Origin of the sequence: Mesorhizobium sp. GbtcB19, assembly GCF_019091085.1 — a bacterium.
Classification (GTDB): Bacteria; Pseudomonadota; Alphaproteobacteria; order Rhizobiales; family Rhizobiaceae; genus Mesorhizobium.
The window spans coordinates 206,184-316,721 of record NZ_JAGXJY010000002.1; the positions used below are offsets into that span (position 1 = coordinate 206,184).

At 63.5% G+C, this 110,538-nt stretch carries 117 protein-coding genes and 1 tRNA gene (2 of these 118 running past the window's edge); 67 read left to right on the plus strand and 51 right to left on the minus strand.

The window, feature by feature from the left end; translation table 11 throughout:
• Positions 1 to 94: the final stretch of a polyphosphate kinase 2 gene (gene ppk2, locus KVT37_RS04940; protein ID WP_217570282.1), read on the plus strand. Its footprint begins 827 nt before the window's first position; the window shows 94 of its 921 coding nt (coding positions 828-921); the start codon falls outside the window, past its left edge; it ends in the stop codon at positions 92 to 94.
• 168 nt (positions 95 to 262) lie between these two features.
• Here ppk2 and KVT37_RS04945 read toward each other — a convergent pair whose 3' ends face one another.
• The 4 genes from KVT37_RS04945 to KVT37_RS04960 form a co-directional block, all read right to left on the minus strand.
• Positions 263 to 907: a dihydrofolate reductase family protein gene (locus KVT37_RS04945; RefSeq protein WP_217570284.1), complete on the minus strand. Its 645-nt coding sequence runs from the start codon at positions 905 to 907 to the stop codon at positions 263 to 265.
• Positions 908 to 982: 75 nt separating this feature from the next.
• Positions 983 to 1,954, minus strand: a complete 972-nt coding sequence (locus KVT37_RS04950) for a cobalamin biosynthesis protein CobT (RefSeq protein WP_217570286.1) — start codon at positions 1,952 to 1,954, stop codon at positions 983 to 985.
• A 6-nt stretch (positions 1,955 to 1,960) separates the two neighbouring features.
• Positions 1,961 to 2,992, minus strand: coding sequence for a porphobilinogen synthase (gene hemB / locus KVT37_RS04955; protein ID WP_217570288.1), 1,032 nt, complete (start codon positions 2,990 to 2,992; stop codon positions 1,961 to 1,963).
• A 262-nt stretch (positions 2,993 to 3,254) separates the two neighbouring features.
• Entirely contained in the window at positions 3,255 to 4,067 is an 813-nt protein-coding gene (locus tag KVT37_RS04960; protein ID WP_217570290.1) for a DUF2066 domain-containing protein, read from the minus strand.
• Positions 4,068 to 4,233: 166 nt separating this feature from the next.
• On the opposite strand from KVT37_RS04960, the gene KVT37_RS04965 reads away from it, so the two are divergent.
• From KVT37_RS04965 to KVT37_RS05055, 19 genes are all read left to right on the plus strand, one after another.
• A complete protein-coding gene (locus tag KVT37_RS04965) occupies positions 4,234 to 5,277 on the plus strand; it encodes an enoyl-CoA hydratase/isomerase family protein (RefSeq protein WP_217570292.1) in 1,044 nt (347 codons plus the stop codon).
• A complete protein-coding gene (locus KVT37_RS04970; protein ID WP_217570294.1) occupies positions 5,274 to 5,696 on the plus strand; it encodes a DUF6163 family protein in 423 nt (140 codons plus the stop codon). Before KVT37_RS04965 ends, KVT37_RS04970 begins: the two co-directional genes overlap by 4 nt.
• 301 nt (positions 5,697 to 5,997) lie before the next feature.
• Complete coding sequence (locus KVT37_RS04975) at positions 5,998 to 6,513, plus strand: MarR family winged helix-turn-helix transcriptional regulator (protein WP_040983294.1); 516 nt, start codon at positions 5,998 to 6,000, stop codon at positions 6,511 to 6,513.
• A gap of 458 nt (positions 6,514 to 6,971) precedes the next feature.
• Positions 6,972 to 7,838, plus strand: coding sequence for a hypothetical protein (locus KVT37_RS04980; RefSeq protein ID WP_217570296.1), 867 nt, complete (start codon positions 6,972 to 6,974; stop codon positions 7,836 to 7,838).
• Between the two features lie 680 nt (positions 7,839 to 8,518).
• Complete coding sequence (locus KVT37_RS04985) at positions 8,519 to 9,772, plus strand: murein L,D-transpeptidase (protein ID WP_217570298.1); 1,254 nt, start codon at positions 8,519 to 8,521, stop codon at positions 9,770 to 9,772.
• A gap of 149 nt (positions 9,773 to 9,921) precedes the next feature.
• On the plus strand, positions 9,922 to 11,562 hold the full coding sequence (locus KVT37_RS04990) for a Na+/H+ antiporter (protein WP_217570300.1): 1,641 nt from the start codon (positions 9,922 to 9,924) through the stop codon (positions 11,560 to 11,562).
• Positions 11,563 to 11,688: 126 nt separating this feature from the next.
• Complete coding sequence (gene glyA / locus KVT37_RS04995; RefSeq protein ID WP_217570302.1) at positions 11,689 to 13,002, plus strand: serine hydroxymethyltransferase; 1,314 nt, start codon at positions 11,689 to 11,691, stop codon at positions 13,000 to 13,002.
• 106 nt (positions 13,003 to 13,108) lie between these two features.
• Positions 13,109 to 13,696, plus strand: coding sequence for a hypothetical protein (locus tag KVT37_RS05000; RefSeq protein WP_254633820.1), 588 nt, complete (start codon positions 13,109 to 13,111; stop codon positions 13,694 to 13,696).
• A 141-nt stretch (positions 13,697 to 13,837) separates the two neighbouring features.
• Positions 13,838 to 14,317, plus strand: coding sequence for a transcriptional regulator NrdR (nrdR, locus tag KVT37_RS05005; RefSeq protein ID WP_112099748.1), 480 nt, complete (start codon positions 13,838 to 13,840; stop codon positions 14,315 to 14,317).
• A 2-nt stretch (positions 14,318 to 14,319) separates the two neighbouring features.
• Positions 14,320 to 15,447: a bifunctional diaminohydroxyphosphoribosylaminopyrimidine deaminase/5-amino-6-(5-phosphoribosylamino)uracil reductase RibD gene (ribD, locus tag KVT37_RS05010; protein WP_217570304.1), complete on the plus strand. Its 1,128-nt coding sequence runs from the start codon at positions 14,320 to 14,322 to the stop codon at positions 15,445 to 15,447.
• A gap of 61 nt (positions 15,448 to 15,508) precedes the next feature.
• Positions 15,509 to 16,126, plus strand: coding sequence for a riboflavin synthase (locus tag KVT37_RS05015; protein WP_217570306.1), 618 nt, complete (start codon positions 15,509 to 15,511; stop codon positions 16,124 to 16,126).
• 46 nt (positions 16,127 to 16,172) lie between these two features.
• Positions 16,173 to 16,544 (plus strand): hypothetical protein, encoded by a 372-nt coding sequence (locus KVT37_RS05020; RefSeq protein ID WP_217570308.1) that lies wholly within the window; start codon positions 16,173 to 16,175, stop codon positions 16,542 to 16,544.
• A 297-nt stretch (positions 16,545 to 16,841) separates the two neighbouring features.
• Positions 16,842 to 17,336 (plus strand): 6,7-dimethyl-8-ribityllumazine synthase, encoded by a 495-nt coding sequence (gene ribH / locus KVT37_RS05025; RefSeq protein WP_217570310.1) that lies wholly within the window; start codon positions 16,842 to 16,844, stop codon positions 17,334 to 17,336.
• Positions 17,333 to 17,827 carry a transcription antitermination factor NusB gene (gene nusB, locus KVT37_RS05030; protein WP_217570312.1) on the plus strand — a complete coding sequence of 165 codons (495 nt, stop codon included), beginning with the start codon at positions 17,333 to 17,335 and terminating at the stop codon, positions 17,825 to 17,827. The genes ribH and nusB overlap by 4 nt, the downstream gene beginning before the upstream one ends.
• On the plus strand, positions 17,824 to 19,047 hold the full coding sequence (locus KVT37_RS05035) for an MFS transporter (protein WP_308642560.1): 1,224 nt from the start codon (positions 17,824 to 17,826) through the stop codon (positions 19,045 to 19,047). The genes nusB and KVT37_RS05035 overlap by 4 nt, the downstream gene beginning before the upstream one ends.
• A 160-nt stretch (positions 19,048 to 19,207) precedes the next feature.
• Positions 19,208 to 20,119, plus strand: coding sequence for an ABC transporter substrate-binding protein (locus KVT37_RS05040; RefSeq protein ID WP_217570314.1), 912 nt, complete (start codon positions 19,208 to 19,210; stop codon positions 20,117 to 20,119).
• Positions 20,120 to 20,375: 256 nt separating this feature from the next.
• The gene (locus KVT37_RS05045) at positions 20,376 to 21,542 is read left to right on the plus strand and encodes an ABC transporter permease (protein ID WP_217570315.1); all 1,167 of its coding nucleotides are present in this window, start codon (positions 20,376 to 20,378) and stop codon (positions 21,540 to 21,542) included.
• Complete coding sequence (locus tag KVT37_RS05050) at positions 21,539 to 22,477, plus strand: ABC transporter ATP-binding protein (protein WP_217570317.1); 939 nt, start codon at positions 21,539 to 21,541, stop codon at positions 22,475 to 22,477. Before KVT37_RS05045 ends, KVT37_RS05050 begins: the two co-directional genes overlap by 4 nt.
• Positions 22,474 to 23,223 (plus strand): ABC transporter permease, encoded by a 750-nt coding sequence (locus KVT37_RS05055; protein WP_217570319.1) that lies wholly within the window; start codon positions 22,474 to 22,476, stop codon positions 23,221 to 23,223. The genes KVT37_RS05050 and KVT37_RS05055 overlap by 4 nt, the downstream gene beginning before the upstream one ends.
• A 6-nt stretch (positions 23,224 to 23,229) precedes the next feature.
• On the opposite strand, the gene KVT37_RS33975 is transcribed toward KVT37_RS05055, so the two are convergent.
• The gene (locus KVT37_RS33975; protein WP_217570910.1) at positions 23,230 to 23,379 is read right to left on the minus strand and encodes a type II toxin-antitoxin system HicA family toxin; all 150 of its coding nucleotides are present in this window, start codon (positions 23,377 to 23,379) and stop codon (positions 23,230 to 23,232) included.
• A 46-nt stretch (positions 23,380 to 23,425) separates the two neighbouring features.
• Entirely contained in the window at positions 23,426 to 23,629 is a 204-nt protein-coding gene (locus KVT37_RS05065) for a type II toxin-antitoxin system HicB family antitoxin (protein ID WP_217570321.1), read from the minus strand.
• A gap of 333 nt (positions 23,630 to 23,962) precedes the next feature.
• On the opposite strand from KVT37_RS05065, the gene KVT37_RS05070 reads away from it, so the two are divergent.
• A complete protein-coding gene (locus KVT37_RS05070) occupies positions 23,963 to 26,104 on the plus strand; it encodes a sodium-translocating pyrophosphatase (RefSeq protein ID WP_217570323.1) in 2,142 nt (713 codons plus the stop codon).
• An 86-nt stretch (positions 26,105 to 26,190) separates the two neighbouring features.
• On the opposite strand, the gene KVT37_RS05075 is transcribed toward KVT37_RS05070, so the two are convergent.
• From KVT37_RS05075 to KVT37_RS05085, 3 genes are all read right to left on the minus strand, one after another.
• Positions 26,191 to 27,186, minus strand: a complete 996-nt coding sequence (locus tag KVT37_RS05075; protein WP_217570325.1) for a glycosyltransferase — start codon at positions 27,184 to 27,186, stop codon at positions 26,191 to 26,193.
• 2 nt (positions 27,187 to 27,188) lie between these two features.
• Complete coding sequence (locus KVT37_RS05080; protein ID WP_254633821.1) at positions 27,189 to 27,734, minus strand: dTDP-4-dehydrorhamnose 3,5-epimerase family protein; 546 nt, start codon at positions 27,732 to 27,734, stop codon at positions 27,189 to 27,191.
• Between the two features lie 143 nt (positions 27,735 to 27,877).
• Positions 27,878 to 28,393: an outer membrane protein assembly factor BamE gene (locus tag KVT37_RS05085; protein WP_217570327.1), complete on the minus strand. Its 516-nt coding sequence runs from the start codon at positions 28,391 to 28,393 to the stop codon at positions 27,878 to 27,880.
• Between the two features lie 117 nt (positions 28,394 to 28,510).
• On the opposite strand from KVT37_RS05085, the gene KVT37_RS05090 reads away from it, so the two are divergent.
• The 7 genes from KVT37_RS05090 (at position 28,511) to KVT37_RS05120 (ending at position 33,294) form a co-directional block, all read left to right on the plus strand.
• Positions 28,511 to 29,053: a ubiquinol-cytochrome C chaperone family protein gene (locus tag KVT37_RS05090; RefSeq protein WP_217570329.1), complete on the plus strand. Its 543-nt coding sequence runs from the start codon at positions 28,511 to 28,513 to the stop codon at positions 29,051 to 29,053.
• Between the two features lie 11 nt (positions 29,054 to 29,064).
• On the plus strand, positions 29,065 to 29,613 hold the full coding sequence (locus KVT37_RS05095; RefSeq protein WP_217570331.1) for a DUF177 domain-containing protein: 549 nt from the start codon (positions 29,065 to 29,067) through the stop codon (positions 29,611 to 29,613).
• Between the two features lie 130 nt (positions 29,614 to 29,743).
• On the plus strand, positions 29,744 to 30,814 hold the full coding sequence (gene plsX, locus KVT37_RS05100; RefSeq protein WP_217570333.1) for a phosphate acyltransferase PlsX: 1,071 nt from the start codon (positions 29,744 to 29,746) through the stop codon (positions 30,812 to 30,814).
• Positions 30,815 to 30,823: 9 nt separating this feature from the next.
• Positions 30,824 to 31,795 carry a beta-ketoacyl-ACP synthase III gene (locus KVT37_RS05105; RefSeq protein WP_217570335.1) on the plus strand — a complete coding sequence of 324 codons (972 nt, stop codon included), beginning with the start codon at positions 30,824 to 30,826 and terminating at the stop codon, positions 31,793 to 31,795.
• A gap of 104 nt (positions 31,796 to 31,899) precedes the next feature.
• Positions 31,900 to 32,223 (plus strand): integration host factor subunit alpha, encoded by a 324-nt coding sequence (locus KVT37_RS05110; protein WP_023815657.1) that lies wholly within the window; start codon positions 31,900 to 31,902, stop codon positions 32,221 to 32,223.
• Between the two features lie 132 nt (positions 32,224 to 32,355).
• The gene (locus KVT37_RS05115; protein ID WP_042640150.1) at positions 32,356 to 32,895 is read left to right on the plus strand and encodes a MerR family transcriptional regulator; all 540 of its coding nucleotides are present in this window, start codon (positions 32,356 to 32,358) and stop codon (positions 32,893 to 32,895) included.
• Between the two features lie 96 nt (positions 32,896 to 32,991).
• A complete protein-coding gene (locus tag KVT37_RS05120) occupies positions 32,992 to 33,294 on the plus strand; it encodes a YqjD family protein (RefSeq protein WP_217570337.1) in 303 nt (100 codons plus the stop codon).
• Positions 33,295 to 33,376: 82 nt separating this feature from the next.
• Here KVT37_RS05120 and KVT37_RS05125 read toward each other — a convergent pair whose 3' ends face one another.
• The 3 genes from KVT37_RS05125 to KVT37_RS05135 form a co-directional block, all read right to left on the minus strand.
• A complete protein-coding gene (locus KVT37_RS05125; protein WP_217570339.1) occupies positions 33,377 to 34,366 on the minus strand; it encodes an ATP-grasp fold amidoligase family protein in 990 nt (329 codons plus the stop codon).
• A 219-nt stretch (positions 34,367 to 34,585) separates the two neighbouring features.
• Entirely contained in the window at positions 34,586 to 34,777 is a 192-nt protein-coding gene (locus KVT37_RS05130; RefSeq protein ID WP_217570341.1) for a hypothetical protein, read from the minus strand.
• A 214-nt stretch (positions 34,778 to 34,991) separates the two neighbouring features.
• Positions 34,992 to 35,600 carry a hypothetical protein gene (locus tag KVT37_RS05135; protein ID WP_217570343.1) on the minus strand — a complete coding sequence of 203 codons (609 nt, stop codon included), beginning with the start codon at positions 35,598 to 35,600 and terminating at the stop codon, positions 34,992 to 34,994.
• Positions 35,601 to 35,894: 294 nt separating this feature from the next.
• Here KVT37_RS05135 and KVT37_RS05140 point away from each other — a divergent pair, with 294 nt between their 5' ends.
• From KVT37_RS05140 to KVT37_RS05170, 7 genes are all read left to right on the plus strand, one after another.
• On the plus strand, positions 35,895 to 36,161 hold the full coding sequence (locus KVT37_RS05140) for a helix-turn-helix domain-containing protein (RefSeq protein ID WP_217570345.1): 267 nt from the start codon (positions 35,895 to 35,897) through the stop codon (positions 36,159 to 36,161).
• 149 nt (positions 36,162 to 36,310) lie between these two features.
• A complete protein-coding gene (locus KVT37_RS05145) occupies positions 36,311 to 36,769 on the plus strand; it encodes a YbaK/EbsC family protein (protein WP_217570347.1) in 459 nt (152 codons plus the stop codon).
• Between the two features lie 260 nt (positions 36,770 to 37,029).
• On the plus strand, positions 37,030 to 38,358 hold the full coding sequence (locus KVT37_RS05150) for an NAD(P)H-dependent oxidoreductase (RefSeq protein WP_217570349.1): 1,329 nt from the start codon (positions 37,030 to 37,032) through the stop codon (positions 38,356 to 38,358).
• Positions 38,359 to 38,360: 2 nt separating this feature from the next.
• Positions 38,361 to 39,389, plus strand: a complete 1,029-nt coding sequence (locus KVT37_RS05155; RefSeq protein ID WP_217570351.1) for a thiamine pyrophosphate-dependent dehydrogenase E1 component subunit alpha — start codon at positions 38,361 to 38,363, stop codon at positions 39,387 to 39,389.
• Complete coding sequence (locus tag KVT37_RS05160; protein ID WP_217570353.1) at positions 39,389 to 40,387, plus strand: alpha-ketoacid dehydrogenase subunit beta; 999 nt, start codon at positions 39,389 to 39,391, stop codon at positions 40,385 to 40,387. Before KVT37_RS05155 ends, KVT37_RS05160 begins: the two co-directional genes overlap by 1 nt.
• Before the next feature lie 3 nt (positions 40,388 to 40,390).
• A complete protein-coding gene (locus tag KVT37_RS05165; protein ID WP_217570355.1) occupies positions 40,391 to 41,776 on the plus strand; it encodes a pyruvate dehydrogenase complex dihydrolipoamide acetyltransferase in 1,386 nt (461 codons plus the stop codon).
• Between the two features lie 138 nt (positions 41,777 to 41,914).
• Entirely contained in the window at positions 41,915 to 43,093 is a 1,179-nt protein-coding gene (locus KVT37_RS05170; protein ID WP_217570915.1) for a DUF930 domain-containing protein, read from the plus strand.
• On the opposite strand, the gene KVT37_RS05175 is transcribed toward KVT37_RS05170, so the two are convergent.
• Complete coding sequence (locus tag KVT37_RS05175) at positions 43,090 to 43,764, minus strand: HAD family phosphatase (protein WP_217570357.1); 675 nt, start codon at positions 43,762 to 43,764, stop codon at positions 43,090 to 43,092. The two genes, KVT37_RS05170 and KVT37_RS05175, sit on opposite strands and share 4 nt — an antisense overlap.
• A gap of 82 nt (positions 43,765 to 43,846) precedes the next feature.
• Positions 43,847 to 44,488, minus strand: coding sequence for a hypothetical protein (locus KVT37_RS05180; protein ID WP_217570359.1), 642 nt, complete (start codon positions 44,486 to 44,488; stop codon positions 43,847 to 43,849).
• A 191-nt stretch (positions 44,489 to 44,679) separates the two neighbouring features.
• Here KVT37_RS05180 and KVT37_RS05185 point away from each other — a divergent pair, with 191 nt between their 5' ends.
• Genes KVT37_RS05185 through ptsP form a run of 5 tightly spaced genes read left to right on the plus strand, consistent with a single transcriptional unit; the run spans position 44,680 to position 49,390 of the window.
• A complete protein-coding gene (locus KVT37_RS05185; RefSeq protein ID WP_217570361.1) occupies positions 44,680 to 45,117 on the plus strand; it encodes a transcriptional regulator GutM in 438 nt (145 codons plus the stop codon).
• Between the two features lie 52 nt (positions 45,118 to 45,169).
• Positions 45,170 to 45,937, plus strand: a complete 768-nt coding sequence (locus tag KVT37_RS05190) for a PTS glucitol/sorbitol transporter subunit IIC (protein WP_217570363.1) — start codon at positions 45,170 to 45,172, stop codon at positions 45,935 to 45,937.
• A gap of 15 nt (positions 45,938 to 45,952) precedes the next feature.
• Entirely contained in the window at positions 45,953 to 46,957 is a 1,005-nt protein-coding gene (locus KVT37_RS05195) for a PTS glucitol/sorbitol transporter subunit IIB (RefSeq protein ID WP_217570365.1), read from the plus strand.
• 28 nt (positions 46,958 to 46,985) lie between these two features.
• Positions 46,986 to 47,366, plus strand: coding sequence for a PTS glucitol/sorbitol transporter subunit IIA (locus KVT37_RS05200; RefSeq protein ID WP_217570367.1), 381 nt, complete (start codon positions 46,986 to 46,988; stop codon positions 47,364 to 47,366).
• 47 nt (positions 47,367 to 47,413) lie between these two features.
• A complete protein-coding gene (gene ptsP, locus KVT37_RS05205; protein ID WP_217570369.1) occupies positions 47,414 to 49,390 on the plus strand; it encodes a phosphoenolpyruvate--protein phosphotransferase in 1,977 nt (658 codons plus the stop codon).
• Positions 49,391 to 49,410: 20 nt separating this feature from the next.
• Here ptsP and KVT37_RS05210 read toward each other — a convergent pair whose 3' ends face one another.
• A complete protein-coding gene (locus KVT37_RS05210) occupies positions 49,411 to 50,181 on the minus strand; it encodes a hypothetical protein (RefSeq protein ID WP_217570371.1) in 771 nt (256 codons plus the stop codon).
• 156 nt (positions 50,182 to 50,337) lie between these two features.
• Between KVT37_RS05210 and KVT37_RS05215 the strand changes: the two genes are divergently transcribed.
• Positions 50,338 to 51,348: a sugar-binding transcriptional regulator gene (locus KVT37_RS05215; protein ID WP_254633822.1), complete on the plus strand. Its 1,011-nt coding sequence runs from the start codon at positions 50,338 to 50,340 to the stop codon at positions 51,346 to 51,348.
• A 68-nt stretch (positions 51,349 to 51,416) separates the two neighbouring features.
• Here KVT37_RS05215 and KVT37_RS05220 read toward each other — a convergent pair whose 3' ends face one another.
• The 6 genes from KVT37_RS05220 to KVT37_RS05245 form a co-directional block, all read right to left on the minus strand.
• Positions 51,417 to 52,235 carry a hypothetical protein gene (locus KVT37_RS05220; protein ID WP_217570373.1) on the minus strand — a complete coding sequence of 273 codons (819 nt, stop codon included), beginning with the start codon at positions 52,233 to 52,235 and terminating at the stop codon, positions 51,417 to 51,419.
• Between the two features lie 134 nt (positions 52,236 to 52,369).
• Positions 52,370 to 52,446 (minus strand) — tRNA-Pro (locus KVT37_RS05225).
• A 54-nt stretch (positions 52,447 to 52,500) separates the two neighbouring features.
• Positions 52,501 to 53,769 carry an O-antigen ligase gene (locus KVT37_RS05230; protein WP_217570375.1) on the minus strand — a complete coding sequence of 423 codons (1,269 nt, stop codon included), beginning with the start codon at positions 53,767 to 53,769 and terminating at the stop codon, positions 52,501 to 52,503.
• Complete coding sequence (locus KVT37_RS05235; protein ID WP_217570377.1) at positions 53,766 to 55,301, minus strand: undecaprenyl-phosphate glucose phosphotransferase; 1,536 nt, start codon at positions 55,299 to 55,301, stop codon at positions 53,766 to 53,768. The genes KVT37_RS05230 and KVT37_RS05235 overlap by 4 nt, the downstream gene beginning before the upstream one ends.
• 97 nt (positions 55,302 to 55,398) lie before the next feature.
• Positions 55,399 to 56,529 carry a glycosyltransferase family 4 protein gene (locus KVT37_RS05240; protein WP_217570379.1) on the minus strand — a complete coding sequence of 377 codons (1,131 nt, stop codon included), beginning with the start codon at positions 56,527 to 56,529 and terminating at the stop codon, positions 55,399 to 55,401.
• Positions 56,530 to 56,539: 10 nt separating this feature from the next.
• Entirely contained in the window at positions 56,540 to 57,103 is a 564-nt protein-coding gene (locus KVT37_RS05245) for a polysaccharide biosynthesis/export family protein (protein WP_217570381.1), read from the minus strand.
• A 262-nt stretch (positions 57,104 to 57,365) separates the two neighbouring features.
• Between KVT37_RS05245 and KVT37_RS05250 the strand changes: the two genes are divergently transcribed.
• A complete protein-coding gene (locus KVT37_RS05250; protein ID WP_217570383.1) occupies positions 57,366 to 59,615 on the plus strand; it encodes an exopolysaccharide transport family protein in 2,250 nt (749 codons plus the stop codon).
• A gap of 61 nt (positions 59,616 to 59,676) precedes the next feature.
• On the opposite strand, the gene KVT37_RS05255 is transcribed toward KVT37_RS05250, so the two are convergent.
• Positions 59,677 to 60,897, minus strand: a complete 1,221-nt coding sequence (locus KVT37_RS05255) for a GNAT family N-acetyltransferase (protein ID WP_217570385.1) — start codon at positions 60,895 to 60,897, stop codon at positions 59,677 to 59,679.
• A gap of 91 nt (positions 60,898 to 60,988) precedes the next feature.
• Here KVT37_RS05255 and KVT37_RS05260 point away from each other — a divergent pair, with 91 nt between their 5' ends.
• Positions 60,989 to 62,047 carry a polysaccharide deacetylase family protein gene (locus tag KVT37_RS05260; RefSeq protein WP_217570387.1) on the plus strand — a complete coding sequence of 353 codons (1,059 nt, stop codon included), beginning with the start codon at positions 60,989 to 60,991 and terminating at the stop codon, positions 62,045 to 62,047.
• Between the two features lie 122 nt (positions 62,048 to 62,169).
• Here KVT37_RS05260 and KVT37_RS05265 read toward each other — a convergent pair whose 3' ends face one another.
• Entirely contained in the window at positions 62,170 to 62,385 is a 216-nt protein-coding gene (locus KVT37_RS05265; RefSeq protein ID WP_217570389.1) for a DUF2842 domain-containing protein, read from the minus strand.
• A gap of 150 nt (positions 62,386 to 62,535) precedes the next feature.
• On the opposite strand from KVT37_RS05265, the gene KVT37_RS05270 reads away from it, so the two are divergent.
• Positions 62,536 to 63,627, plus strand: coding sequence for a COX15/CtaA family protein (locus KVT37_RS05270; RefSeq protein WP_217570391.1), 1,092 nt, complete (start codon positions 62,536 to 62,538; stop codon positions 63,625 to 63,627).
• Between the two features lie 3 nt (positions 63,628 to 63,630).
• Here KVT37_RS05270 and KVT37_RS05275 read toward each other — a convergent pair whose 3' ends face one another.
• From KVT37_RS05275 to speB, 4 genes are all read right to left on the minus strand, one after another.
• Positions 63,631 to 63,948, minus strand: coding sequence for a hypothetical protein (locus KVT37_RS05275; protein ID WP_217570393.1), 318 nt, complete (start codon positions 63,946 to 63,948; stop codon positions 63,631 to 63,633).
• A gap of 572 nt (positions 63,949 to 64,520) precedes the next feature.
• On the minus strand, positions 64,521 to 65,357 hold the full coding sequence (locus KVT37_RS05280; RefSeq protein WP_217570919.1) for an aminoglycoside phosphotransferase family protein: 837 nt from the start codon (positions 65,355 to 65,357) through the stop codon (positions 64,521 to 64,523).
• A 3-nt stretch (positions 65,358 to 65,360) separates the two neighbouring features.
• Positions 65,361 to 66,293 carry an N-acetyl-gamma-glutamyl-phosphate reductase gene (argC, locus tag KVT37_RS05285; RefSeq protein ID WP_217570395.1) on the minus strand — a complete coding sequence of 311 codons (933 nt, stop codon included), beginning with the start codon at positions 66,291 to 66,293 and terminating at the stop codon, positions 65,361 to 65,363.
• Positions 66,294 to 66,322: 29 nt separating this feature from the next.
• Entirely contained in the window at positions 66,323 to 67,324 is a 1,002-nt protein-coding gene (gene speB, locus KVT37_RS05290) for an agmatinase (protein WP_217570397.1), read from the minus strand.
• Between the two features lie 124 nt (positions 67,325 to 67,448).
• Between speB and KVT37_RS05295 the strand changes: the two genes are divergently transcribed.
• Positions 67,449 to 68,663, plus strand: a complete 1,215-nt coding sequence (locus KVT37_RS05295) for an acyltransferase (protein ID WP_217570399.1) — start codon at positions 67,449 to 67,451, stop codon at positions 68,661 to 68,663.
• 141 nt (positions 68,664 to 68,804) lie between these two features.
• Positions 68,805 to 69,863, plus strand: a complete 1,059-nt coding sequence (locus tag KVT37_RS05300) for a glycerophosphodiester phosphodiesterase family protein (protein WP_217570401.1) — start codon at positions 68,805 to 68,807, stop codon at positions 69,861 to 69,863.
• 57 nt (positions 69,864 to 69,920) lie between these two features.
• Here KVT37_RS05300 and KVT37_RS05305 read toward each other — a convergent pair whose 3' ends face one another.
• Positions 69,921 to 70,793, minus strand: a complete 873-nt coding sequence (locus KVT37_RS05305) for an aldo/keto reductase family oxidoreductase (RefSeq protein WP_217570403.1) — start codon at positions 70,791 to 70,793, stop codon at positions 69,921 to 69,923.
• Between the two features lie 95 nt (positions 70,794 to 70,888).
• Between KVT37_RS05305 and KVT37_RS05310 the strand changes: the two genes are divergently transcribed.
• The gene (locus tag KVT37_RS05310) at positions 70,889 to 71,794 is read left to right on the plus strand and encodes a LysR family transcriptional regulator (protein ID WP_217570405.1); all 906 of its coding nucleotides are present in this window, start codon (positions 70,889 to 70,891) and stop codon (positions 71,792 to 71,794) included.
• Positions 71,795 to 71,850: 56 nt separating this feature from the next.
• On the opposite strand, the gene rpsI is transcribed toward KVT37_RS05310, so the two are convergent.
• From rpsI to KVT37_RS05335, 5 genes are all read right to left on the minus strand, one after another.
• Positions 71,851 to 72,321: a 30S ribosomal protein S9 gene (gene rpsI / locus KVT37_RS05315; RefSeq protein WP_112099693.1), complete on the minus strand. Its 471-nt coding sequence runs from the start codon at positions 72,319 to 72,321 to the stop codon at positions 71,851 to 71,853.
• Positions 72,321 to 72,785 carry a 50S ribosomal protein L13 gene (gene rplM, locus KVT37_RS05320; protein WP_073989574.1) on the minus strand — a complete coding sequence of 155 codons (465 nt, stop codon included), beginning with the start codon at positions 72,783 to 72,785 and terminating at the stop codon, positions 72,321 to 72,323. Before rplM ends, rpsI begins: the two co-directional genes overlap by 1 nt.
• 267 nt (positions 72,786 to 73,052) lie before the next feature.
• A complete protein-coding gene (locus tag KVT37_RS05325) occupies positions 73,053 to 73,451 on the minus strand; it encodes a type II toxin-antitoxin system HicB family antitoxin (RefSeq protein WP_217570407.1) in 399 nt (132 codons plus the stop codon).
• A 27-nt stretch (positions 73,452 to 73,478) separates the two neighbouring features.
• Positions 73,479 to 73,670, minus strand: a complete 192-nt coding sequence (locus KVT37_RS05330; RefSeq protein WP_217570921.1) for a type II toxin-antitoxin system HicA family toxin — start codon at positions 73,668 to 73,670, stop codon at positions 73,479 to 73,481.
• Between the two features lie 50 nt (positions 73,671 to 73,720).
• The gene (locus tag KVT37_RS05335; RefSeq protein WP_217570409.1) at positions 73,721 to 74,167 is read right to left on the minus strand and encodes a PaaI family thioesterase; all 447 of its coding nucleotides are present in this window, start codon (positions 74,165 to 74,167) and stop codon (positions 73,721 to 73,723) included.
• 152 nt (positions 74,168 to 74,319) lie between these two features.
• Here KVT37_RS05335 and KVT37_RS05340 point away from each other — a divergent pair, with 152 nt between their 5' ends.
• The 6 genes from KVT37_RS05340 (at position 74,320) to KVT37_RS05365 (ending at position 79,035) form a co-directional block, all read left to right on the plus strand.
• Complete coding sequence (locus tag KVT37_RS05340) at positions 74,320 to 75,141, plus strand: enoyl-CoA hydratase (protein ID WP_217570411.1); 822 nt, start codon at positions 74,320 to 74,322, stop codon at positions 75,139 to 75,141.
• Between the two features lie 43 nt (positions 75,142 to 75,184).
• Entirely contained in the window at positions 75,185 to 75,967 is a 783-nt protein-coding gene (locus KVT37_RS05345; RefSeq protein ID WP_217570413.1) for an AAA family ATPase, read from the plus strand.
• Between the two features lie 10 nt (positions 75,968 to 75,977).
• Positions 75,978 to 76,733, plus strand: a complete 756-nt coding sequence (locus tag KVT37_RS05350; protein ID WP_217570415.1) for a GNAT family N-acetyltransferase — start codon at positions 75,978 to 75,980, stop codon at positions 76,731 to 76,733.
• Positions 76,730 to 77,251, plus strand: a complete 522-nt coding sequence (locus tag KVT37_RS05355; RefSeq protein WP_217570417.1) for a CoA-binding protein — start codon at positions 76,730 to 76,732, stop codon at positions 77,249 to 77,251. Before KVT37_RS05350 ends, KVT37_RS05355 begins: the two co-directional genes overlap by 4 nt.
• Before the next feature lie 157 nt (positions 77,252 to 77,408).
• On the plus strand, positions 77,409 to 78,689 hold the full coding sequence (locus KVT37_RS05360) for an O-acetylhomoserine aminocarboxypropyltransferase (protein WP_217570419.1): 1,281 nt from the start codon (positions 77,409 to 77,411) through the stop codon (positions 78,687 to 78,689).
• A 1-nt stretch (position 78,690) separates the two neighbouring features.
• The gene (locus KVT37_RS05365) at positions 78,691 to 79,035 is read left to right on the plus strand and encodes a cupin domain-containing protein (protein ID WP_217570420.1); all 345 of its coding nucleotides are present in this window, start codon (positions 78,691 to 78,693) and stop codon (positions 79,033 to 79,035) included.
• Between the two features lie 17 nt (positions 79,036 to 79,052).
• Here KVT37_RS05365 and KVT37_RS05370 read toward each other — a convergent pair whose 3' ends face one another.
• The 3 genes from KVT37_RS05370 to KVT37_RS05380 all read right to left on the minus strand — a co-directional run bounded on the left by KVT37_RS05370 (position 79,053) and on the right by KVT37_RS05380 (position 81,861).
• Complete coding sequence (locus tag KVT37_RS05370; RefSeq protein WP_217570421.1) at positions 79,053 to 79,760, minus strand: transporter substrate-binding domain-containing protein; 708 nt, start codon at positions 79,758 to 79,760, stop codon at positions 79,053 to 79,055.
• A 53-nt stretch (positions 79,761 to 79,813) separates the two neighbouring features.
• Positions 79,814 to 81,052: a cytochrome P450 gene (locus KVT37_RS05375; RefSeq protein WP_217570422.1), complete on the minus strand. Its 1,239-nt coding sequence runs from the start codon at positions 81,050 to 81,052 to the stop codon at positions 79,814 to 79,816.
• A gap of 80 nt (positions 81,053 to 81,132) precedes the next feature.
• Positions 81,133 to 81,861, minus strand: a complete 729-nt coding sequence (locus tag KVT37_RS05380) for a hypothetical protein (RefSeq protein ID WP_217570423.1) — start codon at positions 81,859 to 81,861, stop codon at positions 81,133 to 81,135.
• A 110-nt stretch (positions 81,862 to 81,971) separates the two neighbouring features.
• Between KVT37_RS05380 and KVT37_RS05385 the strand changes: the two genes are divergently transcribed.
• Positions 81,972 to 82,316, plus strand: a complete 345-nt coding sequence (locus KVT37_RS05385; RefSeq protein ID WP_217570424.1) for a hypothetical protein — start codon at positions 81,972 to 81,974, stop codon at positions 82,314 to 82,316.
• Between the two features lie 19 nt (positions 82,317 to 82,335).
• Entirely contained in the window at positions 82,336 to 82,863 is a 528-nt protein-coding gene (locus tag KVT37_RS05390) for a gamma carbonic anhydrase family protein (RefSeq protein WP_217570425.1), read from the plus strand.
• A gap of 25 nt (positions 82,864 to 82,888) precedes the next feature.
• Here KVT37_RS05390 and KVT37_RS05395 read toward each other — a convergent pair whose 3' ends face one another.
• From KVT37_RS05395 to KVT37_RS05415, 5 genes are all read right to left on the minus strand, one after another.
• The gene (locus KVT37_RS05395; protein ID WP_217570427.1) at positions 82,889 to 83,440 is read right to left on the minus strand and encodes an ankyrin repeat domain-containing protein; all 552 of its coding nucleotides are present in this window, start codon (positions 83,438 to 83,440) and stop codon (positions 82,889 to 82,891) included.
• Between the two features lie 69 nt (positions 83,441 to 83,509).
• Positions 83,510 to 84,268, minus strand: a complete 759-nt coding sequence (locus tag KVT37_RS05400) for an NYN domain-containing protein (protein ID WP_217570429.1) — start codon at positions 84,266 to 84,268, stop codon at positions 83,510 to 83,512.
• A 240-nt stretch (positions 84,269 to 84,508) separates the two neighbouring features.
• Positions 84,509 to 85,114: a transglutaminase-like cysteine peptidase gene (locus KVT37_RS05405; protein ID WP_217570431.1), complete on the minus strand. Its 606-nt coding sequence runs from the start codon at positions 85,112 to 85,114 to the stop codon at positions 84,509 to 84,511.
• A 257-nt stretch (positions 85,115 to 85,371) separates the two neighbouring features.
• Positions 85,372 to 85,989: a PilZ domain-containing protein gene (locus tag KVT37_RS05410; RefSeq protein ID WP_217570440.1), complete on the minus strand. Its 618-nt coding sequence runs from the start codon at positions 85,987 to 85,989 to the stop codon at positions 85,372 to 85,374.
• Between the two features lie 174 nt (positions 85,990 to 86,163).
• Complete coding sequence (locus tag KVT37_RS05415; protein ID WP_217570442.1) at positions 86,164 to 86,802, minus strand: PAS domain-containing protein; 639 nt, start codon at positions 86,800 to 86,802, stop codon at positions 86,164 to 86,166.
• 425 nt (positions 86,803 to 87,227) lie between these two features.
• Between KVT37_RS05415 and KVT37_RS05420 the strand changes: the two genes are divergently transcribed.
• Together KVT37_RS05420 and KVT37_RS05425 are read left to right on the plus strand one after the other, a co-directional pair.
• Positions 87,228 to 87,965: a rhomboid family intramembrane serine protease gene (locus KVT37_RS05420; protein ID WP_217570444.1), complete on the plus strand. Its 738-nt coding sequence runs from the start codon at positions 87,228 to 87,230 to the stop codon at positions 87,963 to 87,965.
• A gap of 217 nt (positions 87,966 to 88,182) precedes the next feature.
• A complete protein-coding gene (locus KVT37_RS05425; protein ID WP_040983461.1) occupies positions 88,183 to 88,614 on the plus strand; it encodes a CBS domain-containing protein in 432 nt (143 codons plus the stop codon).
• 48 nt (positions 88,615 to 88,662) lie between these two features.
• Here KVT37_RS05425 and KVT37_RS05430 read toward each other — a convergent pair whose 3' ends face one another.
• The gene (locus KVT37_RS05430; protein WP_127305754.1) at positions 88,663 to 88,920 is read right to left on the minus strand and encodes a YjhX family toxin; all 258 of its coding nucleotides are present in this window, start codon (positions 88,918 to 88,920) and stop codon (positions 88,663 to 88,665) included.
• A gap of 305 nt (positions 88,921 to 89,225) precedes the next feature.
• Between KVT37_RS05430 and gatB the strand changes: the two genes are divergently transcribed.
• The 3 genes from gatB to KVT37_RS05445 all read left to right on the plus strand — a co-directional run bounded on the left by gatB (position 89,226) and on the right by KVT37_RS05445 (position 92,051).
• Positions 89,226 to 90,725 (plus strand): Asp-tRNA(Asn)/Glu-tRNA(Gln) amidotransferase subunit GatB, encoded by a 1,500-nt coding sequence (gene gatB, locus KVT37_RS05435; RefSeq protein ID WP_217570446.1) that lies wholly within the window; start codon positions 89,226 to 89,228, stop codon positions 90,723 to 90,725.
• Positions 90,726 to 90,729: 4 nt separating this feature from the next.
• On the plus strand, positions 90,730 to 91,218 hold the full coding sequence (locus KVT37_RS05440) for a GNAT family N-acetyltransferase (RefSeq protein ID WP_217570448.1): 489 nt from the start codon (positions 90,730 to 90,732) through the stop codon (positions 91,216 to 91,218).
• Positions 91,219 to 91,352: 134 nt separating this feature from the next.
• Positions 91,353 to 92,051 carry an AIM24 family protein gene (locus KVT37_RS05445; protein WP_217570450.1) on the plus strand — a complete coding sequence of 233 codons (699 nt, stop codon included), beginning with the start codon at positions 91,353 to 91,355 and terminating at the stop codon, positions 92,049 to 92,051.
• Positions 92,052 to 92,062: 11 nt separating this feature from the next.
• Here KVT37_RS05445 and panC read toward each other — a convergent pair whose 3' ends face one another.
• Together panC and panB are read right to left on the minus strand one after the other, a co-directional pair.
• A complete protein-coding gene (gene panC, locus KVT37_RS05450) occupies positions 92,063 to 92,914 on the minus strand; it encodes a pantoate--beta-alanine ligase (RefSeq protein WP_217570452.1) in 852 nt (283 codons plus the stop codon).
• A complete protein-coding gene (panB, locus tag KVT37_RS05455; RefSeq protein WP_217570454.1) occupies positions 92,911 to 93,750 on the minus strand; it encodes a 3-methyl-2-oxobutanoate hydroxymethyltransferase in 840 nt (279 codons plus the stop codon). The genes panC and panB overlap by 4 nt, the downstream gene beginning before the upstream one ends.
• A 213-nt stretch (positions 93,751 to 93,963) precedes the next feature.
• Here panB and KVT37_RS05460 point away from each other — a divergent pair, with 213 nt between their 5' ends.
• From KVT37_RS05460 to KVT37_RS05470, 3 genes are all read left to right on the plus strand, one after another.
• Entirely contained in the window at positions 93,964 to 94,362 is a 399-nt protein-coding gene (locus KVT37_RS05460) for an NADH:ubiquinone oxidoreductase subunit NDUFA12 (RefSeq protein WP_217570456.1), read from the plus strand.
• A gap of 136 nt (positions 94,363 to 94,498) precedes the next feature.
• Entirely contained in the window at positions 94,499 to 95,077 is a 579-nt protein-coding gene (locus tag KVT37_RS05465; protein WP_217570458.1) for a DUF2155 domain-containing protein, read from the plus strand.
• Between the two features lie 59 nt (positions 95,078 to 95,136).
• A complete protein-coding gene (locus tag KVT37_RS05470) occupies positions 95,137 to 95,520 on the plus strand; it encodes a hypothetical protein (protein ID WP_217570460.1) in 384 nt (127 codons plus the stop codon).
• Between the two features lie 16 nt (positions 95,521 to 95,536).
• Here KVT37_RS05470 and aat read toward each other — a convergent pair whose 3' ends face one another.
• From aat to KVT37_RS05500, 6 genes are all read right to left on the minus strand, one after another.
• On the minus strand, positions 95,537 to 96,154 hold the full coding sequence (gene aat, locus KVT37_RS05475) for a leucyl/phenylalanyl-tRNA--protein transferase (RefSeq protein WP_127230149.1): 618 nt from the start codon (positions 96,152 to 96,154) through the stop codon (positions 95,537 to 95,539).
• Between the two features lie 12 nt (positions 96,155 to 96,166).
• Entirely contained in the window at positions 96,167 to 97,510 is a 1,344-nt protein-coding gene (gene accC, locus KVT37_RS05480) for an acetyl-CoA carboxylase biotin carboxylase subunit (RefSeq protein WP_217570462.1), read from the minus strand.
• Positions 97,511 to 97,520: 10 nt separating this feature from the next.
• Positions 97,521 to 97,985, minus strand: coding sequence for an acetyl-CoA carboxylase biotin carboxyl carrier protein (accB, locus tag KVT37_RS05485; protein ID WP_217570465.1), 465 nt, complete (start codon positions 97,983 to 97,985; stop codon positions 97,521 to 97,523).
• A gap of 26 nt (positions 97,986 to 98,011) precedes the next feature.
• Entirely contained in the window at positions 98,012 to 98,446 is a 435-nt protein-coding gene (aroQ, locus tag KVT37_RS05490; protein WP_217570467.1) for a type II 3-dehydroquinate dehydratase, read from the minus strand.
• A gap of 131 nt (positions 98,447 to 98,577) precedes the next feature.
• A complete protein-coding gene (locus KVT37_RS05495; protein WP_217570469.1) occupies positions 98,578 to 99,405 on the minus strand; it encodes a DsbA family protein in 828 nt (275 codons plus the stop codon).
• Positions 99,406 to 99,464: 59 nt separating this feature from the next.
• Positions 99,465 to 100,877, minus strand: a complete 1,413-nt coding sequence (locus KVT37_RS05500) for a M48 family metalloprotease (RefSeq protein WP_217570471.1) — start codon at positions 100,875 to 100,877, stop codon at positions 99,465 to 99,467.
• A 184-nt stretch (positions 100,878 to 101,061) separates the two neighbouring features.
• Here KVT37_RS05500 and KVT37_RS05505 point away from each other — a divergent pair, with 184 nt between their 5' ends.
• Complete coding sequence (locus KVT37_RS05505; protein WP_217570473.1) at positions 101,062 to 102,210, plus strand: pyridoxal phosphate-dependent aminotransferase; 1,149 nt, start codon at positions 101,062 to 101,064, stop codon at positions 102,208 to 102,210.
• 5 nt (positions 102,211 to 102,215) lie between these two features.
• Positions 102,216 to 103,145: a glutaminase gene (locus tag KVT37_RS05510; protein WP_217570475.1), complete on the plus strand. Its 930-nt coding sequence runs from the start codon at positions 102,216 to 102,218 to the stop codon at positions 103,143 to 103,145.
• Between the two features lie 131 nt (positions 103,146 to 103,276).
• Here the strand turns inward: KVT37_RS05510 and KVT37_RS05515 are convergent, their stop codons facing one another.
• Complete coding sequence (locus KVT37_RS05515) at positions 103,277 to 106,207, minus strand: ribonuclease E/G (protein ID WP_254633824.1); 2,931 nt, start codon at positions 106,205 to 106,207, stop codon at positions 103,277 to 103,279.
• Between the two features lie 674 nt (positions 106,208 to 106,881).
• Here KVT37_RS05515 and KVT37_RS05520 point away from each other — a divergent pair.
• Both KVT37_RS05520 and KVT37_RS05525 read left to right on the plus strand, forming a co-directional pair.
• On the plus strand, positions 106,882 to 108,111 hold the full coding sequence (locus KVT37_RS05520) for an N-acetylmuramoyl-L-alanine amidase (RefSeq protein ID WP_254633825.1): 1,230 nt from the start codon (positions 106,882 to 106,884) through the stop codon (positions 108,109 to 108,111).
• 229 nt (positions 108,112 to 108,340) lie between these two features.
• Positions 108,341 to 110,538: the 5' portion of a penicillin-binding protein 1A gene (locus KVT37_RS05525; protein WP_217570478.1), read on the plus strand. It continues 256 nt past the right edge of the window; only the first 2,198 of its 2,454 coding nucleotides appear in the window; it begins with the start codon at positions 108,341 to 108,343; its stop codon lies off the right edge, out of view.

Below are 110,538 nucleotides of genomic sequence, written 5' to 3' on the forward strand. Positions count from 1 at the left end.
GCACGAAGAAATCTCGCTGCCCGAGCGCGTCTTCAACCCGCAATACGAGCGCCAGGTGCTGCCGCGCGAGCTATATGTGCCGGAGAAGTATTGAGGCGGTGACTCCCCTTCTCCCCTTGTGGGAGAAGGTGGATCGGCGCTTTAGCGCCGAGACGGATGAGGGGTGCTCCAGCGGAGTGAGGCGTTGGTGTTCCCTGGAACACCCCTCATCCGTCGCCTTCGGCGACACCTTCTCCCACAGGGGGAGAAGGAGGAGCCCTGCCTACGCCCGTCCAACCATCACATGCGTGGCATCGGCCGTCGCCACCTGGCCGGTGCAGCGATAGCCCAGCTTCAGCATGTCCAGCCCCGCAAACAGATGCTCTCCTGAGCCGAGCAGAAGAGGCGAGACCGCCAGGTGCATCTCGTCGATCAGCTTCTCCTCGAGATACTGCCGCACGGTCGAGGCGCCGCCGCCGACGCGCACATCCTTGCCGCCCGCCGCCGCCTTCGCCTGTTCGAGCGCCGAATGGATGCCGTCGGTGACGAAGTAGAAGGTCGTGCCGCCTTCCATCTCGATCGGCGCGCGCTTGTGATGCGTCAAAATAAAGGTCGGCACGTGATAGGGCGGGTTGGGGCCCCACCAGCCTTTCCAGTTGTCGTCCGGCCATTCGCCGCGGCTCGGCGCGAACATGTTGCGGCCGAGGATCCAGGCGCCGACATTCTCGAAGCTGCGCACGGCAAACTCGTCATCGGTATCCGTCGTCCCGCCTTCCTTGCCGATCATCTGTTGGAACGAGCGGGTTTTGATCATCCATTTGTGCAGGTTTTCGCCGCCCACGCCGAGCGGGTTGGCGAGGCTCTGGTCGGGGCCGGCGCCGTAGCCATCGAGCGAGATCGTAAAACAATTGACACGGAGCTTGGACACGGATTTCCTCCTAACCGGTTGCAAATTGCAAGTGGTTATGGAGTAGCTAAACCGATTGCATATTGCAAACGGTATTTAACGCGCGACCGGCTTGCCGCCAAACTCAATATCGCCAGCAAGCTTGCTTCGACCCTCGACAAGCTGGCGCTGCAATGCCACCAACATGGCCTTGCCGAGCTCATCCGGCGCCTCGCAGTTCGTCGAAACGCGGTAATAGTTGTCGACCTCAAAGGCCAGACCGATCGCGAGCAACTCGACGTCGCCGGTGGCCTCCAGATGCCGAACCACTTGCAAGAGATGGTCATGGAGATAGCGCGGGCCATTGGCTTGAAGCGTTGAATCATCCACTGGCGCCCCATCAGAAATGACAAGCAGTATTTTGCGGGCTTCAGGACGTTCCCGCAGCCGCCCAGCGGCCCATTCGATAGCTTCACCGTCAATGTTTTCCTTGAGCAGATCCGGCCGCAACATCGGCTTGATAGTGTGACCGATGCTGCTCTGCCGCGTGTCGCTGGCATCGCGGTATACGATATGAAGCAGGTCGTTCAGCCTGCCTGGATTTTTAGGTCGGCCATCCGCATCCCAGGTGTGCCGCGAATTCCCACCGCGCCAAGTGCGCGTGGTGAAGCCCAGCACTTCAACCTTTGTGCAGAGCGTCCTCAGGAACTCCTGCGCGATGTCGACGGAAGCGGCTGTATACAGTATTTTTTGGCCACGCATCGATCCGGACTGATCGACGAGAATGGAAACCACGGTGTTGGCCAGGTCGGAGGGCGACAAATTGGTCCGGACTTCCGCAGCCGCGTCCGACGCCAAGATCAGGTGCTTCGTTCGCCAGCCGGCAAGGCCGCTCTCCAACTCGTCCCATGCGGCGTCAAGCGCGGCTTTGTTTTTTTCCGAGAGCGGACCGATGGCGCTGGGCAGAGTGGAACTCGGCACGATGCAGTCGTGAAGAGTGACATAGGCGTGATAGCCGATTGTCGTAGTGTCGCCACGCGGCGCGGCAACAAACAACGACCTGAAGCGCTTGCCCAGCCCCCGCAGCAATGTCGCTTACCCCCGCAGCATCTCCGCCACGGTCGGCGCGAAATAGGTCAGCACGCCATCGCAACCGGCGCGCTTCAGGGCGAGCAGCGATTCCAGCATCGCCTTTTCGCCGTCGATCCAGCCATTGGCGCTTGCTGCCTTGATCATCGAATACTCTCCCGACACCTGGTAGGCGAAGGTCGGCATCTGCAACTCGTCCTTCAGCCGGCGGATGATGTCGAGATAGGGCAGGCCTGGCTTGACCATCAGCATGTCGGCGCCTTCGGCGAGGTCCTGCTCGGCCTCGCGCATTGCCTCGTCCGAGTTGGCGTGGTCGATGTAATAGGTCTTCTTGTCGCCCTTGAGCAGGCCGGCGGTGCCGACGGCCTCGCGATAGGGGCCGTAGAAGGCCGAGGCGAACTTCGTCGCATAGGACATGATCGCCACGTCCTGGAAGCCGTTGGCGTCGAGCGCGTCGCGGATGGCGCCGATGCGGCCGTCCATCATGTCGGACGGCGCGATGATGTCGGCGCCGGCCGCGGCCTGGATGACGGCCGCGGCCGCGACCTGCTCCACTGTCTCGTCATTGACGATTATGCCGTCGCGCAAAATGCCGTCGTGGCCGTGGCTGGTGAAGGGGTCGAGTGCGGCATCGGTGATGATGCCGATCTCTGGCACCGCGTGCTTGATGGCGCGCGTGGCGCGGTTGATGATGTTGTCCGGATCGAGGATGTGCGAGCCGGTCTGGTCGCGCAGCCCAAGCTCGACATTGGGGAAGGTGGCGATCGCCGGAATGCCGAGCTTGGCCGCACGCTCCGCTTCCTTCACCGCGAGATCGATAGTCAGGCGATAGACGTCCGGCATGGCGGCGATCGGCTCGCGCCTGTTCTTGCCGTCGATGACGAAGATCGGCCAGATCAGGTCGTTCACCGAAAGCTGGTTCTCCTGCACCAGCCGGCGCGACCAGTCGGCCTTGCGCATGCGCCTCAGCCGCCGGCTGCCGGTGATCTCGTCGACGCTGCGCGCGCCGGCCGGTTTTGCGGGGGTGAATTTGTTCATCGCCTAAACTCTCTTTTTCGCCGGGCTTTTACCACGCGTCTTAGCCGCTGACCAATGCGACACGATTGTGCCAGGGCTGATCGCGGGTTCCTCGCCTCCGCCGGAGGCGGGGGAGAGGTGTCCGCGAAGCGGACGGAGAGGGGGCTTTCGTAGGGCGGAGAGTCTTCCAATACGAGGTGCTTTTGCCGACGGAACCGGCGCTCCCCCTCTCCGTCTCGGCTTCGCCGAGCCACCTCTCTCCACTTCGTGGGGCGAGGAACGCCTAAGGCTGCCCGTGCCCCGACAGGATCTGCGCCGCGCCTCTTATCGCAACCCGAAACGCTTCATCGAAGCTGACGCCGCGCACCTGCCAGCGATAGGTCTTGCCGTGATCGGCCAGCCGCCAGTCGGCGACCCAGCCGAGCTCCTTGTCGCTCCACACGATACCGCCGGCGAGCGCGCGGGCCGCGCCGGCCTTCTTCGCAAGCTGGTCTAGTTTCCCCATGTCGGCCGTAGCGAGCGCCTTCTCGTCGAGCTCGCCAAGCTGCCCGGTCTTTGGAAAGCTGACGCGCATCAGCAGAGGAGCGGCGGCGTTGGCGAAGGATTCGCGCATCGCGTTACCGCGTTCCTCGTCGGGCGTCAGCACGAAATGCCGCGAGCCCTGCTCGGCGGTCATGAAGACCTCGATCAGCGGCCGTGCACCCAGCCATGGCCGGCTGCCGAGCTGCGCCAGCAGCTTGTCTATGACTGCCGGCTTATAGAGACAGGTCAGGTCATGCGGCCGGTCATGCGTGCCTTGCTCGTCATGGATCGGGATGCCTTCGAGCCGGTCGTGGTAGCGGAAGGACTGGACGAAGTCGGCCGCCTTGTCGCGCAGCGCCAATATCTCCGGCTTCTGCGTCAGCCGCTGGTCGCCCGAGACCTTGACCAGTACTTTGTCCAGGCATTCGCGAAAGCCGATCTGCCGGTTGACCTCTCCAGTGCCGGTGACGATCGCCTGCGCCTGGTAGAGCTCAGGGATCGTCGCGGCATGCGCGGCAACTCCCGGCGCCAGGAGGCCAACCAGTCCAACCACGAAGCGAGAAATTCCAGGCATGTCGCTGCTCGAAACCAGTCGGGGCGCGGGCACGGTGCTTTGCCGGTTACCTAACATCTGGCGCGACGGCCCGCCAGCGCTGGGATCGCCACCATTGACGCCTCCCCATGCCGCCTTTAGCACTTCTCTCCCCCGGGCAGGGCGCAGAGAAGGGATTCTCCTGGTGATGGATTTTGGCGGAGGCGACGAGATCCGCTTCGAGCGACTGGGCAGAGCGGGCGTCGTCACATTGACACGGCCGAAGGCGCTCAACGCCGTCACGCATTCGATGGTCAAGGCGCTCGGCAAGGCGCTCGATGCCTGGGAAGAGGACGCCGGCGTCGGTGTCGTCGTCGTCAAGGCCGAGGGCAGGGCGTTTTCCGCCGGCGGCGATATCCTGCACATCTATGAGGCCGGCCGCGCCGGCAGGCCGCCGGTCGATTTCTTTGCCGACGAGTACCGGTTGAACGCCCGTATCGCCCGCTTCAGGAAACCCTATGTAGCGCTGATCGACGGCATCGTCATGGGCGGCGGCGTCGGTATCTCCTTCCACGGCTCGCATCGCGTGCTGACCGAGAACGCGCAGTTCGCCATGCCCGAGGTCGGCATCGGCTTCTTCCCCGATGTCGGCGGCAGCCATCTGCTGCCGGATCTCGGCGGCTCGTTCGGCATGTATCTCGGGCTGACGGGAAACCGCATCCGCTATGGCGACGCGCTGTGGTCGGGGCTCGCCACCCACACCGTCAAGGCCGCGGACCAGGCGGGCCTGCTCGACGAGCTGGCGACGAGCGGCGACGCCAATGCGGAATTGCGCGATTTCTTCGTGCCGGCCAAGCGCGAGACCGAGCGGCACGACCTGGAGGCCATCGCTCGCCACTTTTCGCAGCCGTCGCTCGCCGACGTTGTCGCCAGCCTGGAACGGGCCGGGGCAGAAGACGCTTTTGCCGCGAAGACGCTGGCGACGCTGAAAACCCGCTCGCCGACCAGCCTCAACATCGCCTGGCGCCAGATCAGCGCGGGATCGACGCTGTCGATGGACGAATGCATGAAGATGGAGTTCCGCATCCTGAACCGCATGCTTGCCGGCCATGATTTCTACGAGGGCATCCGCGCCGCCATCATCGACAAGGGCTCGACGCCCGCCTGGCGGCCGGCGAGCCTGGATGAGGTCAGCGCCGCCGACATCGACGGCTATTTCGCGTCGCTGGGCGATAAGGAACTCGTCCTGTGAACGAAGTGACCTCCAGGCGCGTGGTGCTGCAGCCCTCGACCACCGAGATCATCTTCGCCTGGTTCCAGCGCGTCATCGCCGGCTACTGCCTGCTGTTCGGCATCCTTTACTGGATCCGCCTGATCGGCATTTATCCGGGCGAGCTGTGGCGCTTCGACCTGATGCCGGTGCACTGGCAGGTGGCGGCGGCCATGCTGGCCGTCTTCTTTCCTTTCGCGGCCGCCGGCCTCTGGATGCTGGCGTCCTGGGGGCCGGTGATCTGGTTCATCTGCGCCGCGACCGAGACGGTGATGTATGCCGGCTTTCCCGATCTCTTCGGCCACCGCATCCTGATCGTCGTCTCGCATGCCTGCGTGGCCTTGCTCTACATCGTCTTTCGCGTCACCATCTGGCTGCAGAAGCGCCAGCTGCGCCAATAGAGCATGATGCCGAAAAGCGTGAAGCGGTTTTCGCACGACATCATGCTCCACTCATAAAGCCGGCCGAAGACCGGCTTCCCGGGCCGATTTCCGAGCCCGTTTACCTGCAAAATCCATTGCCTAAATCTTTAGGTTAATTGTTCTTGCTCGGGTGACCGATCGTTAAGCGTCTTCCGAAACCTCTTACCGGTAAGCTCTTGTTAGCCCTGGCGTTTAAGTCGAATTTTATGAGTATTCGATAGTGTCGCGATCAAGGTGAAAAACAAAAAATCACCAAGGCGACAAACGAGAGGCAAAGACAATGATCAATTCGCGTCCGGCGGCGAAGACCGCAAACGTATCCGACGATCGCCGCGAGGCTATCCGCTCGCTGTATATGGAATCGCTGCAGCTGGTGGAGCGCCTGCACCGCCGCCTGCTTGACGTGATCAAGGACGAGTTCGACCGCAACGGCCGTTCCGACATCAACGCCATCCAGGCGCTGCTGCTCTTCAACATCGGCAATTCGGAGCTGACCGCCGGCGAGCTGCGTTCGCGTGGCTACTATCTCGGCTCGAACGTCTCCTACAATTTGAAGAAGCTGGTCGACCTCGGCTTCATCAACCACCAGCGCTCGCGCATCGACCGCCGTTCGGTGCGCGTCTCGCTGACGCCGAAGGGCAACGAGGTGGCCGACGTGGTGGCCGGCCTCTATGAGCGCCACGTCGGCTCGATCGAAGCGGTGGGCGGCATCAACACCGACGAGTTCAAGCAGATGAACCGCGCCCTGCAGCGCCTCGACCGCTTCTGGAACGACACGATCGCGTATCGGATGTAAGCGGACACAACGTTTCGAGCCGCGCTGAAGAAGCGCGGCCCCGTGGGAAATAGTAGAGGGCCGGTTCCAAGAGGCGCCGGTCCCTGTCTTCTTGCGATCAGACTTTGGCCTAACGGCGTCACATGCCGCGCAAATCATGAGGTGCAGAAGATCCGGCACCTTCCCAAAGTCCTACGCGCGGAAAAACGCGGCGCTAGCACATGCACCCTGCAGGCGGTGGAGCCGATCCCTGCTTCAGCTCCAACAGGCTCATAGGGAAGGTCCGTTGACGGGCTTACGATTTTCCGTGCCCCTCGTAGTTCCGCAACCGGCGTGATGGGAAACGTGTGAGGGCGATGACCTCTACTACATGAGCAGTGCGTCTTAACTGGGCGCACCAAAATATTGACATTTAACAATTCCGTAGAAGCTGCTAGCGTCCTTTTGGATCGGGCTTGCCGCGCCGATGGGAGGGGTTAATGCAACATTCCGCTCGTGCGCTCCTTGTAGGGAGCCTTTTTGTACTTGGAATTTCGTCAGACGCTGCGCCGTCGCAGTCTCCACCAAACACTTTTGAGGGCGCCGAGGATATAGGAGCGTTAGATATTGCGAGAACGGTACCAGGTAATGGCTTTCCTTACCTCCCATGTTTGCACCGCGAGGCAAAGGTATTGTTCAACAGCCCGGTCTATTCGAGCGCTTTTTTTCGTTTCGGTGTGAGCGGCAATCGCGCGCATATCTATATTCACCAGAATGAAAGCCCTCCACAGACATTATGGATGGACACCTACGATGGAAATCGGCACTTTCTCAAAGAGTATAAAGGGGCTGTTGGGGACACGATTGATGAGGAGTTCACAAGGGGAACCTATTATCTTCAAATACTAACTTCGAGCGGCGTCGCTCATAATCCTGACGGGTCAAACAGCGTCGCATTGGATATTGAAGGTTACCCTCCAGAAGTTCCGACCAACAGCCGTCCTGGGACAATCCCGCTTGGCAATTTTACCGGGAATCGGAGTGTCGACGGCGCAGTTTCGATCATTCTACGGAGCCACCCGGGCACTGGGGATTGCGCGAAAGGCTACGAATACGTAGACGCTCTTCACGTTTACTCGATGAACGCACCCAAGGGGCATTACCAGTTTAGCTTGGCCTACTCGGATTCGTTCGGGTTTAATCCCGGTGAGCTATCTGTTGAAGTGCAAGGATTGTCGGATTGGATCGACGCAAAAAACGTCGATTGGAACGGTGGCCAGATGGTTTTTAGAGTCGGGTCCCATAGCCCGGTCATGATCGGCGGTGAACGCTTCGCTAAGTATCGCGTCAGTATCAACAAGCAGTAACTCGCAAGTTGCGTTGCCAGGCTCGCAGTAAAATCCGCTGTCTAAATTAGAAACGTGTTGCCGGGGCCATCCGTTTCTAATCAGTGTATCTCTAGGGGGCTCAGCCGCTGCACTATCCGGCAAATTGCCGCTTAAAGGGGAGGGCCTCACGCGCTATGTCCTGCTTGCGATCTCCGCGGTAACCCTCGCCTCCATCCGCTTCCGCCGAGGCCATCTTCCAGAGCCGAAGCCCCGAAGGAAGCCCGACCGAATACCAGATCAACGACGTCGACGGTAATGTGGTGCTCGATGCTCGGGTGCGTCCGGCTACGACTATACGATCGAGCAACTCAAAGCCCTCTGCCCGAAACGGATGAAATAAGAGCAGGTGTGAAAGGCGGCGGCGAGCGGCTGCATCCAGGCGATGCAAAAAAGCATCGCCGCCCTTTCTTTCACCTTCCCGCCGCAAGCAAATCGCGGGCCAAGGCCACGTTGCCGCCATAATCGCGGGCAATGCGAAGTGTGGGTGATGCTGCGGGCCTGTGCCCTGCGCTCCTTGGAACCTGCGTGGCGGCAGCGCGTTTCTGGCAGCCGGCGATGGAGGTCATGGTTGGCGAATTGTTAAGTTTGCCACCCCTAGAGTGCGGACAAGCCGCCCGGCAAGCGAATTGAGCGAGAGCGATTAAGCAAGAATGTCTGCCATGAGAACCAGCCGCCGTTTCTTCCTCACCGGAGCCTCCGCGCTCGCCGCTGCGATGGTCGCCGGCCATGCCAGCGCGCAGGACGTGGTCGGGGACATCCTGAAATCCTCTACGCGCGGCAATTGGGACGACCAGTTCGACGCCCGCGCCAGCGACACCAACAAGGTCGCCTCGACGCTGCCGATCTTCAGCCAGCAGACCGTCGCCTTTACCGAGCAGGCGGTCGCGCAATACCAGAACATCGTCTCGCAGGGTGGCTGGGAGCAGGTTCCCGCGACCAAGAAATTGCAGCTCGGCGTCGACGATCCGGATGTCGTTCCGCTGCGCAAGCGCCTGATGGTTTCGGGCGACCTGCCGCAGAGCGCCGGCATTTCGACGGCCTTCGATTCCTATGTCGACTCGGCGGTGAAGCGCTTCCAGCTCCGTCATGGCCTGCCGGCCGACGGCTCGATGGGCAAATACACCTATACGGCGATGAACGTCTCGGCGCAGATCCGGCTCGGCCAGTTGCAGACCAACCTGCAGCGCCTGAAGGAGAAGGCCGGCACGCTCGGCAGCCGCTATGTGCTGGTCGACATTCCCGGCGCCCAGATCGAAGCGGTCGAGAACGAGCGCGTCGTGCTGCGCCATACCGCCATCGTCGGCAAGATCGACCGCCAGACGCCGATCGTGAATTCGAAGATCAACGAGATCATCGTCAATCCGTACTGGAACGCGCCGGTCTCGATCGTGCGCAAGGACATCATTCCGCTGATGCGGAAGGACCCGAACTACCTCAAGGAAAGCCACATCCGGCTGTTCGCGCCGGACGGTAGCGAAGTCGATCCGATGAATGTCGACTGGTCGACGGACGATGCCGCGAAATATCGTTTCCGCCAGGATCCTGGCAGCAACAACGCCATGGCCTCGGTCAAGATCAACTTCCCGAGCCCGGACGGCGTCTACATGCACGACACGCCGCAGCAGAGCCTGTTCGGCAAGCTGATGCGCTTCGATTCGTCCGGCTGCGTGCGCGTCCAGAACGTGCGCGACCTCGTCACTTGGATCCTGCGCGACACGCCCGGCTGGGACCGCCAGCATTTCGAAGCGGCGATCAAGACCGGCGAGAACACGCCGATCAATGTGGTCAATCCTGTGCCGGTGCACTTCCTCTATCTGTCGGCCTGGTCGACCGGCCCGGGCGTCGTGCAGTTCCGCGACGACATTTACGGCCTCGACGGCGCCCAAGAGCTGCAGATCAGCTCCGCGCAGTAAGCGTCTGATCCTGAACCCAAAAAGGCCGCTCTCGCAGCGGCCTTTTTTGTTTAAGGCGTGTCGAGATTCAAGTCAGGCCGAGTCGGAAGGCATCGCTGGACGCGGCGCGCTCAATTGCGCATGGTCCGCCAGGGAGCCGGAATCGCGCCATGGACGTCGCCATCTTCATCCTCGTCGTGCTCGCCTTCGTGACGCTGTCAGGCGCGCTGGTGCGGCTGGTGCGCGTGCCGCTGCCGGTGTTGCAGATCGCGATCGGCGCAGCGCTTGCCTGGCCGGCGCGCGGCCTGCATGTCGAGATCGATCCGGAACTGTTCCTGCTGGTGTTCATTCCGCCGCTTCTGTTCGGCGACGCCTTTTCGGCGCCGAAGCGCGAGCTGATCGCGTTGCGCGATCCGATCCTCGACCTCGCCATCGGGCTGGTCTTCTTTACCATCGTCGGGTTCGGCTATGCTTTGCACTGGCTGGTGCCGAGCATCCCGCTGGTCGTCGCCTTCGCGCTTGCCGCCGTGCTGTCGCCGACCGATGCGGTCGCCGTATCCTCGATCGTCGACCGCAATCTCGTTCCCGCGCGACTGATGCACATATTGGAAGGCGAGTCGCTGCTGAACGACGCTTCCGGCCTGGTGATATTCCGCTTCACGGTCGCCGCGGCGCTGACCGGCAGCTTTTCGTTTGCCGCGGCATCGCTGAGCTTTCTCTTTGCGGTCGCGGTCGGCATTCTTGCCGGCGTTGCTGCGCTGTTTATCGCCGCGAAGTCGTTGCAGATCCTCGGCCGCATCACCAGCACTCCGGCCGAAGCACAGGTGCTGGTCATGGTGCTGCTGCCTTTCGTCGCCTACCTGATCGCCGAGCATTTCGGCGCTTCCGGCATTCTGGCGGCGGTCACCGCCGGCCTTCTGACCGGATACTCCGGCATCGTCCGCCACATGGCGGTTTCGGCGCGCATCCAGACGATTTCGCTCTGGTCGATGCTGATCTTCATGTTCAACGGCTCGCTCTTCATCCTGCTCGGCCTGCAACTGCCCGACATCATCCGCAAGGTGCCGCCGGAGCTGACGACCCGGCACTGGCTGTTCGAGCCGGCATTGACCGTGCTGCTGCTCACGCTTTGCCTGATCGCGCTGCGCTATGTCTGGATCTGGATCGGCGACATGGGCGCCGTGCTGGCAGCGCGGCTAGGCAAGCGCAAGGCCGAACCGTTCGGCTTTCGCGTCAGGCTTGCTGGCTCGATCGCCGGCGTGCGCGGCGCCGTCACGCTGGCCGGCATCCTGTCCCTGCCGCTCACCTTGCAGGACGGCTCGCCTTTTCCGGCGCGCGATCTCGTGATCTTCCTCGCCGCCGGCGTCATCATCTGCTCGCTGGCGATTGCCAGCCTTGCGCTGCCGACGGTCGCGCGCGGCCTCGTCGAGCCAGGCGAACATCCCGGTGCAGCCGAAGAGCGACGGGCACGGGTCAGCGCCGCCAACGCGGCCATCGCCAGGATCGAAGGCCTCGCCGGCGACAGCAACGAGGGCGAGGCGGCTGAGATGAAGCTCGCCATCGCCGAGAGCGTCGCCTCCATCTACCGGCGCCGCATCTCGCTGTCCGACGGCGCCGATGAAGCCCGCGCCGAGGCGCGCGAATCCGGCCGCATCGAGGTCGAGCTCAGGCTTGCCGGCATCGGGGCCGAGCGCGCCGAGTTGCAAGCCATGCTGCGCCGCGGTGACATCAATGACCACACCGCGCGCAAGCTGTTCACCGAGATCACCTTCACGGAAGCGATCCTCAAGGGCCGCGAACCGCGGGATTAGCAGCCTGCAGGCCCGCCTTGGCGCAAAACGGCCAGCAAATTTCGCGCCGCAAACGTGGCGGCCCGGAAACAACTGTGTTAATGCGCGGCGACCTCGCAGACCTCCGGCCCCAAGGGAAAGCAAGCCATGTCAAATGCCGCGGCATCCTCCAGCAAATTCGAATCCTTTTTCGAGACCACGCTCGCCGATGCCGATCCGGAAATCTTCGGCGCCATCCGCAACGAGCTCGGCCGCCAGCGCCATGAGATCGAGCTGATCGCATCCGAAAACATCGTGTCGCGCGCCGTGCTCGAGGCGCAAGGCTCGATCATGACCAACAAATATGCCGAGGGCTATCCCGGCAAGCGCTACTATGGCGGCTGCCAGTTCGTCGACGTGGCCGAGGAACTGGCCATCGAACGCGCCAAAAAGCTGTTCGGCTGCAACTTCGCCAACGTCCAGCCGAATTCGGGCAGCCAGATGAACCAGGCCGTGTTCCTGGCGCTGCTGCAGCCCGGCGACACTTTCATGGGCCTCGACTTGAATTCGGGCGGCCACCTTACCCATGGCTCGCCGGTCAATATGAGCGGCAAGTGGTTCAAGGTCGTCTCCTACGGCGTGCGCAAGGAAGACCACCTGCTCGACATGGACGCGATCGAGAAGACCGCGCACGAGACCAAGCCGAAGCTGATCCTGGCCGGCGGCACCGCCTATTCGCGCATCTGGGACTGGAAGCGTTTCCGCGAGATCGCCGATTCGATCGGCGCCTATCTGATGGTCGACATGGCGCATATCGCCGGCCTGGTCGCCGGCGGCGTGCATCCCTCGCCGCTGCCTTACGCCCATGTCGTGACCACGACCACGCACAAGTCGCTGCGCGGCCCGCGCGGCGGCATGATCCTGTGCAACGACGAGGACATCGCCAAGAAGATGAATTCGGCGGTGTTCCCGGGCCTGCAGGGCGGCCCGCTGATGCATGTCATCGCCGCCAAGGCGGTGGCGCTTGGCGAGGCGCTGAAGCCGAGCTTCAAGGCCTATGCCGAAAGCATCGTCGCCAATGCCAAGGCGCTGGCGTCCAGCCTGCAGGAGACCGGCCTCGACATCGTCTCGGGCGGCACCGACAACCACCTGATGCTGGTCGATCTTCGTCCGAAGAACGCCACCGGCAAGCGCGCGGAAGCCGCGCTCGGCCGCGCCAATATTACCTGCAACAAGAACGGCATCCCGTTCGACCCGGAAAAGCCCTTCGTCACGTCGGGCGTGCGCCTCGGCACGCCGGCTGGCACCACGCGCGGCTTCGGCCAGGCCGAATTCCGCGAAATCGGCAAGCTGATCGCCGAGGTGCTGGACGGGCTGAAGGTGGCGAATTCCGACGAAGGCAATGCGGCGGTCGAGGCCGCGGTGAAGGCCAAGGTCACGGCGCTGACCGATCGCTTCCCGCTCTACCCATATCTCGGTTGAGCCTGTCTGCCGGCTGCCCTTCACTCGGTTGACGGGGCGCCGCGTGTCATCTTTTATCCTTGCGCTTCGCGCCGCCCCTTGATCGGGCGGCGCGGCTGGAGACTTGATGATGCGCATTTTCCGTCCTGCCGCCCTGGCACTGTCTGGCTCGCTGGCCGCTTTCGCGCTGTCCGGCGCGGCTGCGCAGGAACAGCCCAACGCCGACATGCCGGTCACCAACACTTTCGGCAAGTGGACCACCATCATCGATACGCTCGATACCGGGCAGGATACGCACAAGACCTGCGCCGCCTCGACCGCTTTCGTCGACGGCCTCGGCAATGCGGGCTCCTTGACGATGTCGATCTCGACCGGTGACGCGCTGCCGCCGGATGCCTATCCGGCCATCATGTTCATCGTCGACAACAAGACCTTGCCGACCGGCAGCAAGATCGCCGCGACCTTCGGCGACCCTGGCGTGAAGGTTGCCGCGACCGTTAGCTCCAACCCTGCCGCCGGCGGCCGTCCCAGCTGGATGGTCGACAACCAGGCCAAGACCAGCCTTGCCTTGCTGCGCGCCATGCGCAAGGTCACCTCGCTCGATGTGGTCTTCGGCAAGCAGACGGTGGCCAGCATCCCGATGGACGGCTTCACCAAGGCGTACCGCAATCTCGGCACGTCCTGCGGTTTCCCGACCAAGGACGTGGCGCCCTGAGCCTGCTGGCCGTCGGCGGCAGGGCGCTGGCAATTGTGCTTGCGCCTCGCTATCTCTGCTACGAAGGCTCCGCGCTTTGCCATGGCGGCAAAACACACTAAGCCTTCCGCAGCCTGAGAATCGCCAAACCGAAAGCTTCCTATGCGCTGTCCCTATTGCCAGTCCGAAGATACGCAGGTGAAGGATTCGCGTCCCGCCGAGGACGGCGCCGCGATCCGCAGGCGGCGGGTGTGCCCCGATTGCGGCGGCCGTTTCACGACCTTCGAGCGCGTCCAGCTGCGCGACCTCGTCGTCGTCAAGAAGTCCGGCCGTAAGGTGCCTTTCGATCGCGACAAGCTGCTGCGCTCCGTCGAGATCGCGGTGCGCAAGCGCAATGTCGACCCCGAGCGCATCGACCGCGCCGTGACCGGCATCGTGCGCCAGCTCGAAAGCTCCGGCGAAACCGAGATTGCCTCAGGCGAGGTCGGCCGGCTGGTGATGGAGGCGCTCAAATCTCTGGATGACGTCGCCTATGTCCGCTTCGCCTCGGTCTATCGCAATTTCCGCGAAGCCAAGGATTTCCACGAACTGCTGGGCGAATTGAAGGGCGACGAGGAAAAGACCGAAGAGGACGCCGGCTGATCATGGCGCAAGCTCAGCTGAACGAGGCCGCGCAGGCGGCGCTTGATCGCCGTTTCATGGCCGCGGCCATCAGGCTGTCGCGCCGCAATGCCGGCCGCACCTCGACCAACCCCTCCGTAGGGACGATTATCGTGCGTGACGACGGCGCCGGCCCGATGATCGTCGGCACCGGCGTGACGGCCGTCGGCGGCCGGCCGCATGCCGAGACCGAGGCGCTGGCCGAGGCCGGCGAACTCGCGCGCGGTGCTACCGCTTACGTTACTCTGGAGCCTTGCGCCCACCACGGCCGCACGCCGCCCTGCGCCAACGCGCTGGTCAATGCCGGCGTGGCGCGCGTCGTAGGTGCTGCGAGCGATCCCGACCCCCGCGTGTCCGGCCAGGGCTACGCAATCCTGCGCGCCGCGGGCGTGGAGGTGGTGGAGAAGGTGCTGGCCGCCGAGGCCGCCGAGCAGATGGCAGGTTATCTGACTCGCTCTCTGAAGAAACGCCCGGAAGTAACGCTGAAGCTTGCGCTTTCGAGTGACGGCAAGATCGGCCGCAAAGGCGCAGGCCAAGTCGCGATCACCGGCGAGATCGCGCGCCGCGATGTCTATCTGATGCGCGCCGAGGCCGACGCCATCCTGGTCGGCATTGGGACCGCGCTCGAGGACGACCCGGCGCTGACCGTGCGCCTGCCGGGGCTGGAGAACCGCTCGCCGGCGCGCATCATCCTCGATCGGCAGATCAGGCTGCCGGAGACGTCCAAGCTGGTGTCCGGCGTCGACCGCGTGCCGCTCTATATCGCCTCCTGCCTCGAAGCCGATCCGCATCGGCGCGCGGCGCTCGAGCGTGCCGGCGTGCGCTTCATCGGCACCGAAACCCATGAAGGCGTCGTTGCGCTCCCGGAATTGCTCGAGGACCTTGCCGCGCTCGGCATGGCAAGTGTTCTGGTCGAAGGCGGCGCCAAGGTGGCCAAGGCTTTCCTAGAGGAAGATCTGGTCGATCGCATCGTCCTGTTCCATGGCCCGGAGGCGATCGGCGAGGATGGCATTGCATCGCCGATCGACGCCGACCATATCCCGGCAGGGTTTCGCAGACTGCGCCAGATGCGGTTTGGCGAGGACAGCTATGCCGAATGGGTGAGACCATGATCCCAAAAAGTGGAGACCGGTTTTTGGATCAGATCATGGTCAAAACGAAAGAAACTTTCTGATGTTTACTGGGATTGTCACTGACGTAGGCACTGTCGCTTCGGCAAAGCCGCTGGCCGAGGGCGTCGGCCTGCGCATCGACACTGCCTACGATCCCGAGACCATCGCCATCGGCGCCTCGATCTCTTGTGGCGGCGTCTGCCTCACCGTCACCGCGCTCCCCGAACACGGTTCGAACGCGCGCTGGTTCGAGGTCGAGGCCTGGGAGGAAGCGCTCAGGCTGACCACGGCGTCGAGCTGGAAATCCGGCACAAGGATCAATCTCGAACGGGCGCTGAAGATCGGCGACGAGCTCGGCGGCCACATCGTCTCCGGCCATGTCGACGGCACCGCCGAGATCGTCGAGCGCAAGGAGGAGGGCGATGCCGTGCGCTTCACGCTGGAAGCTCCGCGCCATCTGGCAAAATTCATCGCGCCTAAGGGTTCGGTCGCGCTCGACGGCACCTCGCTCACCGTCAACAAGGTGGAAGGCACCCGCTTCGATGTGCTGCTCATCCATCACTCGCTGACCGTCACCACCTGGGGCGAGCGCCAGGCCGGCGACCGGGTGAACATCGAGATCGACACCATGGCCCGCTACGCCGCGCGCCTGGCGGAGGCAGCGAAAGAGGGGCTATAACCCGCAATCCATTGACCGACATGGCGGCCATCCCGAGACACGGCATTTGATCAGCGATACTGAAAATCTAGTCTATGAGGCGGTCCGGGACCTCGACAGCTCACAAACCTATAAAGATCTGCTGTCCGATGACGTAGGGGAGCAGATCAGGGCGATTCTCAGCATATCGTGGCACGATGACTGGCGTTTTGCGCAGGATGTCTGCTTCAAGTATGCGCGTCACGGCAATCCAGATGTGCGAAACATCTCGATTGCTGGGCTGGGTCATATCGCACGCATTCACGGCGCCATCGAGGTGTGTTCAGTTCTGGAACTTGTCGGCGAACTTCGCCGGGCCGGCTTGGGCAGCGGTCGCATCGAAGACATGTTTGATGATATCATGGTCTTTGTTGCTCGACAGGGAAGGCGAGAGGTTTAGTCGTGGCCAATGCATAACGGCAACGTCGCCGAGCCGTTTGAATGGAGAGTGGCTGGCATGGAAAACAGGGACTCTAGAGACCAAGAGCGACTTACTCTCGAAGCGTTGGCCGATGTCGATGCCGGTCGTGTTGTGGATCACAAAGCCGTTCTCGCTTGGGCCGAAAGCCTCAGTTCAGTCTATCCGCTCCCAGCACCTTGGCCACAGACACGATAGCCCTCACACCCCTCCGCCAATCTTCCGCTTGCGATCAATCCGGCTTCGGCCTAAGTCACCGGCAACCCCCCGGAGATTTTTATGGCTGGCACATCCCAACACGGCAAAGCGTTCATTCGCCCGAAGGCGAAGGCGCATCTGCTCATTGTCGAAGCGCGTTTTCACGACGATCTCGCCGACGCTCTGCTCGAAGGCGCGACCGGCGCGCTCGACGAAGCCGGCGCCACCTATGATGTCGTGACGGTTCCCGGTTCGCTGGAAATCCCGGCCGTGATATGCTTCGCGCTCGACGGCGCCGCCGAAGGCGGAACGCATTATGACGGCTTCGTCGCGCTCGGCACCGTCATTCGCGGCGACACCTATCATTTCGACATCGTCGCCAATGAATCGAGCCGTGCACTGATGGACCTTTCGGTGCAGGAGGCGGTCGCGATCGGCAATGGCATTCTGACCACCGAGAACGACGCGCAGGCCTGGGCGCGTGCGAAAAAGACGGAAGGCGACAAGGGCGGCTTCGCCGCGCGCGCGGCGCTGACCATGATCGCACTCAAAGAGAAACTCGGAGCCCAATCGTGAGCGATCCCGCCTCGACCGGTGCGGTGCGCCACGCCAACAAGCGCGGTGCCGCCCGTCTTGCCGCCGTCCAGGCGCTCTACCAGATGGATGTGTCCGGCAGCGGCGTCTTCGAGATCACGGCCGAATACGAGGCCTTCCGCCTCGGCAAGGAAGTCGACGGCGCGCTCTACCGCGAGGCCGACGCGCAGTGGTTCCGCGCCATCCTGACCGGCGTGGTCGAAAACCAGAAGACCATCGATCCCGTCATCCGCCAGGCGTTGACCGAGGACTGGCCGCTGTCGCGGCTGGATTCGACGCTGCGCGCCATCCTGCGCGCCGGCGTCTATGAATTGATGAAGCGCGAGGACGTGCCGGTGGCCGTGATCGTCTCCGAATATGTCGACATCGCCAAGGCCTTTTACGAGGAAGACGAGCCGAAGCTGGTGAACGCCGTTCTCGATCGTGTCTCGCGCCGGGTTCGCGGCGAAGGACGTGGCAAGGACGCTTCGTGACCATCGCAGAGGCCGTGGTCGCCGAGACCGGCAGGGAAGGGCGCCGCACCGCGGTGCTGCTTGCCGCCGCGCAGGCAATCGTCGGCTCCGCCGCTCCGATCGCCATTTCGCTGGGCGCGCTCGCCGGCCAATACCTGCTCGGTCCCGACAAGTCGCTGGCGACGGCGCCGGTCACCGGCTTCAACATCGGCGTGGCGCTCGGCGCCTTGCCGGCCGCCGCCATCATCCGCAACCTCGGCCATCGCGGCGGCTTCATGACTGGCACGACCGTCACGGCGCTCGGCGGTCTGGTCGCGACGCTCGCGCTCTATCAGGCGAGCTTTTGGCTGTTCGCCTTCGGCCTTTGCGTCATCGGCGTCGGCGGCGCCTTCGTCCAGCAGTTCCGCTTCGCCGCCGCCGACAACGCGCCGCCCGAATTCAAGGCCCGCGCCATTTCCTTCGTGCTGGCGGGCGGCATCATCACCGCCATCCTCGGGCCACAGATCGTCATCTACACGCGCGAATTGCTGGCTCCGGTGATGTTTGCCGGGTCCTTCGCCTCGATCCTGCCGCTCGCGGCAGCCGGCGCGCTCATTCTGTCGTTCCTGCGTGTCTCCTCGCGGACCAACGCCGTCACGCAGACCGCCGCAAGTGATGCCCGGCCGCTGGCCGAAATCGTCACCCAGCCGCGTTTCGTCGCGGCGCTCTTCTGCACCGTCGGCAGCTACGCGCTGATGAGCTTCGTCATGACCGGCGCGCCGCTCGCCATGGTCGGCTGCGGCCTGTCGGAGGACAATGCGACGCTCGGCATTTCCTGGCACGTCATGGCCATGTTCGGGCCGAGCTTCTTCACCGGCTCGCTGATCCATCGCTTCGGCGCTGAACGCATCGTTGCCACCGGCCTCGTCCTGCTGATCGGCTGCGCCACGGTGGCGCTTTCCGGGCTGCATCTGTGGCAGTTTTGGACGGCGCTGATCCTGCTCGGCCTCGGCTGGAACTTCGGCTTCATCGGCGCCACCGCCATGGTCGCGGCCAGCTACCGGCCCTCCGAGAAGAGCAAGGTCCAGGGCTTTCACGACTTCGTCCTGTTCGGCTCCGTCGCCTTCGCTTCGTTGATGTCGGGCGCCATCTACAATGCCTGGGGCTGGACCATGTTGAACTGGATCGTCTTCCCGGTCGTCGCTCTCTGCTTCCTGGCGCTGGTTACCCTGAAGTTGGCGGGCTTGCGCGCCGCTAGCTGACATTACGCTGTCGGGACCGGGCTCGGCATCCGCCTCGCGCGCGGAACAAAAATATTGCGCTGATCCTATCAGTTATGAAACCGTGTACCCCGACTGGTTGTTATAGCCATGCTCATATGCGCCCCACCGGATTCTCGGTTCATAGCAAGGGATTTTCACAATGTTTTCAATCGGAAAGCTCGCCGTAGCGGCCGTCGCGCTCGGTCTCACCGCCGCCTCGGCCAGCGCCCAGGTCGTCGTCTCCTCCAAGATCGACACCGAGGGCGGGGTGCTGGGCAACATCATCCAGCTCGTGCTCAACGCCAACAACATCAAGACCACGGACCGCATCCAGCTCGGCGCGACGCCGGTGGTGCGCAAGGCGATCACCGCTGGTGAGATCGACATCTATCCCGAATACACCGGCAATGCCGCGTTCTTCTTCCAGAAGGCCGACGATCCGGTCTGGAAAGACGCAGCCAAGGCCTACGAGACCGCCAAGAAGCTCGACTATGACGCCAACAAGATCGTCTGGCTGTCGCCGTCGCCGGCCAACAACACCTGGGCGATCGCGCTGCGCAAGGAAGTGACCGACGAGAACAAGCTGGTCACGCTTTCGGACTTCGGCAAATACGTCGCCGGCGGCGGCAAGGTGGTGCTCGCGGCTTCCGCCGAGTTCGTCAATTCGGCGGCGGCGCTTCCGGCCTTCCAGACGACCTATGGCTTCACGCTGAAGCCTGACCAGCTGATCACGCTCTCCGGCGGCGATACCGCCGCGACCATCGCCGCGGCCGCCAACCAGACCAACGGCGCCAACGCCGCCATGGTCTACGGCACCGATGGCGGCATCCAGCCCTCCGGCCTCGTCGTGCTCGAGGACGACAAGGGCGTGCAGCCCGTCTACCAGCCGGCGCCGATCATCCGCGAAGAAGTCCTGAAGCAGCATCCCGAAATCGAGGCGCTGCTGAAGCCGGTCTTCGCCAAGCTCGATCTTGTCACGCTGCAGGAGTTGAACGGCCGGGTCCAGCTGGGCGGCGAGCCTGCCAAGGGGGTGGCGGAGGACTTTTTGAAGAAGAACGGGTTCTTGAAGTAACAAGCTCCGCCCGAAAAAGCGCGACGCTGGTGCGAGGCCCCCCTCTCTGTCCTGCCGGACATCTCCCCCTCAAGGGGGGAGATTGGCAGCTCCCGTGCCTCGCTTCTTTTTTCAGCTTTGGAGATTGGCGAAAGCGCTTACGACATCTGATCTCCCCCCTTGAGGGGGAGATGGCCGGCAGGCCAGAGAGGGGGGCTTCGAGCAAGCCTCGCAATCCTTATTGCTCAACGCCCGCCACGCAGCACAGGCGAGCATCATGACCATCCGCTTCGACAAGCTGGGGGTGGTCATCGCGGTGATCGTGGCCTATGCGGCGCTCCTCGCCCCCTTCGCCACGTTCCGCGCCAACCGCATCGTGCCGGGACAGGCACGTTCGATAATCGATGCGCTGCCGCCGACGCTTGGCCCGCTGCTGTTGGCGATTGTGATCGTGGGCGGCATCGTCGCGCTGCTCAGGACGCAGCTCATGCTCAGGCTCGCCGCCAGCATCGTCGCGCTGGTCGCCCTTGCGATCCTGATCGGCGTCGCCGGCGGTTTCCTGACTCCGGCCGGCAACACCTTCGCCCGCGTCGCTCCGGCCTCCGGTTTCTGGCTGCTGATCTTTGCCTTCACGCTGCTCCTGGCCGACGTGCTGACGCGGCTGAACCTGTCGCCCTGGTCACGCGTCGGCGTGCTGGTGCTCGCCGCGCTCGCCATTGCCGCCCTGCTCGTGTCGGGAAGCTGGGACAGTCTCTCCATCCTCAAGGAATATGCCACCCGCGCCGACAGTTTCTGGGCCGAAGCTTCCAAGCACGTCACGCTGGCGCTGGGTTCGCTGGCCGGCGCGGTGATTGTCGGCATACCGCTCGGCATCCTTTGCCACCGCGTCGAGAAACTGCGGGCCGGCGTGCTCAACGTGCTCAACATCATCCAGACCATTCCGTCGATCGCGCTGTTCGGCCTGCTGATCGCGCCGCTCGGCTGGGTCGCCGTTCATGTGCCGGGCGCGGCCGCGATCGGCATCAGGGGCATCGGCACCGCGCCGGCCTTTGTCGCGCTCTTCCTCTATTCGCTGCTGCCGGTGGTGGCCAACACCGTGGTCGGGCTGGCTGGTGTACCCCGCGCTGCCAACGATGCCGCGCGCGGCATGGGCATGACCGACCGCCAGCGCCTGTTCGATGTCGAGTTCCCGCTTGCCTTTCCGGTGATCCTGACCGGCATTCGCATCGTGCTGGTGCAGAATATCGGCCTTGCCACCATTGCCGCGCTGATCGGCGGCGGTGGCTTCGGCGTGTTTGTTTTCCAGGGTGTCGGTCAGACGGCGATGGATCTCGTGCTGCTCGGCGCGCTGCCCACCGTGGCGCTGGCCTTTGCGGCGGCCATCATCCTCGACGCGGTCATCGAAATGACCGCCACCAGGCGCAGGGTAGTTGAAACGGCATGATCGAGATCGAAGGCATCACCAAGCGCTATGACGAGACGACCGTGGTCGACAATGTTTCGATGGTCATCGAGCCGCGCACCATCGCCACCATTGTCGGCACGTCGGGATCCGGCAAGACGACGCTGCTCAGGATGATCAACCGGCTGGTCGAGCCGACCTCGGGCGTCATCAAGCTCGACGGCGCCGACAACCGCTCCGTGCCGGATTATCAGCTGCGCCGCAGCATCGGCTACGCCATCCAGGGCCATGGCCTGTTTCCGCACCGTACGGTGGCGCAGAACATCGCCACCGTGCCGCTGTTGCTCGGCTGGGACAGGGATCGCATCAAGGCGCGCGTCGACGAGTTGATGACGCTCTACCAGCTCGACCCGCAAGCTTATGGCCCGCGCTACCCGCATGAGCTTTCCGGCGGCCAGCAGCAGCGCGTCGGCGTTGCCCGCGCTTTGGCCGCCGAGCCCAACGTGCTCTTGATGGACGAGCCCTTCGGCGCGCTCGACCCGATCATCCGCACCAAGGCGCAGGAGGATCTGCTGGCGATCCAGAAGCGTTTTGGCACCACCATCATCCTGGTCACCCACGACATGGAGGAAGCGGTGCATCTTGGCGATAAGATCGCCGTCATGGATGCGGGCAAGCTGGTGCAATACGCCAAGCCGGCCGAGATTCTCGCGAGACCCGCGAGCGATTTCGTCGAGACACTGGTCGGCGCCAGCGAAAGGCCGTTCCGGCTGCTGTCGCTTGGCCACGTGCGCGACGCCGTGGAGCCGGGCGGTGCCGAAGGCGAAGCGATCCCGGGCGACGCCACGCAGCGCGACGCGCTGGCCGAGCTCCTGTGGTCGGGGCGCCCCGCGCTGCCGGTGAAAGACACCGACGGCAAGCTGCTCGGCCGTATTACCGTCGAGGGATTGGTGAAACGCGCGGCGAGGCCGCAATGAAAGCCTGGCTGCCCGCGCTGCTGAGGCTGGCCGTTCTGGTGCTGCTGGTGGTTTTCATCACCAATCCAAGTTGGTTCGAGCCGCTGCTGAAACCACTGACCGAGAACGGCGCGCCGGCGATCTACAATCAGGGCAGCCTGCTGACGCTGACCTTGCAGCATCTGTGGACCGTGCTGATCGCGACGGTTGCGGCGACGATCGTCGCCGTGGCGCTCGCCATCCTGGTTACCAGGCCGGCGGGCGCCGAGTTCCTGCCCTTGTCGCGCAGCCTGGTCAATATCGGCCAGACCTTTCCGCCGGTCGCGGTGCTGGCGCTTGCGGTGCCGGCTGTCGGTTTCGGCGAAAAGCCGACGCTGATAGCGCTTTTCCTCTATGGGTTGCTGCCGATCTTCGAGAATGCGCTGACGGCGCTCACAACGCTGCCCGGCAACGTCATGGAAGCGGCGCGCGGCGCCGGCATGACCGGCTGGCAGAGGCTGTTGAAGGTCGAGTTGCCGCTCAGCGCCCCGGTAATCCTCGGCGGCATCCGGCTCTCGGTGGTCATCGGCCTCGCCACCGCGACAATCGGATCCACGGTCGCTGCCAAGACGCTGGGCGAGGTCATCATCGCCGGCCTGATCTCGAACAATCTTGCCTTCGTGCTGCAGGGCGGCCTGATCGTCGCCGCGCTGGCGGTGCTGATCTATGACGGCCTGTCGGCCATCGAGCGCTACGCCGCGCGCCGCATGGGGCAGGGGGCGGAATAGCGAGGTTCAGACGTCATTTTCGTTGATTTCCGCCATCTTCAGGAGATGACGAACGAGTCCTGTTTTGAGCGGCTTTTTGCCGTGTATTGGGATAGAGAGGCGGACAATGCTTCCCTCTTTTCCATAAATGTGGTGGCTATTCGCAGAAGTTGCCAGCCTCGCCGCTCAACAGCCTTGGCCAGATCCTTGCCTGAAATGGATTTCAAACTGCGATTTCCACCACCCTGCCGGGAACCGAAGTGGCCGAAGACGGCAGATCCACCGAAAGGCAGCCTTCAATTGCTTCACGCAGATTTGCAAGGAGTTCGTCCAAGGTTTCTCCTTCGGTCGCGCATCCCGGAATGGCGGGGACCTCGGCCCAGAACCCACCTTCTTCTGCCTCATGAACGATAGCTTTGAACTTCATTGATCGACTCCTGTCCGCTCTGGAAGATATGCTTGGCATTGAGCATTTGCAAAGCGCCGACCAGTCAATTGCTGACGTTGCCGGGACTCGATCCTGAACAACCGGACGCAACGTCATTTCAATCGATCTAATTCCAAGCCCGCGCTGGCCCAACAATTCCTGCCTTCTTCTTTTGGGCGAAAGCCGGGCAAAAACCGAACAATATCTTGACGTTCCAAGCCCTGTTTCGCATACACCCCAGCCAAGGGGTGGATTCCGTGCTTCGGCATCCGTCCCCGTTCCAACGGCCCAGGGAGGGGTTCTTTTGGGCCAACAATCGAGGAAAATCCGGCAATGACCATCATTACCGCCGTCATCGCCTGCGGCTTGCTGTCAGTTCTGTACGCCATCTGGGCGACACGTTCGGTCCTTGCGTCCGATCAGGGCAATCAGCGCATGCAGGAAATCTCCGCGGCCATCCGCGAAGGTGCCCAGGCCTATCTGGCGCGCCAGTACACCACTATCGCCGTCGTCGGCGTCGTCGTGCTCCTGCTCGCCTGGTGGCTGCTCTCCATCACCTCGGCGATCGGCTTCCTGATCGGCGCCGTGCTTTCGGGCGCCGCCGGCTTCATCGGCATGCATGTCTCGGTGCGCGCCAACGTCCGCACCGCGCAGGCCGCGTCGAACAGCCTCGCCGCCGGCCTCGATATCGCCTTCAAGTCCGGCGCTATCACCGGCCTGCTGGTCGCGGGCCTGGCACTGCTCGGCGTCTCGATCTACTACGCTATCCTGACCGGCCCGATGGGCCTGCAGCCGAATGACCGCATCGTCATCGACTCGCTGGTCTCGCTCGGCTTCGGCGCTTCGCTGATCTCGATCTTCGCCCGTCTCGGCGGCGGCATCTTCACCAAGGGCGCGGATGTCGGCGGCGACCTCGTCGGCAAGGTCGAGGCCGGCATTCCGGAAGATGATCCGCGCAACCCGGCCACCATCGCCGACAATGTCGGCGACAATGTCGGCGACTGCGCCGGCATGGCCGCCGACCTGTTCGAGACCTATGCGGTGACCGTCGTTGCCACCATGGTTCTGGCCTCCATTTTCTTCGGTGGCTCGGCCGCTCTGGGTGCGTCGATGCTCTATCCGCTCGCCATTTGCGGCGCCTGCATCCTGACCTCGATCGTCGGCACCTTCTTCGTCAAGCTGGGTTCCAACGGCTCGATCATGGGCGCCCTCTACAAGGGCCTGATCGTCACCGGTCTGCTGTCGATCGTCGGTCTTGCCGCCGCCACCTCCGCCACGGTCGGCTGGGGCGAGGTCGGCACCGTCGCCGGCATCGCCATCACCGGCAAGAACCTGTTCATCTGCGGCCTGATCGGCCTGCTGGTGACCGGCCTCATCGTGGTGATCACCGAATACTACACCGGCACCAACAAGCGCCCCGTGAATTCGATCGCCCAGGCGTCGGTGACCGGCCACGGCACCAACGTCATCCAGGGCCTCGCGGTCTCGCTGGAATCGACCGCGCTCCCCGCGATCGTCATCGTCGGGGGCATCATCGCCACCTACCAGCTCGGCGGCCTCTTCGGCACCGCCATCGCGGTCACCACCATGCTCGGCCTTGCCGGCATGATCGTGGCGCTCGACGCCTTCGGCCCGGTTACCGACAATGCCGGCGGCATCGCCGAAATGGCCGGTCTGCCCAAGGAAGTGCGTCACTCCACCGACGCGCTCGACGCGGTCGGCAACACCACCAAGGCGGTGACCAAGGGCTATGCCATCGGCTCCGCCGGCCTCGGCGCGCTGGTGCTGTTCGCGGCCTATTCGAACGACCTGAAATTCTTTGCCGCCAACGGCGACAAATACCCCTACTTCCAGGGCATGGGTGACGTCTCCTTCGACCTCTCCAATCCGTATGTCGTCGCAGGTCTGATCTTCGGCGGCCTGATCCCCTATCTGTTCGGCGGTATCGCGATGACCGCCGTCGGTCGTGCCGCCGGCTCGATCGTCGAGGAAGTGCGCAAGCAGTTCCGCGAGGATAAGGGCATCATGGCCGGCACCTCCAAGCCGAACTACGCGCGCGCGGTCGACATCCTGACCAGGGCGGCGATCCGGGAAATGATCATCCCGTCGCTGCTGCCGGTGCTGGCGCCGCTCGTCGTCTATTTCGGCGTGCTGCTGATCTCGGGCTCCAAGGCTTCGGCCTTCGCGGCGCTCGGCGCCTCGCTGCTCGGCGTCATCGTCAACGGCCTCTTCGTCGCCATCTCGATGACCTCCGGCGGCGGCGCCTGGGACAACGCCAAGAAGTCGTTTGAGGACGGTTTTACCGACAAGGACGGCGTCAAGCATCTGAAGGGCTCCGAGGCGCACAAGGCCTCGGTGACGGGCGATACCGTCGGCGATCCCTACAAGGATACCGCCGGTCCGGCCGTCAACCCGGCGATCAAGATCACCAACATCGTCGCGCTTCTGCTGCTCGCCGTGCTCGCGCACGGCTGAGCCTACAACGCGCAAAAACGAAAACCGCGGGGAGAGATTCCCGCGGTTTTTATTTGAGCGGTTGTCAGTGCGCCGGCGGCGTCGCGTCAGCCGGATTTCCGATCGTCGCCCGACGCCCGGTAACGCGCCAGCAACTGGTTCAAATCCGGTTCGCCCTCCGGCATCGGCGACAGCCCTCGAACCTTGCGCAACGTCTCGACGAACCCGCCGCGCGCATGTTTGCGGCGGAACGATCGCGCTCGAGGATGAATGCCGAGCGCGGCCATCAGCCGGCGCTTGAGATAGCTGAACGGGCCGGGTTGCCGCGGCTCGGTGGCGCTCGCCAGTATCGTGGCGCGCAGCGCATCGGGTGCGCTCATCGCATCGACGAGTTCCTCCAGTTCCCGCGCATCGTCATGCGCATAGCTGCCCTTGCGCATCCCCGAATGCAGTTTGAGCACGGTGAGATGCGGCAGCGTCGCGATCTTCGCCCCCTTGCGCCAGGCGCGGAACAGCCAGTCCTGCGAGGTTTCGCAATAGCATTGGCTGGCCGGCCGCCAGCCTCCCAGCCTCTCCAGCGCCGCGCGCCGAACAACTTGCGCGGAGCCGAAGCCGAGCGTGATGACAGGGTCGTAGAAGCCGTCCCTGCCGTTGCCGAAAATGGCGTTCCTGGCTTCGCCGCCGGCCTTGTAGTCCGGATGGATGGCCGCCCCGCGGGCGATCACGGCATCGGCTCCAGTCGCGTCGGTCCACCCCGTTGTTGCCGCCAGGTGGTCGGGAAACCACAGGTCGTCATGGTTCAGGATGGCGACGAACCGGCCTCGCGCCCGGGCAAAGCCGATATTGTTGGGACCGGACTGCTCGCCGAAATTCACCGGCAGATCGATGTAGGAGATCCGGCTATCAGCAAACGCCGCGACCGTCGCGGCAGTGTCCGCGCGGCAGGCGTCGCCGACGACGATCGCTTCCCAGTCCTGCAATGTCTGGCCGATGACGCTCTTCAACGCTTGCCGCAAGGCTGCCGGACGGTTGTGCGTGGCGATGACGACCGACACCAGCGGCTCGATCCGCGCAGCTTGATAGGGCTGGCCGGGCAGCGTCATGCCTAGACCAGCTTGTAGGGAATGTGCTCGGTATCGGGCGGCAGGCGCCAGTGGTCGGGGCTCTCGAAGGAATAGGCCTTGTCGACCATGTTGAGCACCAAAGCCGTTTCCGGTCCGAGCGAGGCGACGCCATGCCAGACGCCGGGCGGAATGACGACGAGCGCCGGCCTGACCGCGCCGACGATCTTGTGCCAGACCGCGCCGAAAGTAGGCGAGGCCTTGCGTCCGTCGAACAAGGAAATGCGCACGCTGCCGGTCGAGCAGAACAGCCGGTCCAGCGTCACCGCATGGGCATGCCAGCCGGTGACACCTCCTGGATACATGGTGCGTTGAAAAACCTGCCCTACCGGCAGGCCATCCAACCCCCACTCCGCGCGATACACCTCGGTCAGGTAGCCGGTCGCCGTGGCGACAGGTCTGATTTCCTTGAAGGTCACGCCGTCGATCGTCGGAGGATCGATGACAAGCCAATCAGACGTCACGGTCTGGCCGTCGGGCGTGCCCGTGGCCATCCAGCCTTGCGGTACGGTGCGCTCGTTGTTGCCCATATCCCAGCCCCCTGGAACTTGCCGCGAAGTCATACGTGGCTATACGGGCATAAGCAAGCGCAGCCGGCTTGCCGCCCGCTGGAAACAAAAAGACCCGCCAATCGGCGGGTCCTGGCTTGTCGGGCTTTGCCGGATGGATAAACTCAAGGCGTACTGCCGCCTGGGATGCCAGGGGCGATCTTCGACGCGCCCTTGATGACCTGGCTGAGGAAGTTCTGGTCCTTGCCACCGGTCGGCGTGGTCCTCGAGATGAAGTCGAAGATCTTGCCGTCCTTGAGACCGTAATTGGCGATCTGGGTGACGCGGCTGTCGGCGCCGAAATAGACCGCCAGCACATGCTGGTCGATGATGTGCGGATTGTCGAAGGCGACGTAGCGCTTGCGCGTCTGCGAGATGTAGTAGAAGGCCTCGTTGTCGAAGGTGGCCGTCGTCGACGGCGTGCCCAGCGCCAGAAGCACCTGTTCGCGGCTCGACCCGACCGGGACCGAATCGATCGCCTGCTGGTCGATGACATAACCTTTCGTCAGCGTCTCGGTTGGATGGAGATCGCCGAACATCTTGGACGAATTGCAGGCGGAAAGCGCCGATACCACCACCAGCAGCGACGCCACGCCCACCGGGGCGGGCGCAAAGAACGACTTGAATTTCAGCGCACCCAACAACAATTCTCCATCACATCCCCGCAACTTGCGCTGGGCCGCAAAACCGGTAAACCAGCTTGCATGCCGATGCAACAAGGCCAAATCAAACAACAGGTCCCCGGGAGACCGCCCTCAATGTTCCAGCGCCTTTTTGGCCGCGAACGCAATGCCAACCGCGCTATCACCGACGCGCTGTACGCACAAATCGTGGCGGCGGCGCGGCAAACATTGTTTTATTCCGACTGGAATGTGCCGGATACGCCGCTCGGCCGCTTCGAGATGCTGTCGCTGCACATGTATCTCGTCCAGCGCCGGCTGCGCGGCGAGCAAGGCGTGGCGGCCGAGGTCGCGCAGGTGCTGATCGACGAGTTCTTCCTCGACGTCGAGCATTCGCTGCGCGAGCTCGGCATCAGCGATGTCGGCGTGCCCAAACGCATGAAGAAGCTCGCGAAGATGTTTTACGGCCGCACGGCCGCTTATGACGACGCCCTCAAGCAGGACGACCGGGTGGCGCTTGCGGCGGCGCTCGCCCGCAATGTCAGGCCGGACGCCGGCGCCTGGCCGCAGGCACCGCTGCTGGCGGACTATGTTGGCGATGCCTCGCAAAAGCTTGCCGCGCAGCCTACCGAATCGATTGCCGCCGGCACGGTCGCGTTCCCGGCCGCCGGGGCGGCGTGAAGGAGGCCAGCATGAAGGACCCTGAACCGCGCAGCCCGGTATCCTTTGTCGCCAATGTCGCGCGGCTGCCGCAAAAAGGCCTGCCGGTCGTCGTCGAGGCCGATGAGCGGCAGCGCGCCGCGCTTGCCGCCGAATATGATCTGCTTTCGGTCGAGCGTTACCGCGCCGAACTGCTTGTGGCTTCCTGGAAGCGCAACGGTGTCAAGGTCACCGGCCGCGTCGAGGCCGACATCACCCAGGCATGCATCGTCACCCTGGAGCCCGTGACCGCGCATATCGACGAGCCGGTCGAAGCGCTGTTTTTGCCCGAGCAGTCCAAGCTTGGGCGCGAGGGGTTCGAAGGCGGCGGCGAGATCATCCTCGACGCCGACGGACCGGACAGCCCGGAGACGTTTTCCGGCGACAGTATCGACGTCGGCGCGCTGGCCGAACAGTTTTTCGGCCTGGCGATAGACCCCTATCCGCGCAAGCAGGGAGCCTCGCTCGACGTCGCCGGCGACGAACAGCCCGAGGAAAGCGAATTCCAGAAAAAGCTGCGTTCGCTGCTTGGAAAATCCTGAGAGTGGTCCGGATTTTGGAAAAGTTGGTTGTGCGCAGGCGCAAAACCGCTATTTTCGCCGAACCTTCGCGAGCCCCCTTACCTCGGCAGGCGTCCGCCGCAAGCCAGGCAAACCGTGAGAAAAGCACTACGTGATCAGAATTTCCATCGATGCCATGGGCGGCGATCACGGACCGAGCGTGGTCATCCCGGCGCTGATGACGGTCGCCATCCGCCGCCCCGACATCCGCTTCGTCATCTATGGCCGCGAGGATGTAGTGCGCCCCGAACTGGCCAAGTTCCCGAAACTCGCCGAAGTGAGCGAATTCGTTCATTGCGAGATCGCCGTGCGCATGGACGACAAGCCGAGCCAGGCGCTGCGTCAGGGCCGCTGGAAGTCGTCGATGTGGAAGGCCGTCGAGGCGGTAAAGAGCGGTAGCGCGCAGGCCTGCATCTCGGCCGGCAATACCGGCGCGCTGATGGCGATGTCGAAATTCTGCCTGCGCACCATGGCCACCATCGATCGTCCGGCGATCGCAGCTCTTTGGCCGACGACGCGCGGCGAAAGCGTGGTGCTCGATGTCGGCGCCACCATTGGCGCGGATGCGCATCAGCTCATCGACTTCGCCATTCTGGGCACTGGCATGGCGCGCTCGGTGTTCGGCATCGAGCGGCCGAGCGTCGGCCTGCTCAATGTCGGCGTCGAGGAGATCAAGGGCCAGGAAGAGGTCAAGGAGGCCGGCCGCATGCTGCGCGAGGCCAATATGGCTTCGATGAATTATCGCGGCTTCGTCGAAGGCGACGATATCGGCAAGGGCACGGTCGACGTGGTGGTCACCGAGGGCTTTGCCGGCAACATCGCGCTCAAGACCGCCGAAGGCACGGCGAGGCAGATCGCCGGCTATCTGCGCGCCGCGATGAGCCGCACGCTGATGGCCAAGATCGGTTATGTCTTCGCCAAGGGTGCGTTCGACAGGCTGCGTGAGAAGATGGATGTCGGTCGCTCCAATGGCGGCGTCTTCCTGGGATTGAACGGCATCGTGGTGAAAAGCCATGGCGGCGCCGATTCGGATGGCTTTGCGGCGGCCATCGAGCTCGGCTACGACATGGTGCGCAACAATTTGCTTGACCGGATCGAGGCCGACCTCGATCTGTTCCATGCGCGCAACCCGACTGCCCAGGCAAACAGGAAATCCGGCGTCTCCGCCGACGCCGAGGAATAGGAAAGAGCTTTGATCAGATCAGTCGTGCGCGGCAACGGTGCCGCGCTGCCCCGCCGCATCATGAAGAATGCCGATTTCGAAGGCATGGTCGAGACCTCCGATGAGTGGATCGTCCAGCGCACCGGCATTCGCCAGCGCCACGTCGCGGCCGATGACGAGACGACGGCCTCGCTGGGCGAGGCGGCGGCGCGCGCCGCGCTGAGCAGCGCCGGCATGACGCCCGCCGATATCGACCTCATCATCCTGGCGACGTCGACGCCCAACAACACCTTCCCGGCGACCGCAGTCGAGATCCAGAACCGGCTCGGCATGCATCACGGCTTTGCCTTCGACATGCAGGCCGTGTGCTCCGGCTTCGTCTATGCCGTCGCCACCGCCGATCTTTATATTCGTGGCGGCCTGGCCAAACGTGTCCTGGTGATCGGCTCGGAAACCTTCTCGCGCATCCTTGACTGGAACGATCGCTCGACCTGCGTGCTGTTCGGCGACGGCGCCGGCGCGCTGGTTCTCGAAGCGGAAGAAGGCGTCGGCGCGATCACCGATCGCGGCGTGCTGGCGGCGAGCCTGCGCTCCGACGGTGTGCACAAGGACAAGCTTTTCGTCGACGGCGGCCCATCGACCACGGGAACCGTCGGCCATCTCAGGATGGAAGGCCGTGAGGTGTTCAAGCATGCCGTCGGCATGATCACCGACGTCATCGAGGCGACCTTCGGCGATGCGGGCATAACGGCTGAGGACCTCGACTGGTTCGTGCCGCATCAGGCCAATAAACGGATTATTGACGCTTCCGCCAAGAAGCTCGGGATTGCCGAGCAGAAAGTGGTGGTCACCGTCGATTTACACGGTAACACCTCGGCTGCCTCGGTGCCTCTGGCGCTCTCGGTGGCCGTCGCCGACGGCCGCATCAAGAAGGGTGACCTGGTGCTTCTCGAGGCGATGGGTGGGGGTTTCACCTGGGGCGCGGTGTTGCTCCGCTGGTAAGTGCCGAACGCGCCGGTTCGGTTCTTGACCTTGACGGATCAATTACTTAGGCTCTGCCTTTACCTGTATCGATTTACGTTTTTGCGAGCAGATGGGACGGTCGCATGGGGGGAAAGACACTTACGCGTGCCGACCTTGCTGAAGCCGTTTACCGGAAGGTTGGTTTGTCGCGAACGGAATCGGCGGAGCTCGTCGAGGCTGTGCTGGACGAAATCTGCGAAGCCATCGTTCGTGGCGAGACGGTAAAGCTGTCGTCCTTCGCCACCTTCCATGTCCGTTCGAAGAACGAGCGCATCGGCCGCAATCCAAAGACCGGTGAGGAAGTGCCGATCCTGCCGCGCCGGGTGATGACGTTCAAATCGTCGAATGTGCTCAAGAGCCGGATCCTGCGGTCGCACCAGAACAGCAAGGGCAAGGGCGGCAAGTAGTTTGCTGGCGAATGCGGTTGAAAACCGCCGGTCGTTTTGACGCTGGGCTTGAATATCGTTTCATAAATCGCTGAAATAAGGGCCGATTCGGCATCATGCGCCGGATCGTGGTCCAGTGTGGAGGATTGGCCCATGGACAAGAGTCCCGACGCTTTCCGCACCATCAGCGAAGTCGCGGAAGATCTCGATCTGCCGCAGCACGTGCTGCGTTTCTGGGAGACGCGGTTCACCCAGATCAAGCCGATGAAGCGCGGCGGCGGCCGCCGCTACTACCGGCCGCAGGACGTCGAACTGATCAAGGGCATCAGGCATATGCTCTACGATCAGGGCTATACGATCAAAGGCGTGCAGAAGCTGCTGCGCGAGAACGGCAACCATTTTCTGGTCGCCATCGGCAATGGCGACATGGCCGCCGTGGAGGCGATCGCCCAGCGCCGCCAGGCCGAACAGGTGCCGCTGACGGCGGCCGCGCAACCGCGCGGCGACGAGGATGCGTTGGTCGGCCAGCCGAAGGTGAAGCCCAGCCGCCGTTTCTTCGGCCTCGGCAAGAGCGACGACGAAGGCCCGGTTCAACCTGACGCTTCGAAATTGTCGCGCGACAACCGCGCCTTGCTGCAGGAGGCGCTGTTCGACCTCCTGGAATGCAAACGCCTACTCGACCAGGTTCGCTGACCGGCCGTCATTTAACTTGCCTCCGCTGCGCCTCAACGTGCCGGAACTGGCGCTTCGCCCATGCGTTAGCCTTGTCCAAGAGAAGGACAATGCAGCATGGCATCGTTTTCGACCCTTTCCGATCTTGATCTCGACAGGCAAGTCGCAAAGCTCTCGCGGCAACTGAACGATCTCAAGAAAGTCCTGGCTAGGCGCGGCGACGCTTATTACGAGGACGGTCGCGAGGCGGCATCCGACTATTATTCGGAGCTCGCCGATCGCCTGCATGAGACGCTGCCTGCGATCAGGCGCAAAGGCAGGGCGCTCGAACGGACGGCGCGCGACCACCCGGCAACGGCCGCTGCTGTCGGCCTGGTCGTGGTCGGGCTGCTTGCTGGGCTGCTCATCAGCAGGCGCTGATCGTTTCGACGAGCTATGAAACAGAAATGGCGGCCGTCCCTGACGGTCGCCATTTCCGTCTCATTCGGCTGCGCGCGGTTTGTCAGGCGCGCATTTGTTTTCGTGTTGCGCGCGCCGCGCATCTGGCCAGCAACGCCTCGGCGTAGAGGCCGCTCACGCCGCGGTGCCGACGCCTGAGATAGTCAGAGTCTTCCAGCCGCCAAAGCCGTTCGAGCCGCTCTGCGATTAAGGGGTTGGTCCATGTACCGTAGCCGGCAGCGGAATAGATGCATATCTCGCCGGCATGGAGGCCTTTGTCCGTTACCAGGAAATCGATCCTGGCATGATCGAGCTCGCCGGCGATGCGTGGCGCCAGCGCTATAGCCTGTCGGACGAAGTCGAGCAGGGCAGGGCTGAGCGGCAAAGATTGATCCTCGCGCGGATAGTCGGGATCGCGTCCGGGTAACGGTTGGCCGTCGCCGTCGAACAGATGCGAGCGCTTGGCGATCTTGTCCTCCGCCCAGACATGGCTGATGTCGCCGCTGCAGACATGAACCTTGATGTCGGTGGCGATCGTTCCGCCGCAGAGTTTCAGCTGCTCCTCGATGAGGACGACGGGGGCGATTGGCCAATAGGCCCATTCGCCGTGGCGTCGCCCGAAGCGTCTCTTGAGCCACCGCTTTGTCTTGCGCACGATTTCCGCCCGTCCGGGCCGGCCGCCGGAAACGAAGATGTTCATCTCGCAGCCATGATTGGTTTTGACGACGACCTGGCCGGCAAGCAGTTCCGGCGGCACGTCTTCCGGATTGCGGCCGGACCACAGCGTTTCGGGGACCGGCAACTCAGGACAGGCGGCGCGGATATAGGCCTTTGCCGTCAGCTTGTCGGTCAGCGTCACGAACAGCGGATTGTGGTCGATGATCTTCCGCCAGAGCATCAGCTCGTTATAGCGCGTCGGGACGGCAGGGTTCGGCAGATAGCCCAACCTGCTGGCGAAGCGGGCAATGAGCAAGGGATGGCGAAGGGTGAGGAGGATTCGGGCGGCCATCAGCACCAGGCGGTGTCTGGCCGGCAGGTCGGCGTTGATCCCCATCAGGCGCATTCCGGAGGGCGGTTCGGCATCGCCGGATGCTTAGAGCAATTCCAGGAAAAGTGTGAGCGGTTTTCCGTCCGGAATTGCGTAAAAACAAAGGGATAGGGCGGTTCGCCGTTTCCGTGAAACAGTGAAACGCTCTAGGTGGAAAACTCCGATGGGAAGGTCGGGGTCGCTCAACAAGCGAAGGCTCGCCTTCCCATCGGCAAGCGGGAAGGATCACATGTGGTGGTTGTGATGATGGTGGTGGCGACGGTAGTGATGGTGATGATGGTGCCGGCGATGATGCCTGTGATGATGACGATGATGCTTCTTCATCGGAGCCGCATCAGCGCTGGTGGCGCCCAGGATCGGCATGGTGAACGCCAGGGCCAGAGCCAGCCCGAGCGCTGAGAGAAGGGACTTCTTCATGACTCGTTTCCTTGTTAAGCGGGCGTTCCGGGATTCACCGGATCAAGTCCGAGACCCAAGCCTCGCAACAAGGACTATCCGCCTGGTTTTTTTCGACAATTTTTCCCAAATGTAGATTTTTGTTTCTGGATTGTTTCTGGGAAGTCCGGTTGCCTCGCCTGCCCGCCTGCCAGGCGAAGATCGCGGTAAATCTGGGATGCGGCTGCCTGGCCTCTCACATGGGCGGCGCGACGCCGTGATTCCCGACTACGACCCGGTTCGCGACGAGCTTGCCGTCGCTGCCGCGCTCGGCGTTGACGAACACCGCGACGCCCGGCGCGAGATCCGCCGGCGTGGCGGCGGCGAATGTCACGACCGGCGTCGTCTGCGGGATCGCGATCTGCTTTTTCTGGCCGTTGTCATAGGTAAGCGTGACCGTGCGGCCCTGGATTTCGGTGACGTCGGCCACAGTGCCGTTGGTCATGCGGCTGTTGGGCTGCAGATCCCAGTCGCGGTCGCCTTCTCCGGTGCCCTTCAGCGCCGCCGGGAAGATTACGACCTCCAGCGCGCCGCTGCCGCCATCGGCCTTGGAAATCGAGGCTATGCCGAGAAAATCGCCCTGCTTGATGTCGCCCGTCGACGCCTTGGCGACACCCGAGATCTTCCAGCCGTCGGCAAGCGTGATCGCATCGGTCTTGCCGTCGCGGTCCTTCACCGTGAGCGTCGATCCGGCTACGCCGACGACAGTGCCTCGAACACGTGCGTCATCCGCCGCCCACGCTCCCGTCGCGCAGATGACGCTCGAGACAGTGCCGAGCACAATTGCGAATGATTTCAAATTCATGGCATTCGGTCCTTCCGTGAAATGCCCGGCGCGCGGGTTTTGGCTGCCGGTGACGGCTAGCTAACGAATCGACGCGCCGAAAATGTCGGCGAAACCGGTCGTGGGGCTTCAAAAGAACTTGATTGGGCGCCACGCGATCTTACATGTACGAGGCCTGCGAAACCGGCCGGAATGCCGCTTCACGATGGCGTGACGGCCTAAGCTCTTGGCAAATCATTTGTTAACGAGCATTCTCCCGCCCGTCTCAGGCAACGCCACATTTCATCAGACCCTGTTTCATCCAAAGGAGTTGCCATGCCCAACACCGCACGGAACGCCGTTTCCAACGACATCATTGCCGCGTCCGGCCTCAATCCGTTCAAGGCCGCGCGCGAAACGAGGGGATATACGATCGAGGAACTCTCTTTGACCTGCGGCCTCGCCGTGGGCGAGATCGTCGACATCGAGGACGGCAAGGACGCCGATCCCGCCAAGCTCCGGCGCATAGCCTCGGCATTGCAGATGCCGGAAGAGGAATTGATCAGAGTGCCGGCCGCCGAGAATCGGCCCACGCAGCAATAGCGGCACGAAAAGCGTCCATTCAAGAGCCCGCCGCGGTTTGCCCGGCGGGCTTTTTAGTGCATGCGAAGCCCTGGCGCTGGCTCTTGCCAATAGCGGTTGGGTCATGCAATTCGCCGGATCGCCGCTGTTCGACAGACGAGGGGATCACCATGAGCTTGGAATCGGTTCGCGCCTTCTTTGCCGAGCATGCGCCCGACATCGAAGTCATTGTCACCGAAGCAAGCTCGGCAACGGTGGCGCTGGCGGCCGAAGCCCATGGCGTGACGCCGGCACAGATCGCCAAGACGATCTGCCTGCGTGTCGGCGACGAGGCCATGCTGGTCGTGACCAGCGGCACCGCCAGACTCGACAACCGAAAGTTCAAGGACAGGATGGGCGGCAAGCCGCGCATGCTGACCGGCGACGAGGTGCTGGCCGCCACCAGCCATCCACCCGGCGGCGTCTGTCCGTTCGGCCTGCCGGCGCGGTTGCCCATCTATTGCGATCTGTCGCTCCAGCCTTTCGGGGAGGTCGTTCCCGCCGCCGGCGCCACCAATGCCGCCGTGCGCATCGCCCCGCAGCGCATGGCCGCTCTGGTCGGCGCCGAATGGGTCGACGTTTGCCAGTAACAATTCCCGCCTAGATATATTCGCAACGCAAGCCAACGCGCTAACCGGCGGTTCTGATCGGCTTTCGACCACGAGCCGGGCAATCGCCGCCCGAATTGGCGTGCGCGCCTTGATGCTTGCGCCTTTTCGCCGTTGCGGTTGGACCAATTCGAAAAGCAGCGGCTAATGCCCAAATTCTGGACATTAGTCTTGACAGAAATACATATGTTCAATACCGGTCAAGCAACCGAACAGCATGCGACATGGGAGGAATACACGGTATGGCATCCAACATTTCGTTGACGGGCCTTGCCCGCGATCTCGAGGAACGCGCCAAGACCGGCAAGCCCATCCGCATCGGCCTGATCGGCTCCGGCGAAATGGGAACCGACATCGTCACTCGCGTCGCCCATATGTCCGGCATCGAGATCGGCGCCATTTCCGAACTGAACCTGCCAGCGGCCAGCAAGGCAGTGGACATCGCTTTCCAGGAAGCCGGACACGCGCGGGAAGTGTCGAACGCGTCGGCCATGACCGCTGCCATGGAGGCTGGCAAGATCGCCGTCACCAACGATTCAAGCCTGATCATCGGCAACGACCTGATCGACGTCGTCATTGATGCCACCGGCGTTCCAGCCGTCGGCGCCGAGATCGGCTTGCGCGCCATGGAGCACGGCAAGCATCTGGTGATGATGAATGTCGAGGCCGACGTCACCATCGGCGCCTATCTTAAGAGCGAGGCCGACCGTCTCGGCGTTACTTATTCGCTCGGCGCCGGCGACGAGCCGTCTTCCTGCATGGAGCTGATCGAGTTCGTCTCCGCCATGGGCCACCCGATCGTTGCCGCCGGCAAGGGCAAGAACAACCCGCTCAACATCGACGCCACGCCGCCCGACTATGAGGAGGAGGCGAAGCGCCGGCATATGAATGTGCGCATGCTGGTCGAATTCGTCGACGGCTCGAAGACCATGGTCGAGATGGCGGCAATCGCCAACGCCACCGGACTGGTTCCCGACAAGCCGGGCATGCATGGGCCTGCCGCGACGCTCGGCGAATTGTCGAAGGTGCTGGTGCCCGAGAAGGACGGCGGCGTGCTGTCGAAGGTTGGCGTCGTCGACTATTCGATCGGCAAGGGCGTGGCGCCCGGCGTCTTCGTCGTAGCCGACATGTCGCATCCGCGCATTTCGGAACGCATGGAAGATTTGAAGATGGGCAAGGGCCCTTACTTCACCTTCCATCGCCCGTATCACCTGACCTCGCTCGAAGTGCCGCTGACCTGCGCCCGCGTCGTGCTCTACGGCAAGGCCGACATGGTGCCGCTGGCCAAGCCCGTAGCCGAGGTCTGCGCCGTCGCCAAGAAGGATATGAAACCCGGCGACAGGCTCGATGCCATCGGCGAGTATTGCTACCGCGCCTGGATCATGACCGCGCCAGAGGCTCATGCCGCGCGGGCCATTCCCTGCGGTCTGCTGCAGGGCGGTTCGGTCACCCAGCCGGTCAAGAAGGGCGAGCTGATCACCTATGCCAATGCGGCGCCCGCGCCGGGCTCGAAGATCGCCGAGCTGCGCGCCCGCCAGGACAAGCTCGTCTACGGCACCGTGGAGGCGTGATCATGGCCGGAGCCAGCAAAGCCGTCGTCGATAGCCGCGCCAACCTGCCATTCGTCTACCGCCAGTACAGCCCGGAGCAGCTCAGGCAAGTGCTGCACAAGATGTATCTCATCCGCCGCTTCGAAGAAGGCGCGGAAGAGTGCTACATGCGCGGCCTCATCCACGGCACCATGCATCTGTCGATCGGCCAGGAAGCGAGCGCCATGGGCATCTGCATGCCGCTCGCCGAGGATGACCAGATCACCTCGACGCATCGCGGCCACGGCCATTGCATCGCCAAGGGCGCCGAGGTCAGCCGCATGTTCGCCGAGTTCTTCGGCAAGACCACCGGCTACTGCAAGGGCCGCGGCGGCTCGATGCACATCGCCGATGTCGCCAAGGGCAATCTCGGCGCCAACGGCATCGTCGCCGGCGGTATTCCGATCGCCGTGGGTGCCGCGCTCTCCTCCAAGATGATGAAGACCGGTAAGGTCGTGGTCTCCTTCTTCGGCGACGGCGCCAACAATGAAGGCGCCTTCCACGAGGCGCTCAACATGGCGGCGATCTGGAAGCTGCCGGTGATCTTCGTGTGCGAGAACAACGGCTACGGCATGTCGACCTCGACGGCGCGTTCGACGGCCGTGAAGAACATCGCCGAGCGCGCGGCCGCCTATTCGATGCCGGGCGTCATCGTCAACGGCAACATTTTTTCCGAGGTCGCCGAAGCGTCTTTCAAGGCTGTCGAGCGGGCACGCGCGGGCGAGGGGCCGACGCTGATCGAATCCAAGACCTACCGCCATCGCGGCCATTCCAAGAGCGACCGCAACCGCTACCGCACCAAGGAGGAGATCGAGGACTGGATGGCGAACCGCGATCCGATCACGCTCTTCGAGAACGAGCTTCGCGACTTCGGCTTCATCGACGAACAGGGCATCGAGGCGATCCGCGACGCGGTCGCCAAGGAGATCGCCGACGGCATCGAGTTCGCCAAGGCGAGCCCGGCGCCCGAGATCGCCACCCTTGAGAACTATGTCTACACGGAGCATGCGTGATGGACGCCGCGGTGCGTGAACTGAGCTACGCGCAGGCGATCCAGGAAGCCATGGCGATCGCCATGGACATGGACGAGCGCGTCTTCCTGATGGGCGAGGATATCGGCGTTTATGGCGGCGCCTTCCAGGTGACCGGCGATCTCGTCGAGCGCTACGGCACCGACCGGGTGATCGACACGCCGATCTCGGAACTGGGTGGCGCGGGCGTCGCGGTGGGCGCGGCCGTCACCGGCATGCGGCCGATCTTCGAGTTCCAGTTTTCGGATTTCGCCACGCTCGGCATGGAGCAGATCGTCAACCAGGCGGCAAAAATGCGCTTCATGCTCGGCGGCGAGGTTTCGGTGCCGCTGGTGATGCGTTTCCCCGCCGGTTCTGGCACCGGTGCTGCCGCGCAGCACAGCCAGAGCCTGGAGGCCTGGCTCGGCCATGTGCCTGGCCTAAAGGTCATCCAGCCGGCGACGCCGCATGATGCAAAAGGCATGCTGCTTGCCGCCGTCGCCGATCCCGACCCGGTCATGATCTTCGAGCACAAGCTGCTTTACAAGATGAAGGGCCATGTACCGGAAGGCCACTACACCGTGCCGATCGGCAAGGCCGAGATCCGCCGCCAGGGGCGAGACCTCACCATCGTCGCCACCTCGATCATGGTTCAGAAGGCGCTCGATGCCGCGGCAACGCTGGAAGGCGAGGGCATCGACATCGAAGTGGTCGACTTGCGCACGATCCGGCCGATCGACCGGCAGACCGTCATCGACAGCGTGAAGAAAACCTCGCGCCTGCTCTGCGTTTACGAGGCGGTGAAGACGCTTGGCATCGGCGCCGAAGTGAGCGCGCTCGTTGCCGAAAGCGAGGCCTTCGACTATCTCGACGCGCCGATCGTGCGCCTCGGCGGCGCCGAGACGCCGATCCCCTACAATCCGGACCTGGAAAAGGCGACGGTGCCGCAGGTTCCCGACATCATCGCCGCCGCCCGCGACCTCGTGAAAGGGGTCCGCTGAGCGATGCCGACCGAAGTCATTCTACCCAAGGTCGACATGGACATGGCGACCGGCCAGATCTCGCGCTGGTTCGCCGAGGAGGGCGCCACGGTCAAGAAGGGTGACGTGCTCTTCGAGATCGAGACCGACAAGGCCGCCATGGAGATCGACGCGCCGGCCAGCGGCACGCTGCGCAACGTCACCGGCAAGGAGCGTGTCGACATTCCCGTCGGTGAGCCGGTGGCGTGGATCTATGCCGATGACGAGATCTATTCGGCTGAGACGGCGCAGAACAACGCGCCAATCTCCCCCCAAATGGGGGAGATGTCGGCGAAGCCGACAGAGGGGGGCGCCGTCCCTCCGACGTCTCGTTCCTTCGCGCCCCCCTCTGCCCTGCCGGGCATCTCCCCCACAAGGGGGGAGATTGGCCAATCGCAGGGCGAGCGCGCAACGCCGCTGGCGCGCCGCTTGGCTCGTGAAGCCGGTCTTAAGATAGCTGAAATCCAAGGCAGCGGTCCGCGCGGTCGCGTTCTGCGCGCCGACGTCGAGGCCGCGGTCGCTGCGAAAGGCGCGGCCGTCCCTGCGCAGCCGACCGCCGAGATCGTGTCGCCAAGCCCGGCCGATATCCCGTCATCCGCCCCGGCCCCTGCGCCGAAGCCGATGTCGGACGACCAGGTGCTGAAGCTGTTCGCCGAAGGCTCCTACGAGCTCGTGCCGCACGACAACATGCGCAAGACCATCGCGCGCCGTCTGGTCCAGGCGAAGTCCACCATCCCGCACTTCTATTTGACGCTGGACTGCGAGCTCGACGCGCTGCTCGCACTGCGCACGCAGTTGAATGCCGCTGCGCCGACGAAGAAGACGGAAAAAGGCGAGGCCCCGGCCTACAAGCTCTCGGTCAACGACATGGTGATCAAGGCGATGGCCATGGCGCTGATGGCGGTGCCGGATGCGAACGCGTCGTGGACCGACAGCGCCATGGTCAAACACAAGCACGCCGATGTCGGCGTCGCCGTCTCGATCCCCGGCGGCCTGATCACGCCGATCATCCGCCACGCCGATGAAAAGACGCTGTCGGTCATCTCCAACGAGATGAAGGACCTCGCCAGCCGCGCCCGCAGCCGCAAGCTGAAGCCGGAAGAATACCAGGGTGGCACGACGGCGGTGTCCAATCTCGGCATGTTCGGCATCAAGGATTTTGCCGCCGTCATCAACCCGCCGCATGCGACGATCCTTGCGGTCGGCGCGGGCGAGCAGCGGGCGGTGGTGAAGAACGGTGAGATCAAGATCGCCAACGTGATGTCGGTGACGCTGTCGACCGATCACCGCGCCGTCGACGGCGCGCTCGGCGCCGAACTCCTCGGCGCCTTCAAGCGCATGATCGAAAACCCGATGGGCATGCTGGTCTAGGCCGTCTCTGGCCGGCCCTGAACCTGCCTAAAACGTACAGGCGCCGGCTTCCAGATCACCGACTTGTCAAGCGGATAGCCAGCAGCGTTTCGCTTCCCACGCTTGAAGCCGCCGCTGTTTCGTTCCACATCGGGCGGCATGAACGGCAAGTTGCAGGAATGGTTCCGCAATTGGCGATCGGCCCTGGCCGCATCGCTGTTCCTGCATGTGCTGATCGCAGCCTTTCTATTCTATGGCCTGCCGAGGCCCGAGCTACAGCCTGATCAGCAGGAACAGCCGGTCAATGTCGCTATCGTGCCGCCGCCCGAGCAGCCGAAGCCAAAACCCGTCCCAAAGCCACCGGCGCCGAAACCTGAACAGAAGGTCGAAAAGCCACCTGAACAAAAACCGCCTCCGGAACCACCGAAGCCGAAGCTGCCGGACGAGCAGGTTCTGAAGCGCGTCTTCGAGTATGGCAAAAAGGATACCGGGCCGGAAAAATCCCTCGACGGAGAAAGTGCCAAGCCCAACACGCCGCAGCCGGCCAAGGACGAGCCGGCGAAGCCGCCTGTTGCGCCGACACCCGCGCCGCCCCAGTCCTCCCCCCAACCCGCTAGTCCCGAGCAGCAGGCGCAGCCCAGCAAGCCGGAGGAGAAGCCTGGCGCCGTCCCGCCGGAGGCCAAACCCGCGCAAAGCGAGGAGAAGCAGGCGACGGAAGACAACGACAAGCAGCAGCCACAGAAACAGGACGAGCAACCGCAAACCGCTGATCGGCAAGCAGCGGAAACACCAAAGCCATTGACGTCTGAGACCGGCAGCGAGCCGGCACCTCCAGCCTCGGCCGCCAAGGCAAAGCCCAAACCGGTCAAGACAATGACGTTCAAACCCGCAAGGGCTTTCAGGGCGCCAATTGGGAAGGCAGGAAAGTCAAATCCGACGAACAACGACGCTGCGGGATCGCCGATCTATGCCGGCCTTCCCGGAGTTCGAAAGCTCTATTCGCAGGGCGCGACCGGAGATCCGTTTGCCACAAGCGCCATGGACAACGTGCCGCGTGGTGAGCGCGTGGCTACTCTTTGCGGCAACGTTCTGAGCCGGGAATTGCAAAGTGCAGACTATCCGGTCAAGTGGGTGCCAACCATTAAGCTGGACAAAGGCGATGTTCTCAACCCTCCGCTGGCCGCCTTCAGCACCAGAAAAGCCTGGTATAATCTAAACTTTCGGTGTGAGGTCGACGCCGATGCGACGAGGGTCCTGTCCTTCAACTTCCGCGTGGGCTCATTAGTCCCGCCTGGCGAATGGGCAGCACGTGGATTTGCCAAATATCCGCTAGATTAGGCGGGCACACCAAGCCCCGCCAATTGTCGGCCGACTTCGTGCCAGTCGGCGCAGATGAAATCGGCGCCGGCAGCCTTCAACCGCGCGCTGTGTTCAGGATAAGTGTGGCCGCCGCCGGTATAGCCGATCGGGATCATGCCTGCCGCGACCGCGCCTTGAATGCCGAAGGGCGAATCCTCGATGACGATGCAGTCGGCGGGCTTCGCGCCCATCTTTTCGGCCGCGTAGAGGAAGATGTCGGGCGCCGGCTTGCCGTTCTTGACCATCGAGGAGGAGAAGATCGCCTCGCCGAAGAAGCGCGAGAGGCCAGTCACCGAAAGGCTGTGATTGATGCGTTCGACCGAGGACGACGAGGCGACGCAGCGGTCGCCGGCAAGCGCGTCGAGGAACGGCACGATCCCCGGCGTGGATTTAAGCTCCTCCGAGAATAGAAGCTTGGTCTCGGCCCAAATGTCGCCTTCTGCGGCGGGCGGGAACTGATGGCCGGTCAGTGTCTTGATCTTGGCGATGATATCCGACTGCTTCATGCCGATGCACTGCGCGATGATGCCGCCGTGGACGCCGGGCATGCCGTGCTTGTCATAGACGCGCTCATAGGCCTTGGCGGCCAGTGGCTCGCTGTCGACGAGAACGCCGTCGCAGTCGAAGATCATCAGTCTGGATCGCGCCACGCGCCTCTCCCGGCTTCGATATCAATGTTGCACATCGCTATCGATAAAAAGTCAGATGTTCAATAGTGAGGCGGCCAACGCATCAAAGCTGGCGCAGCGCCTCGCTGACCGGCGAGGATCCCAGCGCGCGCTGCATCGCCTGGCGCGACTGGGCGCGGTCCGGCGTGATCCAGTTGGGCTCGGCGCCAAGGAAGCGGTCCAGGAAGGCCACGGCATAGGCCGGCATTTCCGTCGCGTTCTCGCGATAGGACCACCAGGTGCGCAAATCGTCGGCGCATTTGTCGATGCTGGGCGCGGTGCCGAACTCCTGCTCGTGCACGGCCAGGATCGCCGACACGCAATAGTTGGTATAGAGAAAACCTTCCGGCCAGAAGCGCACGATCTCCGCCGTGCCGGCATTGGCCTGCGTCTCGATCATTTCGGTGAGCCCCGAAATCTCGCGCGCCGGCGCTTGGCGGATCAGCTCGCGCAACACCAGCCCGGCGGCGAAGACGATGAAGTCCGCGCGGTCTACGTCCGCGAATCGCTTCTGCGCCTCCATCACTTCGATCCAGTCGAGAAAGGCGCGCGTCAGCTTGGCCTCGTCGATCTCGAAGCGCACGCCGAAGGTTTCCGACACCACCTTGGCGCTGCTGCGGAACGTGGCGCGGAACCAACGCAACTGCCGCAGCCGGTGGCGAAGGTCCGGCATAAGCGCCAGTTCGTGCCTGAAGGGCAGATCCATGTCTCATATCCCGTTTGAAGAGAGAGGCTAGCACAGGCGCCGCCGATGCCGAAATCGGCTAGCCGCCTGTGGAGCGTTATGACGGCTAATATAATACATGTTGACATTCTAGGAAACAAATGTTCTCACTTTCGGGTCATCTCGCCTCCGTCCAATATGCGCCGGAGAAAGAGACTCGGGAGGAAACCGAAATGGCGATCTGGCAGTGGGCGCTGCTTCTGCTTTTTGTTGTCTGGGCGCTGCAATCGCTGGGCGTCTGGCTGCAGATGCGGCACTATTCGGACGTCTTCAAAGGCGTCACCGCTGAGTACAAGGACGGCTTCGTCGGCGCCGGCAATTTTCGCGGCCGGCTGGCCAAGGGCACCATCGCGCTCATCGTCGTGACGCCGGATCTCATCGTGCGCCGCTTGATGGTCATGAGCGGCCGCTCGGTGCTGACCAAATTCAAGCGACATGAAGAATTCGAGGGCATTCCCCTCGATCGACTCCGGTCCAACCCTGCGATCATGGGGGAGGGGGAACCCGGTGTGGCCGAGGCCGTGAAAAGGGCGATCGAGCAGATCGACCGCGCGCGGTCGGAGCCGGGGAAGAAGCCGGGCCTGTCCGGCTTGAACGTAGCAAGGGCTTAAACGACGCCGGCAGCCGGCTGGGAATGACCGGCAGGGGTCATAAGGAGGAGAAATGTCTGTAATTTCGTTATTGGCGCAGCATGCCGACCTGGCGGTGCATAACCTGCATGTCGCGGGCACCATGGTCTCGGATGCTGCCTGGCATGGCAAGCTCGGCGTCGAGCATGCCACCGATCATCTCGTGGTTCTGGCGCAGGCGACGACCGACAACGCGCCGGTCACCGCCGATCAGCTGAAGGAACAGCTGAAGAACGTGCAGCAGGAAGAGCAACTCGGCTGGCTCACCGCCATCGGCAAGTACTTCATCGGCATCTTCCAGAAGGGCGGCGAAGTCTTCGCCGGCTTTGTCACCGGCATCATCCCGACGCTGGTCGTGCTGATGACCGCCTTCTACGCCGTCACCGAACTGGTCGGCGAGGAGCGCGTCCACGGTCTGGCGCGTGGCGCCGGCCGCATCGCGCTGACCCGTTATACGGTGCTGCCGGTCCTGTCGGTGTTCTTCCTCACCAATCCGATGGCCTACACCTTCGGCTCGTTCCTGGAAGAAAAGCACAAGCCCGCCTTCTACGACGCGGCCGTGTCTTACGTGCATCCGCCGCTCGGCCTCTTCCCGCACATCAACCCCGGTGAATATTTCGTCTGGGGCGGCATGCTGGTGGCGCTGCTCGACCTCGAGAAGCGCGGCGTCATCGCGGGCGGTTATCACGTCAAGGTGGCCATCTGGTACGCCATCGTCGGCCTCGTCGTCATCCTGCTCAAGGGCATCCTGACCGAGCGTATCACCGCCATCATGGCGCGCCGCCAGGGCGTCGAGCTCTAAGGGCGGGAGGACACCATGGCCAACACATACAAAGCCGTAAAGATCTCCCGGGGCAACACAGGCTGGGGCGGTCCGCTCGTCATCGAGCCGACCTCGCAGCGCGACAAGGTCGTCTCCGTCACCGGTGGCGGCATCCATCCGGTCGCCCAGCTCATCGCCGACATGACCGGCGCCACGGCCGTCGACGGTTTCAAGGCGCCGCCGATCGAAAGCGAGATGGCTGTCGTCGTCGTCGATTGCGGCGGCACCGCGCGCTGCGGCGTCTACCCGCGCAAGCGCATCCCGACCGTCAATCTGACGCCGGTCGGTCAGGCGGGTCCGCTCGCCCAGTTCATCACCGAGGATATCTACGTTTCGGGCGTGAAGCCGGCCAATGTCGCAATGGCGGACGGATCCGAAGCGGTCACCACTGCAGGGGGAGCAGCATCGATGAGTTCAAGCAACAGCAACGCAACCAGAGCGGCCGAGCCGCTGCCGAGCGAAGGCGGGCTTATCGGCCTGATCAGCTCGATCGGCCGCGTCATGGGCCGTGTGGTCGGCATCTTCTTCAATTCCGGCCGCCGCACCATCGATCAGGTCGTCCGCAACGTGCTGCCCTTCATGGCCTTCGTGACCATGCTGATCGGCCTCATCCTCTACACCGGCATCGGCGACGTGCTGGCGCAGCCGATGGGTCCGCTGGCCAACAACATCGTCGGCCTGCTGGTCATCTCGGCCATCTGCGGCCTGCCGTTCCTGTCGCCCATCCTGGGACCGGGCGCGGTCATTGCGCAGGTCATCGGCGTCGCCATCATCGGCCCGCAGATCGCCAACGGCACCATCTCGCCCGCGATGGCGCTGCCGGCGCTGTTTGCCTACAACACCCAGGTGGGCTGCGACTTCGTTCCCGTCGGTCTGGCGCTCGGTGAGGCCAAGCCGAAGACGATCGAAATCGGCGTGCCGGCGGTGCTCATCAGCCGCCAGATCATGGGCCCGGTCTCCGTGCTGATCGCATGGGTCGTGTCCCTGATCGTGTTCTAAACCACCAGTAAAAAACGAGGTTCGCCATATGTCGGTTCTTCTCAAGACACGGGTCACGGCAATCGGGCCCGAAGTGGCGGACCTCGCCGAGGGCGGCGTGGTCATCCTGTTCGCGGATGGCTCGCCTCCCGAACTGGCCGAAGTCTCCGTGTTGCACCTGGCGGAGCAGGGGCCTAGTGACGACGCGCCGCAAAAGGGCGCTTCGATCACGCTTGGACCGGTTTCGGCGACGATTACGGCAGTAGGCGACACCGCATGGAGCAAGGTCCGCGAAATGGGCCATGTCGTGATCTCCTTCAACGGAGCGTCCGAAGCCGAACGGCCCGGCGAAGTCTGCGCCTCCGAGGTCGATACCGGAGCGCTCGTGGCGGCGCTTACGCCGGGCGCTGTCATCACCATCGCCGCCTGATACGATCTTCGCCGTCCAGGGACGGCAACATAAGCTAGAGTATTGCCATGGAACGCTCGACCATCGTCAGAGTGCATGAAGGTTTGCACGCCCGTCCCGCCACGCGGTTCGTGAAACTCGCCAAGGGTTTCGAATCCGACGTCGAGCTGGTCAAGGACGGCAAGGCGGTCAGCGCCAAGAGCTCGGTCAAGCTGATGCTCTTGGCAGTGAAGGAAAACCAGGAAGTCACCGTGCGAGCCAACGGCGCCGACGCCATCGAGGCGGTCGAAGCGCTGATCGGCTATCTCGAGAACCCGCGTGCCGGTCTCGACGACGAGAGCGAGGCCGGCGAGGGTGGCTCGGAAGCAGCCGCGCCCGCTCGGGAGGCCGCGTCGCCGGCTTCGCAGGCGGGTGGAACTCCGACGCTCCAGGGCGTCGCCGCCAGCGAGGGCGTGGCCATCGGGCCGGCTTTTGCACACTTCCCCGCCGAGATCGAAGGGCCGGGGCGGCGCCTGCAGGCCGATGAGATCGACGGCGAGGTCGAACGCTTCCGCGCCGCTGTGGCGACGGTCCAGGCGCGCATGGATCGAACCCTTGCCGAGGATAATCTCTCGGCCGGCGACCGCGGTATCGTCGCGGCCCTGCGCGACATCGCCGCCGATGACAGCCTGACCGGCGAGGTCGAAAAGCTCATCAGCGAGGGCGACGACGCGGTGTCGGCGGTCATCGCCGCCGCGGCCACCATCGCGGCCGATTTCAGCGCTGTCGACGACCATTATCTCAACGCCCGCGCCGACGACGTCCATGCCGTCGGTCGGCAGGTCTGCCTGGTGCTGCTCGGCCAGGACGAGGTCAGCCTGGAGACCATTCCGCAGGGCGCGATCCTGATTGCCGACGACATCGGCGCCTGGGATCTGGCGCGCGCGCCGCTGAAGCGCATCGGCGGTGTGGTCTGCGGCCATGGCGGCGCTACCTCGCACATCGCCATCATCGCCCGCTCTCACGGCATCCCAGCGGTGCTGGGGCTCGGGGAGAAGGTCAATGCGCTGCGCGCCGCCAAAGAGGTAGCTATCGACGGCAATGCCGGGCATGTCATCGTCGATCCGGACGAGGCCGCGCGCGCTGATTTCACCCGGCGCGTCGAGGCCGCTGCGCAGGAACGCGCCGGGCTCACGGTGTTCAAAAGCGTGACTCCGACCCGCGCCGACGGCACGGTGATCGAGGTCGCGGCCAATATCGGCTCGCTCGAGGAGATCGAGGCGGCGCAGGAAGCCGGCGCCATGGGTGTCGGGCTGTTCCGTACCGAACTGCTCTTCATGCGCCACATGCACCTGCCGTCGGAAGACATGCAGGCCGAAACTTATAGCGCCCTGGCCAAGGCGTTTGCGCCGCATTCGGTCATCGTGCGCACGCTCGATATCGGCGGCGACAAGCCGATCGCCGGCATCGAGTTCCCGGACGAGGAAAACCCCTTCCTCGGCTGGCGCGGCATCCGCATGTGCCTCGATCGCCCCGACATTTTCAAAAAGCAGCTGCGGGCGCTGCTCAGGGCCGCCGTGCACGGCAACATCAAGGTGATGCTGCCGATGGTTTCGGAGATCGCCGAGGTCACCCGCACCCGCGCGCTGGTCGCGGAATGCGCGGCTGAACTGAAGGCCGAAGGCGTGCCGCACGCGGCCTTCGATCTCGGCGTGATGATCGAGACGCCGGCCGCCGTGCTGATCGCGCCGGCGCTGGCAAAGGAAGTGGCGTTCTTCTCCATCGGCACCAATGACCTCACCCAGTACATCATGGCCGCCGACCGCCTCAACCCGACGGTCGCCAAGCTCAACGACGTCACCAATCCGGCGGTGATGTCGGCGATCGAGCTGACGGCCAAGGCGGGTGTCGCCGCCGGCATCATGGTCGGCATGTGCGGCGAGGCCGCCGGCCGTCCGGATCTGATCCCGGCCTTCATCAAAATGGGGCTGACTGAGCTCAGCATGAGCCCGGCCTCTATCCAGCGCGCCAAGAAGACCATCGCGGCCATGGCTGCCGGACGATAGCGGAGCTCTGGCGGCGGCGGTTACGTCAGATGCGCAAGCAGGGTGGCGAGAACCGGCGTCAGTTCCTGCACCGCATTCGCCTGGGCAACGGCCTGCCGGATGCGATCTTCCCGCACCTCGGTCGCCAGCAAGGCGATCTCGAGGATGTCCGGCTCAGGCGTCTCGCCCTTGGTGGCGAGACCGCAGGCAAGCACGACCGGCGCAAGGCAATCGATGTCGAAGGACCTGTCGCCGGAGATCGAGCCGGTCTCGCCAAGCTGGACGGGGCGGTGGTTCAGGCATTCGACGAGCAGTGCCGAGCAGGCCGACGCGATCTGATCCGTGGAGGCCGCAGGTCCCGTCGCGGCAGCCAGAAGGTCCGCATGGCGCTTGCGCATCGCGGCATGAACGGCCGAGAAGCTCGCCTCATGGACCCTTGGGTTTTCTATGCCGAGCCCGGCGAGGACCGCCCGGGTCAGATAATACATGTCACGCCGAAACTGACGCTCGCCGCTCATCTGCCGGTCTTCATCGCCTTGCGGGAAATAAGTCCGCAGGCTTTTGACGGTCGTGCCGTCGACCTTGAGCGGCCGGGAATGCGGAACGAACGATTCGGCGATCGTCAGCGCCTCGTCGACTGCGCTCGCCGCATGGCCGAGCAGGCTGCGGCCCGGAAAGGGAGGCAGATTGTCGATGATATCGCGCGAGGTTTCGCCGGCTCTGTCGTGGCGACTCTGGCGGATGGCGTCGCGCAATTCCCGAAGCCGATCCTTCAGGTTGACGCGGACGTCTTCGGAGATTTGTCGCAGCATCGCCAATCGCCTCGAAATGCTGAAGCCGGTCACGGCTTTAGGGCACCAGTCGCCCTCTCTAGATTGTTCGTGTCGATTGGTAGATCAATAGACGATATTTAACCAGCACGCAGAATCGGCTGACGGCAAGCGTCATCGCCGGGTTGGGAGGGGAAGTTGGGCAGGCGACGGCAGGGCGAACCCGAAAGCGGCAAGGCGACGGAGGTTTCCGAGCCGGTCGTCAATGAAAGCCGGACCGACCGCCTCAGGATCCGCGCCGCCTGGATGTATTTCGTCGAGCAGATGACGCAGAACGAGATCGCCGATGTGCTCGGTGTCGGCCGCGTCACCATCGTGCGCATGCTGGCGGAGGCGAGGGCGCGCAACGAGGTGAAGATCACCATCGAGAGCGAGCTCTCCGAGATCGTGCGGCTTGAGCGGGCGCTGGAAAGGACGTTCGAGCTGCAGCAGGCGCTGGTCGCGCCGCTCACCGACCCCAATGCCGATCCGATCCCGGCAATCGCCGCCAAGACCGGCATGTTCCTGTCCGATGCCATGAAATCGGACACGCGGGTCGGCGTCGGCTGGGGCAGGACCTTGTTCAGCACCTTGCCGTTCATCAGCGCCAAGTCGCTGAGTGACTTCAGGGTCATCTCGCTGCTCGGCGGTGTCGGTGTCGTGCGCCGCTACAACCCAGCCGAATTCGCTTGGCGTTTCGCCCAGATTTTTCAGGGCGACGGCTACCTGATCCCGACGCCGGCCGTCGTCGACAGCGTCGAGACCAAGATCGCGCTGGTCGAGCGCTGCGGCCTGCAGGAGGTGTTCGAGATGGCCGATTCGCTCGATGCCGTGCTGCTGAGCGTCGGCGGCATCGCCTCGGCCACCACCTTCTCGCGCGGCGGCTTCTTAAGGGAAGCGGATCGGGAGGCGCTGCTCGCGCGTGGCGCCGTCGGCGACCTTCTGTTTCATTTCTACGACCGCAACGGCGCTCTGGTCGACCATCCCGTCAACAGCCATGTGATGTCGGTGGATGTCGACCGGCTGCGCAAGGCGCCGATCCGCATCCTCACCTCCGGCGGTGCCGAAAAGACCGAGGCGCTGCTCGGCGCCATGCACCTGATCGCGCCGACCATCCTGATCACCGACGAGGAAAGCGCGCGCCGTATGCTCGCGGCACACTCATCCTAAACAGCGAAGATGAGAGCTGAAGGTTGCAGGCGGCCGGTTCGGTCAGCGGCGAGACGCAGCGTTCCAATCTATTCCCACTGGCGGGCCCATGACGACAGGGCGCTTCTGGCTTTCTGCGGCCATTTCCCCACGGGTGGACGGACGACGATCTTCTGATTTTCGAGCTTCCAGGCCAGATAAATCTTGCGCTCACGCAAGTCTGCCACTGTGATCTGTGCGATGGCATCGCACATATGCGGCAGGCACGATGTCGCGACGATATAGTCGCCGTCATATTCGACCGATCCGACGCCCTGCATGATCGGCAGAATCTCGGCTCGGTCCTGTCCGAGCAATGCGTTGATTTGATCGCCGACCTCACCATAGTTGAAAAGGTCGGCCGGATGACCGACCTTTCGCGCGCGAAGGTCGTCCCATCCCTTCGTCCGGTCCGGCGAGAAAACCGTAGGCGGGCCATCGGCAAAGCCGTTCGCGGTCCAGATCCAGCTCTGGCCTTTATCGGCCGCCGTTGCGGCGGATGAGAAGACGATGCGATCGCTCTCGACTTTGCTCGTTATGGTCGCGCAGCTATCCAGCGGACCGTCGAGCCGAGGCGCTTTTCCCGGCGGAAAGGACAGCACGAACGGGCTGGCGTCACATGCATTTCCACCAGGGCTCGATTCGCCGATGACGGCAGGCGTGCCATCGACGATGGCGACTTCGTCGAAGCTGATATATTCGTCCGCGTGGATGACTTTGCCGTCGACGGACAGCTGGTCCTGTGTCTGGTCTTTGTTTTTCAGGATCGAGACGTCATGTCCGAACATGCGCAGTTCTTCGGCCAATGCCAGTTCCGGACCGAAGCACCAGAGGCAGATGCAAACCACGACCGCGCGATGGATCGGCATTTCGGACCCCCAAGCTTCCGCCGATAGTCGCAGGAACTTCTCCAAAATCAACGAGAAGCTATTCTTGTGACCAAACGGTTGCGTGAAGGGGCTTGGAGCTCAACCGAAGAACTTGGGGGAAGTCCTTCATCAAATGGTCGGAGTGGCCGGATTCGAACCGACGACCCCTTGACCCCCAGTCAAGTGCGCTACCGGGCTGCGCTACACTCCGGACCGGGTGGCGATGTATCGTGATAACCCGGTGCCGGTCAACCGAATTCGGTGCCTATCGCGCAGGTGAAATCGACAGGAGCGTTGCTGGCGCTGCCAGCCGCAATTCCCGCTGATGCCGATATTCCAGCGCGATGGCGCCCCAGACCAGTCCGAGCAGCAGATAGAGATGGCGCCAGTGGTCGATGTCGATGAAGGTGCCAAGCCCGATATTGCCGAGATAGGCGACATAGGCGCAAAGCAGATAGGGCTGCCACGGTCGGTCGCGCAAAAGGATGCGGAAACCGGCGCCGATCGTCCATAGCGTCAGCGTCAGGAACGACACGAAGCCCAGCCAGCCATAATCCATCAGCGCCTTCAGCCAGATGTCGTGCGTGTCCTCGCCATAGATCGTGCCGAACACCAGCGGACCGATGCCGAACGGGTGCTCCGTCGCCAACTGAAAACCGATCGCGTAGCGAGCGAAGCGGCCGAGCCGCGCCGAATCGTAGCTCTGCTCGAGCTGCGCGCGCTGGGTGAACATGTCCGACACGCCGGGCAGTTGCAGGATGACGATGAAGGCGATGACCAGCAGCGCCACGGCCGCGATCGTCATCACCACCACCCGCAGCCGGAACTTGCCGCTGGCGCTCTGCAGGAAGAGGCATGCGGTCAGCAGCACCGCCGACACCGCGAACATGCCCCAGGCGCCGCGCGAGAAGGAGAAGAAGATGCCGGCGGTGATGATGAGCAGCGGCGCAGCCAGAAGCGGCATGCGCGATACGGGGCGGGTCAAGAGCAGATAGAGCAGATAGGTTCCTGGCAGCACCAGGAACGGCCCGAACACGTTCGGATCCTGGAAGGCGCCGGCGGCGCGGTCGTATTTGGTGAACATTTCCGCGCCCGGAAAGGCGTGGAAATAACCGGCGATGCCGAGCAGCGACGTCGCCACCGCAGACACGGCGTAAGCGATGAAGATCAGCCGGTAGAGGCTCGGCTGGACAGACGTCACCGAAGCGAAGAACACCGCGCTGAAGGCCAGGAACAGCGAGACGGCGAGATAGAGCGGCGTGTTGGCGAGATCCGCCATCTGCGTCATGGCGATCATGCCGCCGATGTTCATCGCCACCAGGAGCACCAGCAACGGCACGATGGCGCGCGAGATCCTGAGGCCGAACAATGCCCAGATCGCGATCAGTCCGGCCATATAGATTTCGTAAGGCGCGGGTTCGCTGATGACGAAGCCGGAGAGCAGGATGCCGACCCCGATCGCTGCCGCCGCGATCAGCGAAATCAGCTTGGCGTTGACCGCTCGGTGCGGCAGCTCATGGGCGATGGCGCTCAATAGGCGTTTTCCGTGTTGAGCAGGCGGACCGGCGTCAGGAACAGGATGCGCAGGTCGAACAGCATCGACCAGTTCTCGATGTAATAGAGGTCGTATTCGGTACGCATGCGGATCTTTTCATTGGTGTCCATCTCGCCGCGCCAGCCATTGATCTGCGCCCAGCCGGTGACGCCGGGCTTCACCTTGTGGCGGGCGAAATAGCCGTCGACCACCTCGTTGTAGAGCAGATTGTGCGACTGCGCGGCGATCGCATGCGGGCGCGGCCCGACCAGCGACAGCGTGCCGAAGAGCGAGTTGAAGAACTGCGGCAGCTCGTCGATCGAGGTCTTGCGGATGAAGCGGCCGACGCGGGTGACGCGCGGATCGTTCTTGGTCACCGTCTGCTTGGCGGTGGGGTCGGACCGGTCGGTGAACATCGATCGGAACTTGTAGACCTCGATGATCTCGTTGTTGAAGCCATGCCGCTTCTGCTTGAACAGCACCGGGCCCTTGCTGTCGAGCTTGATGGCGATCGCGGTGGCGAGCATCACCGGCGAGAAGACGATGATGCCGATCAGCGAAAAGACGATGTCGAAGGCGCGCTTGGCGACCGAATCCCAGTCGTTGATCGGCTTGTCGAAGATGTCGAGCATCGGCACCGAGCCGATATAGGAATAGGCGCGCGGTCGGAATTGCAGCGCGTTCGAATGCGCCGAGAGCCGGATGTCGACCGGCAGGACCCAGAGTTTCTTCAGAAGCTGCAGCACGCGCGATTCGGCGGTCAGGGGCAGCGAGACGATCAGCATGTCGATGCGCGCGATGCGGGCAAATTCGATGAGCTCGGAAATGGTGCCGAGCTTCGGATAGCCGGCGACGATCGGCGGCGAGCGCTTGTCGTTGCGGTCGTCGAAGATGCCGCAGATGCGGATGTCGTTATATGGCTGCTTCTCGACCGAGCGGATCAGCTGTTCGGCCGCCTTGCCGCCGCCGACGATGAGGGCGCGGCGCTCCATGCGGCCGTCGCGCGCCCAGCGCCGGATGAGGTTGGACATCACCAGCCTCAGGCCGAAGATGAGCACGAAGCCGACCACGAACCAGGTGCCGAACAGCAGGCGCGAATAGTCTTCCGACGCCTTGATGGCAAAGGCGGTGAGCGCCATCAGCGCGAAGCTGCCGGCCCAGACGAGCAGCACGCGGCCGAAATTGGCGAGAGGGCGCATCAGCGCCGCGATCTGATAGCAGTCGGTGACGTCGAGCAGCACCACGGTCAGGAACGACGTCGCCGCGATCGCCAGCGGATACTGCCAGGCCAGATAGGTGAAGAAGCCTACATAGTAGAAATAGACGCACAGCCCCGACAGGAAAAGTATCGCGAACTCGACCATGCGCAGCACGCCGCTGACCATGATCGGCGACATGGTATCGCGTCGGTACTGCGAGGCGACCTGGCGCGCCACATCGTTGATGCCGCCAGGCTTTTCGCCATCGGCAGGAGCATCGTAGTTGCGCACCGCATCCATGGAAAAGCGGTGCGCGGGGTCGATCTCATTCATGGGAACCGTCCGCGCGCTTCGCGCAACTGCATAGCAAAAGAGAGCTAAGAAAGCCTTGAAACAACCAGTGGTTTTGAACCTGTCGGCTGGTGGCAAGCTACTTTTGGAGCGCCGCGAAATAGGCCTTCTCGATCTCGGCCGCCATCACGTCGGCGCCGAATCGGGCCTTTAGCTCGTGCGTTTGCGGCATCAGCTTCCGGTAGCCGTCAAAGTCGTCGAGCGCCGCCCCCATTCTGGCCGCCAGCTGTGTCGCGTCGGGCCGGATCAGGGCAGGGGAGTCTTCGCCGAAAATTTCCGGAATGCCGCCGACCGCTGTCGCGATCATCGGCATGCCGGCGGCCAAAGCCTCGAGCACGATGTAGGGCATCGCTTCGGCGCGGGACGGCACGACGATCAGATCCGCCAGGGCGAAAGCCTGTCGGGCCGGCATCGGCGGCAGGAAACGGACGTGGCTCTTGAGCCCGAGCCGTTCAACCTGCGCGTGGTAGCGCGGCAGGTCGTCGCCATCGCCGACCATCACGGCGCTCAACGGGCGCCCGAGATCATTGCCGGCCAGCGCCAGCGCGTCGATGAAGATGTCCGGGCCTTTCAGGTCGCGCATCATACCGATGTAGAGGAGATCGGCGGCATCCGCCGCCCTCGCCACCGGTTCGAACTCGGCGCCGCGCAAGCCGTTATAGACCAGCGTGTTGGGTATGGGCGGTTCGCCAACCTTGCGGCGATAGGTTTTGCGCTCGTAATCGGAAACGAACAGCAGACAGTCGGTGAAGCGCGCCATGGAGCGCTCCAGCCCGAAGAACAACTTTCCCGTCGCAGTCGTTTCGTCATAGTGGAGCGAGCCGCCATGCGGCGAATAAAGGCGGGCAACGCGAAACCTTGATACCCGCAACAATGAGCCGAACAGACGGGCATAGGCGCCACCCTTGGCGCCGTGCCCGTGCAGCACGTCCGGCCGCAATTCCTGGATGATTCGGTAGGTGCGCCAGGCCGAGGCGAGGTCGCCCGGCCCGACATGGCGCTGCATCGGCGTGCGATGGATGCCGAGCGCCAGATTGTCCTTCATCGCTTCGAACAGGCGCTCTTCATAGTCGCCGCCGGTGGTCGAGTCGCAGACGATGCCGACCGAATGGCCGGCGGCGACCTGCGCCTCGGTCAGGTCGCGCACATGCCGGAAGATTCCTCCGACAGGTGAGCGAAAGCAGTGGACGATCCTCAGGGACGCCGCCACGACGGTTTTTTCAGAACAGCCGTTCGCGGACGTAGACGGTGTCGCCGGGCAGCAGCGGGTCGGATGTCAGCACCCGGCCGGTCATCACCTTGCCGTTGATGTCGCGGGTGATGTCGACGCTTCCCTGATTGGCCCGCGGTGTGAAGCCGCCGGCGATGGCGACCGCCTTTTGCACTGTCAGGCCCGGCACGTAGGAATACTGGCCGGCGGCGCCCACTTCGCCCATGACGAAGATCGGCCGGTAGCGATCGATCTCGACCGAAACGTCGGGATCGCGCAGATAGCCCTGGCGTAACTTGTCGGCGATCTCCTTTTCCAGCTGCTGCGCGGTGTGGCCGCGCGCCGGCACGGCGCCGACCAGCGGGAAGGAGAGATAGCCGGACTGGTCGACGCTGTAGGTGTTGGTCAGGCCGTCCTGCTCGAACACCGTGACGCGGACACGGTCGCCGGCGCCGAGTCGGTAAGGCTGATCGAGCACTTCATGGAAGGCAGCCGGCGTCGGGCGGTAACTCGAGCAGCCCGTGAGCAGCGACAGGGCAAGCAAAGCGCGAAAGAGGGAAGCAGTGCTCTTCATGGCCGGTCAGGAACCTTCATCGCTCTTGCCGCAACCGCTGCGGTCAACCCCAGGACGTATGGTCGTTATCATCCTGTTAGGGTTAATGGGCGGTAAAGGAAGGCGCCCTCAGTGAGCGGCGATCCGCAAAAAGCAGAGTCTTTATATGGCTTTCGCTAGTGTTCTTGGATTCCGCGCCAGTAGCGGTTCGTTTTGATCTTAACGGGTGAGTTACCATAGTTGTTTACGGTCCGTCCTCGACTCAAAGTTCGGAGCAGGATGCATGTCCGTTCAGTCCTCGGCCGCAGACGTCGATGTCGATCTGAGACAGCTTTTCGCCAGTCTGGGGCGGAACTGGCTGCGTATTGTTGTTGTGACGCTTCTGGTCACCGGATTGGCCTTTGCTTTGGCCTGGCTGGCAACGCCTTATTATAAAGCGACGGCCAAGCTGGAAATCGGCTCGCGCGAATCGGAATACACCCGGCCGCCGGGCACCAATGACGACGACAAGCCGATTCTCGATGAACAGGGCGTGGCCACCCAGGTTCAGATCATTTCTTCTCCCGACATCCTCAAGCAGGTGGCGACCAAGCTCAACCTGGACAAGCTGCCTGAGTTCGACGAGACGCTGAAGATGTCCGCGCTTGGGCGCGTGCTGGTCCTTGTCGGCCTGAAAAGTGACCCATTCGACATTCCGCCGGAAGAGCGCGTGCTGAACGCCATGCACGACAAGCTCAATGTCTATGCCGTTGAAAAGACGCGCGCCATCGCCATCGAATTCGCCTCGAAGGATGCCAAGCTTGCCGCGGCGGTCGCGAACGGCATTGCCGATGCCTATATCGCCTCGAAGGGGGACGCCAAGCTCGAATCGAACGCCGCCGCCACCGACTTCCTCGCGCCTGAAATCGCCGACCTGCAGAATCGCGTGAAGGATGCTGAGGCCAAGGTCGCGGCGTTCCGCGCTCAGTCGGACCTTTTGATGGGCGGCAACAATGCGGTGCTGCCCACTCAGCAGCTTGCCGAACTGTCGAGCGAACTGTCGCGTGTGCGCGCCAGCCGCGCGGCCGCCGAGGCGAGCGCCGAAAGCGTGCGCCGGGCGCTGCAGAATGGCGGTTCGCTGGACAGCGTGCCGGAAGTCCTGTCTTCCGAGCTGATCCAGCGTCTGCGCGAGCGCCAGGTGGAGCTCAGAGCCAACATTGCCGATCTTTCGACGACCTTGCTCGACAACCATCCGCGCATCCGGGCGCTGAAATCGCAGCTTGCCGACCTCGACGGCCAGATTCGCAATGAGGCTCAAAAGATCATTCGAGGGTTGTCGGCCCAGGCTCAGACGGCCAGGGCCCGAGAGGACCAGCTGGTTGCGGACGTCAACACCCTGAAGGCAGCCTCAGCGAAGGCCGGCGAGCAGCAGGTGCAGCTGGATGCCTTGCAGCGCGACGCGAACGTTCAGCGCCAACAGCTTGAATCCTATATGACAAGTTACAACGCGGTGGCCTCGCGCAAGGATCGCAGATATTCGCCCGTCGCGGCGAGCCTGATCGCGCAAGCGCAGGTGCCGTCGCAGCCTTATTTCCCGAAGATCGGGCCGATCACCGGGGCTGCCGCGGCCGCTTCGCTGCTCTTGATGGCGATCGGCACGCTGCTAGGCGAGCTGTTCTCGGGCCGCGCCATGCGTCCGGCCGCCGGCGCCCGCTTCGCCAATATCGAGCAGGTGTCGATGCCCGTGGCGCGCACCGAGCCGGTGGCGGCCGAAGCCGAGGAGGATGACGGGCCTTTCGCCGCCTATGAGGCAGTCATGCGCCGCGGGCGATTGCCGGAAGAGCCCCGTATGGTGGCGACCCGCGCAATGGAGGCGACTCGCGCAATGGAGGTGGAACCCGTCGAGCCGACCCAGCCATTGCCCGAGCCGAAACCCGAACCGCTTCCGTCCAGGTTAGGTGAGATCGATGTCGACAAGGCGGCGGAGAAGCTGATCGCTTCCGGCGCGTCCCGCGCGATCTTCGTGTCGCCGGAAGGCGACGAGGCGGCCGCGTCCGCCGTGCTGGTGGCGCGCGAAGTGTCGGACGCCGGCCTGCGAGTGCTGCTGCTCGATCTCACCGCATCGGGCGCGGCGTCGCGGCCGATGCTGGACTCGAGCCTCTTCCCCGGCATCACCAATCTGCTGGCGTCCGAGGCGCAATTCAGCGACGTCATCCATCCGGATCTTTATTCGGATGCGCATGTCGTTCCTGTCGGCACTTCCGATCCGGTCCGCGCCATGCGCGCCGCCGACCGGCTGCCGATCATCATGCAGTCGCTGACCACCGCCTATGACCTCGTGGTGGTCGAATGCGGTCCGGCCGACGCGCAAGGCATCGGCCGCCTTGTCGGCGACGGCACCGAGGTGTTCCTGTCGATGCTGGAGGCCGACGACCAGGTGACGCAGGCCGCGGTCAAGCTGATCGAGAACGGCTATCCGAATCTGACGCTGGTGACACCGGTCGGCCACGAACCGCCGGGAACGCCCGTGCCGGGCCGCCGCTCGGCAGCCTGAGCACAGCGCAAGGCTCGGACGGCGCTGAAACAGCGGTGCCGTCCGTTTTAAAGATCGATGATCAGTTATCGTCCTCGGCAGAAGCCGGCGCCGTCTGACCCACCGCCTTGCGGCGCAGCATCTTGGTCAGCTTCCAGACCCTCGGGTTGTTCTTGATGAAGGCCTTGGCGCGCGCGCCTTGCCGCATCGCCGTCGCCAGCGCGCGGCCTTTCAGCGTCAGCGGCGCCAGCACTTCGAAATGCTGGGTCTCGATATCGCACCAGAGCCGTTTGTAAGGCTCGTCTCCGACCGAGAAATCATAGACGTCGAAACCGAGCTCGCAGGCTTCCTGGATGTTGTCGAAGAACAGGAAGTCGCCCGGGCTGGTGAAGGCGAGATCGTCCTCGGCGATGGCGCCGAATTCGCAGATCAGCCGCTTGCCCGAACGGCTGGAGCCGGTCACCGCGCGCAGCTTTCCCGCCACGTCCAGGCCGTGCAACAGGAAGGACGGCTTTTCCTCGGTCAGCGCATCGGTAAACAGCGCCCGGAAGAAGGCGCGCACCCCCGCATCGCCGAAGACATTGGCGATGCCCATCTTGGCAAAGCGCACTTGCTTCATCTCGAGGAAGGCATCAAGCAGCCTGTCGACCTCTTCGGGGGTTCGGGCCTCGATACGGCGGAAGGTGCCGACCGCCTCGAACTTGCGCGTCTGCGAGCGATGCTTCTTGCGCTTGCGTTTGCCGCTAGCGCGCCCCAGCAGCGCATCGAACCCACCGTCGAGATCGACCGCGAGCGCGAGATTCGGACTTGGGAAGCTGGGCAGCGCGGCCAGCGGGTTGGCGGCACCGTCGAGGTCGGGCAGCAGCCGCTCCAGCGAGATCAGGTCAATGTCCGGCCGCGCTTTTGCGATTGCCTTGAATATCGACCGGATTGCCGCGCCGTCGATGGCAGGCAGGGAACGCGAGTCAGCCGCGGCGAAATTGCCGTTGGCGTGGCGTCCGCCGGTGAAACGCGCGACCTTGAACGGGCCGCGACGTGCGACTTCCAATGCCAGCGAAAGTGCCGGGCGCCCGTCGCAGCCCAGCGTCGCCACAATGATGTCGGCTCCGGTCGCGTCCGCCCAATTGCGGACCCAGGATGCGCTTTGCGCCGGCGCGTGCAGCGCCGAGGCGCAAAATTGCGCGTAGTCGGCAAGGCCGGCCTTGTCGCTGGTGGTTGCAGCCCACCGGCCCCGATCGGCGCGCACGGAAAGCTCATTGGCCGCGACCCTGTTGCCGTCAAATGACGCGGCGGCGTCAACCATACCTCAATCCTTAAGACGTATTGGTTCCGACTTGGGGGTTCGCATAGGCGCAATTCGTGCTTGGATGAGCCTAGGCGCAAAAGGTGAAGGAATGATCGACGGGGGCGAGGCAATCCGGAAGCTGGCGTTGAACCTTGCCCGCTACACCGGCTTGGCGCCTCTGGCGCGGCCGTTTGTCGGCGGCATCGGCGCTATCCTGATGCTGCATCGTGTGACTGCGACGCCGGAGAAGCCGAACAGCGTCAACCGCCATCTGAACATCGCGCCCGCCTTCCTCGACAGGCTGATCGCGGACATGAAGGCAAGGGGCTATGCCTTTGTGTCCCTTGATGAAGCGCTCGAACGCATCAAGGTTGGCGGCAAGGGCAGCCAGTTCGCCACGATCACCGCCGACGACGCCTATCGCGACAACATGACGGAGGCGCTGCCGGTGTTGGAAAAGCACGGCGCGCCGATCACCATTTACGTTGCCCCCGGCTTGATCGACGGCGCCGCCGACCTCTGGTGGGATGTGGTCGAGGATATCGTCGACACCAGCTCGCGCCTGACGCTGAAGACTGCGGGCGGATCGGCAATCATCGATTGCTCGACGCCCGGCCGCAAGATCCAGGCCGTGGCCCGGCTGAACGCCTGGCTGACCGAGGAGGTCGCCGAGCAAGAGCAGGGCGCTGCGCTACGCGAACTGGCGCGTTCGAATGGCTACGAATTCGGTTCGGGTCGCCCGTGCACCTTGATGAACTGGGATGAGCTCCGCGCCATGGCCGCGCACAAGCTGGTGACCATCGGCGCGCATACCGTCAATCACCGCAATCTGAAGCGGCTGTCCGAAGCCGATGCGCGCCATGAGATCGGCGACGTCCGCCGCATCCTCGCGCAAAAGCTCGGCGAGCAGCCGCGCCATCTGGCTTACCCGTATGGCTATGCCAGCGCCGTCGGCTGTCGCGAGGTGGGTTTCGCCCGCGACGCCGGCTATGCCTCGGCGGTGACCACCAGGCATGGTGTGCTGCGCGCCGAGCATGCCGGCTTCCTGCATGCGCTGCCGCGCATCTCCGTCAATGGCCGCTACCAGAGCGTCGCCCATATCCGCACCATGCTGTCCGGCATCACGACGCCGCTCGCCAATGCGGGCAAGATGGTGGTGACGATCTAACCCGCGCTTCGATCAGCATTCGTGGAAATAGCGGTATGTGTCCGGCGCGCTCATCCGTTTGAGCCGGATCTCGAGCCCACCACGCGTCCTTAATCACATTCGCGTTTGGGCGCCTGTGAGGTTCAGCCCTTCGGGCGCGGCTCCAGGATCAGCCATTTGATGATGCCCATGGCCGGCAATACCCACAGCAGGCCGCTGAACAGGAAGAACAGGAGATGCACCACCGGGCCGTATTCGACCAGCTTGGTGACCGCGACGGCCGAGGCGATCAGCGCGTAGATGACGACCAGCGCCACCAGCAGGATGGTTCCGATCAGCTTTTTCAGGCGAATGGGCATGTCGCGGTTCCGTTGACCGGTCTCGCTTAGGCCTAACGGAAGGCGCGCGCAACCGCAGCGCGGCGCGACGGCGTGCCGCGCTGTCCGGCCTTGCCATGCCGCGAGCCTTGGTCCACCAATCCCGCGATTTTGAACTGCCGAGAAATGACCATGGCTGCCATCACCACCGCGGCCCCCCATGCCGCCCGGGACCGTTACCTGCAGAACCGCGCTTGGGTGCGGGGCTGGCTGTACCTCGTCCTGCTCGTGCTGTTCGCGCTGGTGCTGGTCGGCGGTTCCACTCGTCTCACCGGCTCGGGCCTGTCGATCACTGAGTGGCAGCCGATTCACGGCGTCATCCCGCCGCTCAACGACGCTGAATGGCAGGAAGAGTTCCAGCGCTACCAGCAGATCCCGCAATACACCGAGATCAACAAGGGCATGAGCGTCGAGGCCTTCAAGTCGCTGTTCTGGTGGGAATGGGTGCACCGCATCCTGGCGCGCAGCGTCGGCGTGGTCTTTGCCTTGCCGCTGCTGTTCTTCTGGGCGACGCGGCGCATCGAGCGCGGCCTGGGGCTGAAGCTCGTCGGCATCCTGGCGCTCGGCGGACTGCAAGGCGCCATCGGCTGGTGGATGGTGGCTTCAGGCCTGGTCGACCGCGTTTCGGTCAGCCAGTACCGGCTGGCGACGCATCTGACGCTTGCCGCGCTGATCTTCACCGCCACCATGGTGGTGGCGCGAGGTCTCGCGCCGCACTCCGAGCCGGCTGCCGATCGTTCGACGCAGCGGCTTGCCGGCTTCATTGTGCTGCTGGCGCTGATCCAGATCTATCTCGGCGGACTGGTCGCTGGCCTTCATGCGGGTCTCAGCTACAACACGTGGCCGCTGATGGACGGCAAGGTAGTTCCGTCCGATCTGCTTTTGCTCGAACCCGCCTGGCGCAATTTCTTCGAGAACCCGAAAACGGCACAGTTCGTCCACCGGGTCGGCGCCTATACGATCTTCGTCGTGGCGCTCTGGCATATGCTCGCGACGTGGCGGCGCCAGCGCGGCACCACCCATGCCCGCCGGGCCACGCTTCTGTTCGCGCTGGTGGTCGTCCAGGCCTCGATCGGCATCGGTACGCTGCTGATGCAGGTGCCGCTGCACATGGCGTTGACGCATCAGGCGATCGCGCTTGTGTTGCTCGGCTTCGCCGCCGCGCACTGGCGTGGCACCAAGGGGGCCTACCCGCTGCCGACCGAGATAAACGTCAGAAGCTGACGCTCACATAGAGAACAAATGCGACTGGGTCGTCGGTTCATTGTCGAATTCCGCCTGTCGCGCGGACGCGTCCGGCGTTGTCGACTGATTCTGCTCGACCTGCTTTGCGTTGTCGGCGGCCTTGAGCGCGTCGAGCTTGGCTTGGAGCGCTGCGGCCTGCTGCTGCAGCCTGGCGGCGTCGGCCTCGTCCTGAGCCGCCTTTGCCTGATCTTCGAGGGCCTGGATCTGCTTTTCGAGCGCCGCTTCCTGCGCCGCGTCGTCTGACGATGTTGACGAGGAATATTGCACCGACTGGACGGAGCTCGAAATCGCGCTGACCATGGAAAATCCTTGTGGGAAGCAGGCCCCATCAGTAGCCGATCATGGTGAATCGCTGGTTACCGATGCGGAATGGCCACATGGGCTGGAAGGCAGACGATGAGGTTGCTATTGTCTGAACATGAAGCATGAACGCCTTTGCGCGATCGCCCACAACTTTGCCGACTCAATGGCAAGTGGGTTGGGCTTTGTTGTTGGCTACTGCCCGACCGAAGTGTTTGAAGAGGCTGTGGCCAGTCCAGGTGGAGTAATAGAGGTCGACTTCCTGAATGGGACTGTCGTCAGAGGCCGCCCTTCGCTACAATTGGAAAGCGCTTTGGACATATTCGGGCGGGCGTTCCCTGATTTTTGCAAGAAGAATGGCGCAGAGGTGGCGGACTTTCAAAGCTTCCTGGCTGCGTTTGATGCCAGTCGAGGCAGGCGCCGTGCACTGCTGACCGTTGTAGACCGAAACGGGCGCCGTTCTCTTACGGAGTATGACGGCGTCCCGTTGACGCGGTTGAGAGTCCTGGACAGTTTGGGCCGCATACGCCGAAAAACAAGGCAGATCGAAAAAGCGGGCCAATAGGCAAGCGTCAGAATTGAGCCCGCACCATCCGGACCGCCTCGGCGACGGCCAGTTCACGGTTCTCGTCGACCGCGTTCTTGTCCTCGCGATGCCACGCGGCCGACAGGCAGCCATAGGCGATCGCATGATCGAGGATGGCGCGCGGCGATTGTCCGAGCGTTTTGCCGAACACCTCCGCCATATGCGCGATCCGGCGCGGATCGAGGCAGAGATCGTCACGGTCGAGCGGATTGTAGAACAGGTTTGCCGCGTCGAATCCGGGATCGCCGAGCACGCCCTTCGGATCGATCGCCAGCCAGCCGCGCGGCCCGAACAGGATGTTGTCGTGATGCAGATCGCCATGCAGGGGGCGCATTGCATGCGGCTCGGCAAGCAACCGCTCGGCGATCGCCGCTGCTTCGACATAGAGCGTGTCGCGGCCGGCATCGTTGTCCGCTCTGGCCGCGCGAAAAAGGCTGACAAATCGCTCCCTTAGCGGCTGCAGGTCGCCCGGAGGCATATGCTCCGACGCCGAGAACAGTTTTGCCATCACCTCGGCAGCGATCTCGGTCGCCGCATCGTCGCCGTGCTCGGCGAGATGCTGCGAGAGCAGCCTGTCGCCGGCATATTCGAGCAGCATGCGATTGCCGTCACGGCCGAGCAGCCGCACCGCGCCTTCGCCGCGCCGCCAGGCGAGGTAATGCTCGCCGCGCAGCTCGTCCGCGACGTCGTCGAAGGGCTTCAGATCCTTGACGATGGCAACTGAGCCGTCGTCCCGCGCGACCTTCCAGATCCGGCTGGAAAACGTCTCGGCAATGAGTTCGGGAGCGCTGAGCTTCCAGCGCTCGGGAAACGCTTGCACGATCGTTCAGTGCTTGATGCCGAGCATCAGGTCGAGGTTCTGCACTGCGGCCCCCGACGCGCCCTTGCCGAGATTGTCGTAGACGGCCATCAGCAGCGCCTGCGCCCTCTCGTCATTGGCAAAGACATAGACCTTCATCCGGTTGGTGCCGTTATAGACCTCCGGATCGATCTCGGGGATGCGCTCCATATGGGTGTAGGGCGCGACCTCGACCACGCCGCCATCTATCGACGCATAATGGTCGGAAATCGCCGCGTGGAGTTCGGCGCCGGTCGGCACGCGGTCGAGACCGCCAAGCTGCAGCGGCACCACGGTGATCATGCCTTGCGCGAAATTGCCGACCGCCGGCTGCATGATCGGGTCGTGCGACAGCTTCGCATAGGCGCGAAGCTCCGGCACATGCTTGTGCTGCAGCGTCAGCCCGTAGGGCAGGAACTCGGGCGCGTCCTCGCCCTTGCCGACATAGTCTTCGATCATCGGCCGGCCGCCGCCGGAATAACCGGAAATGCCGTTGACGGTAATCGGGAAGTCAGGGGGCAGCAGACCGGCCGTGACCAGCGGCCGCAGCGTCGCGATCGGACCTTGCGGCCAGCAGCCGGGATTGGCGACGCGCTTCGCGCCGGCAATCTTCTTCGCCTGGTCCTTGTCCATCTCGGCAAAGCCATATTCCCAACCCTGGGCGACGCGAAACGCCGTCGAGGCGTCGATCACCTTGGTTGTGTCGTTCGTAATCAGCGACACGCTTTCCTTAGCCGCCGCATCCGGCAGGCAGAGGATTGCGACATCGGCCGCGTTGAGGAACTCGGCGCGTGCGGCGGCTTCCTTGCGGCGCTCCGTCGGGATGGAGATGATCTCCAGGTCGCCGCGGTCGGCAAGCAGCGCCCTGATCTGCAGTCCAGTCGTGCCGTGTTCGCCGTCAATGAAGATCTTCGGTTTCATCTCTTGCCAAATTCCCTGCGATTCCAAGCCTATATGCCGTGCGCGTGATTTGCCGCCGCATGATTGCCGTTGTTCAACTCTTCCGCCCGTGCCTTTCGCTCCGCCAACAGGCCGAGATAGTGCATGGCGATGATCGATCCGGCGATCGCCGTTATATCGGCATGATCATAGGCCGGCGCAACCTCGACGATGTCGGCGCCGACGACGTCGATCTGGCCGAGCTGGCGCAGCGTCGACAGCATCTTCGCCGAGGACGGACCGCCGGCCACCGGCGTGCCGGTGCCGGGCGCGAAGGCCGGATCGAGGCAGTCGATGTCGAAGGTGAGATAGGTCTTCTTGCCGCCGGTGCGCTCGACGATCGCATAGGCGATGTCGGACGCGCGCATTTCCTCGACTTCGTGGCCGTAGAGAATCTTGATGCCGAACGTATCCGGCGCATGCGTGCGAATGCCGATCTGGATCGACCGGTCCGGATCGATGACGCCTTCATTCACCGCACGAGCGACGAAGGAGCCGTGGTCGATGCGCTTGCCGTCGTCCGGCCAGGTGTCCTGATGCGCGTCGAACTGCACCAGCGCCAGCGGCCCGTGGATCGCGGCATGCGCCTTGAGCAGCGGCCAGGTGACGAAATGGTCGCCGCCGAGCGTCAGCAGGAACGCGCCTGACTTCAGGATCTTGGCCGCCTCGCGTTCGATCGTGCCGGGCGTCTTCTGGTGGTTGCCGCTGTCGAGCAGGCAATCGCCATAGTCGACCACCGAAAGATGCTCGAACAGGTCGCGCGAGAACGGGTATTGCGGGTCGTTGTCGAGGATCGCCGAAGCGCGGCGGATCGCCTGCGGCCCGAAGCGGGCGCCCGGCCGGTTGGTCACCGCGGCGTCGAACGGAATGCCCCACACGACGGCGTCCGCACCCTTCACGTCCTTCGTGTATTTGCGCCGCATGAACGACAGCGCGCCGGCATAGGTCGGCTCGAACGACGCGCCCGTCTTGGAGCGGGCGGTGAAGGCGTGGTCGATCTCTTGGTTCGCCATTACGGATCCTCGGTTTTCATCGGGCAGCCACCACTACAGAACCGGCACGCAACATGCCAGTCACAGCTTGCGGAAACGAGGCGCCGCTTGGTGAGTGCCACGGCAACACAGGATCTGTATCATTATGGCTGAGACGGCTCTGCTCAACTTTGCGCCGGCACCCGTGGCGACCCGTGCCGGGACGGCGGCCGGCGAGCGCTTCCTGGTGCTCGATTCCTGGCGCGGCATCTGCGCGCTGCTGGTGGCGCTGTTCCACTTTCCGACCACGTCGATGATTTCGCAGAGCGCCTTCGTCGGCGGCTCCTACCTGTTCGTCGATTTCTTCTTCGTGCTCTCCGGTTTCGTCATCGCCAGCGCCTATGGCGGCCGGCTGAACGAGCAGGATGACTTGGCCCGCTTCGCGATGGTGCGCTTCGGCCGCATCTATCCGCTGCATGTCCTGATGCTCGCCGCTTTCGCCGGCTTCGAAGCGCTGCGGCTTGTCCTGCCGGCCCTGCACGGAACCGGTCCCGCGCCCTTCACCGCCGGTTTCGAGCTGAAGAGCCTCGTCGCCAACCTCTTCCTTCTGCAGGGCATGGGCGTCGAGGATCATCTGAGCTGGAATGCGCCGAGCTGGAGCATTTCGGCCGAGTTCTTCACCTATCTGCTGTTTGCCGCCGTCGTCTTCGCCGCCGGCCAGCGCGCCTGGATATGGTTCGTCGGCGCCGCGGTGACGGCGCCCTTTTTCCTGCTCGCGGTCTCGACCCGTCATATGGACGTGTCCTTCGATTTCGGCTTCATCCGTTGCCTTTACGGCTTCTCGCTCGGCGCGTTGCTCGCCTGGTTTCAGCACGATTCCATTGCAGAGGCGCGACAGGCGCTGAGCGGCGGGGCAGGGCGCCTCGCCTGGACGCTGGCCGAACTTGCGATGATCGTGGGGATCGCACTGTTCGTCTCCTTTGCCGGCACGAGCGACATCGGCATTGCGGCGCCGGTCGTCTTCGCGCTGGCGCTTTATCTTTTCGCCCATGAGGGCGGCTGGGTCAGCGCCCTGCTGCGCAGCCGGCCGATGCTGCTGCTCGGCTCGCTCTCCTATTCGATCTACATGGTCCACATCTTCGTCCAGGCCCGCATGATCAATGTCGGCGGCCTGATCGAACGCAAGCTCGGTCTCGGCATCGTCGGCGACCTGATGCTGCGCGGCGACCATGCGACCGGCTTCGGCGCCGGCTCGCCCTGGATCGGCTTCGCGGGTCTGATAGCGATGCTGATCGCCGTTGTCGTCGCGTCCTGGTTCACCTGGCGCTTCGTCGAAATGCCGGCGCTCGCCTGGTTCCGGCGCCTCGCCAAGCGGATTTGACCCGAGCAATTCCAGGAAAAGTGTGAAGCGGTTTTCCGTCCGGAATTGCGCCAAACAAGGAAACAGATAGCCGGCTTTGTTCACCGCCCTGTCATGGGCATCGCCTAACCGGGTCCCGACCCGGAACGGAGCGATTCCCCGATGCGAACACTCTGGCTGAGCCTTCTTCTGTCCGCCATGCTTGCCGCAATCTCCGGCCAAAGCTTAGCCGGCGAGACACGCGCCGCCCAGATCCTCGACCGTTTCGAACATGCCAATCAGTGGCGCGATCATGTGATGATCGCCGCGCACCGCGCCGGCAGCATGCAGGCCCGCAAGACGCTTTACGCCGAGAATTCGCTGGCCGCTGTCGAAGGCTCGATCGCGATCGGCGCCGAGATCGTCGAGGTCGACATCCGGCGCACGAAGGATGGCGAGTTCGTCGTCATGCATGACAGCTGGCTCGACCGCACCACGACCTGCAAGGGCGAAGTGGTGAAGTATACGCTGGCCGAATTGAAGACGTGCCGGCTGGTCATCGAAGGCACCGGCGCCGTCACCAACGAGGCGGTATCGACATTGCGCGAGATGCTGCTGGCGACCAGGGACAGGATCCTGATCAACCTCGACAACAAGCTGGAGGTGACCGACCTGCCGGGCATGATCGCGGTGGCGCGCGATCTCGGCATGGCCGATCAGGTGATCGTCAAGGAGAACGTCTGGAACAGCCAGCGCATCGATGCCGCCAGGGCCGCCCTTGCTCAGGCCGGCGGCGGCTTCCAGTTCATGCCGATCCTCGCCGACGACGCCGTGCATGATGCCGCTTTCGCCGGTGAGGTCGACAAGGCCTTTGCGCCACGCGCCATCGAACTGATCAACTGGCGCAACGGCGCCGATACGCTGACGGCGACCGGCGGCCCGCTGTTCGGTAACCACATGCGGGCGGAAGCCGCCCGCGGCGACTGGCACCTCTGGGCCGACACCTACGCCATCGTCAACAAGCCTGGTGGCTTCCTCGCCGGCGGCCGTGGCGACGAGCTCGCCGTCGCCGCCAGCCTGCCGCGCGAAGCCTGGGGCTTCTGGGTCGACCGCGGCGCGACGATCATCCAGACCGACGAGCCGAAGGCGGCGATCGACTGGCTGGCGGCCAACGGTTATCGCGTGCCTTATACGACGGGCATCAAACAGGCTGAACCGGCGCATACGGCGAGTATTAATTAGGCGAGGCGCGAAAGCCGCCAATCTCCCCCCTTGTGGGGGAGATTAGCCAATCGCCAATCACGCGGCCTTCGCCACCCCATCCAGCTCGCGCAGCACATCCGCCGACAGCTCCAACTCTGCTGCCGCGAGATTCTCCCGCAAATGCCCGACCGACGACGTGCCAGGGATCAGCAGGATGTTGGGGGAGCGCTGCAACAGCCACGCCAGTGCCACCTGCATCGGTGTTGCGCCAAGCCGAGCCGCAACGCCCGACAAGGTCGAGGATTGCAGCGGGTTGAAGCCACCGAGCGGGAAGAACGGCACATAGGCGATGCCGTCGCGCGCCAGTACGTCGATCAGCGCGTCATCGTCCCGGTGCGCGAGATTGTATTGGTTCTGCACACAGACGATCTCACAGATCTTTCGGCCTTCCGCGATTTGGGCGCGGGTGACGTTGCTCAGGCCGATATGGCGCACGAGACCTTTGCGTTGCAACTCGGCAAGCTTGGTGACCTGCGCCTCGATGGAGCCTTCCGCCGGACCATGCACCCCGAACATGATGCGCAGATTGACGACGTCCATCGCCTCGAGGCCGAGATTGCGAAGATTGTCGTGCACGGCCTGCTCGAGCTCGTCGGCTGTGAAGGCCGGCAGCCAGGAGCCGTCTTCGCCGCGACGGGCGCCGATCTTGGTGACGATGGTGAGGTCGTCGGGGTAGGGCGCCAGCGCCTCGCGGATCAGCTTGTTGGTGACGTACGGACCGTAATAGTCGCTGGTGTCGATATGGTTCACGCCTCGCGCCACCGCTTCGCGCAGCACGGCAACTGCTGCGTCATGGTCTTTCGGCGGACCGAACACGCCTTTGCCCGCAAGCTGCATCGCGCCGTAGCCGAGACGGCGGGCCGAGCGGTCGCCAAGTTTGTAAGTGCCGGATTTGTCTACGCTGGACATCGTGGTTCTCCTTCGCTGTCGACGGCGGAGATAGGGCATCGCCGCTGTCCCGATAACCGGGTATAATCGAAACAACTTGTACGGACTTCAGAACAATGGCTGACCTCAACGATCTCCAGGCGTTTATGGCGGTGGCGCGCTCCCGCGGTTTTCGCGAAGGCGCCCGCGCGACGGCGGGCAGCGCCTCCGCGCTCAGCGAAGCCATCCGCCGTCTGGAAACCCAGCTCGGCGTCAGGCTCTTCAACCGCACGACGCGCAGCGTTGCTTTGACCGAGGCTGGCGCCAGCCTGCTGGCGCGGCTCGGCCCCGCGTTGGGAGAGGTCGAGGCGGCGCTCGATGTGGTGAACGGCTTTCGCGACCGGCCCGCCGGAACCTTGCGGCTCAACGTGCCGATAAGCGCCTCGCGGCTGGTGCTGCCCAAAATCGTTCCGGGATTTCTCGCGGCCTATCCCGCCATTCGCCTGGAGGTGATCGCCGAGGAGAACTTCATCGATCTGCTGGTGGCCGGCTGCGACGCCGGCATCCGCTATGACGAGCGGCTGGAGCAGGACATGATCGCGGTGCCGATCGGGCCACGTTCGCAGCGCTTCACCACCTCCGCCGCGCCGTCCTACCTTGACCGGCACGGTCGGCCGCAGCATCCGCGCGACCTGCTTGGCCATGCCTGCGTGCGCGGCCGCTTCCCGAGCGGGGTCATGACGCCCTGGGAGTTCGAGCGCGACGGCGAGGTGGTACGTGTCGATACCACCGGGCCCTTGCTCGTCAGCATCGGTGGGGGCGTCGATCTCGCCATCGATGCGGCGATCGCCGGCGTCGGCATTCTGTGGCTCTTCGAGGACTGGGTACGCCCGCATTTCGAGAGCGGCGCGCTGGAGCCTGTGCTGGAGCCATGGTGGCAAAGCTTCTCAGGGCCGTTTCTCTACTATCCCGGCCGTCGTCTGGTGCCTGCGCCGCTGCGCGCTTTCATCGACTACATCAAAACGCCGGCCGGGCACTGGTAATGGAAACAAAAAGGCCGCCCGAAGGCGGCCTCTCGAAAGCTCGGAACCCCGTAAGCTTAGCGCTTCGAGAACTGGAAGCTGCGGCGGGCCTTCGCCTTGCCGTACTTCTTGCGCTCGACCACGCGGCTGTCGCGGGTCAGGAAGCCGCCCTTCTTGAGCACTGAGCGCAGGCCCGGCTCGTAGTAGGTCAGCGCCTTGGAGATGCCGTGACGCACGGCACCGGCCTGGCCGGAGAGGCCGCCGCCGATGACGGTGGCGACGATGTCGTACTGGCCGGCGCGGTTCGCCGCGACGATCGGCTGGTTGAGGATCATCTGCAACACCGGACGCGCGAAATAGGCCGCGAATTCCTTGTCGTTGACGGTGATCTTGCCGGAGCCCGGCTTCACCCAGACGCGCGCGATGGCGTTCTTGCGCTTGCCGGTGGCATAGGCGCGGCCCGACTTGTCGAGCTTCTGGACATGCACGGGCGCGGCCGGCTGCGCGGCGACGGTGCCGAGTTCTGCGAGCGAGGAAAGCTCAGCCATTACGAGGCCCTCTTGTTCTTGGAGTTCAGCTTGGCCACGTCGAGCGCGACGGGCTGCTGGGCGGTGTGCGGATGCTCGGCGCCTGCATAGACGCGGAGATTCTTCATCTGGCGGCGGCCAAGCGGGCCGCGCGGGATCATGCGCTCGACGGCCTTCTCGACGACGCGCTCGGGGAAACGGCCCTCGAGCAGCTGGCGTGCGGTGCGCTCCTTGATGCCGCCGGGATGGCCGGTGTGCCAGTAATAGACCTTGTCGGTGTACTTCTTGCCGGTGAACACCACCTTGTCGGCGTTGATGACGATGACATTGTCGCCATCATCGACATGCGGGGTGAAGGTGGGCTTGTGCTTGCCGCGCAGATGGTTGGCGATGACGGTGGCCAGACGACCGACGACGAGACCTTCGGCGTCGATCAGCACCCACTTCTTCACCACATCCGCAGGCTTCTGCGAAAAGGTAGCCATGGTTTTGCTCTCACGTTGACCTTCCCTGCCAGGGGCAGGAAAAGGCGTTTCTTGTTGCTTGGATTGGCTTAAGCAGCCGGAGCCACCCGCCAATAACAAAACGGCGGCCGTTGCGGGCCGCTGCTTCGGGAGGGCTTATAGGCGAGGGCGCCTGACGCGTCAAGGCAATTGAAAACGAGTTTTGGTGAATAAATTCAGTAAAAACAATAGCTTGGCTTAGTGGTATTATTTTACCGCAGGTTTGGTCGGCGCTAATCCGCTTCGGGGCTAGTGCTTGGCTTCGATTTCCTTACGGGCCGCGCTCGAGAGAAAGGCCGATCTGGTAATGCCGCGCTCGCGCGCGGCGGCATCGATTGCGCGCAAGACACCGCGTTCGAATGTCACGTTCGCCCTGACCACAGCGCTGTCATTATCGATCAGCGGCACAGACACCAGATACGCTCCTTCGGACAGCGCGGTACGAATTTCGGGAAGCGATACGATCGCCTCATGGCTGGAAGGTTCAGGGACGAGCATATCCTCGGCCCAAAGCTGTAGAGCCTCGACCGCATTCGGCATGATATCCTCCGGTGCGTCCGCAGCCGAAAAACAGCCTGGAATGTCGGGGAAGCGAACACCAAACGCGCTGTCGGCATCCTTCTCAACCAGCGCGAAATAGTTCTTCATTTGCAGTCTCCTGATTGCACGCACGATCTAAGTCGTTCGCATCCAGCCTGCCTGCTTGGCGATTGCGCGAGCGGTGCCGACTGGCAGATCTTTTTCCGGGTGCGGAACGACAAGCACGATGGCGCCTTTTCGGAATTTGTGATGCGAGCCCCGAACTGAGACCAATTCGAAGCCGTCGTCTCTTAGCCGTTTTATGATGCGGCGACTGTCGCGCTCGATCAATTGGCACCTATGCGCATATATATACACATCTTACTGTGGTATCAAGTTTAAGAGGGCTTACGCGGGATCGAATAAGTGCCCGTAGCATGCGCTACCGTTTGACCATTAGGCCCCACGATGTCGATGTCGAACACCATCAGGCTCTTGCCGAGCTTCAGGATCCGGCAATGGCCGTCGATCGGGCCGGCCTCGGCCTTGCGCATGAAGTTGATGTCGAGGTTGACCGTCACCGAAAGCGCGTCCGGTCCGGCATGGCTGAGCACGCAGACATAACCGCCGATGTCGGCCAGCGTGAACAGCGACGGCCCAGATACCGTTCCGCCGGGGCGCAGATGCCGCTCATCGGCATTGAGCCGCACCGTGCAGCCGCCCGGAAACACGTCGATCGCCTCATAGGAAGTGACATTGTCGTTGAGCTGCGGATAGACGCTCGCCATCAGCGCGTTGACCTCAGCCGCGTTGAGCATTGGCTTCAGATTGCTTTGGGCAGGCATGGGCGGCGTCCTATATGAAATGGCAAGCTCCGGGCGATGTGCCTGGACCAAACGGTGCGACGGAGAAAACACGCCTCGCGGCTGTTCTTCAACCGGCAGCGTGCTAGTTCTGTTGCTCCATGCGCCGCGAGCGCCGACCCGAGAGATTGAAAATGGCTGAAGTCGTTGCGATCAAGCCCGCCGTGGCCGACGGCCCCGTTCTTGTCAGCCAGGACAAGGGCGTTCTGCGCCTCACGCTCGCCAGTCCGCCAGCGAATGCGTTGTCACTGGCGACAATGGCGGCGCTTCAGGCCGAGTTCGATCGCGTGAGAGAAGACAAATCCGTGCGCGTCATCATCCTGGCGGCCTCCGGCAAGGTGTTCTGCGCCGGTCACGATCTCAAGGAAATGACGGCGCACCGGGCCGAGCCGGACCGTGGCAAGGCCTTCTTCGAAAAGACCTTCGCCGCCTGCGCGAGCCTGATGCAGACCATCGTGCGCCATCCGAAGCCGGTGATCGCCGAGGTCGACGGCCTTGCCACCGCAGCCGGCTTGCAACTGGTCGCGAGCTGCGACCTTGCCATCGCTTCACACGAGGCGAGTTTCTGCACGCCTGGTGTCAACATTGGCCTGTTCTGCTCGACGCCGATGGTGGCGCTGTCGCGCAACGTCTCGCGCAAGCAGGCGATGGAAATGCTGCTCACCGGCGAAACGATCGATGCCGCGACCGCCAAGGAGTTCGGCCTGATCAATCGCATCGTGCCGCGCGAATATCTGAATCAGGTTGTCAATAAATACGCGCAAACCATTGCTTCCAAATCCTCTTTGGTCGTCAGGACCGGCAAGGAAGCCTTTTATGCCCAGGCCGAAATGGGGCTGGCCGACGCTTATGCCTATACCGGCCGCGTGATGGTTGAAAACATGCTGGCGCGCGACGCCGAGGAAGGCATCGGCGCCTTCATCGGCAAGCGCAAGCCGGAATGGACGGACGAGTAAGCGCCTGAATGAAGCCGCGCCATCTCATCGCCGAAGGTTCGACGTGGCTGCCCGCAAGCAACTGACGCGGCTGAAAGCGCCCTATCTCAAGCGCATCTTGCTCGAGCCGTCGCGCGTCGCGGATTGGGAGCAATATCCCTGGAACCTGCCGCTCTTTCGGGAGCGCGCATTCGAGTTCGAATTCGCTTCGGCCATCACCATCATCGTCGGTGAGAACGGCACCGGCAAATCGACGCTGCTCGAAGCCATCGGTGCGCTGGCCGGCTATGACGAGGCTGGCGGCGGCAAGGGCTACATGCCGGTCGACCATTCCATAGCTATTGACAAGAGCGGCGCATCGCTCGCCGGCACGTTGCGCGGCCATTGGCTGCCAAAGGTCACTGCCGGCTGGTTCTTCCGCGCAGAATCCTTTTATTCGGTCGCCCGCTATCTCGATAAGGCCGCGCTCGAAGATCCGTTCAAGCCACCACCGCCCGATTTCCTGTCCTGGTCGCATGGCGAAGGCTTCATCCGCTTCTTCGAGGAACGCTGCCGCCGCCAAGGCATCTACATCCTCGACGAGCCCGAAAGCGCGCTGTCGCCGACACGCCAGATCGAACTGCTCAAGCTTTTGCAACGTATGGAGCAATCCGGCACCGCGCAGGTGATCATGGCCACACACTCGCCGCTGCTGATGGCCTGTCCGAATGCGCGGCTCTTCCGCATCAGCCGCTTCGGCCTCGACCTGGTCGATTTTCAGGACACCGATCATTTTCGCATGATGCGCGACTTCTGCAGCGATCCTCAGATGTTTATGGAAGAGGCGCTGCGGGATGACGACGGGTGACAGAGCGGACATGCGCGACGACGATCTCAACTGGAAGATGGAAGAGGTATGTCTTCAGGCCTGGCCGGCAGCCGCCGAGACAATGGCCGACGGTTGGCTTTTGCGGCGCTCGGGCGGCCGCATCCGGCGCGCCAACTCCGCCAATCCCTTGCGCGGCCGGCGCGGCACGCCCGAAGCCGTCATCGATGCCGCCGAGGCGTTTTATGCCGGGCATGGCCAGGCGCCGCTTTTTCGTATTCCCGACATCGCCCCCGAATTGGAGAGCGAACTCGATCGGCGCGGCTATGATCGGGAAGGCGGGACGATTCACCTCCATGCGGATATCGATCGACTGTCAGGAACCGCCGATCACGGCGTGCGGGTTTCGTCGACGCCCGATGAAGGTTGGTTCGAGGCGCGATTTCGCGGCGGCGGCTACGATGAGGCGGAACGCCGGATTTTTCGCGGTATGACGGGTTCGATCCAAGGTGAGAAGGCATTTGTATCGGCCGAACGCGAGGGCATTGTCGCATCGATCGCCTATGGCGTCATCCGCGACGGATTGCTTGTCGTGGAGTCGGTTGAAACCGATGCAAGATTCAGGCAGCAGGGGCTTGGTCGCAAAACGGTCGGCGGCTTGATCGGATGGGCAAGAGAGGCTGGCGCCAAGGCTGGCTGCCTGCAGGTGGTCGTCGACAACGCGCCTGCACGCGCGCTCTACGCTTCGCTCGGCTTTAGCCGGGAGCTCTATCGCTATCATTACCGCAGGAAGACCATCGCAGCATGAATCACGATACCTACGACAATGCCTACATCGCCGGCATTCTGAATTCGGTGAAGACCATCGCCATGGTCGGCGCTTCGCCCAACGACGTGCGGCCAAGCTACTTCGTGCTGAAATACCTTTTGGCCAAGGGCTTTTCGGTGTTTCCGATCAATCCCGGCCACGCCGGCAAGGAGATCCTTGGCCGCACCGTCTATGCCAGCCTGGCCGACCTGCCGCAGCCGGTCGACATGGTCGACATCTTTCGCGGCTCGGCGGCGGTGCCAGGCATTATCGACCAGGTGCTGAAGCTCGATCCGTTGCCCAAGGTCGTCTGGATGCAGCTTAGCGTGCGCCATGACGAGGCCGCTGCCCGTGCCGAGGCGGCCGGCATCAAGGTGGTGATGAATCGCTGCCCGAAGATCGAATATGGCAAGCTGTCGGGCGAGATCGGCTGGACCGGCGTCAATTCCGGCGTGCTGTCGTCGAAGAAGCCGATAATGCGACAGGGTTTTCAGAGCTTCGGCGTGCGGCAGAAATAGACAAGCGCGGCTCGCGCAAAATTATTCCGGGAAGAAATGGATTTTCTCGGGCGTTCGCCCAAGGTCTCACCCCGAAAGGTATTTTCTTCTTTGCATTCCCGGCCGTGCTTCGCCAAGAATGCCCGGCGATTTTCGAACGGTCAGGAGAGGGATTTCGATGACCCGCACGCCCGGTTTCAACACGCTCGCCGTTCATGCCGGCGCCAAGCCCGATCCGGCCACCGGCGCCCGCGCCACGCCGATCTACCAGACGACCTCCTTTGTCTTCGACGATGCCGACCATGCCGCCTCGCTGTTCGGGCTGAAGGCCTTCGGCAACATCTACACCCGCATCATGAACCCGACGCAGGCCGTGCTCGAGGAGCGCGTCGCCGCGCTCGAAGGCGGCACGGCGGCGCTTGCCGTCGCCTCGGGCCATGCCGCGCAGGTCATCGTCTTCCACAATCTGATGCGGCCCGGCGATAATTTCATCGCCGCCAACAAGCTCTACGGTGGATCGATCAACCAGTTCGGCCACGCCTTCAAGAATTATGGCTGGGAGGTGCGCTGGGCCGACGTCAACGACCTCTCGACCTTCGAGAACCAGATCGACGACAAGACCAAGGCGATCTTCATCGAAAGCCTTGCAAATCCCGGCGGCGTCTTCGTCGACATCGAGAAGATCGGCGACATCGCCCGCAGGCATGGCCTGCCGTTGATCGTCGACAACACGCTGGCCTCGCCCTATCTGGTGCGACCGATCGAGCACGGCGCCGACATCGTCGTCCATTCGCTGACCAAGTTCATCGGCGGCCACGGCAATTCGATCGGCGGCGTCATCGTCGACGGCGGCACGTTCGACTGGTCGAAGTCGGGCAAATATCCGATGCTGTCCGAGCCGCGGCCCGAATATGGCGGCCTCGTGCTGCACGAAACCTTCGGCAATTTCGCTTTCGCCATCGCCGCGCGCGTGCTCGGCCTGCGCGACCTCGGCCCGGCGATCTCGCCGTTCAACGCCTTCCTGATCCTGATCGGCCTGGAAACGCTGCCGCTGCGCATGCAGCGCCATTGCGACAACGCCGCGAGCGTCGCCGGCTGGCTCTCCAACCACCCGAAGGTTGCCTGGGTGAATTATCCCGGTCTTCCAAGCGACAGGAACAACGCGCTGCAGAAGAAATATTCGCCGCAGGGCGCCGGCGCGGTCTTCACCTTCGGCCTCAAGGGCGGCTACGAGGCCGGCATCAAATTCGTCGAGGCGCTGGAGCTGTTCTCGCATCTCGCCAATGTCGGCGACACCAAGTCGCTGGTCATCCATCCGGCCTCGACCACGCACCGCCAGCTGTCCGACGAGCAGAAGGTCAAGGCCGGCGCCGGGCCGGATACGGTGCGGCTGTCGATCGGCATCGAGGACGTCAACGACATCGTCGCCGATCTCGAACAGGCGCTTGGCAAGGTCTGATATGTCGGCCTTTCTTGCGGTCAATATCGACAGCGTCGAACCGGAGGCCGGCGCGCCGGCCCCGGACCGGGTGGTCTCGGGCGATCCGAAATTCCGCACCTGGAATGTAGAGGAGCGTGACGGCGGCCTCTATGCCGGCATCTGGGAAGCGACGCCGGGCAAGTGGCGCATCTCTTACGACGAATGGGAGTTCTGCCACATCCTTTCCGGCGTCTCGGTGATCGCCGAGGACGGCGGCGAGGCGCGCACGGTCAGGACGGGCGATAGCTTCGTGCTGCGGCCAGGGTTCAAGGGCACCTGGGAAGTGCTCGAGACGACGCGCAAGGAATATGTAATCAAGCTCTGAGCGCTTCGCAGCCGTAATCAGAGCAGCCGGTCGACATCGCTGTTGGAAAAGCCATGTTGGCTCATCAAATCCCGGTGCCAGACGCTTCCGAGCAGGTCACCGAGGCATTGATCGACGCGTCGGCGCAGCGCGTCGTTGCTCTTGGCGAGAGCGAAGGCGCCCGCGGCGGGCTGCCGTTCGGAGGCAGGCACATCGATCACATCGAGCAGCGCGCCCGGCCGGCCGTTGACATAGCCGCGATGCGCCATGGCGACGCTGGCATAGGCGTCGGCCTGGCCTGCCGCGACGGCTTCGGCGGCTTCGGCCTGCGTGGCGAATATCCTGATCCGTTGCGGCGGCACGCCGTTCCGCAGCGCGGTCTGGTGTTGGATCTGGCCCGATATCACTGCGAGCACGGCGGCAGGGTGCCGAGCGATGGACCCGTAGCCAGTCAAGTCCAGCGGGTTGGCCTTGGCGACCATCAGCCCGTCCGGCAGTGACCAGATCGGCCGCGTGAAGTCCACGAGCTTGCTTCGTTCCTCGGAGATGAACAGACCCGTCGTCATCTCCCACCGGCCCTCAACCAGTCCGGGGAGCAGTTCGACGAACTCCGTCTCGATCGATGAAAAGGGCTCCAGCTCGAGCATCTGGCAAATCTTGTCGGCGAGCACCGCATCGCAGCCGCCAAGCTTGCCGGCGGCATCGGTGAAGCAAAAGGGCGGCTCCTGCAGGTAGGCGAATTTCATTGTCTAGGTTCCGAACGACGATTTCAGCTGCTCGAGGCGGATCGGTTCGGCGGTCAAAAGGCCACGGCAACCCGCTCCAACCCGTGGAAATGATAAGTGTCACGGAAGCGCGGCGTCTCCGCCAGGCGTAAATCTGGCAGCCGGTCGAACAGCGTCTTCAACGATACCTGCAGTTCGAGCCTGGCCAGCGGCGCGCCGATGCAGAAATGGATACCGGCGCCGAAGGAGACGTTCTTCTGGTCGGTGCGGATCGGATTGAAAGTGTCTGATCCCACGAAGGCCAGCGGATCATGATTCGCCATGCCGAGCAGCAGCGCGATTTTGTCGCCGGGCTTGAGCAGAATACCCGGCGCCACTTCCATCTCTTCATAGGCATAGCGCAGGAACATGTGCAGTGGCGCATCGAAGCGCAGGCACTCCTCGACCGTGGCGGCGTTCGCTTCCGGCGTCGCGAAGAAGCGGCGTGGATCACCGCCCTGCGTGAGGATCGATCTCACGGCATTGCCCGTCTGGTGCACGGTCGCCTCGTGCCCTGCATTGAGCAGAAGGATAGCTGACGAAACCAGCTCGTCCTCCGAGAGCTTCTGGCCGTTGTCCCGGGCCTCGATCAGCAGCGAAAGCAGGTCGTCGCCAGGCTTCTTGCGCCGCTCGGCGACGTAGCCGCGCAGGAAGTCCGCGAAATCGCGCGCGGCGCGGTTGGCGGTGTCCTCGGTCTCCCGCGTCCGGCCATGCGTGTACATGGCGACCATGCGATGCGACCAGTCGAGCAGTTGTGGCCCCATCTCGATCGGAACGCCGAGCATTTCGGCGATGATGGTGATCGGCAGAGGCGAGGCGTAAGCGGGCAGCAGGTCGACGCCGCCCGGTTCGAAGCGGTCGATCAGTTCGTTGGCCAAAGCCTCGATACGTGATCTCAGCCGTTCGACCTGGCGCGAGACGAACGCACGGTTGACCAGCGTGCGAAGCCTGGTGTGCACCGGCGGCTCCAACTCCAGCATCGAATTGGCCTCGATCGCGTCAAAGGCCGCAAGATGCGAGCGGTCGTCGCCCACACCGCGGCTGTCGGGGATGCCGGCCGGATTCTGTCGGCCGAAGCGGCGGTCGCGCAAAAGGCGACTGACGTCGTCGAACCCACCGAAACACCAGAAGCCGTAGTCCTCCCAGAAGAAGGCGTTGGCGGCGCCGTGCAGGAAGGCGTAGGCCTCATAAGGGTTTTGCACGAAGGCCGGCTCGTGCGGGTCGAGCCGCAGACTGCGGCTGGTCGGATCGAAGGTGAGATAGGCGGGCGTCATGCTCGATCTTTAGCGCGCCTTGTCAGCGCGATGCCAGACCATGTCTTGGCGCCCGAGACGGACAAGCGTTGAGCCAGCCGCTAATGCCCTGTCTTCAGGATGCCTGCCACCTTCGCCGCAATCGCCGCGTCAAGCGCCGGCCAATTCGCGAGCAGCTCGCGGGGGAAACGGTAGGTGAGGCTGAGATCGTCGCCGACCTGGATGTCGCGTTCGCAAGGCGCCAGCGATTCCTCGGCGCTCGGACCGCTCAGGCAGCGGGCGACGAACGGGTCCTTGCCGGGACGCTCGGCGATGGCCAGCACCTCGTTCAGATAGCCTGATTTTTCGCTGAAGGCGTAAACCGTCGTGCCGCCCGGACCGGGCGTGCCCGGCTTTTCGATCAGGGCGCTGTAGATCGGCGCGAAGCGGCCGCTCATGTCACGCGACATCATGCGCGGCTCGAAGGACAGGAAAACGATCTTCCGGGTCGTCGCGTGGTTGAAGTCGTCGCGCGCGGCCGTGCTGTACCCGTCCATTTCGGGATAGCGCAGATAAAGATCGAGCCGCGAGGCGATGCCGTCGCGCCGGGCCTGGTCGAAGCGGATGAAGTTCGCCGGCACGCTGATCAGATTGTTGCCCATGACGATCTGGCGCACCGTCGTGTCGTCCGAATAGCCGGCCATGGCGATCGACCGACCAAGCCATTTGCCGCCGACGCTGATCGCCACCGAAAGCAGCGCCAGCGCCGCGAAGATATAGAAGACCCGCTTCATCAAGGTCGAATCGACGACCTCGAAGTCCGGGCTCTCGGCGACGCTTGCCTGTCTCATTCGCTCTTTCCCGATCCGCCCACCTGTCCTTCGGCGGCACAGCCTTTGCGGCATGGCTCTTGCAGCGCGTTGGCACGACTGTGCGTTTTCATGGTAAACGGTTGGTAAACATGGGTCCCGTTGTGCTTGTTCTTTACGCCTTTGCGGTCGGTCTCACGACCTGCGGACTGGCCGGATCGGCCATGGAACTGCTGTCCGGCCGGCGCCTGGCCTTCGCCGAACCTTATGTCTCGCCGGTCCATATCCTGCGCTCGCTGGCGGCGACGGCTTGCGCCGGCCCGTTCATGCTCACGAATGAAGCCTTGGCCGCCCGGCGCGAGGGGCGCATCGGCACGATGGCGCTGTTGTCCTGCGGCTGCACCGCCGTCGCCTGGGCGCTGGCGCTCGGCGTCGTGCTCATCGCCATTGCATCCTGGGCGACCGCCAACCTAGGGTCTTTCGAATTCGCTGGTTGAGACGATTCGGAGACGAAAAATGCCGGTCTATGCGATCGACGGGAAAGCACCTGAGTTCGAGGATGCTGAAACCAACTGGATAGCACCCGACGCCACGCTGATCGGCAATATCAGGATCGGCCGCAATGTCGGATTCTGGTTCGGTGTCGCCATCCGCGGCGACGGTGAGCCGATCATCATCGGCGCCGACACCAACGTGCAGGAACATACGATCATGCACACAGATCCGGGCTTTCCGCTGACCATCGGCCAAGGCTGCACGATCGGCCACAGGGCGCTGCTGCATGGCTGCACGATCGGCGACAACAGCCTGATCGGCATGGGCGCCATCGTGCTGAACGGCGCCAGGATCGGCAACAACTCGCTGGTCGGCGCCGGCGCGCTGGTGACGGAAAACAAGGTTTTTCCGGACAATTCGCTGATCGTCGGCTCGCCCGCCAAGGTGATAAGGACGCTGGACGAAGCGGCGGTCGAGCGGCTGCGCGTCTCGGCGGCCCACTATGTCGCCAACGCCAAACGCTTCAAAGCCAAACTGACGACAGTGTGACGGCGGCGGACTGCCTAGCGCGTCATCATACGCGGCGGCTGTGCATGGCCTCACGCAGCAGGAAAGCACCGGCCTCGAAGCCCGCCTCTTCCGCGCCTTCCAGCGCCGTTTCATAGTCGTCGATGCGGGTCCGCAGCGACGGATCCGCGCCTGAGAGCAGCAGCAGGTGGATCGCGTCAGTGTCACGCCGCGACACCGCATAGTGCAGGGCTGTCCAGTCGTTGACGCCGCGCATATCCGGGTCGGCGCCATGTTCGAGCAGGATACGCACGATCTCCAGCCTGTCCGGCCGTTCCGTCGACAACGCCGCAATGATCGAGGGAAACCCGGCAGGATCCTCATAATTCGGATTCGAGCCGGCATCGAGCAAGGCGCTGATGAACGCGGTCGGGCTCCAATAGGTGGCATACTCTAGTGGATGCCCGAGGCCGAGCTCGAACGGCATCCTCTCGTCGAACCAGCGCGTTGAACCGCCCAGGGCAACACCCAGGGCCGCGAAATCGCCCGCCTTGAAGGCGTCGTCAATGGCCTTGAAAAGCCGGTGGCGCTCGCAGCGATCGTCGGGGACTTCCAGCATTGCTCGTGGCCCGGAAAGCTCGATAGTGCATCCGTCAACCGGCGTTGGGAAGGTGTGAACACAATGGGTTCAGGGCTTATGCGGCTTTGTTCCTGAGCCTTTCGCGGGTTTGGGCTTCAGCCGTATTCGCATCGCGCCACCGTTCGATGTGTCGATTTCGAATTCCGCTGTCTTCCTCACGAGATCACTGAGTTTGCCAAAGCCATAGGTGCGTGGGTCAAAATCGGAGAACAGATTTGAGAGCTGCTTGCCAAACGTCCCGAGGAGGACCCATCCATCCTCGCTGTCCATTTGACCTATGACTTTCTTGAGCATCGGCGTAGCCGCACTTGGCGCATGCAGCGGCTTTGGAGTTGCAACTGTGTCTTCAGGACTCGCCGCGCCGGGAAGAAGATTTTCGGTGTAGACGAAGCGGCGGCACGCTTGCCGAAAGCTCTCAGGTGTTTTCTGCTCTCCGAACCCGAAAACATCGACGCCCTGTTCGCGGATGCGGGCTGCAAGCCTCGTAAAATCGCTATCCGACGAAACCAGGCAGAACCCGTCAAAGCGGCCGCTGTGCAATAGGTCCATGGCATCGATCACCAGAGTGATATCGGACGCGTTCTCCCCGGTGGTGTAGGCGAATTGCTGTTGGGGGATGATGGCATATTTCGAAAGAATGTCTGCCCAACCCTTGGATCTTGCGTTTGAGAAGTCTCCGTAGATACGGCGGACGCTGGCTTCGCCTATTTTTGCGATCTCTTCAAACAAGCCGTCGGAAATTTTCGCCGAGGCGTTATCGGCATCGATGAGAACGGCGAGGCGTCGGGATTTAGACTCGTTTGCCATGCAGTGCTTTCGGTCGCTTCTACCTTTGTTCCTGGGGGCTGACGCGTCCGCGCAGCAGCCAGAAAGTAGCAACCAGTAGGCACGTCGTCGAATCCCCAAGCCGGAAATAGCGGAGCCGGCCCCGGGGACAGGGGCCGGCTCCTAAAACCCGGTCGTTGGGGACGGGGAGGGTGGGGACTCGACCGGGCTTTTCCTATGCACGTCGCGCGGGCACGACGTAGCTAATCGCTTTTGGCGTCCTTAGCGGACGCTGGCGACGGCTGCGTCGCGGCCGTCGTTGATGGTGACCCAAACGCCGGAATTCTCGGTCGATTGACGCTTGAGGTAGGTATAGACCGTGTCGTTCCAGGCGAGCACTTTCGGCTCGAGATTGTCGAGGATGAACTCGCCGAGGCTGGTGCGCACCGTCAGCACCGCGTGGCCGTCGCCGTTCGGCTGACGCACCACCGTCATCAGCAGGTCGCCGGCGGGGACACCAACGGCCATCAGCTGGCGGCGCTTCTCCAGTCCATAATCCTCGCAGTCGCCATAACCGTTGTCGGGATAGGCCCAGTATTCCTCGACGCCGTAGTTCTCCATGTCGGTGCGCGGCTTGACGCGGGTGTTGACCGAATTGTTGACGTTGACGATGGTCGCCCACAGCTTGCGTGTCAGCTCGACCGGCGGCTCCTTCGGCGTCCGCTGGTTGCATTCGACAGGAATGCGCTGGCAGAAATCATAGTGACCGACCGGCTGGGTGGTGCGGCCACCCGTATGCATGTAAGCCGGTCCCGCGCTTGCCGTTCCCCACGCGGACAGCTGCATCGCCATTGCCAAGAGCAACAGCTTGCCCCTCGTCATTTTCATTGTGGTAGTCTCCCCGTTTGAGAAGACTGTGCCACGTTGGGATTTATTTGACGCAAAAACCCGAAGTAGACATTGAGTAAAACGCCGGTCGAATAAACATAAAATTTGAACTATCGCGATCCTGGATTATTCAGATTTGCCGGGCTCGCCTCAGGTTCTGGTGGCCTGGGGCGATCTGCATCCAACCTGTCAAAACCGGGCAACAAAAAACCGGCCGCTGAGGGCCGGTTCGCTTCGTGCCTGTTGTTCGGCCCGCGTCAGGACCGCGGCGCGTTGAATTCCTGGTCCAGGGTTTCCGGCCGCTGGATGACGGCGAACTCGATGGCGACGCCGTCTTCGAAATGGCGCACCACTTGGCCGCGCATGGTTCCGAGCATGACCTGGACGCCGATCGCCGGCTTGACGTCGATCTCGACCGCCGCGCCCGACAGTGACAGGTCGATGATGCGGCACTGATACTGGCGCCCATCGGTAAGCTGCAGAACGCTCATCGGATTGCGCGGCGCCACGCGCTCGTGGCGACGGTCCTCGGGCAGGTCGAGCTCGTGCTTGTTGGCAAGCCAGGTGAGTTGCGCGGCAAGCTTGTCCTTCTTGCGATCCGAGGCGATGACGGTCATGGCGAAACCGTCCTGCGAGGTGCGCGTCACGACGCCTTCGACGCGGCCGATATGATCGATATAGGCGATGACCTTTTCGCCCGGCATGCCGATGCGCTCCGTGCGCAGCGCAACATTGCCGGGTGACATGTCGATCACCTGGCATGGATGCTCGGTGCGGTCTTCCAGCATGAAGCGCCCGTAGATCTTGACGCGGACACGCTGAAAGTTGCGCCGTTCAGCTCGTGACGGTGCATAATCTACCGCCGCTGACCTCATGACTGCCTACACCCCTTTGGCATTCCGCGCGACGATGCGAGGAATTTCGCCCAAAAAACTACAGCAAAGCAGGTTAACAAACGGGAAAAATCGGCCGCGAATGCCAACGCCAGGAGGTCGATTCCAGGCGGAAAAATTAACCGCGCGCGGGGCAAAAAACACGCGCGGTCGGGCTCATTCGTGACGACCGCCGTCGAGAACGACGAGATGGCGGATGCGGCGCACGCGGCCGAGTGCTGAAATCGTTTCCGGAGGGTCGAATTCGGCCGGGACGAGCGAGGGAACGTCGATCGCCGGCCGGTTCTTCAGGAACATCGGCTCCTTCTCGGGATCGATCACCCGGATCGTATCGATCAGCGCGTCGGCGAGCGGATCGGCGCCCAGCCAGAACGGCTTGTCGGCGGTGCTGATGATGCCGAGGCAGCGCTGGTTCTCGGCGCCGCCGTCCAGCGGCAGGGCCAGGAGCTCGAACTTGTTGGAACGGCCGTTGCGGCTGAACCCCTCGAAGGTCATGAGCAGGACCGATTTCTGCTCGAAAACGCCCTGCATGAGGCGCGACACCAGCCGCTGGTCCTTCTCCCGCCAGAGCGAGGGAAAGGAGAAACCCTTGAGCTCGCGGCCGTAATAGGCGCAAAGCCTTGTGCCGGCCAACCGGAACACCGCTTCGCCGCGCGTGTCGCGCTCGAGGATGAAGGTGTCCGCCAAAAGCGACTTGATGTCGGCCGGCTCCACTTCCGATCGCTTCGGGGCCAGGCGACCATCACGCAACTGGTTCCAATATTGGAACAGCGCGATCGATCCTTTTTCCTTCATTTCCATTCCGCTCCGCACAATCTGTCTTTTGATGTCCCATCGGCGAACAGACAGGGCGCCCTCCGATGACCTTCATGCGGTGCGGAGCAGGATGCGTGCCAGTATCGTTAACGTTTGTTCACGCTTCGGGGTCGTTAAGGTTAACAAGTGGTTTACATTGCGCGCCGCCGAGGCCTGTGGCACACCAAAACCACTCCAAAAACGGTCGTTTCAGCAGCGATCGGCAGCACTTCAGTCAGAGTTTATGGGGAGCAGGGGACTCGACCGGCCGTTCAGGGGGACACCTGGACGGCCTTCTTTTTGATTCGCCCTCGTTCCGATTCGCGCTTCTTCCGGTCGTGACTGTGGCGATTCGCTGTTTGTGATTCGAAAGGGCGTGATCTACATGCTCGCCCGAAACGCGAGTCCAGGACCCCAAAAGGCGCATGAGCGAACCGGTAAGCCCTAATGAAACCGAACCGCTGCCGGACGAAGAGCCTGAGCCGCGGGGCCGCGAACCCGTGTTCAACCTGCCGCCGGCGGTGCTGGCGGTGATCGGCATTTGCGTGGCGGTCCATCTGGTGCGCGCCTATCTGCTTACCGATGACCAGGATTTTGCCCTGCTCATTCGGGCAGCCTTCGTTCCCATTCGCTATTCCGGTCGATACGATCTTGATTTCTATGCCTTTTCCAGCCCCTTCACCTACGCGTTCCTGCATGGCGGCGTGGCTCATCTGTTGATCAATATGGTCTGGCTCGCGGCCTTCGGTTCGCCTTTGGCCAATCGATTTGGCATGCTGCGCTTCGCGTTGTTCTTCGCGGTAACGAGCCTCGCTTCGGTCGTGCTCTTCTGGGCGCTCCATCCGCTCGGCGAGGTGCCGCTGGTCGGCGCGTCCGGCGCCATCTCCGGCATGATGGGGGCGGCGGCGCGCTACGGGTTCCGTGTCGACCGTTCGTCCGGCAGGGCGGCCTTCGCAGGCGAACCTCTGCCGATCGCGACCGTGATGCGCTCGCGCGGCGTCATGACATTTCTGGGTGTGTGGATGGTCATAAATCTCGCCACCGGTTTGCTCGGATTCGCGCCGGGTGTCGAAGGTCAGATCGCCTGGGAGGCCCATATCGGCGGCTTCGTCGCCGGCTTTTTCGGACTGCGTTTCTTCGACCGCCCGCGGGCTGCCGCCTAGTCCTTAGGCGCACTTGAAATGCAACCAATCACGGCGCACGATGTTGCCATGCATGTCGCCCAAAAGCGCGTAGCGGTTTTGCGACAACGACATGCATCAAAACAAGATCTTAAAGCGCGCCACGGCGCGCTTTGAGCCACCCAGCGTCTTCGTAGGGCGCCGGGGCTCAAAAGCCGGTCGGGGCGGGGAGCCGGCGTCAAAGGCAGTGGAGGACGCCATGACGGTTAAGGCAATTCTTGAAAGCAAGGGCCATGACGTATTCACGCTCGGGCCCAATGAAAAACTGAGCGAGGCCATTCGCATGCTGGCCGAGCACAGGATCGGCGCGCTCGTCATCACCAATGGCGATCGCAAGATCGTCGGCATTCTCTCGGAGCGCGACATCGTGCGGGTGGTGGCCAAAGAAGGCGCCGCCGCGCTCGACATCGCCGTGCGCTCGGCGATGACGCCGAAGGTGAAGATCTGCAACGAAAACCACACCGTCAACGAGGTCATGGAGATCATGACGCGCGGCCGCTTCCGCCATCTGCCGGTGGAGAAAAACGGGCTGCTCGACGGCATCGTCTCCATCGGTGACGTGGTCAAGCGCCGCATCGAGGATGTCGAGCGCGAAGCCGAGGAGATCAGGGCTTACATCGCCACCGCGTGAGGCGGCGATAGCCGCCGGCTGTTGCCAGCCGGCGGTGTGCAGTGGAGTCTATCGGTTGTCGAGTTCGGCGCGGACGAGTTGGAGCCCGCGTCGGGTGATGCGGTACGGACCGCCATCCGTCGAGGAAACCGCTTTCTTCCGCCTCAGTTTTCGAAACAGCTCCAGGTCGAAGCCCGGATAGCGCCAGCCGTCGCGGGTCAGGCACTGGACCGAGGCGATCTTCCTGCTCTCGTTCTTTTCGATTTCGATACGCCCGCCTTGCGCGAGCAAGTGCAGGATGCGCTGTTCGTTGCGCGAAATGTCCATTGGAGAAATTCCCGGGAAAAACAACAAAAGCCGCCGCCGCGAGACATCGCGGCACGGGGTTTCAGGTTTTTCTGCCCTGCCTCGGCTTCGAGGTCAGGGCTTCACCGGGACTGAGCGTAAGTGGACATCCACTCTCCATTGGGATGGGCGTCCTATAGGCGAAAGCCGCCGAAAAGGCCAGCGCGCGGCTTTGCACTTGTCTCACAAGGCTTGTCTCGCAGGGCGGTTTGGACTAGCGAGTGTTGCGATTTTCGCATCACGATATGCAAATCGTACCGTCCCACGCATGCTATCCGCAGGCCCCCATGACCATCATCGACACCCGCACCCCCGACGCAAAACGCCTGATCCCCGGCGCCACCGGCGATTGGGAAATCATCATCGGGCTCGAAGTGCATGCGCAAGTGATCTCTGAGGCCAAGTTGTTCTCCGGCGCCTCGACGTCGTTCGGCGCGGCGCCCAACGCCAATGTCAGCCTGGTCGACGCGGCGATGCCGGGCATGCTGCCGGTCATCAACGAGGAATGCGTCAAGCAGGCGATCCGCACCGGGTTGGGCTTGAAGGCCGCGATCAACCACAAGTCGGTCTTCGACCGGAAGAACTATTTCTATCCGGACCTGCCGCAGGGCTACCAGATCTCGCAGTTCAAGCAGCCGATCGTCGGCGAGGGCAAGGTGATCGTTTCGGTTGGCCCCGACCGCCAGGGCGAGTTCGAGGACATCGAGGTCGGCATCGAGCGCCTGCATTTGGAGCAGGACGCCGGCAAGTCGATGCACGACCAGCACCCGACCATGTCCTATGTCGATCTCAACCGCTCCGGCGTGGCGCTGATGGAGATCGTCTCCAAGCCCGACATCCGCTCGGCCGACGAAGCCAAGGCCTACGTCACCAAGCTGCGCTCGATCATGCGCTATCTCGGCACTTGCGACGGCAACATGGACGAAGGCTCGCTGCGCGCCGACGTCAACGTCTCGGTGCGCCGTCCGGGCGGCGAATTCGGCACGCGCTGCGAGATCAAGAACATGAACTCGATCCGCTTCATCGGCCAGGCCATCGAATACGAGGCGCGTCGGCAGATCGCCATCCTGGAGGATGGCGGCAAGATCGATCAGGAGACACGCCTATTCGACCCGAACAAGGGCGAGACGCGTTCGATGCGCTCGAAGGAAGAAGCGCACGACTATCGCTATTTCCCGGATCCCGACCTTTTGCCGCTGGAATTCGACCAGGCCTATGTCGACGCGCTCGCCAAGGAACTGCCCGAACTGCCCGACGACAAGAAGGCGCGCCTGGTCGATGTGCTCGGTCTGTCGGCCTACGACGCTTCCGTCCTGGTGTCGGAGAAGCCGATTGCCGACTATTTCGAGAAAGTGGCCTCCGGTCGCGACGGCAAGCTCGCCGCCAACTGGGTCATCAACGATCTGCTGGGACAGCTGAACAAGGCCGGCAAAGATATTGAAAATGCTCCGGTTTCTCCGGAGCAGCTGGGCTCCGTTCTCGACCTGATCAAGGAAGGCACCATCTCCGGCAAGATCGCCAAGGACCTGTTCGAGATCGTCTGGAACGAGGGCGGCGATCCGCGTGAGCTCGTCGAAAGCCGCGGCATGAAACAGGTCACCGACACCGGCGCCATCGAGAAGGCGGTCGACGAGGTCATCGCCGCCAACCCGGACAAGGCCGAGCAGGCGCGCGCCAAGCCGAGCATGGCCGGCTGGTTCGTCGGTCAGGTGATGAAGGCGACGGGCGGCAAGGCCAACCCGCAGGCGGTCAACGACCTGGTCAAGGCCAAGCTCGGCATCGAGTAGGGCGATGTTCGTCCGCACCGCCAGCGAACGCGATCTGGTTGCGGTCCGTGCGCTGCTGGTCGAGACATGGCATGCGACCTACGACGCCATCTACGGCGCCGAAAAGGTCACCGAGATCACCGACGACCGGCATTCGATCGCCTCGCTCAAGGCGCGGCTGACGCGGCCGAATTCCGAATTCCTGGTCGCCGACGACGGCAAGCGGCTCGGCGGCATGGCATTCGCCGCCGCCACCAGCGACCCGAAGATCGTCCTTCTGAACCAGCTCTACGTGCATCCGGCCTGGCAGCGGCAAGGGATCGGCCAGTCGCTGCTCGACGAGGTCGAGGCCAGCTTTCCGGAGATGCATACGCTGCGTCTCGAGGTCGAGGAAGCCAATGCCGTGGCGATCGCTTTCTACGAGGCCAATGGGTTCCGGCCGGCAGGCAGGACAGCCGATTGCGGCGGCAATTCAGGATTGCCCGCGCTCATTCTGGAGAAGCGGCTCGGCTAGATCGTCGGCGCGCGTCCTCCTGCATCATCGCGCGGTTTTGATTTGATTGCGTCATCCGCCTCATCAAACCTGTTCTCTGCAGCGTCCGCACCCGCCACGAGGCAAGGAGCGCCGCTCCGCTCAGGGGGAGAACCATGCCGAGCTTGCCGGAATTGATGCCGACCGAAGTGTCGGACGAGACTTTTGGCGGTGTGACCTATCACGTCGCCGGCGAACTGGTGCCGGTGCTGTCGGTCGATGTGACCAACATGCCGGTCTATTTCGAACACCACATCCTGCTCTGGAAGAATACCTCGATCACCATCGGCCTGAAGTCGCTGAAGGGCGCGCTGAAGCGCATGATCGCCGGCATGCAGATATTCGTCACCGAGGCCTCCGGGCCTGGCATCATCGCCTTCAGCCGCGACGGTCCGGGCCATATCGTGCCGATCCATCTCAGACGCGGCGAGGAGATCCAGGTGCGCGAGCATCAGTTTCTCGCCGCCACCGCCAGCGTCGACTACACCTTCGAGCGCGTGCGCGGCCTTGGGACAATGCTGTTCGGCCAGAGCGGCTTCTTCATCGACCGTTTCCGTGGCGAGACAGGCGACGGCATCGTCTGGCTGCACGGTTACGGCAACGTCTTCGAGAAGGTTCTGGCCCCCGGCGAGACCATCGACATCGAGCCGGGCGGCTGGCTGTTCAAGGACGCTTCGGTGAGGATGGATACCAGGATCGACAAGCTTTCCAGCGGCTTCTTCGGCGCCGCCATGAACTTCGTCGTCAACCGCTTCACCGGCCCTGGTCGCGTCGGCATCCAGTCGATGTATCTGCATATGCCGTCGGAAGAGTAGGCGCTACGCGGTCAGACGGAGGGGATTTCCACATTGTCGATCAGCCGCGTCGCGCCGAGCCAGGCTGCCGCGAGCAGGCGGCCGTCGCGGTCGCGCCGCCAGGGGGCGAGTGTCACGGCCTCTCGTGCGGCGACATAGTCGACCTTCTGAAAGCCCGCCTGCACGAGTGCTTCCGTGGCAATGTTCGTGGCGCGGGTCTCGTTCGCGCCGGACGCGAGTTCGGCCGCCGTGCGGCGCAGGATCACGTTGAGCTGGCGCGCGATATCGAGCTCGGCCTCGCCGAGATAGGCATTGCGCGACGACATGGCGAGGCCGTGCGCATCGCGCACCGTCGGCGCGCCGACGATCTCGACGGGCAGGTCGATATCGCGACAGAGCTGCCTGACGACGCAAAGCTGCTGGTAGTCCTTTTCGCCGAACACCGCGCAATCGGGCGTCGCCTGCAGGAAGAGCTTTGCCACCACGGTCGCGACGCCGTCGAAGAAATTCGGCCTGAAGTCCGTTTCGAGGCCGGAGGAGGGGCCGCCCACCGAGATTTTGGTGGCGAAGCCGGCCGGGTACATTTCCGCCACGCCGGGCGTGAAGGCGAGATGTGCGCCCGCGTCCTGCAACCCGTCGAGATCGCGCGCCAGCTGACGTGGGTATTTGTCGAGGTCTTCCGTCGGCGCGAACTGGGTCGGATTGACGAAGATCGAGACGACGCAGCGCTCGGCCCGCTCGAGCGCGATCCTGACCAGGGAGATATGGCCGTCATGCAGCGCGCCCATGGTCGGCACCATGGCGACCTTGAGGCCGGTCCGCCGCCAGTCCCGGACCTGCGCGCGAAGGGCGGCGACGCTGTCGACGACGATGGGAGCGGTCATGTCTCGTCCTTGCCGGATGCGGTCGTGAAGACGTGGTCGGAGCCGGGGAAGGCGCGGCTGCGCACCTCGGCGGCGTAGCGCTCGGCGGCACTCGCTACCACACTGCGCAAGTCGGCGTATTCCTTGACGAATTTCGGCACGCGGTCGACGGTCAGGCCGACCATGTCGTCGATCACCAGGATCTGACCGTCGCAGTCGGCGCTGGCGCCGATACCGATCGTCGGTATGGAAATATGACGGGTCAGCTTCGCGGCCACGGCCTCCATCGTGCCCTCGATGACGACGGAGAAGGCACCGGCCTTTTCCACCGCCTCGGCATCGCGGAAAAGCGCTGCGATGTTCTCCTCCGTGCGGCCCTTGATCCTGTAGCCGCCGTCCTTCTCCACCGACTGCGGCTGCAGGCCGATATGACCCATGACCGGTATTCCCGCCGCGATGATCGCCGCAATCTGCGCTGCCATGTCGACGCCGCCTTCGAGCTTCACGGCCTGGCAGCCTGTTTCCTCGGCGATGCGCTTTGCCGCCGCCGCGGCCTGTGCCGGCGAGGCCTCATAGCTGCCGGCCGGCATGTCGACCACGACGCAGGCTCTGGCCGAGCCGCGCATCACGGCCTGGCCGTGGGCGATCATCATGTCCAGCGAGGCGCCGAGGGTCGTGGCGTGACCATGCAAGACCATGGCGACGCTGTCGCCGACCAGGAGCAGGTCGACGTGCGGATCGAGCAGGCGGGCGACAGGGTAGGTGTAGGCGGTGAGGCAGACGATCGGCACGCCGCCCTTGCGGCGGCGAATGGCTTCGGCGTTGATCCGGCTGTCGGCGGACGGATCACGTGTCAATCGTCACCTCCCTCAAGACGCGCCCGGAACGGACCGGCCGAGCTTTAGAAAGACAGGCCGCGCTTGGCAAGCGGCGCTGTCGCAGGCGCCAGCGGTGCATCGATTTAGCGCACGAAGCATTTACGTTCAGGACATGGCAAAACCCTTGCCTTCGCGTTTGCGTGACGCCATAAGCAGGAAACGGGCGCAGCCGCTGCCGCCGCGAGGATCTGGATGAAAACTTTCCTGCTGCAGTTTTTCACCTGGTGGAACAGCCAGACGCTCGGCACGCGCTTGCACACCTGGCGCTTCGGCAAGAAGGTCGGCGAGGACGAAGCTGGCAACGTCTATTACGAGGGCGGCGTCGATTCGGAAGGCCGCACCCGCCGCTGGGTCATCTACCGCGACTATTCGGAAGCCTCGAAGATCCCGCCTGGCTGGCATGGCTGGATCCATCACCGTGTCGACACGCCTCCCCCGAGCGAGAGCTACAAGCCGCGCGAATGGCAGAAGCCGCATCGGGCGAACCTCACGGGAACGCCCGGCGCCTATCGCCCGCAAGGTTCGATCCTGACCAATCAGCATCGCCCGCAGGTGACGGGCGACTACGACGCCTGGACACCCGGATCGTAATCCTCCGGATCGTCATCTAAGGCGCCGCTTCGGTCCTTTATCGCCACAATTGGCATTTAGCTGCTTGCTGACTGCGCAGCCATGACTAGCCTTGGGCATTGAAGAATCACCCGGGCACAACCACCGGTATTTTTGCATGAGCTCTTTCGGCCATACCTCAAAGGCGCTGATCGTGGCGACGTCCCTGTTCGCCTCGATGGCAGCTTTCGCTGCCGCGCAGGCTCCGGCTCCGGCGCCCTCGGCTTCCGATCGCGTCACCAATCCGGTGGCCGAGTTCGCCGGGATCGACAAGATCACCGGCCGCATCATCACCTTCGACGTCTATGTCGACGAGACCGTCCAATTCGGCGCTTTGCAGGTGACGCCCCGCGTCTGCTATTCGCGGCCGGATACGGAGCAGCCCAAGACCGATTCCTTCGTCGAGGTCGACGAGATCACGCTCGACCGCAAGATCCGCCGCATCTTCACCGGCTGGATGTTTGCCGAAAGCCCCGGCCTCAACGCCGTCGAGCACGCCGTCTATGACGTGTGGCTGAAAGGCTGCAAGCAGAAGTCCGACGTGCCGCCGCCGACCGCGGCCAAGGCCGACACGGCCAAGCCGAAGTCCGGGGCCGCCAAGCCCAAGGCAACCGCCACTCAGCCCGCCGACTCCGCTCCGGAGCCAGCTGACGCGACACCGGACGCCACGGACGACGATCCTTCCACCACCAACTGATCCCGGAACCTGCTGGCCCTTGAGCCGTTCCAACTCGGCAAGGCGAGGAGGATTCCGCGATGATCACCACGAAGCCGATCATGGCCAACAAGCAGGAGCTTCTCGACATCGAGAAGGGCTTCTGGACCGGCGATTCCGCCTATTATGAAGCCAATGCCGATACGGGATGCCTGGTTGCGTTCCCGCAAATGGCCAAGGCGATGACCAATGCCGAACTGGCAGCGACAGCCAGCAAGCCCAACCGATGGCGCGACCTCGACATCAAGCTCAAGGGCATGGTCGAGCCCGGCAGCGACATCATCATGCTGACTTACGAGGCACGCGCGACGCGAGAGAACGGCGAATCCTATGCCGCGCTGGTCAGCACCGGCTATGTCCATCGCGCCGACGGCTGGAAGATGATGTTCCATGCGCAGACGCCGTTGGATATCGCGCAGGACTGATCCTCAACAAGACTGATCAAGGGTAGAAGACGGCCTCACCCTTCAACGCCTCGGCGAGCAGTTTCTCGTACTGGCCGCGCGGCACGTCGACGGCGCCGAAGCGCTTGAGGTGCTCGGTGGTGAACTGCGTGTCGAGCAGCGCGAAGCCGCGCGCCTTCAGCCGTTCGACGAGATAGTGGAGACAGGTCTTCGAGGCATCCGTCTCCCTGGCGAACATGCTTTCGCCGAAGAACACGCGCCCAAGCGAGACGCCATAGAGCCCGCCGACCAGCCGGTCTTCGCGCCACGCTTCGACCGAATGGCAGTGCCCAAGTCGATAGAGCTCGACATAGGCTTCGCGGATCGGCGCGTTGATCCAGGTCGAGCGGCGCTCCTCGCGCTTTTCGGCGCAACCGTCGATCGTCGCCTCGAAATCGAAGTCGTAGCGGATGTCGAACGGATGTCGGCGGATCGTCTTCTTGAGGCTGCGCGGCGTGTGGAAACCGTCCAGCGGAATGATGCCGCGTGTTTCCGGCCGCACCCAGAACACTTCCGGGTCATTGGCGCTCTCCGCCATCGGAAAGACGCCAGAGGCATAGGCCCTCAACAAAAGGTCGGTCGGGATGCGATAGCCTGGCGCGTAGGGACGGGTCATCGCATCCCCGTGCTATTCACCCTTGGCCAGATATTTTTCCAGCCAGTGGATGTCATAGTCGCCATTGGCGATGTCGGGATTGCCGACAAGGTCGCGAAACAGCGGCAGCGTCGTCTTGATGCCGTCGACGACGAATTCGTCGAGCGCGCGGCGCAGCCGCATCATGCATTCGACGCGGTTGCGGCCATGCACGATCAGCTTGCCGATCAGGCTGTCGTAATAGGGCGGGATCTTGTAGCCGGAGTAGACACCTGAATCCACGCGGATGCCAAGCCCGCCGGGCGTGTGGAAATGCGTGATCGTGCCGGGCGACGGCGTGAAGGTGCGCGGGTCCTCGGCGTTGATGCGGCACTCGATGGCATGGCCGTTGAACTTGATGTCTTCCTGCCGGACCGACAGCCCGCCGCCGGAAGCGACGCGGATCTGCTCATGCACCAGATCGATGCCGGTGATCGCTTCGGTCACCGGATGCTCGACCTGCAGGCGCGTGTTCATCTCGATGAAATAGAACTCGCCATTCTCGTAGAGGAACTCGATCGTGCCGGCGCCGGAATAGCCGAGATCGGCGATCGCCTTGGCGCAGATGCCGCCGATACGCGAACGCTCCTCGGCATTGAGCGCCGGCGAATTGGCCTCTTCCCAGACCTTCTGGTGGCGGCGCTGCAGCGAGCAGTCGCGCTCGCCGAAATGCACGCCGCGGCCGGCGCCGTCGCCGAACACCTGCACTTCGATATGGCGCGGCTTCTCCAGATACTTCTCGATATAGACGGCGTCGTCGCCGAAGGCGGCGCCCGCTTCCGATTTCGCCGTCGCCAGCGCGACTTCGAGATCCGCCTCGGTGTGCGCCACCTTCATGCCGCGGCCACCGCCGCCGGCCGAGGCCTTGATGATCACCGGATAGCCGATTTCGGCGGCGACGCGCTTGGCTTCCTTGTCGTCGCTGATCGCGCCGTCGGAACCGGGCACGACCGGAATGCCGAGGCGCTTTGCCGTGCGTTTGGCCTCGATCTTGTCGCCCATGATGCGGATATGGTCGCCCGACGGGCCGATGAAGGTGATGTTGTGGGCGGCGAGGATATCGGCAAACTTGGCGTTTTCCGACAGGAAGCCATAGCCCGGATGCACGGCATCCGCCCCGGTGATCTCGCAGGCGGCGACGATCTGGTGGATGTTGAGATAGCTTTCGCGTGACGGCGGCGGGCCGATGCAGACGCTCTCGTCGGCAAGCCGCACATGCATGGCGTCGGAATCGGCGGTCGAATGGACCACAACTGTCTGGATGCCAAGCTCCTTGCAGGCGCGCAGCACCCTCAGGGCGATTTCGCCGCGATTGGCGATGAGGATCTTTTGAAACATCCTGCCCGCTCTACTCGATGACCACGAGCGGCATGCCGTACTCAACCGGCTGTGCATCCTCGATGAGGATCGCCGTCACCGTGCCGGCGCGCGGCGAAGGGATCTGGTTCATTGTCTTCATCGCCTCGATGATGAGCAGCGTCTGGCCTTCCTTCACCTTCTGGCCGATCTCGATGAATGCTTTCGCGTCGGGCGAGGGCGCCAGATAGGCCGTGCCGACCATCGGCGAGGGCACGGCGTTCTTGGCCGGATCGGCGGGCGCCGCGGCGGCCACAGCAGCTGCCTGCGCGGCTGCCGGAACTGCGGCGATCGCGGGTAGCGGCGCAGCCACGGCATGGACGGCCTGCGACTGGCGCGACACGCGCACCTTGAGGTCGCCGAGCTCGACCTCGATCTCGGTCAGGTTGGTGTCGTTCAGAATGCCCGCCAGGTCGCGGATCAGCTGCTGGTCAACACCGGTCTTTTTTATCGACATTTTCGAGCCTTCTGTTTGGGGGCCGGTCACAGGCGTGCCGCCAATGCCTGCAGCGCGAGCGTGTAGCCGAGCGGCCCGAATCCGCAGATCATGCCGACAGCGACCGGCGCGACCATGGAGACGTGGCGGAAGGACTCCCGCGCGTGGATGTTGGAAAGATGGACTTCAGCGACGGGCAGGGGTGCCGCGGCGCGAATTGCGTCATGGATGGCGATCGAGGTGTGGCTGTAGGCGCCGGGGTTGATGACGATGCCTGCCGCCTTCTCGCTGGCTTCCTGGATCCAGTCGACCAGGTCGCCCTCATGGTTGGATTGGCGAAAGTCGATCTCTAGCCCGAGCGCGGCGCCCGCCGCCTTACAGTCCTCGGCGATGGCCGCAAGCGTCTTGCCGCCATAAATCCCCGGCTCGCGCTTGCCGAGCGCATTGAGATTGGGACCGTTGAGGACGAAAATCGTTTTCAATATGCCGACCTTGTTCTGCGCCGACCCCAAGCCGGCGCACTGGGCCTCTATAATGGGCATAGCCGCCCGCGAAAAGAGCGCAAGTGCGTTCTTTCGCTGTCCACAGTGGGCGGCTTTGCACCCGCCGGCACTTAGAGCGCGCTCTTTGCCTCTTCGATCTTTTCCGCCAGGACCTGCTGGCCGAGCGCTCCGAAGATCACCTCGTTGCCGACCACATAGGACGGGGTGCCGGTGATCGATAGTTTCGTCGCGAGGTCATAGGTGCGCGAAAGCGTTTCGGCGATGCTGGGGTCCTTCATCTTCTCGCGCAGGGTCGCTTCGTCGGCGCCGAGCGAAAGCGCCACCTTGATCGCGGTCGCTTCGGTGGCGCGGCCCTGGCCGCCGAGCAGCGCGGTATGGAATTCGCCGTATTTCTCCGGGTGCATCAGGTGGAACGCCATGGAGACGACGCTGGCCTTCTGCGAATCCGGGCTGAGGATCGGGAACTCCTTGAGCACGAAGCGCAGGTCCGGGTCAGACTTGGTCAATGCCTTCATGTCCTCGATGGCGCGTTTGCAGAACCCGCAATTGTAGTCGTAGAACTCGACGATCGTGACCTTGCCCTTCGGGTTGCCGACGACGCCGTCGAAGGTGGAGTTGAAGATCTCATCCTTGGAGTTCTTGATCACGCCGAGCGCGGCGAGCCGCTGCTCTTCTTTCTGCTTGGCCTCCAGCGCGTCCTGCACCTCGAGCAGCACTTCCGGATTCTTCAACAGATAGTCGCGGATGATGCCCTCGACCTCCTTGCGATCGATCTTGGTGTCGACGGAGGCCTTGGTGTCGGCGGAGGACGCGACCTGAACCACTTGCGCGCCGTCCGCCCTCGCAACCTGCGGGTTTCCCGCCACGAAGCCGAAGGCCAGCATGCCGAGCGCCACCGCCAGACCGCCGGCACTGCCAAGCAGGATTGCCTTGTTCATGATCGTCGTTCCTTTTGCCTGTTCCGGTCCGCCTTGGTCGTCGCCAACGTTCGGGAGGTTCATTTGGGTTTATTGGATGGCGTGTAGTTTATAATATCCTGGGCGCGCACCCAGCGGGGTTCGCCGCGCTTCAATTTCTGTTGAGCGCGCATGGCGAAGATCTTCGCATTTTTATAGTCGCCCGCATAATAATGGCCTTCGGCGGTGGCGAGATCTGCGGCCGGAATGTCGCCCTGCTCGCCATAGGCCTGCGCCAGAAAGCGATAGGCATCGGAATTTTCCTTGTCCCGCCCGACGCCGTTGTTGAGCTGGACCACGGCCTTCTTCAGCGAATCGGGCGTGCCCACTGCCATCAGCGCCTGGCCGAGAGAGACAAGCAGCAAGCCCGACCGCGCGGGGTCGAGGCTGGCGGCCTTGGCATAGGCGTCCGCCGCGTCCTGCGGCTTATTGATCTTCATCAGGATATCGCCGCGCAACTCCTGGAAATAGGGGTTCTTCGGCTGCTCCTTGATCAGCGCCGCCGTCTTGGTCAGGGCGGCACCCGGATTGCCGTAGAGATAGGTCTGCTGGGCATCGCCATAGCGCGAGGCGAGGCTGGTCGGGTTCTTGCGCATCAGCCGCGCAACGGCGGCCTGGCCCTGCATATAGGCGGCGATCTTGATGCGCATCATATCGTGCCGCTGCTGCAGCGCCGGCGGATCGATAGTGTTGACGAAGGGGCTTTGCTTGACGAGCACTTCGAGGTTGGCGATGCGCTCCTGCGGCATCGGATGGCTGATCCGGTAGGGATCGACCTGGGTGCCGGAGAGCGACAGCGCGCTCTGGAAACGGGCGAAGGTCTTCAGCATGCCCATGCCGGACTGGCCGGTGGCGTTCAGATAGGTGATCGCCGAGCGGTCGGCGGTGATCTCTTCGGTACGCTGATAGGCGAGGATCGAGCGCTGCGCCATCTCGCCGCCGCCGGCGGCAACACCCATGCCGGCGCCCGCCAGGCCCTTGCTGTTGGTGGTGGCGCCGGCAACCATGGCGCCAGCGCCGAGCAGCGTGGCGATGATGGCCATGGTCTTGGCGCGGTCGAGCTGGTCGCGCAATTTCTGCTGGTGCCCGCCGGCAATGTGGCCGGCCTCGTGCGCGATGACGCCGATGATCTCGTTCGGCGTTTCGGCCGTCACCAGCGCGCCGGTGTTGATGAACAGGCGCCGTCCGGTGACGAAGGCGTTGAAACTCTGGTCGTTGACCAGAACGATGTCGATGCCATCATTGGCAAGGCCTGCCGCCTTGAAGATCGGCCGCGCATAGTCGCGCACCAGCGCTTCGATCTCGGCATCGCGCACCACCGGCACGCTCTGCGCAAAGGCGCTGATCGAGCCCGAAACGGCGACCGCAGCGGCAAGCAAAAGTGTTGCGAAGCCGCGCGCGGTCCGGCCGAGAGAGGTCGATTCGCCAAATATTGATCGGGGTCGGCTCAACATAAGGTCCACTGGTAGACGAGCGGGCGAAAGATGAAAAGTCGGCGCCGGTAACTTCCTGCGCGCTTGTGGTCGCCACATCAATCGGGCATTTGTGCGGCGCTGTCCTTTAACCGGGCGGTTCAAGGGCGGTTCTGCAGTGCTTTCCGCCCGGAATTTCGCCGAACAAGCAGTTGGAAGAGGTCAAATGGTCGTTTCGCTTTCGCGCCGGGGGGAAGTCGAGCCGTTCCATGCCATGGATATCCTGGCCGAAGCCAACCGGCTGAAGGCCACCGGCGTTCCCGTGGTGTCGATGGCCGTCGGCCAGCCGTCGGATCCGGCGCCGGTCGGCGTCCGCGAGGCGGCGGCCGCGGCTCTCAGGCACGGCCGCATCGGCTATACCGATGCCTTGGGCCTGGCCGAATTGCGCAAGGCGATCGCGGCACACTATGGCGAGCATTACGGGATCGATGTCGCGCCGTCGCGTATTGCCGTCACGACCGGCTCTTCGGCCGCCTTCAACCTCGCTTTCCTGGCCATGTTCGATCCGGGCGACCGCGTCGCCATCGCCGCGCCCGGCTATCCGGCCTACCGCAACATCATGGCCGCGCTCGGCATCGAGATCGTCGAGATCGAGCTCGGCTCGGATGCGTATCTGCACGCCGAACATCTGAAGGCCGCGCATCGCGAGAAGCCGCTGAAGGGTGTGCTGTTCGCCAGCCCTGCCAATCCGACCGGCGCGGTCATTCCGGCCGATGAACTTGCGGCGCTGGTGAGGACGGCCGAGGAACTCGGCATCGCCGTGATCTCGGACGAGATCTACCACCGGCTGGCCTACGCGGCGCCCGATGTGACCGCGCTGGCGCACGGCGCTGGCGTCACCGCGATCAACTCCTTCTCGAAATACTACTGCATGACCGGCTGGCGCATCGGCTGGATGGTGCTGCCGGAAGAGCTGGTGCGCCCGGTCGAGCGTGTCGCGCAGAGCCTCTACATCTCGCCGCCGGAATTGTCGCAGATCGCGGCGATCGAGGCCTTCAAGGCGACCGAAGAGCTGGAAAAGGTGAAGGCGCGCTATGCCTGGAACCGCGACCTTCTGATGAAGCGCCTGCCGGAACTTGGCTTCGCGCTCGCCGCACCCATGGATGGCGCCTTCTATGCTTTCTGCGATGTCGCCCGCCACACCAATGACAGCATGGCCTTCGCCCGCAAGATGCTGGCCGAGGCGCATGTCGCGGCAACGCCCGGCCGCGATTTCGACCCGCTGCAGGGCCACAGGACTATGCGCTTTTCCTATGCCGGCAGCCATGACGATATGGTCGAGGCGCTGGCCCGCATCGAACGCTGGCTGAAATAGAAGCCATGCCGGAACTCGAGCAAGCACTGGCCGAAGTGGCCGCCGAGATGGCCGCGCGCACCGATCGCGGCGAGGTAGCGACCTACATCCCGCAGCTCGGCAAGGTCGATCCGAAGAAATTCGGCATCGCCGCCGTGACCAATGACGGCCGCGTCATCCTTGCCGGCGATGCCGACCAGCCCTTTTCGATTCAGAGCGTCTCGAAAGTCTTCACGCTCACGCTGGCGCTGGGCAAGATCGGCGATGCCCTTTGGCAGCGGGTCGGCCGCGAGCCCTCCGGCAATCCGTTCAACTCGATCGTCCAGCTCGAGCATGAGAACGGCATTCCGCGCAATCCGTTCATCAATGCCGGCGCCATCGTCGTCTCCGACGTCCTGCTGGCCGGTCATCAGCCGCGCGAGGCGATCGGCGAAATCCTGCGCTTCATCCAATTCCTCGCCGATGACGAGACGATCATCATCGACCGCGACGTGGCGGCGTCCGAGCGGGCCACCGGTTACCGCAACTTCGCTCTGGCCAACTACATGAAATCCTTCGGCAATCTCCATCACGCGCCGGAGCTGGCGCTCGGCGTCTACTTCCACCATTGCGCGATCGCCATGAGTTGCCGCCAGCTTGCCATGGCCGGCCGCTTCCTCGCCAATGGCGGTAAGAATCCGGCGACCGGATATTCGGTGGTTTCGCCCGAACGTGCCCGCCGCATCGGCGCCTTGATGCTGACCTGCGGCCACTATGACGGCTCCGGCGATTTCGCTTTCCGCGTCGGCATCCCAGGCAAGAGCGGCGTCGGCGGCGGTATTTTGGGCATCGTTCCCGGGGTGGCTTCGCTGGCCGTCTGGTCGCCCGGCCTCAACGAGAACGGCAACTCCAAGCTCGGCTCGATCGCCCTGGAGAAGCTCGCAAGGATGATGAACTGGTCGATCTTCGCGCCTTAGGCAGGTCGATATTCAGGTGAGGCCGGCCTGACTTGAATCTCGATTTGCCTTGCGCTGCGGCAAACAAAAAAAATCCCGCGCCGGGCGGCGCGGGATTTTTGCAAAGAAATCAGTCCAACAATTTGAAAAGCTTAGAAGAAACCTTTGCGCTGCCACCAGCCGGCACGCTTCGGCTTTTCTTCGGTCTTGGCCTCTTCGGACACGTTCGAGGACACGACGGGAACAACCGGCGCGTCGATCGACTGCGGTTTGCGGCGCGTCGGATGAGCGTTGGCGGCGGGTTCGGCCTCGGGCGCCGGAGCGGCAGCCACCGGCTCGACCGCCGCGGGCGCAACCTGGGCTTCCGCCACAGGCTCGGACACCGTTTCCGCCACCGTTTCCTCGGTGGCCTTCTTTGCTCTCGAACGGCGGGGCTTCTTCGGCTTCTCGGCAACCTCGGCGTCGTCGTTGGCGGCCGCGGAAGCGGCAGGCGGCTCGGGCGTGGCTGCCACCGCCGGCTCGCCGGCGGCGTCCTCGCCTTCAGCGGCCTCGTGCACGACGTCGCCGATAGCTTCCTCCGAAGCCTCGTCGTCACGGCGGTTGCGCTTGCCGCCGCGCTTGCCGCGCCGGCGCTTCTTGCCGGCGCCATCCTCCGTTGCGGCCGCCTCGGCTTCGCCGCCGGCGGTCACTTCCTCGGTTGCCTCTTCCGTTGCATCATCGTCGGCCTCGGCAGCCTCGGTCGGCGCCGTCGCGGCATCGCCATTGTGCTCGCGGTCGCGATCCCTGCCGCCGCGCCGACGCCGGCGCTTGCGGCGCTTGCGATCACGGCCTTCGCCGTCCTCGGAACGCTGCTGGTGCTGGCCCTGCTGCTGCGGGTGGCGTGGCTGCTCAGCCTGCACCGCAACCTCGTCCTCTTCCTCGATGACGATCTCGTCCTCGGGCTCTTCCGGCTCGACATAGGCCGGCAGGCTGCGCACCTCGACAAAGCCTTCCGGCTTCTCGGCGATGGCGCCGCGGAAGATCGCGTAGTGCTGGGTGCCCAGCGTTTCATCGGCCTCGATGGTGATCGTCAGGCCGAAGCGAGCCTCGAGCTCGACCAGATTGGCGCGCTTGTGGTTGAGCACGTAAAGCGCGGTCGCGGCCGGCGTGCGCACGATGATGTGGCTGCGCGAATCCTTGAGCAGGAATTCCTCGATCGCCCGCACCACCATCAGCGCCACGGAGGAATCGGAACGCACATGGCCGGTGCCGCCGCAATGCGGGCAGGGCTTCATGGTCGATTCCAGCACGCTGGCGCGGATGCGCTGGCGCGACATTTCCATCAGGCCGAAATGCGAGATACGGCCGACCTGGATACGGGCGCGGTCGTTCTTGAGGTGATCCTTCAGCCGCTTCTCGACGGAGCGGTTGTTGCGGTTCTCCTCCATGTCGATGAAGTCGATGACGATGAGGCCGGCAAGGTCGCGCAGCCGGAGCTGCCGCGCCACTTCCTCGGCCGCTTCCAGATTGGTGTGGAGCGCGGTCTCCTCGATCGAGTGCTCCTTGGTCGAGCGGCCGGAATTGACGTCGATCGAAACCAGCGCCTCGGTCTGGTTGATGATGATGTAGCCGCCGCTCTTCAGCGTCACCTGCGGCTGCAGCATGCGGTCGAGCTGCGCCTCGATGCCGTTGCGCACGAAGATCGGCGTCGTGTCGCGGAACGGCTGAACCACCTTGGCGTGGCTCGGCATCAGCATGCGCATGAAGTCCTTGGCCTCGCGGTAGCCGTCTTCGCCGGAGACCAGGATTTCGTCGATATCCTTGTTGTAGAGGTCGCGCACCGAGCGCTTGATCAGGCTGCCTTCCTCATAGACCAGGGCAGGGGCCGACGATTGCAGCGTCAGGTTGCGGACGTTTTCCCAAAGCCGCATCAGATATTCGTAATCGCGCTTGATCTCGGCCTTGGTGCGGCTTTCGCCGGCGGTGCGCAGGATGACGCCCATGCCCTGCGGCACTTCGAGGTCGGCCACGACCTCCTTCAGGCGCTTGCGGTCCTGCGCGTTGGTGATCTTGCGCGAGATGCCGCCGCCGCGCGCGGTGTTCGGCATCAGCACCGAATAGCGGCCGGCAAGCGAAAGGTAGGTGGTGAGCGCCGCGCCCTTGTTGCCGCGCTCTTCCTTGACCACCTGCACCAAGAGGATCTGGCGGCGCTTGATGACTTCCTGGATCTTGTACTGGCGACGTACCGGCTTGCGGCGGTTGCGGATCTCTTCGAGCGCATCCTCGGCGCCGACCGATTCCACCTCATGCTCGTCCGAATGCGCGGACGAGACTTCCTCCAGCATGCCGCGATCATTGTCGCTGCCGGCGGCTTCGCCAATCTGCTCGGGGCCGGTCTGCTCCGGTTGATCCGCCTGCGGGACCGCCTCGGAAATCACGTCGGCCTCGACACTCGCGGCAATCGAGGTCGGGCCACCTTCGGAGGGCTTGCCATCCTCGTCGTCCGTGGCGTCGTCGGCCTCGGCGTCGGGTTGCTCAGCCGTTTCCGACACCGCTGCGACTTCGACGGCCTCAGCGGAGTTTTCGGGAGTCTCGGCGGAAGCCTCGGCGGCATCGTCGTCGGCGTCGGCAATCTCGCCGGCGGTTTCGCGGGCGGCTACGGCCTCAGTCTGACCCTCCTCGTTTTCCGGGGCGGCGTGCTTGTGCTCCCCACGGTCGCGGTTCTTGCCGCCGCGCCGCCGGTTGCGCCGGCCGCCACGATCGCGCGCCTGCTGCTCCTCGCCGTTCTCGGCCTCCTCGTCGTCTTCGTCCTCGGCTTCCTGCGCTTCGGCGCGCAGCAGAGCCTGACGGTCGGCGACCGGGATCTGGTAGTAGTCGGGGTGAATTTCACTGAAGGCGAGAAAACCGTGACGGTTGCCGCCATATTCGACAAAGGCTGCCTGGAGGGAAGGTTCGACGCGGGTTACGCGGGCGAGGTAGATGTTTCCTTTGAGCTGCTTCTTGTCCTGGGATTCAAAGTCGAATTCTTCGATGCGGTTACCGCGAACGACAACAACGCGTGTTTCCTCCGGGTGGGAGGCGTCTATCAGCATCTTGTTGGGCATTATTTTGTTTCCTGCCGGCAGCCGACAGCCGCGGCTGGCGTGGCAGAGCCCGCCGCTGTGCGCCTGTATGTGTGTGCATGCCGGATAATTGAATGTCCGCCGGCCGCCGCTTGAGCGCAATGGCGGTGCCGCCCGCAGCCATTATGGCGCGGTTTGATGCGGACCTTTCCATGATTGCGCTTGAAGCCATCGGCACCCAGCAGAACCTTTTGAACCAAAGCCCGGGCAGAGCCGGACCAGCTTGTTTGCTCGTAAAGAGCCGGCGCGGGGCACACCCGGCCGTTTTCCTCACGCAAGCGATTCCCCCGCCACGAGGGCACGCCTGCGAAAATCGTCGCGACCACCTGAGCCTGGAAGGGTAAAGGAGCCGCCTTTGCATCCGACCTTTGGCAGGAAACTGCTGAGGCGAGCGGTTCCAGGATTGCAGTGATCCAACGTCGCTTTTATGATTTGGCGGGATGGAAGGCAACCCCGATTTCGGATGCCGGCAAAAAGCGCTTCCGCAAGGGAAGGTGTCCTTCATCTTACTCCATTAAAGGCTTGGTTAACCTTCTCTGAATACCAATCGTTAATCGAGTTGGCGGGCTGACGGGCACTCTGCGAGAAGACCGGGCGCGATGCGCCAAACCGGGAGCGACGGAAAACAGATGGGACTGGCGGGGACCGCAAACAAGATGGGTGGGGCCGCGGCGCATTTCCCGCGCATGGCCTGGGCCGCCTTGCTGCTGACGATCCTGTGCTGTTTCACCGCCGCCGCGCGCGCCGACACCCTGCTTGGCGCGACCGGCTACAAGATGGCCGGCGACGCCACCAAGATGCGCATCGTGGTGAATTTTGACCGCGAGCCGGACGTTAAATGGTTCCTGCTGCGCGGCCCCAATCGCCTGGTTGTCGATCTGCCGCGGACGCGATTCGCGCTTGAGGCCAAGGATGTGAAGCCGCGCGGCCTCGTGCGGGCTGTTCGCTACGGCGATCAGGGACATGGTTCGCGTCTGATCCTTACCGGCAAGGGACCCTTTGCCGTCGACAAGCTCGACGTACTCAAGAATGACGATGGCAGCGGCTACCGTATCGCCATCGATATGTCGGCCGCCTCCGAGCGGGAGTTTGACGCGGCTCTGGCCAACCAATCGCTGACGACCGGTTCGACGGTTTCCACCCAAAAAGGCGAGCGGGTCGGCACTGGGCCGATCTCGGCGCCCGGCCATCGCTTCACGGTGGTTATCGATCCGGGCCACGGCGGCGTCGATGGCGGCGCCGAAAGCTCCGCCGGCACGGTCGAGAAGGACGTCACGCTCGCTTTTGCCGAGGAACTGCGCGAAAAGCTGGCCGCGGTCGGCAAATACGATATCTACATGACTCGCGACAGCGACGTGTACCTGCAACTCGACGAGCGCGTGCGCATCGCCCGTCAGCACGAGGCCGACCTGCTGATCTCGATCCACGCCGATACGATCGCGGTCAAGGGCCTTCGCGGCGCCACCGTCTACACGCTCTCGGACAAGGCCTCCGATCCGGAGGCCCAGGCGCTTGCCGATCGCGAAAACCTGTCCGACCAGTTCGCCGGAATGAAGATCGAGGACGACAACAAGGAAGTCACCGACATCCTGATCGACCTGATCCGCCGTGAAACCCACGGTTTCTCGATGAGCTTCGCCCATACGCTGGTCGGCCAACTGTCAACCAGCGTCGGCCTCATCAACAATCCGCAGCGTTCGGCCGGCTTCAGGGTGCTCAAGGCTCCAGACGTGCCGTCCGTTCTGGTCGAGCTCGGCTACCTCTCCAATGCCAAGGACGAGGCGCAACTGCTCAATGCCGACTGGCGCGGCAAGGCGGCGCAAAGCATCACCAACGCGGTTGCGCTGTTCGCCGCGGCCAAAACCGGAACCGCGACGGGCGGCTGAGTGGCCGCACCCGCTCACAACCGGCGGACGGCTACAACCACAAGCAGCGTTGCATGACGACAACACCCGGCGTTATTATCGGGCAACCGAGTCCTGAAATTTCGCGCTGCCGTATTTTGTCCACATGGTGGCGACATGGGTCTTTGATTGCGGATTGGGACCGCCCCTGGAAGCTTGCGCGACTGTCGGCTTCGTTTAGGAAATTCCCGAACCTCGGACTGGAGCGGGCATGATTCGTCTCATCGGCTATTTCTTTGGCATCGGCACCACGCTGGCGCTGCTGGTGGCTGCCGGTGTCGCCATCTATATCAGCCATGTTGCGAAGGACCTGCCCGACTATGAGGTGCTGGCCAAATACGAACCGCCGGTAACCACGCGCATTCACGCCTCGGACGGCTCGCTGATGGCCGAATATGCGCGCGAGCGGCGTCTCTACCTGCCGATCCAGGCGATCCCGGACCGCGTCAAGGCCGCCTTCATGTCGGCCGAGGACAAGAATTTCTACAACCACCCGGGCATCGACATCACCGGCCTCGGCCGCGCCATCATCGTCAACTTCCAGAACCTTGGCTCCGGACGGCGCCAGGTCGGCGCCTCGACGATCACGCAGCAGGTGGCGAAAAACTTCCTGCTCACCTCCGATCAGACCTATGAGCGCAAGATCAAGGAGATGATCCTGGCCTTCCGCATCGAGCAGGCCTATTCCAAGGACCGCATTCTCGAGCTCTATCTCAACGAAATCTTTTTCGGCTTCGGCGCTTATGGCGTGGCGGGCGCCGCGCTCACCTACTTCGACAAGTCGGTCAACGAGCTGACGGTCGCGGAAGCCGCCTATCTCGCTTCGCTGCCGAAGGGCCCGAACAATTACCATCCCTTCAAGCATGCCGACCGCGCGATCGAGCGCCGCAACTGGGTCATCGACCAGATGGTCGAGAACGGCTACGTCACCCGCGAGGAGGGCAACAAGGCCAAGGCCGAGCCGCTCGGCGTGTCGCCGCGCCGCAACGGCTCCTATTTGTTTGCCGGCGAGTACTTCACCGAGGAAGTCCGCCGTCAGATCATCGCCCGCTACGGCGAGAATGCGCTTTACGAGGGCGGCCTGTCGGTGCGCACCACGCTCGATCCGAACATCCAGCTCATCGCGCGCAAGTCGCTGCAGAACGGTCTGCTCAAATATGACATGCTGCGCGGCTATCGCGGTCCGGTGACGCATATCGACGTTTCCGGCGACTGGGGCGTGCCGCTCGGCAATGTGAAGGGCCTCGAGGACGTGCCGGAATGGACGCTTGCCGTCGTGCTCGACAGTTCGGCGACCGGCCTGACCATCGGCATCCAGCCGACGCGGCAGATTTCGGGCGATCTCGTCAAGGACCGCGTCCAGGGCACCGTCAGCAAGGACGACATGGGCTTCGCCATGCGCCACTTCGTCAACGGCAAGTCCGTCAGGGCGAAGTCTCCGGCCGAGGTGCTGGAGCCCGGCGACGTCGTCTTCGTGCAGAAGAACGAAGGCTCGGACAACACCTACATGCTGCGCCAGGTGCCGGAGGTCGAGGGCGGTCTCGTCGCCATGGATCCGCATACCGGCCGCGTGCTGGCCATGGTCGGCGGCTTCTCCTACGCGCAGTCCGAGTTCAACCGCGCGACCCAGGCGATGCGCCAGCCCGGTTCCTCGTTCAAGCCGATCGTCTATTCGGCGGCGCTCGACAATGGCTATACGCCGGCCTCGGTGATCATGGATGGTCCGATCACTATCCAGAGCGGCAACACCACCTGGACGCCGAAGAACTATGACGGCACGGTCGCCGGCCCGGCCACCTTGCGTTCCGGCATCGAGAAGTCGCGCAACCTTATGACGGTGCGGCTCGCCAACGACATGGGCATGAAGCTGGTCGTGGAATATGCCGAGCGCTTCGGCGTCTACGATCATCTGGCGCCCTATCTGCCGATGGCCCTGGGCTCGGGCGAAACAACCGTCATGCGCATGGTGTCGGCCTATTCGATCATGGCCAATGGCGGCAAATCGATCAAACCCTCGCTGATCGACCGCATCCAGGACCGCTACGGCAAGACGGTGTTCAAGCAGGACGAGCGCGGCTGCGAAGGCTGCAACGCCACCGAATGGAAGAACCAGCCCGAGCCGGAACTGGTCGACAACTCCGAGCAGGTGCTCGACCCGATGACGGCCTACCAGATCACCTCGATGATGGAGGGCGTCGTCCAGCGCGGCACCGGCGCCACCATCGGCGAGCTCGGCCGCCACATCGCCGGCAAGACCGGCACGACCAATGACGAGAAGGACGCCTGGTTCATCGGCTTCACCCCGAACCTCGTCGTCGGCCTCTATATGGGCTTCGACACGCCGAAAGGCCTCGGCAAGGGCGCGACCGGTGGCGGCCTGGCGGCCCCGATCTTCAAGGATTTCATGCG

What these genes read in the sequence shown, in the direction of transcription:
- hemB (WP_217570288.1), bottom strand. Translation starts at nt 2,992, where the DNA reads ATGAACAAATTCACCCCCGCAAAACCGGCCGGCGCGCGCAGCGTCGAC.
- KVT37_RS04960 (WP_217570290.1), bottom strand. Translation starts at nt 4,067, where the DNA reads ATGCCTGGAATTTCTCGCTTCGTGGTTGGACTGGTTGGCCTCCTGGCG.
- KVT37_RS04965 (WP_217570292.1), top strand. Translation starts at nt 4,234, where the DNA reads ATGGATTTTGGCGGAGGCGACGAGATCCGCTTCGAGCGACTGGGCAGA.
- KVT37_RS04975 (WP_040983294.1), top strand. Translation starts at nt 5,998, where the DNA reads ATGATCAATTCGCGTCCGGCGGCGAAGACCGCAAACGTATCCGACGAT.
- KVT37_RS04980 (WP_217570296.1), top strand. Translation starts at nt 6,972, where the DNA reads ATGCAACATTCCGCTCGTGCGCTCCTTGTAGGGAGCCTTTTTGTACTT.
- KVT37_RS04985 (WP_217570298.1), top strand. Translation starts at nt 8,519, where the DNA reads ATGAGAACCAGCCGCCGTTTCTTCCTCACCGGAGCCTCCGCGCTCGCC.
- KVT37_RS04990 (WP_217570300.1), top strand. Translation starts at nt 9,922, where the DNA reads ATGGACGTCGCCATCTTCATCCTCGTCGTGCTCGCCTTCGTGACGCTG.
- glyA (WP_217570302.1), top strand. Translation starts at nt 11,689, where the DNA reads ATGTCAAATGCCGCGGCATCCTCCAGCAAATTCGAATCCTTTTTCGAG.
- KVT37_RS05000 (WP_254633820.1), top strand. Translation starts at nt 13,109, where the DNA reads ATGATGCGCATTTTCCGTCCTGCCGCCCTGGCACTGTCTGGCTCGCTG.
- nrdR (WP_112099748.1), top strand. Translation starts at nt 13,838, where the DNA reads ATGCGCTGTCCCTATTGCCAGTCCGAAGATACGCAGGTGAAGGATTCG.
- ribD (WP_217570304.1), top strand. Translation starts at nt 14,320, where the DNA reads ATGGCGCAAGCTCAGCTGAACGAGGCCGCGCAGGCGGCGCTTGATCGC.
- KVT37_RS05015 (WP_217570306.1), top strand. Translation starts at nt 15,509, where the DNA reads ATGTTTACTGGGATTGTCACTGACGTAGGCACTGTCGCTTCGGCAAAG.
- ribH (WP_217570310.1), top strand. Translation starts at nt 16,842, where the DNA reads ATGGCTGGCACATCCCAACACGGCAAAGCGTTCATTCGCCCGAAGGCG.
- KVT37_RS05040 (WP_217570314.1), top strand. Translation starts at nt 19,208, where the DNA reads ATGTTTTCAATCGGAAAGCTCGCCGTAGCGGCCGTCGCGCTCGGTCTC.
- KVT37_RS05045 (WP_217570315.1), top strand. Translation starts at nt 20,376, where the DNA reads ATGACCATCCGCTTCGACAAGCTGGGGGTGGTCATCGCGGTGATCGTG.
- KVT37_RS05050 (WP_217570317.1), top strand. Translation starts at nt 21,539, where the DNA reads ATGATCGAGATCGAAGGCATCACCAAGCGCTATGACGAGACGACCGTG.
- KVT37_RS05055 (WP_217570319.1), top strand. Translation starts at nt 22,474, where the DNA reads ATGAAAGCCTGGCTGCCCGCGCTGCTGAGGCTGGCCGTTCTGGTGCTG.
- KVT37_RS05065 (WP_217570321.1), bottom strand. Translation starts at nt 23,629, where the DNA reads ATGAAGTTCAAAGCTATCGTTCATGAGGCAGAAGAAGGTGGGTTCTGG.
- KVT37_RS05070 (WP_217570323.1), top strand. Translation starts at nt 23,963, where the DNA reads ATGACCATCATTACCGCCGTCATCGCCTGCGGCTTGCTGTCAGTTCTG.
- KVT37_RS05075 (WP_217570325.1), bottom strand. Translation starts at nt 27,186, where the DNA reads ATGACGCTGCCCGGCCAGCCCTATCAAGCTGCGCGGATCGAGCCGCTG.
- KVT37_RS05080 (WP_254633821.1), bottom strand. Translation starts at nt 27,734, where the DNA reads ATGGGCAACAACGAGCGCACCGTACCGCAAGGCTGGATGGCCACGGGC.
- KVT37_RS05090 (WP_217570329.1), top strand. Translation starts at nt 28,511, where the DNA reads ATGTTCCAGCGCCTTTTTGGCCGCGAACGCAATGCCAACCGCGCTATC.
- KVT37_RS05095 (WP_217570331.1), top strand. Translation starts at nt 29,065, where the DNA reads ATGAAGGACCCTGAACCGCGCAGCCCGGTATCCTTTGTCGCCAATGTC.
- KVT37_RS05110 (WP_023815657.1), top strand. Translation starts at nt 31,900, where the DNA reads ATGGGGGGAAAGACACTTACGCGTGCCGACCTTGCTGAAGCCGTTTAC.
- KVT37_RS05115 (WP_042640150.1), top strand. Translation starts at nt 32,356, where the DNA reads ATGGACAAGAGTCCCGACGCTTTCCGCACCATCAGCGAAGTCGCGGAA.
- KVT37_RS05120 (WP_217570337.1), top strand. Translation starts at nt 32,992, where the DNA reads ATGGCATCGTTTTCGACCCTTTCCGATCTTGATCTCGACAGGCAAGTC.
- KVT37_RS05125 (WP_217570339.1), bottom strand. Translation starts at nt 34,366, where the DNA reads ATGGGGATCAACGCCGACCTGCCGGCCAGACACCGCCTGGTGCTGATG.
- KVT37_RS05130 (WP_217570341.1), bottom strand. Translation starts at nt 34,777, where the DNA reads ATGAAGAAGTCCCTTCTCTCAGCGCTCGGGCTGGCTCTGGCCCTGGCG.
- KVT37_RS05135 (WP_217570343.1), bottom strand. Translation starts at nt 35,600, where the DNA reads ATGAATTTGAAATCATTCGCAATTGTGCTCGGCACTGTCTCGAGCGTC.
- KVT37_RS05140 (WP_217570345.1), top strand. Translation starts at nt 35,895, where the DNA reads ATGCCCAACACCGCACGGAACGCCGTTTCCAACGACATCATTGCCGCG.
- KVT37_RS05145 (WP_217570347.1), top strand. Translation starts at nt 36,311, where the DNA reads ATGAGCTTGGAATCGGTTCGCGCCTTCTTTGCCGAGCATGCGCCCGAC.
- KVT37_RS05150 (WP_217570349.1), top strand. Translation starts at nt 37,030, where the DNA reads ATGGCATCCAACATTTCGTTGACGGGCCTTGCCCGCGATCTCGAGGAA.
- KVT37_RS05155 (WP_217570351.1), top strand. Translation starts at nt 38,361, where the DNA reads ATGGCCGGAGCCAGCAAAGCCGTCGTCGATAGCCGCGCCAACCTGCCA.
- KVT37_RS05160 (WP_217570353.1), top strand. Translation starts at nt 39,389, where the DNA reads ATGGACGCCGCGGTGCGTGAACTGAGCTACGCGCAGGCGATCCAGGAA.
- KVT37_RS05165 (WP_217570355.1), top strand. Translation starts at nt 40,391, where the DNA reads ATGCCGACCGAAGTCATTCTACCCAAGGTCGACATGGACATGGCGACC.
- KVT37_RS05170 (WP_217570915.1), top strand. Translation starts at nt 41,915, where the DNA reads ATGAACGGCAAGTTGCAGGAATGGTTCCGCAATTGGCGATCGGCCCTG.
- KVT37_RS05180 (WP_217570359.1), bottom strand. Translation starts at nt 44,488, where the DNA reads ATGGATCTGCCCTTCAGGCACGAACTGGCGCTTATGCCGGACCTTCGC.
- KVT37_RS05185 (WP_217570361.1), top strand. Translation starts at nt 44,680, where the DNA reads ATGGCGATCTGGCAGTGGGCGCTGCTTCTGCTTTTTGTTGTCTGGGCG.
- KVT37_RS05190 (WP_217570363.1), top strand. Translation starts at nt 45,170, where the DNA reads ATGTCTGTAATTTCGTTATTGGCGCAGCATGCCGACCTGGCGGTGCAT.
- KVT37_RS05195 (WP_217570365.1), top strand. Translation starts at nt 45,953, where the DNA reads ATGGCCAACACATACAAAGCCGTAAAGATCTCCCGGGGCAACACAGGC.
- KVT37_RS05200 (WP_217570367.1), top strand. Translation starts at nt 46,986, where the DNA reads ATGTCGGTTCTTCTCAAGACACGGGTCACGGCAATCGGGCCCGAAGTG.
- ptsP (WP_217570369.1), top strand. Translation starts at nt 47,414, where the DNA reads ATGGAACGCTCGACCATCGTCAGAGTGCATGAAGGTTTGCACGCCCGT.
- KVT37_RS05210 (WP_217570371.1), bottom strand. Translation starts at nt 50,181, where the DNA reads ATGCTGCGACAAATCTCCGAAGACGTCCGCGTCAACCTGAAGGATCGG.
- KVT37_RS05220 (WP_217570373.1), bottom strand. Translation starts at nt 52,235, where the DNA reads ATGCCGATCCATCGCGCGGTCGTGGTTTGCATCTGCCTCTGGTGCTTC.
- KVT37_RS05235 (WP_217570377.1), bottom strand. Translation starts at nt 55,301, where the DNA reads ATGAATGAGATCGACCCCGCGCACCGCTTTTCCATGGATGCGGTGCGC.
- KVT37_RS05245 (WP_217570381.1), bottom strand. Translation starts at nt 57,103, where the DNA reads ATGAAGAGCACTGCTTCCCTCTTTCGCGCTTTGCTTGCCCTGTCGCTG.
- KVT37_RS05250 (WP_217570383.1), top strand. Translation starts at nt 57,366, where the DNA reads ATGTCCGTTCAGTCCTCGGCCGCAGACGTCGATGTCGATCTGAGACAG.
- KVT37_RS05255 (WP_217570385.1), bottom strand. Translation starts at nt 60,897, where the DNA reads ATGGTTGACGCCGCCGCGTCATTTGACGGCAACAGGGTCGCGGCCAAT.
- KVT37_RS05260 (WP_217570387.1), top strand. Translation starts at nt 60,989, where the DNA reads ATGATCGACGGGGGCGAGGCAATCCGGAAGCTGGCGTTGAACCTTGCC.
- KVT37_RS05265 (WP_217570389.1), bottom strand. Translation starts at nt 62,385, where the DNA reads ATGCCCATTCGCCTGAAAAAGCTGATCGGAACCATCCTGCTGGTGGCG.
- KVT37_RS05270 (WP_217570391.1), top strand. Translation starts at nt 62,536, where the DNA reads ATGGCTGCCATCACCACCGCGGCCCCCCATGCCGCCCGGGACCGTTAC.
- KVT37_RS05275 (WP_217570393.1), bottom strand. Translation starts at nt 63,948, where the DNA reads ATGGTCAGCGCGATTTCGAGCTCCGTCCAGTCGGTGCAATATTCCTCG.
- argC (WP_217570395.1), bottom strand. Translation starts at nt 66,293, where the DNA reads ATGAAACCGAAGATCTTCATTGACGGCGAACACGGCACGACTGGACTG.
- speB (WP_217570397.1), bottom strand. Translation starts at nt 67,324, where the DNA reads ATGGCGAACCAAGAGATCGACCACGCCTTCACCGCCCGCTCCAAGACG.
- KVT37_RS05295 (WP_217570399.1), top strand. Translation starts at nt 67,449, where the DNA reads ATGGCTGAGACGGCTCTGCTCAACTTTGCGCCGGCACCCGTGGCGACC.
- KVT37_RS05300 (WP_217570401.1), top strand. Translation starts at nt 68,805, where the DNA reads ATGCGAACACTCTGGCTGAGCCTTCTTCTGTCCGCCATGCTTGCCGCA.
- KVT37_RS05305 (WP_217570403.1), bottom strand. Translation starts at nt 70,793, where the DNA reads ATGTCCAGCGTAGACAAATCCGGCACTTACAAACTTGGCGACCGCTCG.
- KVT37_RS05310 (WP_217570405.1), top strand. Translation starts at nt 70,889, where the DNA reads ATGGCTGACCTCAACGATCTCCAGGCGTTTATGGCGGTGGCGCGCTCC.
- rpsI (WP_112099693.1), bottom strand. Translation starts at nt 72,321, where the DNA reads ATGGCTGAGCTTTCCTCGCTCGCAGAACTCGGCACCGTCGCCGCGCAG.
- rplM (WP_073989574.1), bottom strand. Translation starts at nt 72,785, where the DNA reads ATGGCTACCTTTTCGCAGAAGCCTGCGGATGTGGTGAAGAAGTGGGTG.
- KVT37_RS05325 (WP_217570407.1), bottom strand. Translation starts at nt 73,451, where the DNA reads ATGAAGAACTATTTCGCGCTGGTTGAGAAGGATGCCGACAGCGCGTTT.
- KVT37_RS05335 (WP_217570409.1), bottom strand. Translation starts at nt 74,167, where the DNA reads ATGCCTGCCCAAAGCAATCTGAAGCCAATGCTCAACGCGGCTGAGGTC.
- KVT37_RS05340 (WP_217570411.1), top strand. Translation starts at nt 74,320, where the DNA reads ATGGCTGAAGTCGTTGCGATCAAGCCCGCCGTGGCCGACGGCCCCGTT.
- KVT37_RS05350 (WP_217570415.1), top strand. Translation starts at nt 75,978, where the DNA reads ATGCGCGACGACGATCTCAACTGGAAGATGGAAGAGGTATGTCTTCAG.
- KVT37_RS05355 (WP_217570417.1), top strand. Translation starts at nt 76,730, where the DNA reads ATGAATCACGATACCTACGACAATGCCTACATCGCCGGCATTCTGAAT.
- KVT37_RS05360 (WP_217570419.1), top strand. Translation starts at nt 77,409, where the DNA reads ATGACCCGCACGCCCGGTTTCAACACGCTCGCCGTTCATGCCGGCGCC.
- KVT37_RS05365 (WP_217570420.1), top strand. Translation starts at nt 78,691, where the DNA reads ATGTCGGCCTTTCTTGCGGTCAATATCGACAGCGTCGAACCGGAGGCC.
- KVT37_RS05370 (WP_217570421.1), bottom strand. Translation starts at nt 79,760, where the DNA reads ATGAAATTCGCCTACCTGCAGGAGCCGCCCTTTTGCTTCACCGATGCC.
- KVT37_RS05375 (WP_217570422.1), bottom strand. Translation starts at nt 81,052, where the DNA reads ATGACGCCCGCCTATCTCACCTTCGATCCGACCAGCCGCAGTCTGCGG.
- KVT37_RS05380 (WP_217570423.1), bottom strand. Translation starts at nt 81,861, where the DNA reads ATGAGACAGGCAAGCGTCGCCGAGAGCCCGGACTTCGAGGTCGTCGAT.
- KVT37_RS05385 (WP_217570424.1), top strand. Translation starts at nt 81,972, where the DNA reads ATGGGTCCCGTTGTGCTTGTTCTTTACGCCTTTGCGGTCGGTCTCACG.
- KVT37_RS05390 (WP_217570425.1), top strand. Translation starts at nt 82,336, where the DNA reads ATGCCGGTCTATGCGATCGACGGGAAAGCACCTGAGTTCGAGGATGCT.
- KVT37_RS05395 (WP_217570427.1), bottom strand. Translation starts at nt 83,440, where the DNA reads ATGCTGGAAGTCCCCGACGATCGCTGCGAGCGCCACCGGCTTTTCAAG.
- KVT37_RS05400 (WP_217570429.1), bottom strand. Translation starts at nt 84,268, where the DNA reads ATGGCAAACGAGTCTAAATCCCGACGCCTCGCCGTTCTCATCGATGCC.
- KVT37_RS05405 (WP_217570431.1), bottom strand. Translation starts at nt 85,114, where the DNA reads ATGAAAATGACGAGGGGCAAGCTGTTGCTCTTGGCAATGGCGATGCAG.
- KVT37_RS05410 (WP_217570440.1), bottom strand. Translation starts at nt 85,989, where the DNA reads ATGAGGTCAGCGGCGGTAGATTATGCACCGTCACGAGCTGAACGGCGC.
- KVT37_RS05415 (WP_217570442.1), bottom strand. Translation starts at nt 86,802, where the DNA reads ATGAAGGAAAAAGGATCGATCGCGCTGTTCCAATATTGGAACCAGTTG.
- KVT37_RS05420 (WP_217570444.1), top strand. Translation starts at nt 87,228, where the DNA reads ATGAGCGAACCGGTAAGCCCTAATGAAACCGAACCGCTGCCGGACGAA.
- KVT37_RS05425 (WP_040983461.1), top strand. Translation starts at nt 88,183, where the DNA reads ATGACGGTTAAGGCAATTCTTGAAAGCAAGGGCCATGACGTATTCACG.
- KVT37_RS05430 (WP_127305754.1), bottom strand. Translation starts at nt 88,920, where the DNA reads ATGGACATTTCGCGCAACGAACAGCGCATCCTGCACTTGCTCGCGCAA.
- gatB (WP_217570446.1), top strand. Translation starts at nt 89,226, where the DNA reads ATGACCATCATCGACACCCGCACCCCCGACGCAAAACGCCTGATCCCC.
- KVT37_RS05440 (WP_217570448.1), top strand. Translation starts at nt 90,730, where the DNA reads ATGTTCGTCCGCACCGCCAGCGAACGCGATCTGGTTGCGGTCCGTGCG.
- KVT37_RS05445 (WP_217570450.1), top strand. Translation starts at nt 91,353, where the DNA reads ATGCCGAGCTTGCCGGAATTGATGCCGACCGAAGTGTCGGACGAGACT.
- panC (WP_217570452.1), bottom strand. Translation starts at nt 92,914, where the DNA reads ATGACCGCTCCCATCGTCGTCGACAGCGTCGCCGCCCTTCGCGCGCAG.
- KVT37_RS05460 (WP_217570456.1), top strand. Translation starts at nt 93,964, where the DNA reads ATGAAAACTTTCCTGCTGCAGTTTTTCACCTGGTGGAACAGCCAGACG.
- KVT37_RS05465 (WP_217570458.1), top strand. Translation starts at nt 94,499, where the DNA reads ATGAGCTCTTTCGGCCATACCTCAAAGGCGCTGATCGTGGCGACGTCC.
- KVT37_RS05470 (WP_217570460.1), top strand. Translation starts at nt 95,137, where the DNA reads ATGATCACCACGAAGCCGATCATGGCCAACAAGCAGGAGCTTCTCGAC.
- aat (WP_127230149.1), bottom strand. Translation starts at nt 96,154, where the DNA reads ATGACCCGTCCCTACGCGCCAGGCTATCGCATCCCGACCGACCTTTTG.
- accC (WP_217570462.1), bottom strand. Translation starts at nt 97,510, where the DNA reads ATGTTTCAAAAGATCCTCATCGCCAATCGCGGCGAAATCGCCCTGAGG.
- accB (WP_217570465.1), bottom strand. Translation starts at nt 97,985, where the DNA reads ATGTCGATAAAAAAGACCGGTGTTGACCAGCAGCTGATCCGCGACCTG.
- KVT37_RS05495 (WP_217570469.1), bottom strand. Translation starts at nt 99,405, where the DNA reads ATGAACAAGGCAATCCTGCTTGGCAGTGCCGGCGGTCTGGCGGTGGCG.
- KVT37_RS05500 (WP_217570471.1), bottom strand. Translation starts at nt 100,877, where the DNA reads ATGTTGAGCCGACCCCGATCAATATTTGGCGAATCGACCTCTCTCGGC.
- KVT37_RS05505 (WP_217570473.1), top strand. Translation starts at nt 101,062, where the DNA reads ATGGTCGTTTCGCTTTCGCGCCGGGGGGAAGTCGAGCCGTTCCATGCC.
- KVT37_RS05510 (WP_217570475.1), top strand. Translation starts at nt 102,216, where the DNA reads ATGCCGGAACTCGAGCAAGCACTGGCCGAAGTGGCCGCCGAGATGGCC.
- KVT37_RS05515 (WP_254633824.1), bottom strand. Translation starts at nt 106,207, where the DNA reads ATGCCCAACAAGATGCTGATAGACGCCTCCCACCCGGAGGAAACACGC.
- KVT37_RS05520 (WP_254633825.1), top strand. Translation starts at nt 106,882, where the DNA reads ATGGGTGGGGCCGCGGCGCATTTCCCGCGCATGGCCTGGGCCGCCTTG.